General features: G+C 54.9%; 120 protein-coding genes, 1 tRNA gene and 1 pseudogene (2 of these 122 running past the window's edge). 75 read left to right on the top strand and 47 right to left on the bottom strand.

Translation table 11 applies throughout. The features are described from left to right. Positions 1-237: the 5' end (the start) of a bifunctional GNAT family N-acetyltransferase/carbon-nitrogen hydrolase family protein gene (locus BM235_RS24060; protein WP_090116892.1), read on the bottom strand. It extends 1302 nt beyond the left edge of the window; 237 of the gene's 1539 nt are visible here — the first part of the coding sequence; it begins with the start codon at positions 235-237; its stop codon lies beyond the left edge, outside the window. 206 nt (positions 238-443) lie between these two features. On the opposite strand from BM235_RS24060, the gene BM235_RS33010 reads away from it, so the two are divergent. From BM235_RS33010 to BM235_RS24035, 5 genes are all read left to right on the top strand, one after another. After that, positions 444-677 (top strand): stalk domain-containing protein, encoded by a 234-nt coding sequence (locus BM235_RS33010; RefSeq protein ID WP_369803544.1) that lies wholly within the window; start codon positions 444-446, stop codon positions 675-677. Between the two features lie 171 nt (positions 678-848). Continuing rightward, positions 849-1202, top strand: a complete 354-nt coding sequence (locus BM235_RS24050; protein ID WP_090116784.1) for a hypothetical protein — start codon at positions 849-851, stop codon at positions 1200-1202. 578 nt (positions 1203-1780) lie between these two features. Then, on the top strand, positions 1781-2551 hold the full coding sequence (locus tag BM235_RS24045) for a pirin family protein (protein ID WP_090116783.1): 771 nt from the start codon (positions 1781-1783) through the stop codon (positions 2549-2551). A gap of 28 nt (positions 2552-2579) precedes the next feature. After that, positions 2580-2816: a (4Fe-4S)-binding protein gene (locus BM235_RS24040; RefSeq protein ID WP_090116782.1), complete on the top strand. Its 237-nt coding sequence runs from the start codon at positions 2580-2582 to the stop codon at positions 2814-2816. A gap of 1 nt (position 2817) precedes the next feature. Then, positions 2818-3093 carry a GNAT family N-acetyltransferase gene (locus tag BM235_RS24035; RefSeq protein WP_090116781.1) on the top strand — a complete coding sequence of 92 codons (276 nt, stop codon included), beginning with the start codon at positions 2818-2820 and terminating at the stop codon, positions 3091-3093. A 66-nt stretch (positions 3094-3159) separates the two neighbouring features. On the opposite strand, the gene BM235_RS24030 is transcribed toward BM235_RS24035, so the two are convergent. Both BM235_RS24030 and BM235_RS24025 read right to left on the bottom strand, forming a co-directional pair. Then, positions 3160-4110, bottom strand: coding sequence for an aldo/keto reductase (locus BM235_RS24030; RefSeq protein ID WP_090116780.1), 951 nt, complete (start codon positions 4108-4110; stop codon positions 3160-3162). Between the two features lie 109 nt (positions 4111-4219). Further along, positions 4220-5107 (bottom strand): helix-turn-helix domain-containing protein, encoded by an 888-nt coding sequence (locus BM235_RS24025; protein ID WP_090116891.1) that lies wholly within the window; start codon positions 5105-5107, stop codon positions 4220-4222. Positions 5108-5358: 251 nt separating this feature from the next. On the opposite strand from BM235_RS24025, the gene BM235_RS24020 reads away from it, so the two are divergent. The 10 genes from BM235_RS24020 (at position 5359) to BM235_RS23975 (ending at position 16147) form a co-directional block, all read left to right on the top strand. Then, positions 5359-6534 (top strand): sensor histidine kinase, encoded by a 1176-nt coding sequence (locus tag BM235_RS24020; RefSeq protein ID WP_177244278.1) that lies wholly within the window; start codon positions 5359-5361, stop codon positions 6532-6534. Further along, positions 6521-7168 carry a response regulator gene (locus tag BM235_RS24015; protein ID WP_090116779.1) on the top strand — a complete coding sequence of 216 codons (648 nt, stop codon included), beginning with the start codon at positions 6521-6523 and terminating at the stop codon, positions 7166-7168. The genes BM235_RS24020 and BM235_RS24015 overlap by 14 nt, the downstream gene beginning before the upstream one ends. A 66-nt stretch (positions 7169-7234) precedes the next feature. Continuing rightward, positions 7235-8101, top strand: a complete 867-nt coding sequence (locus BM235_RS24010; RefSeq protein ID WP_199408963.1) for a CPBP family intramembrane glutamic endopeptidase — start codon at positions 7235-7237, stop codon at positions 8099-8101. 28 nt (positions 8102-8129) lie between these two features. Continuing rightward, on the top strand, positions 8130-9122 hold the full coding sequence (locus tag BM235_RS24005; RefSeq protein ID WP_090116888.1) for an AraC family transcriptional regulator: 993 nt from the start codon (positions 8130-8132) through the stop codon (positions 9120-9122). A gap of 166 nt (positions 9123-9288) precedes the next feature. Then, the gene (locus BM235_RS24000; protein WP_090116778.1) at positions 9289-10197 is read left to right on the top strand and encodes an SDR family oxidoreductase; all 909 of its coding nucleotides are present in this window, start codon (positions 9289-9291) and stop codon (positions 10195-10197) included. A 432-nt stretch (positions 10198-10629) separates the two neighbouring features. Then, entirely contained in the window at positions 10630-11151 is a 522-nt protein-coding gene (locus BM235_RS23995; RefSeq protein ID WP_090116777.1) for a TetR/AcrR family transcriptional regulator, read from the top strand. Positions 11152-11259: 108 nt separating this feature from the next. Next, positions 11260-12702 carry a DHA2 family efflux MFS transporter permease subunit gene (locus BM235_RS23990; RefSeq protein ID WP_090116776.1) on the top strand — a complete coding sequence of 481 codons (1443 nt, stop codon included), beginning with the start codon at positions 11260-11262 and terminating at the stop codon, positions 12700-12702. 22 nt (positions 12703-12724) lie between these two features. Further along, a complete protein-coding gene (locus BM235_RS23985; RefSeq protein ID WP_090116775.1) occupies positions 12725-13612 on the top strand; it encodes a Rossmann-fold NAD(P)-binding domain-containing protein in 888 nt (295 codons plus the stop codon). Next, positions 13605-15104 carry a multicopper oxidase family protein gene (locus tag BM235_RS23980; RefSeq protein WP_255374566.1) on the top strand — a complete coding sequence of 500 codons (1500 nt, stop codon included), beginning with the start codon at positions 13605-13607 and terminating at the stop codon, positions 15102-15104. Before BM235_RS23985 ends, BM235_RS23980 begins: the two co-directional genes overlap by 8 nt. Positions 15105-15184: 80 nt before the next feature. Continuing rightward, positions 15185-16147, top strand: a complete 963-nt coding sequence (locus BM235_RS23975; RefSeq protein ID WP_090116774.1) for an NAD(P)H-binding protein — start codon at positions 15185-15187, stop codon at positions 16145-16147. A 186-nt stretch (positions 16148-16333) separates the two neighbouring features. Here BM235_RS23975 and BM235_RS23970 read toward each other — a convergent pair whose 3' ends face one another. Both BM235_RS23970 and BM235_RS23965 read right to left on the bottom strand, forming a co-directional pair. Next, positions 16334-16810, bottom strand: coding sequence for a GyrI-like domain-containing protein (locus BM235_RS23970; RefSeq protein ID WP_090116773.1), 477 nt, complete (start codon positions 16808-16810; stop codon positions 16334-16336). 22 nt (positions 16811-16832) lie between these two features. Next, positions 16833-17312 (bottom strand): hypothetical protein, encoded by a 480-nt coding sequence (locus tag BM235_RS23965; RefSeq protein WP_090116772.1) that lies wholly within the window; start codon positions 17310-17312, stop codon positions 16833-16835. A 122-nt stretch (positions 17313-17434) separates the two neighbouring features. Here BM235_RS23965 and BM235_RS23960 point away from each other — a divergent pair, with 122 nt between their 5' ends. After that, positions 17435-18418: a helix-turn-helix transcriptional regulator gene (locus BM235_RS23960; protein WP_255374565.1), complete on the top strand. Its 984-nt coding sequence runs from the start codon at positions 17435-17437 to the stop codon at positions 18416-18418. Positions 18419-18484: 66 nt separating this feature from the next. On the opposite strand, the gene BM235_RS23955 is transcribed toward BM235_RS23960, so the two are convergent. After that, positions 18485-18679, bottom strand: a complete 195-nt coding sequence (locus BM235_RS23955; protein WP_090116771.1) for a DUF2524 domain-containing protein — start codon at positions 18677-18679, stop codon at positions 18485-18487. A 266-nt stretch (positions 18680-18945) separates the two neighbouring features. Between BM235_RS23955 and BM235_RS23950 the strand changes: the two genes are divergently transcribed. The 7 genes from BM235_RS23950 (at position 18946) to BM235_RS32720 (ending at position 26985) form a co-directional block, all read left to right on the top strand. Continuing rightward, the gene (locus BM235_RS23950; RefSeq protein ID WP_090116770.1) at positions 18946-22464 is read left to right on the top strand and encodes an S-layer homology domain-containing protein; all 3519 of its coding nucleotides are present in this window, start codon (positions 18946-18948) and stop codon (positions 22462-22464) included. Between the two features lie 261 nt (positions 22465-22725). After that, complete coding sequence (locus BM235_RS23945) at positions 22726-23292, top strand: TetR/AcrR family transcriptional regulator (RefSeq protein ID WP_090116769.1); 567 nt, start codon at positions 22726-22728, stop codon at positions 23290-23292. A 174-nt stretch (positions 23293-23466) separates the two neighbouring features. Next, positions 23467-24522, top strand: coding sequence for an ABC transporter permease (locus BM235_RS23940; RefSeq protein WP_369803543.1), 1056 nt, complete (start codon positions 23467-23469; stop codon positions 24520-24522). After that, on the top strand, positions 24522-25202 hold the full coding sequence (locus BM235_RS23935) for an ABC transporter ATP-binding protein (RefSeq protein WP_090116768.1): 681 nt from the start codon (positions 24522-24524) through the stop codon (positions 25200-25202). The genes BM235_RS23940 and BM235_RS23935 overlap by 1 nt, the downstream gene beginning before the upstream one ends. Positions 25203-25355: 153 nt before the next feature. Continuing rightward, positions 25356-25811, top strand: coding sequence for a MarR family winged helix-turn-helix transcriptional regulator (locus BM235_RS23930; protein ID WP_090116767.1), 456 nt, complete (start codon positions 25356-25358; stop codon positions 25809-25811). Positions 25812-26122: 311 nt separating this feature from the next. After that, positions 26123-26590, top strand: a complete 468-nt coding sequence (locus BM235_RS32725) for an NAD(P)H-binding protein (RefSeq protein ID WP_255374563.1) — start codon at positions 26123-26125, stop codon at positions 26588-26590. Positions 26591-26697: 107 nt separating this feature from the next. Further along, positions 26698-26985 (top strand): Rossmann-fold NAD(P)-binding domain-containing protein, encoded by a 288-nt coding sequence (locus BM235_RS32720; RefSeq protein WP_255374562.1) that lies wholly within the window; start codon positions 26698-26700, stop codon positions 26983-26985. 37 nt (positions 26986-27022) lie between these two features. Here BM235_RS32720 and BM235_RS23920 read toward each other — a convergent pair whose 3' ends face one another. Further along, positions 27023-27436 carry a MarR family winged helix-turn-helix transcriptional regulator gene (locus BM235_RS23920; protein ID WP_255374576.1) on the bottom strand — a complete coding sequence of 138 codons (414 nt, stop codon included), beginning with the start codon at positions 27434-27436 and terminating at the stop codon, positions 27023-27025. 157 nt (positions 27437-27593) lie between these two features. On the opposite strand from BM235_RS23920, the gene BM235_RS23915 reads away from it, so the two are divergent. From BM235_RS23915 to BM235_RS23900, 4 genes are all read left to right on the top strand, one after another. Next, on the top strand, positions 27594-28586 hold the full coding sequence (locus BM235_RS23915; protein ID WP_090116766.1) for an alpha/beta hydrolase family protein: 993 nt from the start codon (positions 27594-27596) through the stop codon (positions 28584-28586). A gap of 15 nt (positions 28587-28601) precedes the next feature. Beyond that, on the top strand, positions 28602-28844 hold the full coding sequence (locus BM235_RS23910) for an SDR family NAD(P)-dependent oxidoreductase (protein ID WP_369803546.1): 243 nt from the start codon (positions 28602-28604) through the stop codon (positions 28842-28844). Between the two features lie 136 nt (positions 28845-28980). Next, positions 28981-30720: an ABC-F family ATP-binding cassette domain-containing protein gene (locus tag BM235_RS23905; RefSeq protein WP_090116765.1), complete on the top strand. Its 1740-nt coding sequence runs from the start codon at positions 28981-28983 to the stop codon at positions 30718-30720. 42 nt (positions 30721-30762) lie between these two features. Next, positions 30763-31698, top strand: a complete 936-nt coding sequence (locus BM235_RS23900; protein ID WP_090116764.1) for a VanZ family protein — start codon at positions 30763-30765, stop codon at positions 31696-31698. A gap of 66 nt (positions 31699-31764) precedes the next feature. Here BM235_RS23900 and BM235_RS23895 read toward each other — a convergent pair whose 3' ends face one another. The 4 genes from BM235_RS23895 to BM235_RS23880 form a co-directional block, all read right to left on the bottom strand. Beyond that, the gene (locus tag BM235_RS23895; RefSeq protein ID WP_090116763.1) at positions 31765-32238 is read right to left on the bottom strand and encodes a heme-degrading domain-containing protein; all 474 of its coding nucleotides are present in this window, start codon (positions 32236-32238) and stop codon (positions 31765-31767) included. 27 nt (positions 32239-32265) lie between these two features. Further along, positions 32266-32844 carry a TetR/AcrR family transcriptional regulator gene (locus tag BM235_RS23890; protein WP_090116762.1) on the bottom strand — a complete coding sequence of 193 codons (579 nt, stop codon included), beginning with the start codon at positions 32842-32844 and terminating at the stop codon, positions 32266-32268. Beyond that, on the bottom strand, positions 32841-33302 hold the full coding sequence (locus BM235_RS23885; protein ID WP_090116761.1) for a nuclear transport factor 2 family protein: 462 nt from the start codon (positions 33300-33302) through the stop codon (positions 32841-32843). Before BM235_RS23885 ends, BM235_RS23890 begins: the two co-directional genes overlap by 4 nt. 185 nt (positions 33303-33487) lie before the next feature. After that, a complete protein-coding gene (locus BM235_RS23880; protein WP_090116760.1) occupies positions 33488-34453 on the bottom strand; it encodes a helix-turn-helix transcriptional regulator in 966 nt (321 codons plus the stop codon). Positions 34454-34553: 100 nt separating this feature from the next. On the opposite strand from BM235_RS23880, the gene BM235_RS23875 reads away from it, so the two are divergent. The 3 genes from BM235_RS23875 (at position 34554) to BM235_RS23865 (ending at position 36067) form a co-directional block, all read left to right on the top strand. Beyond that, positions 34554-34976: a DoxX family protein gene (locus BM235_RS23875; RefSeq protein WP_090116759.1), complete on the top strand. Its 423-nt coding sequence runs from the start codon at positions 34554-34556 to the stop codon at positions 34974-34976. Positions 34977-35086: 110 nt separating this feature from the next. Then, positions 35087-35566: a GyrI-like domain-containing protein gene (locus BM235_RS23870; protein ID WP_090116758.1), complete on the top strand. Its 480-nt coding sequence runs from the start codon at positions 35087-35089 to the stop codon at positions 35564-35566. Positions 35567-35590: 24 nt separating this feature from the next. Next, the gene (locus tag BM235_RS23865; RefSeq protein WP_090116757.1) at positions 35591-36067 is read left to right on the top strand and encodes a phage tail protein; all 477 of its coding nucleotides are present in this window, start codon (positions 35591-35593) and stop codon (positions 36065-36067) included. A 116-nt stretch (positions 36068-36183) separates the two neighbouring features. Here BM235_RS23865 and BM235_RS23860 read toward each other — a convergent pair whose 3' ends face one another. Next, positions 36184-36780, bottom strand: a complete 597-nt coding sequence (locus BM235_RS23860; protein WP_090116756.1) for a TetR/AcrR family transcriptional regulator — start codon at positions 36778-36780, stop codon at positions 36184-36186. A 155-nt stretch (positions 36781-36935) separates the two neighbouring features. Here BM235_RS23860 and BM235_RS23855 point away from each other — a divergent pair, with 155 nt between their 5' ends. Then, a complete protein-coding gene (locus BM235_RS23855; RefSeq protein ID WP_090116755.1) occupies positions 36936-37295 on the top strand; it encodes a DoxX family protein in 360 nt (119 codons plus the stop codon). A 62-nt stretch (positions 37296-37357) separates the two neighbouring features. On the opposite strand, the gene BM235_RS32715 is transcribed toward BM235_RS23855, so the two are convergent. Further along, positions 37358-38473: a hypothetical protein gene (locus BM235_RS32715; protein ID WP_255374561.1), complete on the bottom strand. Its 1116-nt coding sequence runs from the start codon at positions 38471-38473 to the stop codon at positions 37358-37360. A gap of 339 nt (positions 38474-38812) precedes the next feature. On the opposite strand from BM235_RS32715, the gene BM235_RS32710 reads away from it, so the two are divergent. Both BM235_RS32710 and BM235_RS23845 read left to right on the top strand, forming a co-directional pair. Continuing rightward, entirely contained in the window at positions 38813-39079 is a 267-nt protein-coding gene (locus tag BM235_RS32710; protein ID WP_255374560.1) for a hypothetical protein, read from the top strand. Between the two features lie 421 nt (positions 39080-39500). After that, entirely contained in the window at positions 39501-40004 is a 504-nt protein-coding gene (locus tag BM235_RS23845; protein WP_090116753.1) for a GNAT family N-acetyltransferase, read from the top strand. Positions 40005-40134: 130 nt separating this feature from the next. On the opposite strand, the gene BM235_RS23840 is transcribed toward BM235_RS23845, so the two are convergent. Continuing rightward, positions 40135-41019, bottom strand: coding sequence for a LysR family transcriptional regulator (locus BM235_RS23840; protein WP_090116752.1), 885 nt, complete (start codon positions 41017-41019; stop codon positions 40135-40137). Positions 41020-41134: 115 nt separating this feature from the next. Between BM235_RS23840 and BM235_RS23835 the strand changes: the two genes are divergently transcribed. The 4 genes from BM235_RS23835 to BM235_RS23820 all read left to right on the top strand — a co-directional run bounded on the left by BM235_RS23835 (position 41135) and on the right by BM235_RS23820 (position 45111). Beyond that, positions 41135-42373, top strand: coding sequence for a YbfB/YjiJ family MFS transporter (locus BM235_RS23835; protein WP_090116751.1), 1239 nt, complete (start codon positions 41135-41137; stop codon positions 42371-42373). A 90-nt stretch (positions 42374-42463) separates the two neighbouring features. Then, positions 42464-43279 (top strand): alpha/beta fold hydrolase, encoded by an 816-nt coding sequence (locus BM235_RS23830; RefSeq protein ID WP_090116750.1) that lies wholly within the window; start codon positions 42464-42466, stop codon positions 43277-43279. Positions 43280-43502: 223 nt separating this feature from the next. Then, positions 43503-44450 (top strand): helix-turn-helix transcriptional regulator, encoded by a 948-nt coding sequence (locus BM235_RS23825; protein WP_090116749.1) that lies wholly within the window; start codon positions 43503-43505, stop codon positions 44448-44450. A gap of 64 nt (positions 44451-44514) precedes the next feature. Continuing rightward, positions 44515-45111, top strand: a complete 597-nt coding sequence (locus BM235_RS23820) for a DinB family protein (RefSeq protein ID WP_090116748.1) — start codon at positions 44515-44517, stop codon at positions 45109-45111. A gap of 41 nt (positions 45112-45152) precedes the next feature. Here BM235_RS23820 and BM235_RS23815 read toward each other — a convergent pair whose 3' ends face one another. The 6 genes from BM235_RS23815 to BM235_RS23790 form a co-directional block, all read right to left on the bottom strand. Next, a complete protein-coding gene (locus BM235_RS23815) occupies positions 45153-46127 on the bottom strand; it encodes a formylglycine-generating enzyme family protein (protein ID WP_090116747.1) in 975 nt (324 codons plus the stop codon). 58 nt (positions 46128-46185) lie between these two features. Next, positions 46186-47094 (bottom strand): amidoligase family protein, encoded by a 909-nt coding sequence (locus BM235_RS23810; protein ID WP_090116746.1) that lies wholly within the window; start codon positions 47092-47094, stop codon positions 46186-46188. A 174-nt stretch (positions 47095-47268) separates the two neighbouring features. Then, positions 47269-48246, bottom strand: coding sequence for an EamA family transporter (locus tag BM235_RS23805; protein ID WP_090116745.1), 978 nt, complete (start codon positions 48244-48246; stop codon positions 47269-47271). 250 nt (positions 48247-48496) lie between these two features. Beyond that, a complete protein-coding gene (locus tag BM235_RS23800) occupies positions 48497-48889 on the bottom strand; it encodes a carboxymuconolactone decarboxylase family protein (RefSeq protein ID WP_090116744.1) in 393 nt (130 codons plus the stop codon). A gap of 18 nt (positions 48890-48907) precedes the next feature. Continuing rightward, complete coding sequence (locus tag BM235_RS23795; RefSeq protein ID WP_090116743.1) at positions 48908-50554, bottom strand: thiamine pyrophosphate-binding protein; 1647 nt, start codon at positions 50552-50554, stop codon at positions 48908-48910. A 4-nt stretch (positions 50555-50558) separates the two neighbouring features. Next, complete coding sequence (locus BM235_RS23790) at positions 50559-52625, bottom strand: EAL domain-containing protein (RefSeq protein WP_255374559.1); 2067 nt, start codon at positions 52623-52625, stop codon at positions 50559-50561. Between the two features lie 442 nt (positions 52626-53067). On the opposite strand from BM235_RS23790, the gene BM235_RS23785 reads away from it, so the two are divergent. Beyond that, positions 53068-53961 carry a diacylglycerol/lipid kinase family protein gene (locus BM235_RS23785; protein WP_090116741.1) on the top strand — a complete coding sequence of 298 codons (894 nt, stop codon included), beginning with the start codon at positions 53068-53070 and terminating at the stop codon, positions 53959-53961. Between the two features lie 51 nt (positions 53962-54012). On the opposite strand, the gene BM235_RS23780 is transcribed toward BM235_RS23785, so the two are convergent. Further along, positions 54013-54951: an NADP-dependent oxidoreductase gene (locus tag BM235_RS23780; protein ID WP_090116740.1), complete on the bottom strand. Its 939-nt coding sequence runs from the start codon at positions 54949-54951 to the stop codon at positions 54013-54015. A gap of 27 nt (positions 54952-54978) precedes the next feature. Beyond that, positions 54979-55449, bottom strand: coding sequence for a MarR family winged helix-turn-helix transcriptional regulator (locus tag BM235_RS23775; RefSeq protein ID WP_090116739.1), 471 nt, complete (start codon positions 55447-55449; stop codon positions 54979-54981). Between the two features lie 241 nt (positions 55450-55690). Here BM235_RS23775 and BM235_RS33005 point away from each other — a divergent pair. Both BM235_RS33005 and BM235_RS23770 read left to right on the top strand, forming a co-directional pair. Then, positions 55691-56083 (top strand): annotated as a pseudogene (locus BM235_RS33005) (N-acetyltransferase family protein); the annotation flags it as partial. Between the two features lie 24 nt (positions 56084-56107). Then, complete coding sequence (locus BM235_RS23770) at positions 56108-57310, top strand: hypothetical protein (RefSeq protein ID WP_255374574.1); 1203 nt, start codon at positions 56108-56110, stop codon at positions 57308-57310. An 84-nt stretch (positions 57311-57394) separates the two neighbouring features. On the opposite strand, the gene BM235_RS23765 is transcribed toward BM235_RS23770, so the two are convergent. Continuing rightward, positions 57395-57760 (bottom strand): winged helix-turn-helix transcriptional regulator, encoded by a 366-nt coding sequence (locus BM235_RS23765; RefSeq protein ID WP_090116737.1) that lies wholly within the window; start codon positions 57758-57760, stop codon positions 57395-57397. A gap of 136 nt (positions 57761-57896) precedes the next feature. Here BM235_RS23765 and BM235_RS23760 point away from each other — a divergent pair, with 136 nt between their 5' ends. From BM235_RS23760 to BM235_RS23725, 8 genes are all read left to right on the top strand, one after another. After that, the gene (locus BM235_RS23760) at positions 57897-58625 is read left to right on the top strand and encodes an NAD(P)-dependent oxidoreductase (RefSeq protein WP_090116736.1); all 729 of its coding nucleotides are present in this window, start codon (positions 57897-57899) and stop codon (positions 58623-58625) included. 20 nt (positions 58626-58645) lie between these two features. Beyond that, complete coding sequence (locus tag BM235_RS23755) at positions 58646-59095, top strand: DUF2269 family protein (protein ID WP_090116735.1); 450 nt, start codon at positions 58646-58648, stop codon at positions 59093-59095. Between the two features lie 277 nt (positions 59096-59372). After that, positions 59373-60059 (top strand): Crp/Fnr family transcriptional regulator, encoded by a 687-nt coding sequence (locus tag BM235_RS23750; protein ID WP_090116734.1) that lies wholly within the window; start codon positions 59373-59375, stop codon positions 60057-60059. A 30-nt stretch (positions 60060-60089) separates the two neighbouring features. Further along, complete coding sequence (locus BM235_RS23745; protein ID WP_090116733.1) at positions 60090-60929, top strand: ABC transporter ATP-binding protein; 840 nt, start codon at positions 60090-60092, stop codon at positions 60927-60929. After that, on the top strand, positions 60862-61626 hold the full coding sequence (locus tag BM235_RS23740; protein ID WP_090116732.1) for an ABC transporter permease: 765 nt from the start codon (positions 60862-60864) through the stop codon (positions 61624-61626). The genes BM235_RS23745 and BM235_RS23740 overlap by 68 nt, the downstream gene beginning before the upstream one ends. Before the next feature lie 27 nt (positions 61627-61653). Further along, on the top strand, positions 61654-62712 hold the full coding sequence (locus BM235_RS23735; protein WP_090116731.1) for an ABC transporter substrate-binding protein: 1059 nt from the start codon (positions 61654-61656) through the stop codon (positions 62710-62712). Positions 62713-62736: 24 nt separating this feature from the next. Beyond that, positions 62737-63666 carry an MBL fold metallo-hydrolase gene (locus tag BM235_RS23730; protein ID WP_255374558.1) on the top strand — a complete coding sequence of 310 codons (930 nt, stop codon included), beginning with the start codon at positions 62737-62739 and terminating at the stop codon, positions 63664-63666. Positions 63667-63757: 91 nt separating this feature from the next. Then, on the top strand, positions 63758-64561 hold the full coding sequence (locus BM235_RS23725; protein ID WP_090116729.1) for an alpha/beta fold hydrolase: 804 nt from the start codon (positions 63758-63760) through the stop codon (positions 64559-64561). Positions 64562-64586: 25 nt separating this feature from the next. On the opposite strand, the gene BM235_RS23720 is transcribed toward BM235_RS23725, so the two are convergent. Further along, positions 64587-64967, bottom strand: coding sequence for a MerR family transcriptional regulator (locus BM235_RS23720; RefSeq protein WP_090116728.1), 381 nt, complete (start codon positions 64965-64967; stop codon positions 64587-64589). 91 nt (positions 64968-65058) lie between these two features. On the opposite strand from BM235_RS23720, the gene BM235_RS23715 reads away from it, so the two are divergent. The 4 genes from BM235_RS23715 to BM235_RS32700 all read left to right on the top strand — a co-directional run bounded on the left by BM235_RS23715 (position 65059) and on the right by BM235_RS32700 (position 67933). After that, on the top strand, positions 65059-65889 hold the full coding sequence (locus BM235_RS23715; RefSeq protein WP_090116727.1) for an SDR family oxidoreductase: 831 nt from the start codon (positions 65059-65061) through the stop codon (positions 65887-65889). Between the two features lie 250 nt (positions 65890-66139). After that, entirely contained in the window at positions 66140-66646 is a 507-nt protein-coding gene (locus tag BM235_RS23710; protein ID WP_304441420.1) for a spore coat protein, read from the top strand. A gap of 209 nt (positions 66647-66855) precedes the next feature. Beyond that, entirely contained in the window at positions 66856-67443 is a 588-nt protein-coding gene (locus BM235_RS23705; RefSeq protein ID WP_090116725.1) for a uracil-DNA glycosylase, read from the top strand. A 331-nt stretch (positions 67444-67774) separates the two neighbouring features. Then, positions 67775-67933, top strand: a complete 159-nt coding sequence (locus tag BM235_RS32700; protein WP_255374557.1) for a hypothetical protein — start codon at positions 67775-67777, stop codon at positions 67931-67933. A gap of 97 nt (positions 67934-68030) precedes the next feature. Here BM235_RS32700 and BM235_RS32160 read toward each other — a convergent pair whose 3' ends face one another. The 7 genes from BM235_RS32160 to BM235_RS23665 all read right to left on the bottom strand — a co-directional run bounded on the left by BM235_RS32160 (position 68031) and on the right by BM235_RS23665 (position 74201). Then, positions 68031-68735 carry a PsbP-related protein gene (locus BM235_RS32160; RefSeq protein WP_110468991.1) on the bottom strand — a complete coding sequence of 235 codons (705 nt, stop codon included), beginning with the start codon at positions 68733-68735 and terminating at the stop codon, positions 68031-68033. 212 nt (positions 68736-68947) lie between these two features. Continuing rightward, positions 68948-69817 carry a metallophosphoesterase family protein gene (locus BM235_RS23690; protein ID WP_090116724.1) on the bottom strand — a complete coding sequence of 290 codons (870 nt, stop codon included), beginning with the start codon at positions 69815-69817 and terminating at the stop codon, positions 68948-68950. 26 nt (positions 69818-69843) lie between these two features. Then, complete coding sequence (locus BM235_RS23685) at positions 69844-70185, bottom strand: DMT family transporter (protein ID WP_090116723.1); 342 nt, start codon at positions 70183-70185, stop codon at positions 69844-69846. Next, entirely contained in the window at positions 70182-70976 is a 795-nt protein-coding gene (locus tag BM235_RS23680; protein WP_090116722.1) for an HAD family hydrolase, read from the bottom strand. The genes BM235_RS23685 and BM235_RS23680 overlap by 4 nt, the downstream gene beginning before the upstream one ends. A gap of 11 nt (positions 70977-70987) precedes the next feature. After that, complete coding sequence (locus BM235_RS23675; RefSeq protein WP_090116721.1) at positions 70988-72373, bottom strand: ABC transporter substrate-binding protein; 1386 nt, start codon at positions 72371-72373, stop codon at positions 70988-70990. A 75-nt stretch (positions 72374-72448) separates the two neighbouring features. Continuing rightward, entirely contained in the window at positions 72449-73291 is an 843-nt protein-coding gene (locus tag BM235_RS23670) for a carbohydrate ABC transporter permease (RefSeq protein WP_090116720.1), read from the bottom strand. Positions 73292-73319: 28 nt separating this feature from the next. Next, the gene (locus BM235_RS23665; RefSeq protein ID WP_090116719.1) at positions 73320-74201 is read right to left on the bottom strand and encodes a carbohydrate ABC transporter permease; all 882 of its coding nucleotides are present in this window, start codon (positions 74199-74201) and stop codon (positions 73320-73322) included. 262 nt (positions 74202-74463) lie between these two features. Between BM235_RS23665 and BM235_RS23660 the strand changes: the two genes are divergently transcribed. After that, the gene (locus BM235_RS23660) at positions 74464-74991 is read left to right on the top strand and encodes a GbsR/MarR family transcriptional regulator (protein ID WP_090116883.1); all 528 of its coding nucleotides are present in this window, start codon (positions 74464-74466) and stop codon (positions 74989-74991) included. A 374-nt stretch (positions 74992-75365) separates the two neighbouring features. Beyond that, complete coding sequence (locus BM235_RS23655) at positions 75366-75545, top strand: hypothetical protein (protein WP_177244274.1); 180 nt, start codon at positions 75366-75368, stop codon at positions 75543-75545. Here the strand turns inward: BM235_RS23655 and BM235_RS23650 are convergent. Then, on the bottom strand, positions 75542-77572 hold the full coding sequence (locus BM235_RS23650; protein WP_090116882.1) for a Na+/H+ antiporter: 2031 nt from the start codon (positions 77570-77572) through the stop codon (positions 75542-75544). The two genes, BM235_RS23655 and BM235_RS23650, sit on opposite strands and share 4 nt — an antisense overlap. Positions 77573-77808: 236 nt before the next feature. Between BM235_RS23650 and ytxJ the strand changes: the two genes are divergently transcribed. The 7 genes from ytxJ to BM235_RS23615 all read left to right on the top strand — a co-directional run bounded on the left by ytxJ (position 77809) and on the right by BM235_RS23615 (position 83694). Further along, entirely contained in the window at positions 77809-78147 is a 339-nt protein-coding gene (gene ytxJ, locus BM235_RS23645; protein WP_090116717.1) for a bacillithiol system redox-active protein YtxJ, read from the top strand. 339 nt (positions 78148-78486) lie between these two features. Beyond that, positions 78487-79164, top strand: a complete 678-nt coding sequence (locus BM235_RS23640) for a response regulator transcription factor (RefSeq protein ID WP_255374556.1) — start codon at positions 78487-78489, stop codon at positions 79162-79164. After that, positions 79161-80540: a sensor histidine kinase gene (locus BM235_RS23635; protein ID WP_090116716.1), complete on the top strand. Its 1380-nt coding sequence runs from the start codon at positions 79161-79163 to the stop codon at positions 80538-80540. Before BM235_RS23640 ends, BM235_RS23635 begins: the two co-directional genes overlap by 4 nt. Positions 80541-80606: 66 nt before the next feature. Beyond that, positions 80607-81731, top strand: a complete 1125-nt coding sequence (locus tag BM235_RS23630) for an ABC transporter permease (RefSeq protein ID WP_090116715.1) — start codon at positions 80607-80609, stop codon at positions 81729-81731. Then, the gene (locus tag BM235_RS23625; RefSeq protein WP_090116714.1) at positions 81728-82405 is read left to right on the top strand and encodes an ABC transporter ATP-binding protein; all 678 of its coding nucleotides are present in this window, start codon (positions 81728-81730) and stop codon (positions 82403-82405) included. Before BM235_RS23630 ends, BM235_RS23625 begins: the two co-directional genes overlap by 4 nt. Positions 82406-82632: 227 nt before the next feature. Continuing rightward, on the top strand, positions 82633-83097 hold the full coding sequence (locus BM235_RS23620; RefSeq protein ID WP_090116713.1) for a phage tail protein: 465 nt from the start codon (positions 82633-82635) through the stop codon (positions 83095-83097). Between the two features lie 240 nt (positions 83098-83337). Beyond that, positions 83338-83694, top strand: a complete 357-nt coding sequence (locus BM235_RS23615) for a nucleotide excision repair endonuclease (protein WP_090116880.1) — start codon at positions 83338-83340, stop codon at positions 83692-83694. A 72-nt stretch (positions 83695-83766) separates the two neighbouring features. Here the strand turns inward: BM235_RS23615 and BM235_RS23610 are convergent. Both BM235_RS23610 and BM235_RS23605 read right to left on the bottom strand, forming a co-directional pair. Next, positions 83767-83843, bottom strand: a tRNA-Met gene (locus tag BM235_RS23610). A gap of 150 nt (positions 83844-83993) precedes the next feature. Continuing rightward, the gene (locus BM235_RS23605) at positions 83994-84623 is read right to left on the bottom strand and encodes a TetR/AcrR family transcriptional regulator (protein ID WP_090116712.1); all 630 of its coding nucleotides are present in this window, start codon (positions 84621-84623) and stop codon (positions 83994-83996) included. A gap of 257 nt (positions 84624-84880) precedes the next feature. On the opposite strand from BM235_RS23605, the gene BM235_RS23600 reads away from it, so the two are divergent. The 5 genes from BM235_RS23600 to BM235_RS23580 all read left to right on the top strand — a co-directional run bounded on the left by BM235_RS23600 (position 84881) and on the right by BM235_RS23580 (position 95305). Further along, positions 84881-86086: a DHA2 family efflux MFS transporter permease subunit gene (locus BM235_RS23600; protein ID WP_255374555.1), complete on the top strand. Its 1206-nt coding sequence runs from the start codon at positions 84881-84883 to the stop codon at positions 86084-86086. Between the two features lie 69 nt (positions 86087-86155). Continuing rightward, on the top strand, positions 86156-87130 hold the full coding sequence (locus tag BM235_RS23595) for a DUF1835 domain-containing protein (protein ID WP_090116711.1): 975 nt from the start codon (positions 86156-86158) through the stop codon (positions 87128-87130). A 170-nt stretch (positions 87131-87300) separates the two neighbouring features. After that, positions 87301-89772: a winged helix-turn-helix domain-containing protein gene (locus BM235_RS23590; RefSeq protein WP_158544060.1), complete on the top strand. Its 2472-nt coding sequence runs from the start codon at positions 87301-87303 to the stop codon at positions 89770-89772. Positions 89773-90111: 339 nt separating this feature from the next. After that, on the top strand, positions 90112-94191 hold the full coding sequence (locus BM235_RS23585) for an InlB B-repeat-containing protein (protein ID WP_158544063.1): 4080 nt from the start codon (positions 90112-90114) through the stop codon (positions 94189-94191). A gap of 142 nt (positions 94192-94333) precedes the next feature. Beyond that, a complete protein-coding gene (locus BM235_RS23580; RefSeq protein ID WP_090116708.1) occupies positions 94334-95305 on the top strand; it encodes a helix-turn-helix transcriptional regulator in 972 nt (323 codons plus the stop codon). Between the two features lie 17 nt (positions 95306-95322). On the opposite strand, the gene BM235_RS23575 is transcribed toward BM235_RS23580, so the two are convergent. After that, entirely contained in the window at positions 95323-95922 is a 600-nt protein-coding gene (locus BM235_RS23575) for a TetR/AcrR family transcriptional regulator (RefSeq protein WP_090116707.1), read from the bottom strand. Between the two features lie 139 nt (positions 95923-96061). Next, positions 96062-96886 carry an SDR family oxidoreductase gene (locus BM235_RS23570; protein WP_090116706.1) on the bottom strand — a complete coding sequence of 275 codons (825 nt, stop codon included), beginning with the start codon at positions 96884-96886 and terminating at the stop codon, positions 96062-96064. A gap of 233 nt (positions 96887-97119) precedes the next feature. On the opposite strand from BM235_RS23570, the gene BM235_RS23565 reads away from it, so the two are divergent. Then, positions 97120-97653, top strand: a complete 534-nt coding sequence (locus tag BM235_RS23565; RefSeq protein WP_090116705.1) for a DinB family protein — start codon at positions 97120-97122, stop codon at positions 97651-97653. A 10-nt stretch (positions 97654-97663) separates the two neighbouring features. Here BM235_RS23565 and BM235_RS23560 read toward each other — a convergent pair whose 3' ends face one another. Continuing rightward, positions 97664-98260 carry a TetR/AcrR family transcriptional regulator gene (locus BM235_RS23560; RefSeq protein WP_369803545.1) on the bottom strand — a complete coding sequence of 199 codons (597 nt, stop codon included), beginning with the start codon at positions 98258-98260 and terminating at the stop codon, positions 97664-97666. A 184-nt stretch (positions 98261-98444) separates the two neighbouring features. On the opposite strand from BM235_RS23560, the gene BM235_RS23555 reads away from it, so the two are divergent. Together BM235_RS23555 and BM235_RS23550 are read left to right on the top strand one after the other, a co-directional pair. Beyond that, positions 98445-99182 carry an SDR family NAD(P)-dependent oxidoreductase gene (locus BM235_RS23555; RefSeq protein WP_090116704.1) on the top strand — a complete coding sequence of 246 codons (738 nt, stop codon included), beginning with the start codon at positions 98445-98447 and terminating at the stop codon, positions 99180-99182. Between the two features lie 14 nt (positions 99183-99196). Then, entirely contained in the window at positions 99197-99970 is a 774-nt protein-coding gene (locus BM235_RS23550; protein ID WP_090116703.1) for an SDR family NAD(P)-dependent oxidoreductase, read from the top strand. Between the two features lie 52 nt (positions 99971-100022). Here the strand turns inward: BM235_RS23550 and BM235_RS23545 are convergent, their stop codons facing one another. Together BM235_RS23545 and BM235_RS23540 are read right to left on the bottom strand one after the other, a co-directional pair. Further along, positions 100023-100466: a GNAT family N-acetyltransferase gene (locus tag BM235_RS23545; RefSeq protein ID WP_090116702.1), complete on the bottom strand. Its 444-nt coding sequence runs from the start codon at positions 100464-100466 to the stop codon at positions 100023-100025. Further along, positions 100463-101209, bottom strand: coding sequence for an MBL fold metallo-hydrolase (locus tag BM235_RS23540; protein WP_090116701.1), 747 nt, complete (start codon positions 101207-101209; stop codon positions 100463-100465). The genes BM235_RS23545 and BM235_RS23540 overlap by 4 nt, the downstream gene beginning before the upstream one ends. Positions 101210-101329: 120 nt before the next feature. Between BM235_RS23540 and BM235_RS23535 the strand changes: the two genes are divergently transcribed. From BM235_RS23535 to BM235_RS23525, 3 genes are all read left to right on the top strand, one after another. Next, complete coding sequence (locus BM235_RS23535) at positions 101330-101758, top strand: Lrp/AsnC family transcriptional regulator (protein WP_255374553.1); 429 nt, start codon at positions 101330-101332, stop codon at positions 101756-101758. A gap of 73 nt (positions 101759-101831) precedes the next feature. Then, complete coding sequence (locus tag BM235_RS23530) at positions 101832-102296, top strand: GyrI-like domain-containing protein (RefSeq protein ID WP_158544066.1); 465 nt, start codon at positions 101832-101834, stop codon at positions 102294-102296. Positions 102297-102330: 34 nt separating this feature from the next. Beyond that, a complete protein-coding gene (locus BM235_RS23525) occupies positions 102331-103368 on the top strand; it encodes a GNAT family N-acetyltransferase (protein WP_090116698.1) in 1038 nt (345 codons plus the stop codon). A 67-nt stretch (positions 103369-103435) separates the two neighbouring features. On the opposite strand, the gene BM235_RS23520 is transcribed toward BM235_RS23525, so the two are convergent. The 8 genes from BM235_RS23520 to BM235_RS23485 all read right to left on the bottom strand — a co-directional run bounded on the left by BM235_RS23520 (position 103436) and on the right by BM235_RS23485 (position 110268). Further along, entirely contained in the window at positions 103436-105100 is a 1665-nt protein-coding gene (locus BM235_RS23520; RefSeq protein WP_090116697.1) for a DUF6138 family protein, read from the bottom strand. Positions 105101-105144: 44 nt separating this feature from the next. Next, on the bottom strand, positions 105145-105837 hold the full coding sequence (locus BM235_RS23515; protein WP_090116878.1) for an adenylate/guanylate cyclase domain-containing protein: 693 nt from the start codon (positions 105835-105837) through the stop codon (positions 105145-105147). Positions 105838-105874: 37 nt separating this feature from the next. Next, positions 105875-107200: an HD-GYP domain-containing protein gene (locus BM235_RS23510; RefSeq protein WP_158544069.1), complete on the bottom strand. Its 1326-nt coding sequence runs from the start codon at positions 107198-107200 to the stop codon at positions 105875-105877. Between the two features lie 208 nt (positions 107201-107408). Beyond that, positions 107409-108251, bottom strand: coding sequence for a DUF817 domain-containing protein (locus BM235_RS23505; protein ID WP_090116695.1), 843 nt, complete (start codon positions 108249-108251; stop codon positions 107409-107411). Further along, positions 108248-108469 (bottom strand): helix-turn-helix domain-containing protein, encoded by a 222-nt coding sequence (locus tag BM235_RS23500; protein ID WP_090116694.1) that lies wholly within the window; start codon positions 108467-108469, stop codon positions 108248-108250. Before BM235_RS23500 ends, BM235_RS23505 begins: the two co-directional genes overlap by 4 nt. A gap of 10 nt (positions 108470-108479) precedes the next feature. Continuing rightward, positions 108480-108953, bottom strand: a complete 474-nt coding sequence (locus BM235_RS23495; protein ID WP_090116693.1) for a DUF2975 domain-containing protein — start codon at positions 108951-108953, stop codon at positions 108480-108482. A 162-nt stretch (positions 108954-109115) separates the two neighbouring features. Then, positions 109116-109877 (bottom strand): SDR family oxidoreductase, encoded by a 762-nt coding sequence (locus tag BM235_RS23490; RefSeq protein ID WP_090116692.1) that lies wholly within the window; start codon positions 109875-109877, stop codon positions 109116-109118. Positions 109878-109896: 19 nt separating this feature from the next. Further along, a complete protein-coding gene (locus tag BM235_RS23485) occupies positions 109897-110268 on the bottom strand; it encodes a MerR family transcriptional regulator (RefSeq protein WP_090116691.1) in 372 nt (123 codons plus the stop codon). Between the two features lie 594 nt (positions 110269-110862). On the opposite strand from BM235_RS23485, the gene BM235_RS23480 reads away from it, so the two are divergent. The 3 genes from BM235_RS23480 to BM235_RS23470 form a co-directional block, all read left to right on the top strand. Then, positions 110863-111210 (top strand): YciI family protein, encoded by a 348-nt coding sequence (locus BM235_RS23480; protein ID WP_090116690.1) that lies wholly within the window; start codon positions 110863-110865, stop codon positions 111208-111210. A 6-nt stretch (positions 111211-111216) separates the two neighbouring features. Further along, a complete protein-coding gene (locus BM235_RS23475) occupies positions 111217-112458 on the top strand; it encodes an RNA polymerase sigma factor (RefSeq protein WP_090116689.1) in 1242 nt (413 codons plus the stop codon). A gap of 161 nt (positions 112459-112619) precedes the next feature. Further along, on the top strand, positions 112620-113219 hold the 5' portion of the coding sequence (locus tag BM235_RS23470) for an SGNH/GDSL hydrolase family protein (protein WP_090116688.1). 351 nt of this gene lie beyond the right edge of the window; 600 of the gene's 951 nt are visible here — the first part of the coding sequence; it begins with the start codon at positions 112620-112622; the stop codon falls past the right edge of the window.

Raw genomic sequence — 113219 nt, 5'->3', positions numbered from 1 at the left:
ATAATCTTCGAAGTTCACGATCAGACTAGAACAGGAGCCGATAATATCACCGTCGAGCTCGACGCATATTTGACCCTCGGGAAACGTGCGGATGTGACTTTCCAATTGATCCAGCTTCCAGGGACCCATGTTCGGAAAACAAATATTTTGCAACGCGATGATTTTATCGAAATCTTCCCTTACAATGTTGCGGATGATGATTTTCTTTTCGAATTGCGAAATTTGATCGGTTGTCATAAAAGTGAGACCCCTTATAAGTGCGTATAAATACATTATAGCACACTGTTTTTTGAGCAAAATTCTCCAGTCCAAGCTGCCTTCTGCGGGAGGCCGCATCCAATCGCTGGCGGAGTGTCGGACTGGAAGAGACCTTACGAATAGGGGCGCTAATCTGACCGGAGCGGTGAATGCTAACGGAATCGTTATGCTGCCTATTTTAGTCATTGGGCGGCACAGTTATGTATGCGGCGGCAAACAAAAGTTATAATATCGAATGGGGTCTAACCTCTATACGCTTAACGGTCGGGCGGAATACGGAGACCGCGAATGGAAACGAGATCATGCTGAGTAAAGCCGTTAGCGTGAATAAGGGAGAAGCGTTTTTCACAGCCGACTTCCTCACGAAGAAACATGGCGCGGGAACGCTGGTTGTCGGGTCGGCCGATACTCCCCTCTGATTTTAGGTGATCCTTACACGTTCTTACCTTATGATCTATTTAAGAAATAAATTGATCTTCAGCCACCTGGAATTCGATTAAAGCAGTATAAGCGGTCAATCAACGCGATGCAAAAAAATTGTTCACGAGAACATGAGTTCTGATATACTGAGAAAAAAGGAGAAATCTAGCATGGGAGTTTCTGTTTATTACACTTGTATGAGAAACCATAACCTTACCAACAGTGAGGAGCAAGAGATAACGGCCATCATTGATAAATACAATGCGGGCTTTGAAATGAAGGATATTGGAGAAACATTTTGTGTTTATGACTATGATCAGGATAAACCAATAGTGATCTTTGCAGGTTCAACAAAGCTACCCTTTTCAGATGATTTTGAAGATACATTGCATGCGCTGTTTTATTGGTTGACCTGTTTGACGGATATTAGAAGAAGTATTTCTAATGGGGATTGGCATGTGCATCTAGATGATACGGATGCCATCTGGGATGAGGAAACGGGTTGGAAAATGCCAGAAGAGTAGTACTCGTATTCCCAACAAAGTAATGGAAGGATCTTATTTAAGAACATGTGCAACTGGAATTGAAGAGATCCTTCCATGGGAATGAAACCTCCTCCCGCTCCGGAGAACATTTGTATTATTGAATAACGACATGCGCACAAGCCTTCCGCAGACAGCGAGCGGGCTTTTTTGTTGTCGAAAAAGGTTGGCGCATTATTACAATGAGCGATTCGGGGGGAATGATACACTTGGGTTATCCATCGAATCTCAAACAAAGGAGCTGCTTCAACAATGTCCCATCCCGAAACGGCTTCACACTTATTAGCATGCCCTTTATCGCCAGCAACGGCTTAGCCAGTGGAATCCGGGCCAGACCAAAGCCATGTCCCCAGCAAACTTGCGATAAGGTTCAGCTTAACGGGTCTATCGGCGAAATGTAAGAAGGAACATGAAACGCCGACATGGTGAAAACCTGAGCATCAGATGATGCTTGGGGCAAGCTCGGGGACCGGTTGACACAATTATATCCTAGCATTAGGATAAAAATATCCTAATACTAGAATAAATATGATCAAGCAATGGAAAAGGAGGGGGTACGAATGGAGATTAAAATCTTTAAACCGCAGAACCAAGCAAAAGGCGAGTTTGACGGCGGCAAAATAGTAGAACAAAAGCCGATTGGATTTTCTGGCGAGGGAGCCCTCATTAAGCGCGTCGGCCCCTTATTTTACTGGGCATGGGCACAATCGACCGGCGAAGGCGGTATTGGCCTTCATCCTCATCGGGGTTTTGAGATATTAACCTATGTCATAAAGGGAAGAGGCCGTCACGAGGATACGCTTGGTACAGACAACGTAGTCGGAGCTGGCGGTGTTCAGGTGATGCAGGCTGGCTCAGGTGTCTCCCATGCTGAATCTATCCTTGAGCCATACGAAGGGTTTCAAATTTGGTTCGAGCCGTATTTAACCGAAGCGCTCAAGACGACGCCGACCTACAACCATTACGATCATGAGGAATTCCCGCTCACCGAGACGGAAGATGCCACGGTGAAAACGGTCATCGGCGGTGAAGCGCCGGTCAAGATTGTTACGGAAGTCCGGATGTGGGACGTTACCGTGAAGCCGGGCCGTACGTTCGTTCAGCCTGTGCGCGAAGACTACAGCCTGACGGCGCTCGCCATCCGCGGCGACGGCACAGTTGCCGATGCGGCGTCTAGCACAGACGTTATGGCACTAAGACACAAAGATTTTGCCGTCATCGAGCCGGAGCAAGCGACCGCAGCGAACTTTACAGCAACCGGTGACGCCGAACTCCGTCTTATTCTGATCGAGGTACCGGCACAGGTCAAATATCCTTTGTACCGAAAATAAGATCGTTTAAATTGGAGTGTGGTCATTCATGAATGATGAATTCAAGCGGTACGTAGGGAAAAATATCGAAGTTATATTTCACCCGGCAAGATGCATTCATTCGGCAAATTGTGTTAAAGGGTTACCGGGAGTGTTCAATGTTAAGAAGAAGCCATGGGTTCACGCTGATGGAGAAACGGCTGAAAAAATTGCAGCTCAAATCAATAAATGTCCTAGTGGCGCTTTGGAATATATTGAAACGAAACCTAACGAGATGGAGGAATAGGATGTTTAAAATTAAAGAAGATACGAACGGTTTTTATGTAGGGGAACAAGATCATAAAGAAGCAGAGATCCATTATGTTCCGAGGGGGAATCATACGATTATTGTAGACCACACGATTGTTTCCGATAGTCTGCGTGGTCAAGGTGTAGGAAAGGCGTTAGTGAAGCGATTAGTCGAATTTGCTCGCGAGAAAGGGATTAAGATTATACCGCTATGTCCTTTTGCTAAAAGTCAATTTGACCGTCATAAAGATTATTCAGATGTATTATTGAAATAAAAGAGTGGCTGTCAGAAACGAAGGAGCTGGCCGCAACAGCTCCTTTCGTAATTTTCGCCGTTAAGATTATTGCATCGACTTTTCCCATTCGCCTTTGATTACGATTCCTGTCTCTTTCGCCGCTGCTTCAAGATCATGGATTTCCTGCGCTGTCAGCGTGATTTCAGCGGCTTTTACCGCATCAGCAATGTGGGCACTTCTCGTAACGCCGATGATCGGAACGGTTCCTTTCGCGATGGCCCAAGCAATTGCAACTTGTGCGGAAGTCGCATTGTGCTTATTGCCGATTTCCTTCATAACATGGATCAAGCCTTCGAGTTTCGCGAGCACGTCTTCATTAAATGCCTCTCCTCTTCTGGTGCCGCTTGGGAGAGGATTTTTCGCATTGTATTTGTCGGTTAATGCGCCTTGCTCCAACACCATATAGGAGAAAAACACAATGTTGTTTTCCCTGCAGTAATCAATAATTCCGGCTTCTTCGGATGAACGGTACAGTAAGCTGTAATGATTTTGTACAGCAGAGAGGTTCAGCCCTTCTACAGCCAGAATGCTTTGCGCTAGTTTGATCTCCTCCAGATTGTGGTTGGAGACGCCTGCATATTTTACTTTTCCGCTTTTCATCAACGGAATCAGCTCTGGCGTCCATCTTTTTACATCAAGCGGATTATGGATCCAATAGATATCGATATGGTCTGCGCCGAGCCGGCTCAGGCTGCTGTTCAAGCTGTCTTCAACAGGCCCGCCGACACGCGGATTGAATTTCGTCGAGAGCAGCACATCGTCGCGGCCTTTTGCAAACTCGCCCAGAATGCTTTCGGAGGCTCCCATTCCGTACACAGTCGCAGTATCCCATAAATGGAGCCCGGCTTTCATCGCCGAGTCAAAAACCGGTTTTAAGTCTTCTGCGGTAAGATGATTTCCGAAAACAGCATCCCCGCCGCCTTGACCGGTCCCCCATGACCAGGTGCCAAGCGCGATCGAAGGAATCATTTCATTTTGCAATTTTACCTTTTTCATTTGTTCCAACACCTTTCTATATTCATTACTGCTGCGTTCACCGCATGAGTTAAGAATAGCAAGGAGTCGAACGAACTTCTTTGCCTGCAAGCTCATTCCATTTGTTTATTTAGCTCATTTTGTTTCTGAACGCCGACGGTGGGCGTCCGAATTTTTTCTTGAATACTTTGGAAAAGTGGGCGATATTTTCGAATCCGGTCGAAAAACAGACATCCGTCACAGAAAAGGCCGTATTCGCTAACAGTTCCTTGGCTTTATCCAGCCTCCGGTTGCGAACCCATCTGAGCGGGGGGGTGTTGTATATGGCTTGAAAATCCCTTTTGAACGTCGCCAGGCTTCTGCCGGACAAATAGGCCAGGTCGTTAAGGGAAACGGGATTCAAGAAGTTCTCCTCCATAATCTTTGGGATGCTGTCTCTGTCCTTGCTGATGGGTTGAATCATTTGATGCAAAAAACGCTCATTCGAATCTGCGATGTGGAATAGCAATTCCATCAGCTTCACGCGAACTAGTCCTTCTTTGACTTCGTCAGGGTTCTCGACATAGGGTTTTAACGACTCGATATAGCTTCCAATGCGGTCATTGATCGGAAAGACGGTTATCGGAACAACTTCATTCACGAGATAAATCGGTTTGAGACCGGCGAAAGCGAGGAATTCATCTACGATCTTCTCGTTCAAGAAAAACATCATATAGTCGAGGATGTAATCGGAATCGGGTTCGCCCGTTTTCTCGTACTGGACTCCCATTGATTTATGAATAAACATCATTTCGTTGCTCCGCATCGTATGTTCTTGATCGCCGAAGCGAACGGTATAGACACCCGACTTGACGATGAGCAGAAGATGATCCTGCAAAAAAAAGGTTCCTTTTATGCCTTGCGTGTAAAAACAGAATTCGATAACGGACATCCCGTCCAGCTTCAGGCTCCCTTTTTTATGCGGAGATTTTACCAGTTCATGAGGCGCCTTGACCATTTTGCTTGATCTCATCGTCATGGTCATTATCACCCTTTCGGTTATGCCAGTCTGCGGTTACCTTTAACAAACGTTCCAACGCATATACTTTCAGTATAATTGGAAACCGACAAAAATACTTTGCTGAAAAGCTCAAACGGCTTGTTCATTTAGCATCCGGCTAAACAGGCTCTTTCGAGCCTATTTGTGCGGCGGCATCTTTGGTATAAACTGTATCTATAAAGTTTTGTTATTCATTTCCCAAGGTTCCGGATTCCCTGCAGGAGGATGATATGAAAAAAATATTACCCCTCATGGATTGGGGCATATTCTCTCTTCGTTTGTACCATTATATTTTGCTGTCGTCCCGGCTTCTTATCGTCAGCGAGCCTACGAACCGGTCGTTACTATACTTGATCTGGCTGATCATAGCGCTTGTCGCTCCTATGATGTTCTGGTTTCCAGGGCGGCGGAAGAACAAAGTCTGGTTTTGCGTACTTGAGCTAGTGCTAGGCGGTTCTTATTATGTGAATTCTGTCATCCACCCGGATCTGACTTCCAAAGCGGACTACTTGTTGCCGAGTCTTACAATGGGATACTTTTTGACGAGGGAAACGCTCTGGATCATTCCCGCAGTGACTTTTATTCCTTTTTCCTTTCAGTCTTCCTTAGGCGTAACTTGGGAGCGAACCCTGAGTGTCGGAACGGACAATCTGCTGTTCTGCTTCATCGGCATTTGGACAAGCTTCGTAGCCAATGCGTATTATCAGAAGAATGAACTGGTGGCCGAAGTGGAGCAGCAAAATAAGCTGTTAACGCACTACACTGCCGAGATCGAGAAGATGACTTTGCTGGAAGAGCGCAACCGTATGTCCCGGGAGCTTCATGATACGCTAGGGCACTCCTTTATCTCGTTCATTATGAGCCTTGATGCTTCTATTGCCCTCTTGGATCGCAAACCTGCCGAGGTCAAAGATCGGTTAATTCGCTTACGGACATTGGCTGAGAAGGATCTGGACGAAATGAGGAACATCGTTCACGAGATGGGAGAAGAAGAGGAGTCGAGTCTCATTGGGCAGGTTGAATCCCTTGTGGTTCGTTTCCGGGAGCACACGGGGACGGCCTTGACTCTGGATCTATTGGGGGAAGAGCGGCCAATCCGATTTGAAGCGCGGCAGGCGATCCTTCGGGTCATCCAAGAGTCCTTTACGAATGCATTAAAACATGGAAAAGCGTCTCAATTGCACCTGGAACTTCGATATTCCGAGCGTAAGCTGCACTTGTGCGTTCGAAATAACGGCAAACCGATCGACAAGCTGAATTATGGCTTCGGCTTAACGACAATGAAAGATCGGGTCGAGCGGCTGGGAGGCAGCCTATCCGTGCTATCCGAGGAGGGAACTCCGGCGATAACCGAGGTTAGATGCGAGATCCCGCTGAAAGGAGTGATGCTGCATGGCGAAAATTAAAGTGCTGCTTGTCGACGATCAGGAATTGATTTTGGAGAGCTTGCATATCGTGCTGTCCATGGAAGAAGATTTGGAGATTGTAGGGCTTGCCAAAAATGGGGAAGAAGCAATCAGGGGCTGCGAACGATGGATGCCGGATATCGTGCTGATGGATATTAACATGCCCGTCATGGATGGCGTTGCCGCAACGACCGTGATTAAAGAGCGAATGCCCTTAATCAAAATCATCATGCTAACTTCCTATAAGGAAGTAGAGTACGTGTTAGCCGCGTTAAGCCATGGAGCGGAAGGTTATCTGCTCAAAGCCATTCATCCCCGGGATCTGGCCGCAGGCATACGGGTCGTTCACGCGGGAGGGACGTTAATCTCGCAGGAGATGGCGAGTAAGATGATCAAAAGCATGAACAATGCCCCCGCCGCGAAGAGCAATGAATACGGGCTCAGTGCGCGTGAAATCGAGGTGCTGCATAAGCTGGCTTCCGGCATGCGGAATCAAGACATTGCCGAGGCGCTGTATCTGAGCGAAGGAACGGTCAAAAATTATATCTCCGCCATTTATTCGAAGCTGAACGTGAAAGGAAGGCGGGAGGCCGCCCGTAAAGCCCGCGATTCCGGAATCATGGACCATTCATAGGAGAATCATGACCAAACCGCACTGCTTCTTTATGACTTTCTCGGCTTATACTCAAAGCACCAAGTCATGGAGGAGCTGATGCAAGGCATGAAGAATAGCGGGGCAATAAGGGTTTGGCATTCATTTTGGCGTTTTCCAATCGTCTGGTTGATTGTAGGGGCTCTAGGCATCGTTCTCGCGGATGCGGTATTCCGGCCGCTAGCAGAGCGAGCAGGAGGAATGGTTTCCCTGATATGGACGCTAATCGATGGGCTCGTTGTCGTCCTGATCTATAAGCTGACGATGAGATACTTGGCCCGGCGGTCCGCTCCAGAGCTGGCCAAACGGCGCGCAGGCATTGAAACGGTCATGGGCGTGCTCATTGGGACAATTTTTATCCTGGTGTCTACCTTTATTATCGTGGCGTTGGGGGGTTACTCCCTCCAATGGGCAGGCCATGCAGATATGAGTGCTGCCCTGATCACTTCCATTGGAACCGCTTTGGGAGGAGCCATTGTCGAGGAGCTTATCTTTCGCGGGCTTCTATTTCAAGCGCTGTATAAATGGGGGGGAGACTGGCTCGCGCTTGCCGTGACCTCTCTGTTCTTCGGGGTTGCCCATCTCGGAAACCCGGGAGCAACGTTATGGAGCGGGTTCGCCATCGCTGTGGAAGCGGGCGTTCTGCTCGGAGCCGCTTATATGTGGAGACGGAACTTGTGGTTCACCATAGGACTGCATTTCGCTTGGAATGCACTGGAAAGCTTGCTTGGCATTTTGGTTTCGGGACATGCTGCCGCCGGTCTGTTTACGGTGAAGATGAAGGGTGCCGCGCTTCTAACGGGGGGCCATTTTGGACTCGAAGGCTCCATTGTTCCGGTTTCGATCAGTCTTCTGATTTCCGTTCCTATGCTCATTGGAGCTGCACGGAATCGGAATGGACGCCTTTCGATTTAACCTCAGAAAAGGGGGCTGTGTCAAAAAGATGATGATGCAGGATAAAACTTCGTATCCAACGGCGTCAGGCAACGCAGAGGAGCGATCCCTTAATGTAGAAACGACCCGCTTGGCACGCCTGATCGACACCTATACGCCGCACGATGGTACCTTCGGCCAGCGCATCCCCGGGCTGCACCTCAATCGCTACTCGCGAGTCAACGTTGACGATGTTAAAACTTTCGACTCTCCCTCTCTACTAGTCGTTGCACAGGGGAGAAAGACCGTCACGGTGGGGCAGGATGTCTATCAGTTCGGCCGATCGCATATGCTCATGTTCCCTATAGCCCTACCCATCGCTGTGAAAACCACGCAGGCCAGCCCATCTGAACCATTCTTAAGCGTTAAGCTGAGCATCGACCCTCACAGAGTTGCTGAATTGGTACGTATCGTGTATCCTCAGGGACTGCCTGCCGGTCGCAATTGGAGCGCGGGTTACGTCATCGGCGCCGACTTGGGCATGCTACAGGCTGTGACAAAGCTATTGGACTATCTATCCAACCCTAGCGAGGCTGAATTGCTTGCTCCGCTAGTGATGGATGAGATTTTGATACGCGTTTTGCGCAGCCCCATCGGCGTTCACGTCGCAGAGATTTGTTTTGTGGATTCGGATATGCAGCGGGTTGCGGGGACTATTGCTTGGCTGCGCAATCACTTCACCGAACAGATGAAGATTGCAGAATTGGCTGAGATGGCATTTATGAGCGAGTCCTCCTTTCACGAGCGTTTTAAGGCAGTCACTTCAATGAGTCCGCTGCAATATCAGAAAGCGCTACGCCTTCATGAAGCGAGGCGTTTGATGGTTTCCAAATCCATGGATGCGACCACCGCCTGCCGGCTAGTGGGATATGTAAGCGCTTCTCAATTTAGCCGCGATTACAGTCGCTTTTTTGGAAGTCCGCCAAGTAGAGATGTCTCAGGCTTGCGGCAACAAATACTGAACCCATCTTCTAATGATAAGGGCAACGGAAACAGCCCCTAGCTGCACGGTACGATTCGGAGTATCAGGCAAATAGGGACGAGGAACAGGCAAATATCAGGGCGAGAAGCAGACTAGAATGAGTTTAGCCTTGAGGCCGGCAGTGCGGATGGTTTTATTGCGCACCGCTGGCGTTCAAGTAGATCAACCATTCTAGGAGGACTGCATGATGCGTGTTTTTGTTACAGGAGCTACGGGCTTCATCGGTTCCGCCGTTGTCCGTGAACTCATAGGTGCCGGGCATCAGGTCGTTGGACTTGCCCGCTCGGATAAGGCTGCAACGGCGCTAGCGACTGTCGGGGCAGAGGTGCACCGTGGTGCACTCGAAGACCTCGACAGTTTATATAAAGGCGCTTCCGAAATGGATGGAGTCATTCATCTGGGCTTCAAGACCGACTTTTCGGATTTCGCAGGCGCAGTTGCAGCCGACCTCCGCGCCGTTGAGACATTAGGAGCAGCGCTTGAGGGCACCGGCAAGCCGTTTGTATTCACTTCCGGAACATTATTAGTCGCATGGTCGACCCCGTTAGGGCAGCTCGGAACGGAAGAGATCGCGGTCGACTCTGCAGTGCCCCGGGGTGCAGCGGAAAACGCGGTGATTGCGCTCGCAGAGCGTGGAGTGCGATCCTCGGTCGTCCGTCTCGCGCCATCCGTGCACGGCCAAGGCGATCATGGCTTTATCCCGATGTTGATCGACATCGCTCGCGACAAAGGCTTCTCCGCTTATATCGGCGACGGATCCAACCGTTGGCCGGCAGTTCATCGCCTTGATGCAGCGCGCCTATACCGTCTCGCCCTTGAATCCGCACCGGCTGGCTCACGGCTGCACGGGGTCGGCGAAGAAGGTATTCCATTCATTGACATCGCATACGTCATCGGTCACCGTCTTAACCTGCCAACGGTCAGCATTACCCGTGAAGAAGCAGAAGCCCACTTCGGCTTTCTCGGGGCCTTCACATCGTCCGACAACCCTATGTCGAGTAAACTGACCCAGGATCGCTTGGGGTGGCGGCCCGAGCACCCCGCCTTGATCCCGGACCTCGAAAACGGATACTACTTCAACAGCTCTTCGTGCTGATGGAAGGATGCAGCTTGATCGCGGCGGCCGATCGGTCCCGACGCTCCGCGGGCTGACATCGTGCAAGCCGCGATGACGCTGATCGAGTCGCATAGCAAGTAAGACATAGAAAGGGCACCCGGTCAGGGTGCCCTTGAATTCGTTCTACACCTTGACTCGTTATTTCTTTGAAGGTGTTTCAGTTTTGTGTTCGATAATTTGCAATACTTTTGGTTCAATCGCATTTAATAGTTGTTCGCACCATTGGATATAGCTGGTGAAGACGAGGCAGTCAAGGCAGCTGCTTGAATCTGCGCGGTTATCCGATCGTTGGCTGGAGACGGACGTCGCTGCGCAGAGCCGAGCGCAGCCCGCCTTTTGTTGCATTCAGCTGACGGTAGCGGTATACTGAATTCGTTATTGATCAATCACTATCTTCTGGAGGGTCCAGCGTTGGCTAAATCCGATTTCACTTCAGTTAATCGCAAAGCGGAGATTATTTCCGCGGCGATAGAGGTATTCGCCGAAGTCGGCTATTATCGGGCTACGACGGCACAGGTAGCACAGCGGGCGAACATTTCACAGCCCTACGTTTTCAAGTTTTTCTCGACGAAAGAACTTCTGTTGCTCAGCGCGGTGGAAGCTTCATGGTCCAGAGTAATCCAATCTTTCCGTCAGGTGGTAGAGAAGACGTCGCCGGAATTGTTGGAGGCCACGCTCATTCAAGAATATGAGAACATTCAGTCTACGCACCATAACGAGATGTTATTGCAAATGCAGGCGCAGACAATTCAAGAGGAAGCGATCCAGCAGTCGATGAGGAACGGCTTTAAGGAAGTCCGCGAAATGGTGCTGGCCGCATTCCAAGAAGCCGGTATCGAGAAGGCCGAAGAGCGGACGATGCTGTTTCTTGCGCGAGGCGTGCTTTGTAACGTCGCAGTTGCGCTAAATATGCCCGAATTAATGAAGGGATGAGGCGTAGATCCTTTCATTCAAAATTAGTGATTGACCAATCACTCACCGTTTGTTATAGTGAAACCACAAAGTTAGTAATTGATCAATCACTTACAGGAGGGGATTGGAATGAATTCCATGGTACAACCGGCAATTGCAAATTCTCGCACGATACCGTATCGGTGGTGGGCGCTGATTGCGTTGGCGCTCGCGCAATTTTTAGTGGTGCTGGATGCATCGATCGTGAACATCGCGCTTCCCTCGCTTGGCTCGGAGCTCCACCTAAGCACGAATACGCTAAGTTGGGTCATTACGGCTTATGTGCTTCCTTTCGGAGGTTTGCTGCTTCTGGGCGGAAGGTTGTCAGACAGATTCGGTCATCGAAAGTTGTTTATGATTGGAGTCGCCGGATTCGCGCTAGCATCGGCCGCGGCCGGACTGGCAACCTCGGGAGCTTGGCTGCTCGCGGCCAGAGCGATTCAAGGCGCATCGGCCGCTCTCCTCGCCCCGGCCGCGCTTGCTCTGGTCACCAAGCTGTTCCCGGATCCGCAGGATCGGGCCAAGGCGCTCGGCATCTGGGGCGCGGTTGCCGGCGTCGGCAGCGCTGCGGGCGTTCTGCTGGGAGGGCTGCTGACGGCTTCGCTCGGCTGGTCCTCGGTGTTCTACGTAAATGTCCCTGTAGCCGCTCTGGTTCTGGCGGCGGTTCCCTTCCTCATCGTCAAGGACTCGCTCGGCGAACGCGTAAGTCTGGATGTGCCGGGCTCGGCTTCGGTGACGGCCGGCATCGTAGCGCTCGTCGCCGCACTCTCCGGTGCGGAGCAGGTCGGCTGGACGGCTCCGCAGACGCTGGTACTCGCTGGCTTGGCGGTTGTGCTGCTCGGATCGTTCATTTTCCTCGAGAAGCGCGCTTCGAATCCGCTTATGCCGCTAGGTATCTTCCGCAACAAGTCGGTTACGGGGGGAAATCTGGCCATGTTCCTCATCGGAGGAGCGACGACGGGACTGTTCTTCGCGCTCTCGGTCTACATGCAGCAAGTCCTTCATTATGACGCGTTAAAGGCAGGACTCACCCAGCTGCCATTGGCTGGCGCGCTGGTCGCCATCGCCGGGGTCGTTCCCGCAGCGGTCAAGGCGATCGGTACGCGCAAGACGTTGGCCGCATCGCTCACCCTTCTGGCCGCAGGGCTCATCTGGCTGTCTTTCTCGCCAAGCGACGCTACATTCGCAGCCAATCTGCTAGGGCCTTCCATCTTGATCGGAATCGGATTGGGCGGCGCCTTTGTCTCCGGTACGGAATTGGCCGTGAATGGCGTGGCCGAAGGAGAAGCGGGGCTTGCCAGCGGCTTGGTCAATACGAGCCAACAGATCGGCGGCGCCATCGGACTCGCGGTGTTGACCACGGCGGCGTCGTCTCGAATCGATCGCCTGCTGGGTCGCGGCGCTGCCGAAGCGCAAGCGATGACCGGGGGATTCTCCTGGGTGTTCCTTGGAGCCGCCGCGTTCGCTGTCATCGGAGCGATTGTCGTGCTCGCGATTGGACGATCATCGTCATCTTCCAAAGTAAGTGACTAATCAATCACAAAGGAGCGATCCAATGATCAAAGCAATGGTAGTGAGAGCAGGCAGCGGCTGGGGAAGGGCATTGACCAAGCGCTTAATCGGGGCGAACGTCGAAGTCGTTGCCTATTCCGGCTCGCTGCGCAAGCTGGAAGGGTTGGAGGAGACATACGCCTCCACATCGCTTTTGCGGACAGTACGCGGAAATGCCCGGAACCGAAGCGAGCTTCTTGCGGCAGCGGAAGGCGTCGACGTGATTTTCTGCGGAGCCTACTTAACCTATGATGATGAGCCGGAGAAGGTGCGGCGGATGCTCGAAGCGGTGGGGAGCGTGTCTGCAGCGACTGGTGCCAGAACGGTGATGCTCGAAGGTGTTTATCTCCCTGCCGACGAGAGCATATCGGACCCTGCAAACCCACCTGTTAAATCTTCTATGCGAATCAATAGTCCGGAGTTGTACGGCGAGGGCGTATCCAACACGATTACGCATTACGCGCTTCGCAAAGTCATTCAAGGGAAGACCGTCAAGCGGCTCATCGATCCTTCCGTAGCAAGAGACTATTTATATATTGAGGATGCTGCCAGATATGCGCTGGAGCTGGCTTCGACGGAATCCGCATACGGAGGGGTTTGGAATCTTCGCGGAAATGGTCCGATCTCGCAAGCGGAGCTCCTTGACCTGGCAGGCTCGGTAGTTCAAGCGACCCCGCGGTTCGAGCCGATCGGCGGGTGGCAGCTGCGCTTGCTGCAATGGTATGAGCCGAGGGCGAAGAAGATGCTGAATCGCTTAGAGCGACTCGGCGAAGATAGCGGGAGGGATGGCACTGATTTTTGCGCCCCGTCGCCCACGCCTTATCCAGAGAGCATCGCGTCAACGATAAAGCACATGATGAGGAAACGCCATGGAGGAACTCAACTTGACTAGACGAAAAAACGTAAAACGCCTGGTTTATATCGCTATTCCTGCGATGGTGGTGCTCCTGATCGGCGCGGCGTTAACCACTTATTTCTGGCAAATGCGGCTTCAGAAGCCGGTAGAGATGAACATGGCTCACCATCTGATGGCGGCCGGCATGACCGATATGGCGGGTATGGAGCACATGGCGGGCATGGCAGATTCCTCTTTTGTAGAAGGCGGGGTATCTTGCGTCTCGCTGACGGCCCCGGAATCGTCGGCTCCGGTTCGGAAGTTCGATCTGACGGCGGCACGGACGACATTGAAGCTGGATAACGGCAAGTCGGTTGATGCCTGGACCTTCAACGGATCTTCCCCGGGTCCGGAGCTTCGTGTGAAGGAGGGCGACCGAGTGGTCGTCACGCTCCATAACAAGGACATCGAGGACGGCGTTACAATCCATTGGCACGGGATCGAAGTCCCGTGTTCGCAGGACGGTATCGCGGGAGTGACGCAGGATACCGTACCGCCGGGGGGCCAGTTTACCTACACGTTTATGGCGACGACGCCGGGAACTTATTGGTACCACTCTCACCAGATGAGCTCGATCCAAGTCGGCAAGGGTCTTCTGGGCGCGATGATCGTCGAACCCAAAGAAGGATCCGAATCCGATACGCCGACTTCGGAGACGACCGCCCTTTATCAGCAGCTGGGTTCGTCCATGCTGTTGAACGGAAGCACGCAAGGGTTGGCAGTCCCGGGTCGACCGGGCGATAACGTCAGGCTGAGGCTGATCAATTCGGGCAATGAAACGATGGAATTCCATGTCGACGGGGCGCCTTTCCGGGTCGTCGCCATGGACGGCCACGATCTTCATGAACCCGGGCAACTGGAGCATACGATTGTCCCGATCGGAGCGGGCCAGCGTTACGATCTGCTCATTCAAGTTCCGGCGATGGGCAAAGTCGTCGTCGGCAGCCCTTCGGCCAAAAGCTTGCCGATTACGATCGGCAGCGGTAGCGAGCCGCAGCTTTCGGAAGGCGGGCAGCCGTTCTCGTTCATCGATTACGGCACCCCGTCGCCTAACGATCCCATCCTGCAAGTTCAACCGGATCGGCATTTCGAACTCGTGCTGGGCCAGAACCTTTTCGTCAAATCGATTAACGGCAAAGCCTTCGGCGAGATTCCTCCCATGATCGTGAAGGAGGGGGACCATGTAAGAATAACCGTCTCCAACGTAGGCGGGGGCGATCATCCGTTCCACGTTCACGGGCACGTGTTCCGCGTCTTGAGCAAGAACGGGGTTGCCTTACACGGCAGCCCGGTGCATCTGGATACGCTCCTAACGAAGAAGGGCGAGACCTATGAGCTGTACCTTGAAGCTGATAATCCGGGCCTCTGGATGGTGCATTGCCACAATCTCAAGCATGCCTCGATGGGCATGAGCATGATGTTGAATTACGAAGGCATTACGACGCCATACCGGGTAGGAACCCGATCAGGCAATCTTCCCGATCTTTAAAGCCGTGCAGATGCAACAATTTTGCGAAGCATCGTTCTGTTAGTAATCAATCAATCACAAAATGAAAGAGGTCGAATGGGATGACGATAACGAAGGCGATGGTCATTGGAGCAACCGGCGGAACGGGTGCCGCAATCACGGAAGAGCTGGTAAGACGCGGGATCGATACGATTGCTTTCGGGCGTTCACGGTACAAATTAGAGCAATTCGCGAGTCGGCTAGGCAACCCCGTACATCTGACGCTTGTCGTCGGGGACGCCATGCGACCGGACGATATCGCTTCTCAAGCAGGCGGGGCGGACGTATGGTTCCATTGCGCGAACGTGCCGTACCACGAGATGACGAGCAAGCTGATTCCGCTGGGCGAGTCGGTGATGAAGGCGGCGGACCGCATGGCTGTCCGAGTCGTCGCGATTGACGGAATATACCCTTACGGCAGGAGGCAATCCAACCCCGTGACCGAGGAGCATCCGAAAGCGCCGCATACGCGAAAAGGAAAAGTCCGCTTGGACTATGAACGGATGTTGCTTGGCAAGCAGTGGAAAAAGGCCAAGGTTGCGATCGCCCGATTGCCGGATTATTACGGACCTACCGCCAACGAAGCCTCTTATCTGGGCTCGACGCTGGAAGCGATCGCGGCCGGCAAGATGGCATTTTATATCGGGAATATGCATATTCCCCGCGAATTCGTCTACTTGCCGGACGCGGCGGCCATGATCATCGAGATGGCCGGCAAAGACTTCGCCTACGGCCAGAATTGGCACATCCCGGGTGCCGGGTTAATCGCAGGGCGAGACATCGTGAAAATTGCGCAATCGGCAAGCGGCAGCGTCAAATCGGTTATTCCGTTGAAGAAGCTGGGGTTGTCCCTGCTCGGAATCGGCATGCCTGTTATGAAGGAAGTGGTGGAGATGCTCTATTTAACCGAAGAGCCTCTGACGCTTAGCCGAGACAAGTACGAACGTTTCATCGGCCCGGTCGTGGCAACGCCGTTCCAAGAAGGGATCGCCTCGACGATAAAAGTCTTACAAAAGAGAAAATAACCAATGGCCACTGGCTGCCTGACAAGCGAGGGAGCTTCTAAAGTCCGACGATTCAAGGAGATTCTCAAAGCGCTGGCGAAGCGATATTCAGAATGGGGCTGGTGGCCCAATGACATGATATGATCAGAACCGGCTATAGCCGTACGGGGGTTCACCCGTGCGGCTAAAGTCGGTACGATGACCCTATTATTTTTTAACTACAGGAACCCAAAATTCGCCGTAGAACGTGCCGTCGCCATTTTCTTTGCGATAAGTGGCATTTGGACCGCCGATGTAAGCATAGTCCGTGACTTGCGACAAGACTTCGGCAAAGGCGCGATAAGTCAACTGATCGAACAAAGCTTCCTTATCGCCGATTCCCGCGACCACGATGTACTCGCTTTCCGGAAACTCGATGATGCGCGTTGCGTCGCCCACCGATTTACTAGCTTCTACCGCGAAATAATTCCACGGTCTGCCTTGATAAACCTCGTTGACTGACCATTCGCGATCATCTTTTGAGGCCGCCTTAAGCTTGTCAAATCGCCCGTCGGCTTTCAGCCCTCCCCAGAACGCTGCTTTTTCTTTTTGCATAGCCGGCGCGTCTTGGAAATTGGATTGCATCGAAAAACCATAAGCGGTCAATGTAAACGACTTTTTGTATTCGACGGAGTAACTTTCCATGAGAGCGCTCCTTAGCCTGAGATTAGCCTGCTACTTTTTTAGCACGAAGCCACATTTCACCGTAGAAATTGCCGTCTTCTGCTGCTTTGACGAATGTGGAGTTGCCGGGACCCACGTATTTGTAGTCCGTGATTTCTTGCAGCAGGCCGCCGAAAACTTTGCCCGTTATTTCGTCGGGAAGGCGGTCCTTGTCAGCGCCTGTGCCAGGCACCACGAGGTATTCCCCGGCGAGGAAGTCGAGGACGACCGCGTCTTCCACGTCGTATGCGCCCATCACGCCGAAGCCGCGCCAAGCCTTCCCGCCGATGACGTAATTGATTTGATATTCCTGCCCGTCAGCGAGCGCGAGAAGCTCGGCAAGCTTGCCGTTTTCAGTAATTTCAGCTTTTTTCGCTGCCGTTTTTGCCGCATTGCCTGCCCAGTCGTTGTAGTCTTCAAGTATAACGCCGAAAGCAGTCATTTTGTAGTTTTCCGAGATGGTTTGGATGGAGTAGTTAGACATTTTTATTCTCTCCTTTTGGGATGATTCTTACAAGATTGATCCTATTCGCTAAATGTATCAAAAAACGATACCTATTTTGTTAGAGGCCAAAAAGCTTGCTACATTTCTGATACAATAAAATCATGAAAAAGACCGAACGAGTGAACCTGATCATGCGCTTCATCAATAACCGCGCGCATTTTACGATTGCGGAGATTCAGCGAGAGTTCAAGATATCCCGCGCGACGGCGATCCGCGACATTAACGAGATTCAGGCGATGGGTTTCCCGCTGACGTCCGAGCTTGGGCGCGGGGGTGGCTACAATGTCCTGCAAAATCAGTATCTGTCCGCCGTCCGTTTCACGCCGGAGGAGCTCAAAGCGATATTCATCAGCTTTATCGCTTCGAAAAATTCGCAGCTGCCTTATTTGCAAAATCGCCGCTCTATCACTGAAAAACTCATCGGCATCGCGTCGCAAGCCCAGCACGACGAGCTGATCGAGCTGAATCATCTCTTGCTTTTTGAAAATACGAATCCTGCTAATCCGAATCTGCTGGAGCTCGATGATGCGGCGCCTGCGGAGTTGAACCAGTTGATCTCGCTTGCCGTGCGGGATAAGCACTTGCGTTTGACTTATGAGCCAAGTGTTGGCTGGCCTCAGTTGATGGACGTTTTTTTGATTCATATTTTTAACTCAAACGCGCGTTGGCTGGTCGAGGTTTATGATTTCGATACGGATGAGTTTCGGTATTTACCTGTCGAGATGCTGCGGGATTCGGCCATTTCCGTGCAGAAGATGAAGCGGTCCGAGCAGGAGATTTTAAGCAAAAAACGGCATGGCGCGCGTGAGTCCAATCTGGTCGTAAAGCTTGATTGGACTGGGATTCAGCGCTTTAAGCGCATGCACCCGCCGGGGATTATTTTATCCTTTACAGGAATGTTCCAGTCGAGCGGGATTTTTAACGTTCAACTCGACGCGACCGACGCCGAGGCGCTGGCGTATTATGCGGATTGGCTTTTGTTCTTGGGGAAAGGGGTCGAGTTTGAACGGATTCCCGATGAGCTGCGCGTGATTATGGAAGAGCGGTTAAAGGGAAGTGCCGATACGTTAGCAAAATACATGTAAACGAAAAACGGCCTCTTCCCCAGGATCGGGAGAAGAGGCCGTTCACGTTAACGAGAAGCAGGAAGCTTACGTGAGGGACGAAGGGTTGAAATCGCATTTGTTCAGGATGAAGTTGATCTGGTTCTCGAGCCGGTTGATGACGGCCTGCGACTCCGGATCCTCGGCGCCGCGTCCCCGGCGTTCAGCGAGCTCCTGCTTCAGTTGGTGCAGATCTTCCCCCGCGCGCGAGCAGTCGTAGTTGCTTTCGAGATTGTCGAGCATGTGAATTCCGAATCCCCCCCATCGTCGAGCGAGTGTCTCCTCTATTATGGAAGATATCGGGCAACTTATGCATCGAGATCATGCACGGCGGCTTTGGCGATATTCCCACTAGGTGAACAGAATGCCTGCGACGGTGACGAGAGAGGCAACGATAATCGTCGAGAAATGTCCAATTGTTTGGTAAATGTTTAGAGGTCGATGCTATTCTTTCTCATGCAGCCTATGATTCCATTGCAGAGGGAGAGAATACTTTGAGAGCGCGATCGATGTTCCGTTTGTTGTCTAGAATTAAGCTTCAAATGCTGCTGGCTATCGTTCTGGCGGTTCCGTCCATCGCGATGGCCGGTACGGCGAACGCCGAGCCGGACGCCACGGGCACTTTTGCCGGCAAGCTGCTGGCAAACTGTGAGTACAGATATTCCGGGGACAGTTCAAACTCAACGGTTTATTGTCCGGATACGGTATCCATTGGCTCAAATGCTGGACAATCGTTTACAGGCGTGCTCAAGTTTGATCTGAGCGGTTTTAGCGGAACGGTGCTTGAGGCCGATCTGGAACTGTTCGTGACCAATAATTACGCCAACGATGAAGGCAGTCCCGAGTTGACCATCTATAAGTACAATGGAAGTTGGGCAGCACCCGACACGACCCCGGTGACGGATGCATTGCCTGCATTTTACGGCGGAATGCACTCCCGGACATTTAATATAACGGGCAAGGACGGCGAATGGGTAAAATTCAATATTGCCCCGCTGGTGCGCGACAGTATCGCCAAAGGAGAAAACGAACTCGTTCTCGCATTGGCGGGTTCCTGGGCGGAGGAAGGGATGCGATTCTTCCACTATCTTTCATTTAACACGCTCGTGCCCAAGCTGAATATTGCCTACACAACATCGCCTATCCAACTGCCCAGTCCGCAAACGCGCATTGCGGCAGGGAACGGATTTACGCTGTCTCTTCAGGATGACGGTACGGTCAAAGCCTATGGTTGGATTAACGGCAGCAAGATCGAAGTGCCTGACAACTTGACCGACGTACAAGCGGTTTACGCATCCAACGACTGCGGCTACGCGATTAGGGCAGGCGGTATCGTTAAAGCATTAGGCGACGGCTGTACAGTTCCAGCCGAAGTTCCGAACGGCAATGTCGTCGGGCTCGTGCTCGACGGGAACGCTCCGGCGGTCCTGAAGAATGACGGGACGATTATCAGTTGGGGATCCGGACAGTTCAAGATACCGGTGGAATGGGAGAACATTCATGCGCCCTTCAAATCCGTCTCGGGCGGGTATAACCATGCGGCGGCGCTGACGTGGGATGACGACGTCGTCAGCTGGGGCTCCGTATCGATGGGGGCAACAGATGTGCCTGAAGATCTGCCGGAAACGACGGCTATCGCTTCGGGACTAAATCACTCGCTGGCGCTGCTGAAGGACGGGACAGTCAGACTGTGGGGTTACTATCGCGCTGAGCGGCCACCGGAAGGCTTGTCGAATGTCGGAGCGATCTATGCGAACAACAATTACTCCGTAGCGGTGCTGAAGGATAGCGGGGAAGTCGTCGTATGGGGCGACTACGGACTACTGCAACCGCCGGCAGGGCTTCGCGACGTCATAGACATCGCAGCGGGAAGGGACCACATTGTCGCGCTGAAATCGGACGGCACCTTGGTCGGCTGGGGGAAAAATCAACACGGCGAAACGGTCAACCCGGCACCGCCTGTCGGAGGATTGTCGTGGTTGCCCGGCAGCGAGATCGGCACGACGAAGGCGACGATCGCGGACGAGAATCTGCACGACGAACATTATGGCGATCTGACTCTCAGATATCGGATCGGCGCTGCAGGCAGCGTCAGACAGCCTTATGCCGGCGAGGATCCAGCCGATTACGGCTTCGACACGGAGCTTCAGTCAGGAGACGAGCTGGCCGTCTCTCCGGGGCAGCATATTTATGTCGTGGCGGAGTACGAAGAGGAAGGCGAAGATGGGATCGATAAGAAAATCGCCTACTGGTCGGATGTCGACCCCGTTGTGGCAGGAGCGCCGCCTACAGCGCCAAACGTGAGCGCCGATGACGCGTCCAACACAATCATAGGCCTCACGACAGCGATGGAGTACCAAATCGACGGCGGCGCTTATGTGAGATACGACGGAACGAGTGCGCCTGATCTCACCGGCGCGCATACGGTCAAAGTCAGAGTAGCGGCAGATCCGGCAACGGGAACACCCGCCGGAGCGGCCGCGACGCTGAGCTTTACATCGAACCCGCCTGCGCCTGCAGCGCCAAACGTGAGCGCCGACGATGCGTCCAACACGATCATAGGCATCACGACCGCGATGGAATACCAAATCGATAGCGGCGCTTATGTGAGATACGACGGAACGAACGCGCCAGATCTTACCAGCGCGCATACGGTCAAGGTCAGGGTAGCGGCAGACCCGGCTACTGGAACACCTGCCGGAGCGGACACGACGCTGAGCTTTACGCCGCCATCAACGCCTGATCCTTCAACGTCCACGCCATCAGCGTCCCAGGATCGTGGAGTCGATGTACTCGTCAACGGCAAGGTGGAAAGTATAGGCGCTGCCACCACATCAACGAGATTGGATCAGACAGTTACAACCGTAATCGTAGACGAGCATAAGCTGGAACAAAAGCTTGCGGCAGAAGGTCAAAAGTCTGTTGTGACAATCCCGGTTAATACGAAGTTTGACGTCGTAATCGGAGAGCTTAGCGGTCGAATGATCCAAAGTATGGAACAGAAGCAAGCCGTCATTGAAATCAAGACCGATAAAGCAACCTATACGATTCCGGCACAACAAATAAATATGAGCTCCATATCCGAACAACTTGGAAAGACAACAGCACTGCAGGATATTAACGTTCAAATCGAAATAGCAGCTCCAAATGAAAATACCGTAAAATTAGCGGAGAGCGCAGCGCAGAAAGGCGATTTTTCCATTATTGTCCCATCCATAGACTTCATTATCAGAGCTGCCTCTGGAGATAAAAAGATTGAGATTACCAACTTTGAAGCCTATGTAGAAAGAACCATCGCGATCCCGGATGGCGTAGATCCAAATAAAATTACAACGGGTATTGTCGTGGAGCCGGATGGTTCGGTTCGCCATGTACCTACCCAAGTCGTTGTGATTGGGAATCAATACTTTGCAAAGGTGAATAGCTTAACGAATAGCACCTATTCCCTTGTTTATCACCCGGTAACGTTCGTCGACGTAGATCGGCATTGGGCAAAGACAGCGGTAAACGACATGGGTTCAAGAATGGTCATTAACGGAATTGGCAATGATGTATTCAATCCAGACCAAGCGATTACGCGGGCAGAGTTTGCAGCCATTATGGTTCGCGGATTAGGCCTGAAATCAACAAGCGGCGATACTTCATTTAGCGATGTGAAAACGACGGATTGGTTCAGCGGGGCTATTCAAACCTTATACCAGCACAAGCTTATTGATGGATTTGAAGATGGAACCTTTAGACCGACGGATACCATTACTCGCGAACAGGCTATGAAGATCATTGCTCAAGCGATGGTATTAACCGATCTGAAATCCAAGCTCATCGCTAAAGAATCGGCAACAGAACTTAAACCATTCACAGATGGAAATACAGTTGCAGAGTGGGCTAAGACCAATGTTGCCGATGTGATTCAGGCGGGAATCGTTACAGGTAGAAGTCGTACAACCTTGGCGCCAAAAGCTAATATTTCAAGAGCGGAAGTAGCGGTTATTATCCAAAAACTGCTTCAAAAATCCGGATTGATCTGACCGCGCCCTGCGAACAGAAGAAAAGAAGCCTACTACGGTAAGGCTTCTTTTTCTTATTGGTAGTCCGCATTGTTTTGGTCGATGGTCGCAGGTTTGCCCGGATTGACCGCAACGGTCTTGCTGGCAGCGAACGACGATATTGGCAGCAGGAAAGCCCCAGTGCCGTGAGCAGAACGAGATATCCAGTACGATTGCGCTTGCTCGTGTTTTACTCCCTTATTTGATACACTGTTGATCATGATAAAAGGGGGAGGATGAGCCATGGGAAGAAAACAGTTGTATGCCGAATCGGAGTTACTGGACGTAACCAAGAGATTGGTACTGAATCACGGTTACGATGGTTTTCATCTCAAAATGTTGTCTCAGCACCTTCCCGGCGCCCGAAGTACGATTTATCAGTACTTTTCCAATAAAGAGGAAATCGTTGCCGCTTGCATGAAGCGGGTTATATCGAATGTTTACGAAAAGGTGTCCAAAGTCGATGAGACGGATGCGATGAATGCTCTTCAAGAAGTTCTAACGATATACGTGGAAGAGTCCAAACTTCACCAACTTTTGGGGGACTCCAATAAAATTAACACGAACAATTCGGAAGCTGCAGCCCGCGATCTCGCGTTCGTTGAGAGCGTTCATTTGGATCTCAAAGCGCAGCTTATGCGTCTGATCGAACGGGCGCAGCAGGAAGGAACGCTTAGAAAAGAAGTCCCTCTTCCCGTACTGGTCGGCACGTACTTTAATCTGTTTAACACGCCGAATATGCTCGATGCTCCCGCGTTAAAATGGAGCCGGCTGCTGTTTGATATGTGGGTCGGAGGAGCAAAGGGTTGATAAGTATTTGACACTGGTGTCAATTATGGTGTTTAATATTCGAGAAGACGCTCCGAAACGACAAATTTGACACATGTGTCATAAAAATGAGAGAGGGGAAGATAACATGTTTTTAGCGATCAGAGAGTTCACTCACAGCAAAATGCGGTTTTTGATGATTACAATCATTTTTGTGTGTTGACGGCATGGTTGGTCTTCATTTTATCCGGGTTGGGCAATGGACTGTCAACGCTTGCGGCGTCGACGTTCAAGAACATGAAAGCCGATTATGTCATCTTCGAACAAGGGTCGCAATCTTCCATGAGCAAGTCCTTATTGCCCGAGCAGTTGGTTGGGCAGGCCGGACAGTTGCCGAACGTACAAGCGGCGTCACCGATGGGGACTTCGATGGCAACCGCCCTGATTGGCAAGAGCAACAGGAATGAGGATAAGGTAGACATCGCGATTGTCGGCATTAACCCGGGAAGTTTTTTGGAGCCGCGAGTCGTTGAGGGCCAAGGCTTGTCGCCCGATAATCCCGTTGGCGTTATCGTCAATGCAACTTTGAAGGATAAGGGGTTCCGCCTGGGCGACAGCTTTCGATTGGACGGTTCGACGGAGTCTTTGACCATCATAGGTTTTGTCCAGAATCAGACCTACAATCACGTAGCCTCTGTATTCGCTTCTTTGTCGGAATGGAGGAAAATCGCCTTCGCGGCTCCTGGGTCGGACAAAGGAATCTCCAATCCGGTCAACGCCGTTATGCTGCAAGGCAAAAATATTCGTCCTGGAGACAATGACGCCCGTCTGTCGGGTACGGATACCGTAACCCGCGCAGCCGCCATCCAGGGCCTCCCGGGATATAAAGAAGAGAATGGCTCTATTCTGATGATGCTCGCCTTTTTGCTGACGATATCCGCATTTGTGCTCGGCGTGTTCTTCTACGTGATTACGATGCAAAAATCGAATGCTTTCGGAATCATGAAAGCAATCGGAGCAACGAACGGATTTCTGGGCAAAGCGATCGTATCTCAAGTATTCGTTTTGTCGTTGTGCAGTATTGTTGTCGGCATATTGCTCACTTACGGTACGGCTGCGATCATGCCTGAAGAAATGCCGTTTCAGCTGGACCCAACGCTTCTCGTCGTCTATTCGATGATCCTTCTCGTTATCGCGTTACTCAGTTCGTTGATCTCCGTCCGTAAAATGACCAAAATAGATCCGCTGCAAGCGCTAGGGAGGGTCGAATAATGACGAAGGGCTTACAAATTCAAAATATCTCTAAATATTACGGAGAGGGCATGAATCGATTGACGGCGCTAGATCGCGTATCTATTGAAGTTGGACCCGGCGAATTTGTAGCTGTAGTCGGCCCGTCCGGTTCTGGCAAGAGCACTTTCCTGTCTATAGCAGGGGCACTTCTTCAAGCATCGGAAGGGGAGGTCAAGGTGAACGGGAATTCGATCTCCCGACTATCGGCGCGGGAATTGTCTTCAGTCCGGTTAAATGAGATCGGGTTTATTATGCAGACATCGAATCTTGTTCCCTATCTGAACGTACTGGATCAATTACTTGTAGTGAAGAGAATGGGCGGAAAAGTTTCGACTGCGGACAAAGCGCTTGCCAGGCAGTTGTTGGACGGCTTGGGACTTCACTCAAAGCTGAAAAGCTTTCCGGAAAGTCTGTCCGGCGGTGAAAAACAACGGGTAGCGATCGCTCGGGCTTTCGTGAATAATCCGAGCGTAATATTGGCCGATGAACCGACGGCAAGCCTGGATACCAAACGTGCCTATGAGGTGGTAAACCTAATTGCGCATGAAGTAAAATCACGCCAAAAAGCCGCGATCATGGTTACCCATGACGAACGTATGCTTAAACATTGCGACAAGGTGTACCATATGGAAGATGGGATTTTGTCTCTTGTTCAGTAGCTCTATAATTAGCAGATGAATCTACAAAGATAGGGCCATTCCAATAGGATGGCCTGAAACTGCATATATGATCTGGGGGCTTTGGGAGGATGCTTGACAAAACGAATAACCGAACCTATAGTGTAGACATCTACACAATTGAAGGAGAAACTTATGCCAAGCGTTTTCGACAAGTACCCCTTTAGCCTATACATTAAAGTTATCGCGCAAAAGGTTCGAGAAATCATTGACCAGCTCCTGAAGGAGCATGGCTTGAATAGCTCGCAAGCGATCCTTTTGTCGCATATTCATCAATCCATAGAGGAGCATATAGAGATTAACCGCAAGTTTCTTGAGAAAACCATGGCTCTAAGCGGTCCGTCCGTGACAAACCTTTTGAACGGTTTGGAGAAATCCGGATTTATTACGCGAAGCAGCAGTCCTTCCGACGGGCGCAATCTCCGTATTGATGTCACGGCTAAAGCCAAACTATTTCTTAGCGAGAGAAGCGATGCCTTCACAAAATCGGAGGAATGGATCACGGAAGGGATGTCGGATGCCGAAAAAGCCATGTTTGTCTCACTGCTGACCCGCGCTTTTGAAAATGTTGAGAAGCAACGCTTAAAATAATGATTTTCGAAGCGACGCATTATTTTTTAAACAAATATGTAGACGGCTACATGTTTTTGAAAATAGAATCCAGGAGGCAGACATGATGAAGAACGAACAAAACGGAGCGTTGAAAAAGAGATTTGCCGGCTGCAAGGGAATTGGGTATCGGCGTTGTTGCTTTTGGGGCGGTGGCTCATGGACTTCTAGCCGGCAACTGGACAGAGGAGCGGATCCAAAAAAATAAAGGCGGCTACATCCCGTTATTTTTCGAAGGGAAGGATAAAACGTACGGGCGACACAATCATGCAAAATGAAAGGATGTTATGGTCATGATCATCGTTACCGGAGCTAACGGGAAATTGGGCCGGGCCGTGGTTGAGCAGCTGCTTGATCGCGTACCTGCCGAGCAGATCGGTGTCAGCGTCCGCGATCCGAATCAGGCACAAGAGCTACAGGGTCGCGGAGTTCGTGTTCGTCGGGGCGACTTCGACGATGCCGAGAGTCTGCATCGCGCCTTTGAGGGGGCATCGCAGGTTCTCATTGTTTCGGCCGGCATTATGGGCGAGGCCGGTATCCCGCATGGTATCCGGCAGCATCAAGCAGCGATCGACGCGGCCAAGCAGGCAGGGGCTAGCCAGGTGCTATACACGAGTCACATGGGCTCTTCGCCGACATCGCCCTTCGCTCCCATGATTCACCACGCCGCTACCGAAGAGCTGTTGCAAGCTTCAGGCATGGCTTTCACGTCGCTCCGCAATGGCTATTACGCCGCATCGGTACTCATGTTGATCGGCTAAAAACAGGGGAGCTGATCGCTCCTGAAGACGGCCCTGTCGCCTGGACAGCTCATTCTGACCTGGCTGAAGCTGCGGCGGCGGTCATAAGCAAGCAGGAGTTAGATGGCATGACCCCCAATCTTACGGGATCCGAAGCCATCGATATGGAAGGGATTGCGACAATCGCTTCCGAGATCTTGGGAAGGACCATCCGTCGAATCGTTGTATCGGACGAAGAGTTCCGGAACCGCATGCTGTCTCAAGGCGTACCGGAAGCGAGTGTAAACATGCGGATGGGGATGTTTCTAGCGAGCCGTCGGGGCGATTTCGCGCAAGTCGATCCCACGCTGGCTCATTTGATCGGCCGACCTCCGGTGAGTATTAGAGAGATACTCAAAGAATCGATTTCACATTAACAAAGTTGATTGTGTTAAAAGGCGCTTTACAATACGTTTATGGTTCTGTTTTTGTTCTTTCCGCCAGCTTCGTAATTGACTCAATGTCTCGATCGGTTAATAGATCAAGGAAATATTTTTGTATCGCCTTAGAGACGATGGGACGGGCTTCATCCAATGCCAATTTCCCGGCAGGAGTGATGAGGACTTGGACACCGCGATCCGTATCGATTGGTTTTCTCGTCACGAGCCCGCGCTTTTCCATTCGCGTCAGATGATGCGACAATCGACTTTTATCCCAGTCCATCGAGTCGGCTAACTCCTGTTGACGAAGATTCCCGTTCCCCGAAAGGACTAACCGATCTAAAACCCCGTAATCGCCCTCTGATAGTCCTGTGTGCTCGGACAACTCTTTTATCACGCGACCAAAGATGCTCTGAAATGAGCCTTTCCATAGGTGCCATATTCGCATTTCCGCTTCGGTTAACTCGTATTTGTCCATAAAAAGATAATAGCATGGTTGACGTGTCAACCACAATGTGCTACCTTTATTGTGGTTGATATGTCAACCATGAGTGATATCGCTAAGTCTGCACATCGATGCGAGAAGCGAGAAGGAGAGTGTTCCGATGCAAGAGAAACCAAAGCGAGATCGTCCAATGAGCAAGCCGTTCACTGAAGCTGCTGATATTCCCGTCAGCGATCTCACCCCTGTCATGACCTTCAGTCCTGTCGTGCTGTCGGCTCCGAACCGTATGGCAGATCTGCAAATCAAGGTTTCCGTGCCCTCGACAGGGAGCGACCTGCCCATCATTCTTCTATCGCATGGTCACGGGCCTTCGAACTTCGTCTCCTCCCTACATGGCTACGGGCCCCTTGCCAACTTCTGGGCAGCTCACGGTTTCGTCGTGATCCAGCCCACTCACTTGGACTCGAAGATGCTGGGCCTGCGCGAATCGGACAACCCAGAGGCGCCGTTGTATTGGCGGTCCCGGGCCGAGGACATGCGCTGCATCCTCGATCGCCTCGATCAGATCGAGGATGCTGTTCCAGGGCTCGGCGGGCGCCTTGACCGGAGCCGGATCGCGGCAGTTGGGCATTCCTTAGGCGGACATACGGTAGGCCTGTTGTGTGGCCAGCGGGTTAAGGATCCGATCGACGGTACGGAGGTGAACCTGGCCGACCCTCGGGTCAAGGCGGGGGTACTGATGGCTGCGCCAGGCAGCGGAGAGGACCTCGCCGCGTTTGCAACCGAACACTACCCGGTGCTGGGGACAACTAGCTTCGCCACAATGACAACGCCAGCCCTCGTCATCGTGGGTGAGAACGACTGGAACCCTGCTTTCTCCGACCGAAAGGATTGGCGCGCTGATGCGTACTTCCAGAGTCCCGGCCCCAAATGCTTGTTGACGCTGCTAGGAGCGGAGCATGGACTAGGTGGGATTGCCGCCTACGACGCGAAGGAAACGACCGACGAAAACCCCGAACGCGTGGCTGCACTGCGAGCGCTTGTCTGGTCCTATCTCCGCACCGCGCTCTACCCTGAAGACCCCGCCTGGCCTGAAGCGTGCGCCGCTTTAAGGGATATGTCTAATCCGGTGGGCATGATCAATTGCAAGTGAACCTCTTAAAGCACACTGGGCGGCGACGTCATCCTGACCTATCGCAGCCAAGCAGAGGAAGCAAAGTCTGTCGTTGCTGAGATCGAAGCTATGGGGCGTAAAGCAGTCGCGCTGAAACTGGATGTCGGAGATATTTCCGGTTTTGCTGCGTTTGTCGATACCGTCCGTTCGACGCTGCAGTCAGCCTGGAGTAGCGCCACTTTCAATCATTTGGTGAACAATGCCGGCCACGGGCAGCGTGCAAGGGCAAAGCGCTAAAATCTCCGGGCAAAGATGCTCGGAGATTTTTTGACCCCGAAGAGATGGGATGCAAATGCGATTGTAGTCGGTCGTAAACAGTGTTACGCTAACAACGGTAAACACCAAATCTATGTTCGCAAAGAAAGGTCATACGATGATAAAAGTCGATAAACTATCCTTCTCGTTTCCGCAAAAGGAACTCTATAAAAACATTTCATTTACGCTTCAAGAGGGGCAACATTGCGCTTTTATCGGAACAAGCGGCAATGGGAAGAGTACATTGATAGACATATTGATGGATCCAGACAGATATATGTTCGAGGGCATCTTAGAAATAGACCCGACGTGCAAAATCGGGCATGTAAGTCAATTCTCGCAGCTCGATAAAACGAAAGAAACAACCGTTTTTGAGTATATAGGAGAAGAATTCATTAAGATACAAAATGAAATCGCATCGATTTGTACGGAAATGGAATCATCCTCGGATATGGATTCACTATTGGAAAAGTATCAACTCGCTTTGGATGCATTAGAAGCAATCGGCGGGGATGATTTTGAAAGCAACATCAATAAGAAACTAAATCTAGCAAACCTCACGAAGCTAAGAGATCATAGGGTATCCGACCTGAGCGGCGGGGAATTCAAACTTATTCAAGTGATGAAGGAAATGCTTCGTCGTCCAGACGTCCTGATTATGGACGAACCGGATGTATTTTTAGACTTTGAAAACCTCAACGCGCTTAAAAACCTGATTAATTCTCACAAAGGAACGCTGCTGGTCGTTACGCACAATCGATATCTATTGAATCATTGCTTCAATAAAATCCTGCACCTTGAAAACGCGGAGATCCAAGAGTTTGACGGGCGGTATATGGATTATAACTTCTCCTTGCTTCAGACTAAAATCGAATTACAAGAAATCGCATTCGCCGAGCAAGAAGAAAGCGAGAGAAACGAGAAAGTCATCCTTAATCTAAGAGCGATTGCCACTTATAATTCAGAAGCCTCTAGAGGTAGAGCATTAAAAGCTAGAGTCAGGTTTCAGGAGAGATTGGAAGCGCGTAGAATTAAAGCGCCGTTCGTTGAATTGAAGCAGCCGACGATCCGTTTCGATATGGATCATGAACTGGAAGACGGCACGGTTATAAAAGTTAGCAATTATAGGGTTGCCTTTGATGAGTTGCTGTTAGACCAAGTTAACTTCGAGATCAAATCTACGGATAAAGTAGCCATTATCGGTTCGAACGGTACGGGGAAAACGACTTTACTCCGAGATATCTTCAAAAACAGTCATGATGCAATTGAAATCAACGCTGATGTTAAAGTGGCGTATTTATCGCAGAATCAAGGCGAAGTGCTAAAGGATTCGAATACGATATTAGAGGAATTCATCGATGCCGGGTTTAAGACCTACGATGAGATTAGATCGTATCTTGCAGGCTATGGCTTTGAAGGAGAAATCGTTAATCAAAAGATAGCGTCTTTATCCGGCGGAGAGAAAAATTTGCTTCAAATCGCTAAGGTTGCCGCCAGTAAAGCAAACGTATTGCTTCTGGATGAACCGACCAGCCATTTAGACACCTATACGCAAATCGCACTGGAGAAAGCCATTGAAGACTACAAAGGCGCGATCCTCATGATTTCTCACGATTTCTATTCGGTTGTAAATGGGATGGATTATGTTTTAATCATTGAAGATAAGACGATCAGAAAAATGAGCATGCGAAAATTTAGGCAGATGATTTATGCGAGCCATTTTGATCGAGACTATCTAGAAACGGAACAAAAGAAAAAATCCGTTGAAATGAAAATCGAATTGGCTTTAAAAGATTCTGATTTTGAATCCGCAAAAGGATTGGTCGACGAACTGGAAGAGCTGATTAAGCTGCTTTAAATAGAAAGGAAAGTAATCGTAATCTATATTAAGGAGAAGAGGATGAATACCGGGCAACGTAAAATTATTTTAGTCATAACGCTAACCTATACCGTTTTTATTCTTTATTTTATGTTTTTCGCTTTCGATAGGGCGGATTCCATCGATGCCGAGACAGGTTTCACCTTTTTGCTTTTGCCGGAGGATTTTTTTAGGCTGCCGGATCTATCGGATCTGCTGCATCCTACGCTGATGGATGCTGTGGGTTTTGGTAATATCGCAGCCTTCATCCCATTTGGCATCTTGATTCCGTTGTTATATCGGACCAGCTTCATTCAATTCATGTTCTTATTCATCCTGTCTATCCTCGTGCTTGAGACCGTTCAGGCCCTCACGTTGCTCGGCAGCTTCGATATGAACGACGTTATTCAGAACGCATTAGGCGCAGCAGTCGGATTTGGAGCATTGCGAATCGGATCTCGTACAAAAAAGGTCTGGAGGAGCATCGCCGCTACGGGCATCTCCGTAGTTGTCCTGATGATCGGGATTTGGGGGAGCTTCGGAATCGTTGACAAAGCGTTCACGAAAGAACAAGGCCCCTTTGTGGCGATAAACGATCTGAGGAACGGCAGCGTAAATTCATCGACTGGAACAAAGCGAGACAGCCTCCGAATCGGGGGTCTGAACGTAGAGCCCCAGTACAATTCGTATAGTACCGAAGGGGAAAATACGATGACGTACACGTATACCCTAGGCAAAAAAGAGCTTTATCTCTACCTGAACTTTGGAATTTCCGATCAAGAGGATGCCCATGGGAGTCTACGCATCTCAGCCGATGGACAAGAGTATCTGTCCACGTCCCAAGAAGAACCAAGCCTTGAGCCGGGGACATCGTCCATTTACTTTCAAGGTGCCAAAGCGCTCACGATCACCCTTGAGGGAAATATGAAAATATGGGATGTCGGATTTAGGGAAATGAAGTACGCCTGGCACCGGTAAAGGGGCAAAGAAAATTTGAAGGTATAGCAACTTGGGGCAACGAAACAGTACATGCTGCGCAATTCGTTATCGTTGCTCGGCCAGATACTCGCGCAGCGCTTCCACGATCGTCGCATGATCCTGATCGCCGGGCAGGCCGGATACCGTGATCGTGCCTACGATTCCCTCGCCCTTCACGATCAGCGGGAATGCGCCGCCTTCGGCCTTGTATTCGTCAGCGTCGAGCGACTGGGCTTCGATGCTGGAGCCGATCGACTTGAGATAGACGTGCATATAGTACGAGCTGTGCTTAAAGTGAAGCGCCGTATTGTTCTTCCAAGCGACCCATTGATCGTTGCCGTCGCCCGTGCCGTTCATTCTCGCATAGTACAGCCGCTCGGCGCCCCGTCGGATGTCGACCACGATCGATTTGCCCTCCTGCAGCGCCTTCTCTATGATGCGCGTGCCTACCTCATAAGCCGTATTGTTCGTGAACGCCGCGAATTGCAGATCCTGCTCCTGCAGCAGCAGTTCGTTCAATAAAGTATCAAAAGATTCCATAGGATCACATCCTTTTTCACCATTATATCATCGGCCTGCATCCTCACGGACACATTTTGTTACTCGCTCAGCGAGACCTGCGAGGGTACGTTCGAACAGGGTCTCATCATGGAGCGCCCTACTGAGAATCAATCCTCCCTGAATCCCGCCAACGGTCTCCTCCGAAATTACAGCAGCTGCATCAGTGGACGCTCCTGCTCTAACAAGTGCGGCACACAACGCATCAATCCACCTTCTGAAATACTGCCGAATCCCGGAAGCGAACCGATCGCGCGTCTCGTCAAGAGCAAAAGCGCCGACCAGGCATATCCGCTGGCCCGATCGGAAATAAGCATCGACTTCGCGCCACATGTTGTGTATAGCCTTAAGAGGGTCATCTCGTTCGAGCGGCTCGTATATGTTCCTTATGAACCAATTCTCGATGTGCGCGAGAATCTCCGACGCCATTTCCTCTTTTCCTCCGGGGAAGAAGTGATAAAGACTTCCTTTGGAAAGTCGTGTGCGGGCCGTGATTTTGCTCATGGATGCACCTTCGTAACCGAGCTCGCGAAAAACCTCGGCAACCAACGGAATGACATCGGCCTTTTCGAATACGGTACGGGTCATAGGCCTAGGTCGGTTAAGCCGGGATGCTCATCGGGGCGCCTACCGAGCGGCCAATGAAATTTTCGTTCGGATTCGCTGATCGGCATATCATTGATCGACGCAAATCTGCGCTTCATCAAACCATCGGCAGCAAACTCCCAATTCTCGTTCCCGTATGATCGGAACCAATTTCCGCTATCGTCATGCCACTCGTACGCAAAGCGTACGGCTATCCGGTCATCGGTGAATGACCAAAGCTCCTTTATGAGACGGTATTCCAACTCTTTAGCCCATTTTCTTGTGAGCAACGAGACAATCTCCGTTCGACCTACCGGAAATTCGGTGCGGTTCCGCCAACGGCTGTCCTCCGTATAAACAAGCGAGACCCGAAGCGGGTCGCGGCTGTTCCAGCTATCCTCTGCTAACCGGACTTTTTGCATGGCGGACTCGCGAGTGAAAGGGGGAACGATGACGCTCATTAAAATTTCCTCTCCTTCTATACTGTTTAGTACAGTATAAACCGATCGGTTTAGAAATCAAGTCGAAAATATTTATTGAGGTACCCCAATGCCTCAACGCTGCATGTATCCGTTAAGCGGTTCTTCAGTTCCTTCTTAGCAAGTTCTACACGGATATCAGATTGAGGCCTAATTGTAGCGGTCAGTTACTTGCCCCCAAATGCATCCATTCTCTCCTGCAATCTCTCTACAACTTCCTTCGGTATCTCCCTGACCTTGATATCCGCACCCAAGAAAAGCAGCCAATTCGTGATCTCGGTCAATTCATCCGGATGATGTACATTGAGGAACGCCTTTAAGATCGCCGTGGTCTGATAAGGGTTCGTATAGGAAATCGTCATTTTTAGCGGATGATACTTTTTGAACTGGGCGATCGCCTTGGGACCAAGCTCGACGACGAGGTTGATGGCTTCCTCCTGCTTGCTCAGTTGTTCTGCGATCTTCTTCCCGCTTATTCTTTTTTTCTCGGGATAGGGTTTGACATCGGCGAGATAGTCGACTGGGATAATCCGCCGCTTCTCCTCCGCGAGGTCGAAGCCTTCGATTTGCCAAGCGCTTTTTTCGCGATACAGGCGCATGAGATAGATGGGATAAGACTTGATCTCCCTTCCTTCTTCGACGGAAACCGCTAAGTAGCGGTCTTTAAGAAGGATCTGGATCAGTTGCTCCAACATCGGATGGGGCAGGTCCGATAGATCGAGCAGGTCAGGATTGTGAGGGTTGGTTCCCTCGAAGAGCAAGATCTGATTCAACAGAACAAGATCGTCCTGCTGATTTTGCGAGATGAGGCCGAGCAATTTTTCCGCTAAAGAGTGACGGCTTTTGAGATAAGGGAGCTGCAGATTGCGCGTGGCCATGAAGGCGATAAAGAGCGCTTTAATCTCATTATCGGTAAAGCGGACCGTGGGCAGGACGGAGTTGTTCATCACAAAGTAGCCGCCGTCCCTCCCGACTTCGGCGACCAGCGGCATGCCCATCGCTTCAATTTCCCTGATGTCTCGGATCGCCGTCGAACGGGAAATGTTGAACTCATTCATGATTTCCGAAATCGTAAAATGGGCGCGGTTGTTGATGTACCGCATGATGACGTTAATCCGTTCTACTTTTTTCATGGGGCCCTCTAAACAGTATCATATTTTGACATGATTAATCGTTATTATAAGCTCATCAAGAGAAAAAACAAGAAGTAAACAAGATCAAGGAGGAATTAAAATGAGTACGATTACCGGAAATGAGAAGCTCGCAAAGGTGGAATCCCGTACGATCGGAAGGACGGCCGCTTATTGGATCGTCACCGCAATTCTCGCATTCTCCATTGCACTAAGCGGGATCGGGCAATTGATGCGGTACGGCGGCAACGTCGATTTGGTCACCGCTATCGGTTTCCCGTTATATATCACGAACATCCTCGGGACGTGGAAATTGCTTGGCATCATCGCGATCCTTCTCCCGGGCTTCCCCCGGCTGAAGGAATGGGCCTACAGCGGCATCTTCTTCCTCATGACGGGCGCGTCCTTGTCTCATATGTTCGCTCATGATTACGGCGATGGCGGATTCCATGTGATTCTCCCCCTTTTCTATGCCGCGCTTGCCATCGCCTCCTGGGCGCTGCGTCCGAAGAGCCGCAAACTTTAAAGGGTCATAACGCTAAACAGTAACAGATTTTAACACGATTTATGGTTATGATAGACCTATCAAGCGATTCAACCCATCCATTCATTCATTTAAAAAAGGGAGCTGGAATCATGGCAACGTATACCTTTGAGGAAAAAGACAGCTTTATCGTGCTTGGGATCGGAACGGAACTGAAGAGCGACTACACGGATTATGCCGGCATGAACAAGGAAAAGGAAAACTTCTGGCGGTCCGTAGAACAGGACGGAAGACTCGACACGCTAAAGTCGATCGCCGCGAACGACTATATTTTTGCCGTCAACGAAGCGGTCAATCACAAAATGATGTATTATGCCGGCGTCATGACGGATGCATCGGTAGCGGAAGAGCACCGAGTGATCCAATTCCCCAAGGGACAATACCTCGTCGTTAAAGGCGAAGGGAAGTCGGCCGATGAGCTCAGCAGCATGCTTACAGGCGTTGCCTTCGGTCAAGCGTTGCCGGCAGCCGATCATTACGCCTATGTCGGCGGGCCCAATGCAACGGTTGAGATGGGGCAGCGGGACGGCCTCGTCTATGGCGAAATGTGGGTTCCGGTCGTAGAGAAGTAATCGAGATCGTCAGGAGGGATAAGGATGTCCGCTATCGTTGATTTTAAAAACGTGTCTACCGCCGGTCTTGAATCTTCGCCGGCAGCAGAAGCGCTAGCCGGTTTGCGCGCGAACGAAGCCCGTTATTTCATGAACAAATACAAGCATGAATTTACGGTCGTACCTGCGGGCGAAAGCCAAGAGACGCTTGATTACGTGAATCGCGTGTTGAAGGAAGAGCGGGGGATTGCGTTTGCGGCCAAACCGCTGGAAACGTCGCGTTTTCAAGTCGAAAATATCGATTGGGCCTTCGTTTTTTATGAGGATGGTCTAGCAATCAACGTCCTGTATACGGTAGATGATCCTAAGAAGCGGGCCGTCGGCTTTAAGCTGTCCGAGGGGATGGAAGTGCCCCGGGAGCTGGAAGAGAAGAAGTTTAAATTCGCAAGACAGAAGTCCAAGCTGGCGGGTACGATCCGGGGTTCGTTCTTCGTCATTAAAGGCGCGTATGGAGGCAATTAAGCCGTCGTGACAAAGAATTGCATCGCAGCAAGCACAAGTTAATCATAACGTTTGGCGGCCGCATGGCCGCCATTTGTTTTCGCCGATAGACAGGTTAAGCGTTAACGCTTACGGTCTTACTGCTTTTCTAAGAGGCGCCCGCTTAATTGTGTTAGAAAGGTTGACCACCTAGCTTGAAAATCCGGATCGGTCGAATCGCATCCGGTAATGAACTTGGTGATATTGCCGAAAATAATGGGATAAACAGTTAAAGCGGTTATTGCCAGCGTCAAAAGTTCAGGCTCGATTACCGGCGGTACAACCCCTTTTTCCTTTTGGACCTTCCAGTACTCAGCATAGGATTGAAGGGCAAGTTCCCCTCCTTTATTCCAAGACGTTGGCTCCGCCCAAGATTCAAGCGCTTCCCAAGCGGCGAATCTAATAAAGTCTGCTCTTGCCTGGCTATTGACCCTATATCGATGCTCGGCAATATGAACCGGGTTATCGGGGATTTGCGAGACCCACTCTGGTTCGGTAGTGGCAGCGTTAGCCAAGACGGCTTCAAGCAATTCTGCTTTTCCCTTGAAGTAATGATAGATCAACTGCTTCTTTACCCCGGCTTTTTCTGCGATCGACTCGATCCTTGCCCCCTTAAACCCCCTGTCGAAAAACTCTTTTTGTGCAGCATCGAGAATATTCTTTTTCGTGCGTTCCGCATTGCGGACTTCTCCCATACGGTTGAACCTCCATGTCCAATCTAATAAAGTCATCGTAGTCCATTACTGAAAAGGCGTCAAGTTATAACTTTACACTAATTAAATTATAACTTGACAATAGGCAAATTATAACTTACCATTTGGTCAGCAAACAATAAAGGGAGGAAATCCGAATGACTGTATTTTCGATCGTGCTTCAGAGCTTGTTGATTGCGTACTACGTCTTTTCGGGTTCTGCGAAGATTGCCGGGGTCAAGTACTGGGTTGATATATTCAACAACCTGAGGATTCCCCAATGGTTTCGCGTGATCACGGGAACCGTTCAGCTGGTCGGAGCTGTAGTGCTTGTAAGGGGCTATTGGGATGCGGACGTGATCGCTTGGGGCGCCATTTGGCTTGGAATTACGATGATAGGGGCACTCCTCGTGCACTTAAGGGTCAAAGATGCGTTTGGCAAAACGATGCAACCGGTTGTGTTTCTTCTGTTACTCATCGTTTTAACCATTCTGAATGCGGGCGGACTAACCGTATGATTGCTTCATCAACCAGATCATAAATCCTGATGAGGTGAGGGGTTAGCAGAGGACACTTTCCCTTATGTTGAAGCTTGCGCCTCTCTGCTAGCGGAAGCTCCGCGATCCATGCCATGCATGTACGGATACAACAAAATCAATCCAACGACATAAAGCGCGAATGCAAACCATGCAGGCAGCAAATGGATAAAATCGATGTAGCCGATCCCATAATGGACGCTTAGGGCAGCGAAAAAGGCGGGCATGCCGCCGAAGAGGAGGGTTCTCCACAACCAGCGCTCGCCGCTTTGGATCCCCCACAAAGCCGTAATTAACAGCACGACGGCATCGGAGAACAACGCGCCGCCGAAGCCCGCGCGGTCGTGGGCGATGAGCGGAATGAGCCGGGGATTGAAGGCATCCAGCTCTTCGGGCGTCACCCCCATAAACGTTAGGTCCGTCGGCACGAATACATGCGTCACGCCGATTGCCGCAATCGTCAGACCGCCAACCGCTAATGACACGCCCAACACGACGAAACATAGCTGCCCCCACATCGCCCGTTTCCATATTCGATCGTTAACCCTACTGACGGATCCTCGAAATGGCTGATCGGGATTCCTTCTCAGCGACAGAAGGAACAGGGGCAGCAGAATAATGGCCGCCGCGGCATGCACGGGATCGAAGAAGCCATAGCCCAGATACAGAAAGAAGCTCGGAAAGCCGACCATACAAGAAGCCGTGACAGCCGTTTTGGCCCAATGCAGTCCGTCGCGCAATCCATGCTTGGCTAGCTGGTAGTAGAGAATGCCGATCGAGATCATCGTGCCGCTTAAGGTGATGCGGTCGTGGGACATAAAGTGGATCAGGTGCCCGTTGAATGCGATCAGTTCTTCTCTTTTCATATGGAGGAAGCTGAGGTCGTAAGGAAGAAGCACGCTCGATATCGCGATCAACCCAGCCATAAATCCGCCGACGATCATGCCGATCCCAAGCAAGCACATCCAGCCCCAATGCCTCCAAAAGGAGGGCGTTTCAGGTTCGGCGATGCTTCTTACTTTATCGTTAATAATCGCGTCGTTCACTCTCTTAGGCAGGCCTGGCCCGGCGAAAACAAATCCGCTGCCAAGAAGCACGGCATCTGCGCCGTTTTGAAGAAAAAGCGTCGCATCCTGCGGCTCGTGGACGCCGGCGGCCACTTTGACGATCCACGTTGAAGGCCCTAACCGCCGTACGAGCCGAAGCGTCTCGAGGCCAGATGATTTTACGCAGAGGCCTTGAACCGCCGCTCCGCCTTCCGCAAGCTGCTCTCCTCCAACCACGACACCGTCCCAAGCCGAACAATCCAGATGTTGAAGCAGAAGGCGAAGTCGATCCTCCGATAAGTCGGGCGGGAGGTATAGGAAAAGCGAGCCTTCTATTTTCACACAATCGGTCATTCGGTTCAGTAGGCGAAAACATACGGGGGAGTCCCAATTGAACGACGTTGTATCTACATAAATCCCCGCGACGCCAACCGCCGTCAGACGATCGACCAGGTGAATAAGCTGGGAAACCATCTCATCGTCGGACGCGCCAGGCATTGGAGCGATCCGTATGTACTTGGGCAGACTGTGTCCCGCATTCGCGAGTTTTTGTATGACGGCAGGCAAGCCTTCATTTTCGAAAGGCTCGGGGAAACGAATCAGCTCTTGCTTCGTATCGAGTTCGATCGGTTCGCGAGATTCAATCGGTTGTACGGTGACCGGGCCGATCTCTACGAAGCCGAAGCCAAGCCTGGCAAGCCCGCGTTGGGCGGTTCCTAGCGGATCGATTGTGCCGGATAAGCCTACAGGCGTCGCCGACCACCCCGTCTCGAGCAAAGCGGAAGGCTCCTGATGGCCTAGCGTTTTAATGAGGAATGCGCCGCCCGGCATGCGGCCGACGGCTCCGAAGGCATTGAGCGTGATTCCCCGCGCGGTGCGCGCCGGAAGGCGGAACAGCAGCGGGCGAAACAAGGTTTGATAAGACCAATCCGGCACGTCTCGAGATCTCCTTTGGCGGACGACTTTGATCCAATCATACCATGAATTAACAGTCGGTTCAGCCGGCCGTACTGTAACATCGATGAGTGAATAGAAAAACTCGATTAGCGCTCCGTAACAAGTGTATGTTAGAGTGTACTTGCGTTTATTCCGACTTAAACGCTTGGACTTTCAAATATATCTTGCAAGGAGTCTTTTCGGGATGAGTGAAATTTATCGTTTGGCAACGCAAGAGGATGCAGAAAGACTGCAAGACGTTATTTATAAGGCCTATGTCACCATTCGCGAGCTTAAGCTTCATTGGCCTGCCGCTAATGCGGACTTGGCTATGATTCAAACGAATATAGCCGAAAATGAATGCTATGTTTTGGAGATCGATGGTGAAGTTCAAGCTACGGTTACCCTATCTAAAGGCAATGAGCTTAAAGGAATAACGGATCTGCCTTTCTTGAGATGGTTTGCCGTGGATCCCGACGCTCAGGGAAAAGGGGTCGGCAACAAGTTGCTCAATTGGGTGGAGCAGCAAATTATTCGCGATAAGCTGGGCGCCCCGGCCGTTACATTAGCGACTGCCGAGAAACATCCATGGCTGCTGCCCATGTATGAAAGAAGAGGCTATGAACGGTTCATGGCGTTTGATCCTGAGAATGGGGACGGTACGATGCATTTGTTAAAGAAAATCGTCCATCCAACGGCGACGAGCTAAACGGTAAGCATTCCTTTAACAAACGAAGAGGGGCTGAAGCAGCGCCTTTTGCAGAATTTCGACGATATTACGCCATGAAAATCGCGACGCAATCGATCTCGGGCACTCAAATGAGTGCTCTTGTTTTATTTCAAGAACCTGCCGTTGAATCTCTTATCGCGTCCATTAACAATAACGACGCCTTCCCCAAGACATTTTTATCTTTATAAACGAAGCCGATGCCGAGGGTGGGGTTCAGGTCCATGAAGGGCTTGATGACCAAGGATCCCTCGCTCTCGAGACTGCTATAGATCGGAACGATCGCAATGCCGAACGCTGCTTTAACCATTTGTTGGATCACGAAGAAGCTTCCGACCTCAACGCTAGTGAAAGGGTTCTGGGCGGTGGGGCAGAACGTCGTCTCCCAGAGCTCTCGATAGATACAGGTCGGTTCTTTGACCAGAACGGTTAGCCCTGCAAGGTCGCTCGCCGCGATGCGATCCCGATTGGCTAATGGATGATTCACGTTCAACATCACCCCTAATCGTTCCTCGATTAACGGTTCAAACGCCAGCATGAGATTCGGCGGCGGGGCCGAGCATATGCCAAAATCCAATTCTCCGGATCGAACCCTCCCCGCGATCGTCTTGCTGCCGCCCACTTCCATGGTTAGCTCCACTTTCGGACGAGTCTTGTAGAAGTCGGCGATAACGGTCGCCAGCTTCTGGCTCGCGATAGGCTCAATAGCGGCGAAACGAACGCTGCCGTCATCGCCCGCCGCGATATCGGAGACCGTCTGCCTGATGGATCCGACCGACTTCAACAAAGTCGAGGCCTCATGGCTAAGCCATCGACCGGCCTCCGTCACCATTACGCGTTTGCCGTCGCGCACGAATAAAGAAACGCCCAGATCGGCTTCGAGGCGCTGAATCTGAAGGGTTACCGTAGAAGGCGCATATTGGAGTTCCTCGGCAGCCTTCTGAAAATGGCCAAGCCGCACGCACGCCTCGAAGGTTTTTAAAGCTCGAAGATCCATGGTCATCACCTTTGATTTAAGATTAATGAATCATTTGTTCATATAATTTAATTTTACAAAACTTCTCCATAAAATTACACTAGGGTCAACAAATTATTTTAGGGGAAGATGGGCAATGGGCACAAAATCCGCATTCAACTGGATTACGCTGTGGGCATCGCTTTTATTTGTCGTCATTCTCGGTTTTTCTCGACTCTCCTATGGCATGTTCCTGCCGGGAATACAGAGGGAGATCGGGGGGAGCTACAGTCAGCTGGGCATGCTGGGAACGGTCAACTTTATCGGTTATTTAATCGGAACCTTAGGTCTCTCGCCTTTGATCTCGCGTTTCCCGGATCGCAAGCCGGTCATCAACCGAATCACGTGTTTCTTGCTCGGATTGGCCATGATCGGCTCGGCATTCAGCCATCATTCCGTTCAGCTCGGGCTATGGCGGTTCGTCGTTGGCTTGTTATCGGCTCTTGCCACGGTGTTGGTTCTGTCCATTGCCATGGATGCCGTACGGCCGGCGGAAAGAGGCGTGGCGTCGGGTCTCATATGGCTGGGCGGTTCTGCAGGCATTCTAGTGACGGGCTTGTTCGCGCCCATCACGATAGACCCTTCGCATGTGGATGGTTGGCGGTATGCCTGGGTGGCCATGGGCGTGTTTGGCGTCATCGCCGCGTTCGGTTTCGAGACCGTCACGGGAAAGCGGAAATCCGCGCCGATACCCGCACGGACGGGAGCGGATTCTCGAGAACAAGCGCGCATGAACGTGTACCTTCTCCTGCTGCATCCGAAGAAGCTTTTGTTCTTAATCGGTTCTTATTTCTTCTTCGGCTGGGGTTACATCATTTATTTCACGTACTTGATTCCTTATCTGGTGAGCCATGGCATTCCGTCTCTCTATGCCGGATTGATCTGGTCAGGTATAGGATTTGCGGGGTTATTTAACGGATGGATCGGAGGAAAGGCCATCGACCGCTGGCCGAGCGGATATACGCTTGCGACCGGGTTAACCTTGGGGACAATCGGGGTGATTGGCGTAACCACCAACAATATCATTTTTACGGCATTAGGCGCTGTTACGGTCGGACTGGTCTCCTTTATTACCCCTCCGCTGATGACCACCGCGCTTCTGCGACGTCACGTTCCTCATCACGCTTATGCGGCATGCCTCAGCTTAGCCACGGCCTTTTTTGCTTCGGGGCAGATTATCGGCCCTATCGTTGGAGGCGTGGAGGTCGAACGGTTCGGGCTGCAATTCGGCGTCGCGTCCAGCGCGATCTTCATGGCGATAGCCGCCGTGCTGGCCGGCATGTATGGACAACGACAACGAAGGAATGAGCATAAGGGTCTACCTCTCAGCGGCTGATAAAAGGAAATTCAATGACAAAGGCTGTCACCATTAACGGTTAAAATGAGTCAAAAGAGCGGAATGACGACCAAAGAGGAGCGATGTCAGATGTCGAATTTAAGAGCTCAAGGCACGGCTGTTAGGAAGTTCTTTCAATCAGGAAATCTTAAGCTTTCTTACCTTGATTATGGCGGGGATAGCGAGCGCGTGCTCGTTATGCTGCATGGGTATATGGCGAATGCGAGATCGTTCTCGGAGCTGGCCGTTCGTTTCAAGGATTGGCGGGTCATCTCCCTGGACCAGCGTGGACATGGTTGGAGCGACCCTTCTCCAGGGCAGGAATACGCAAGAGAGGATTACGTGGAGGATATTCTAACTCTCGTTCAATCGGAGCTTGGGGGACGGCCGGTCACGATTCTAGGACATTCCTTGGGCGGCTTGAACGCTTATCAATTTGCGGCCCGTTATCCCGAATGGGTGACAGCCCTTATTGTCGAGGATATCGGCGCGGAGATTCAAGCCGATTTCTCTTTTGCAGACAGGCTTCCCTATCGATCCGCTTCATTGAAGGAACTGAGAGAATCGCTTGCGAGCGCGGGACTTCGGGCGATCGATTACTTCGCCGAAAGCGTATTTGAGGATGAACGCGGTTGGGGATTTCGAACGGATCTGAAGGGGCTGCAAGTGTCCGTACCTCAATCCAATGGGACGTGGTGGGACGACTGGTTAGGGTCAAGCTGCCCGATCCTGCTGATTCACGGCGGGAAAAGCTTCATTCTGGCTACCGAACAGGCGAGACGGATGGAAGCCAGAAGGCCGAATACCAGGCTGATCGTATTCGAACAATGCGGCCACGGCGTCCACGCCGACGATTTGAACGGATACTTTCAGGCGGCGAATGACTTTCTAATGGAATTGAATTAAGAAAGCCACAGGCACCCTGTAGGGTGCCTGTGGCTTTCGTTTTGCAGGTGATGCGGTGAAAAGCCTTTAAAGCCATTCCGCTATAACGATTCTCATCCTTAATCCTATTGGTCGAGAGAGCGACAGGCGGCAACCATGGAGATTTAGGGCAAAATGGAGACAAACCTCTATAGATAGCGATATATTAAACAAAACAGCGGCATGACAAAGGAAGTGGACGACGATGAATAAAACCGAGCGCATGTTGGCCATCGTCATCGAGCTGCAGCGCAAAGGAGTTCTGCGGGCCGAGGATTTGGCCGGTCGGTTCGAGACGAGCGTCCGCACGATTTACCGCGACATGCAAGCGCTCAGCGAAATGGGCGTTCCTGTGGCAGGCGAGCCGGGCGTAGGATACGCTTTAATGGAGGGCTACTTCCTCCCCCCGGTAAGCTTCACGGCGGAGGAAGCGATGGCGCTGCTCGTCGGGGCGGACTTCGTCGAACTGAGGCTGGACGCCGAGTACGGCGCGAGCGCCCGCAGCTCGCAGGAGAAGATCGAGGCTATTTTGCCGGAGAGCGTGCGCAAGGAGACAGACCGGTTGCGATCGGCGATCAGGCTGTTGAACGATAGAACGGCGAGAACGCGCGGGGAGGAGAAGGAAACGTTCGAGCAGCTGCGCCGGGCGATTGTGAAAAAGCGCAAGGTTCGCTTCCGCTATTCCAAGAACCTGCCAGGACCGGATGGCAGTCGCCACAGCGAGCGTACGGCCGATCCATACGGGCTCGTTTTTTCCCAAGGCGCATGGGTGCTTGTCGCGTTCTGCGGTCTAAGAGGAGACGTTCGCCACTTTCGGCTGTCCCGTATGAAAGAGCTCGTCGTGCTTGAAGAATCGTTCGAAGTCCTTTCCGGCTTTAACCTTCACAACCGGCGGTACATAGACGAACGGAACGTCATCGTGCGGATGCTGGTCGATCCGGCTGTCGCGGACCTGGTTCAGGGATCGGACAACTTCTATATGGAATCGTTCGAGCCGGGGGAGGAGGGCTGGCTGGCCACGTTCCGCGTGCGGCAGGTCGAGGAGCTGATTCAGTGGACGCTCGGCTGGGGCGCGGCGGTGCGCGTGCTGGAGCCGGAATCGCTGCGGGATCGCATGCGCGCGGAAATCGAAAACATGCGAAAAAGGTACTGACAGACTTGTGTCAGGAGCCTTATTGTATGCTAAAGCCATTCAGTTCAAAGGAGTGGTTTCGGCAATGAATACGAAGGAAACGTTGCGCAAATTCGAAGAGACAGTGAACGGCTATATTCAGGAATTGGAGAGCTTCAGCCTCGAGCAGCTGCTGTGGAAGCCTGCAGAAGATGAATGGTCGCTTGGTCAGATGCATATGCATTTGATTCTTTCCGCACAATTTATGCAATTGCGGAATGCGGCGCTGTGCCTCGCTCCGAATGGCGATCTAACGGGTTCTCCTACTGGGAAAACCAAGCTGGGGGAGGCGTTGTTCAAAGCGGGAAGCTTCCCGCCGGAGCGCGTTCAAGTTCCCCCATCGCCGCAGTACACGCCGCCGCAACCCGACAGCAAGCAACAAATCGTGGACGGGCTGCGCGATACGGTGCGTCGGATGACCGAGATCGAGCCGATGGTGGCGGCGGCGTTTGATCCGGCGGCCCGAGCCCTATCGGAGCCGGGCAAGGACACGGCATTCGAGCTTGCGCAAAATACGGTTGCCCATCCCCGCCTTGGCGGCTTGAATGCGCTCGAGTGGTTCCAACTGATCGAGATGCATTATCGCCACCATCTGCTGCAGAAGAAGCGGTTGGTCGACGCTTGGAGGCAAGCGTATGCGTGAGGCGGCGCAAAAGAGGCAGCGCTGCGTGCGATCGTTAGGGGTTAATCTCTAATACGAACGATTCTGCGGTAAAAGGTATAATCGCCGCCGATATCGGCCTTATAGTCCGCCTCCGCCGCTTCACCCATATAGGACTGCCGGTAATAAGTCGCGGTCGGCAAATAGCCGATCGCCATTCCCGTGCCTCCGCAGATCAGGCTTCCGCCGTCGCCGCCCTTCAAAAAGCAAGCGCCGTCCACCACTTCGTATTGGTACGGATCGTAGGCGATGTGTAGACCGAACTCGTTAGGCAGCTCTAAGTCATACGGTTCGCCCTTCCGCTCCGGCGCTTGGAAATGCTTAAGGTGCATGTCGTAATCGAAGCTGTCCCCGAAGCGCCACAATGTCCGGGAACCTCCGCCGCATAGGTATTCCCATTCGTCTTCCGTCGGCGCGGAAAAACCCTGCGTTTGAAGGCTTTGAAGCCATTCCGCATAGCTCACCGGCGCGTACGTGGACAAGACCGTAGCGCCTTCCGACCGGTCAAGCCGCAACCGCTTATCGATCGTAAGCCTACTCGTGGAAGAGTTCTCGAATATGTCGATTTGCGCTTTCCACCTCTCGGCAGTCGCTGCATCGCCGGGCGGCGCCTTCGTCCAGCCAACTTCCCGGAGCTTGCGTTCCGCCAGCATCGGCGGCACCGTGACGGTGCGAACCGGCGACATGAGGCTTCCGATCCACGCCTCGCCGTCTTCGATATCGAACTCCCCCAGCGTCTCGTCCACATCCTGCTTCGTCGCCTCGTCGAAGCCGTCGGCGAACGAATCCCAGCCCAGCTTCACCGTATCGCCCGGCACGAATACGAATTCGCTCCCGTCCAGCGAATAAATCGCCGTATCCGTGCCTCTGCCGAACCGATCAAAGCGGGCAAACCGCTTCAGCTCAAGGCCCGGATGCCTCTCGGCCAGCGAAACCAGCAGCGCTTGCCGCTCGCGTTCCGGCAGCTTGGCGTATGTTTCCCGATAGAGCTCGTTCATGTCGGTCTCTCCTTCCAAGTTAGAAGACCCCTCGTCAAAGGGGTCTTCTTCGTTCAAGTCATTCTTGAAGCAGCCGCACGGCTTCCCAACCCGTAGAAGGCAGATGCAAAAGGTGTTTGAATAAATCCCCATTAGCGTCTTCTATTGCAACTAAGATGCCTTCCGGCCTGGGCAAAATAGAAAGAATCTCCCCGTCCTGGACAAGGCGTCTTGCAAGCGGAACTAAGACGGGCACCAGCGCATCTTCCAGCCACATTCGCTCGCGATACCATTGCGGGGCGGGCTTTGGTTGAGGATAGCCGCCGGCAGGCGCGCCGAGTTCAATCGCCAGTTGGCGGGGATCGGCAGAAAGCGTACGTCCCGCCCCAATGGCCTCCACGAAACGAAGGCAGAATTCAACGGTGTTGATCACTTCATTGTAGTCTAAGGAGCCATTGGCATAACGAATCTCCACCGTGCCGATATCGTACCAAGCCGCCAGATTCATGCCGCATCGATGGGATTGGGGGCGTCCCTTGCGGTATAATGCGTCGCTCCCGGGATCGGATCTAAACCGATCGTACATCTCCCGCGTGACGGGCGGACAGAATTGCAGTCGAGCTTCGCTCGTATTCAGTAAATTCCTCGCAGCTTCTTGATACAGCAGGGCCGCCTCGATAAACCGGGGAATCGCTTCTTCTCCCCAAGGATCTAAGCCGACGTGGACATGGAGCCCGCAGCTCCAATTCGCATCCGCGCCCGTCGCTTGGAGCCTCGCCAACATCTCGCGAATTTGTTCGCGATCCTCCCACTGGATCGGAGGCGGCTTAAGCTCGCTGCCCGATTCAGCTCCGGTATCGTCGATCTGTCGTTCATCCAACGACATGATCCAGCCCGGCAACAGCTCGACATGCTCCGGGTTACCGCCAACAAACTCGATTTCGACGCCAAACCGAAGTTCCTTCCAATCCGCCGCTATAGGTCTCATCTTGTTTCTTCCTCTCTTCTTTTTTAGTCATAGGTTGCAAGACTGAAGAAGAAAAGAGGTGGAGCACGGGCTTAGCGAGGCACTTTTTTTCTAGGCACGATGATTCCTCCGATCGGAACTTTGTATGATATGGAAATTATATTAAGCATGGCGCGGGATAGCAAGAAAGCCAAATCAGCGGTCGGCATAAGCGGCGATTCGCCCATATTTATGAGCCTTTCGCGCCTGCGTAAAACGGTACAATTCGGGCAGCGCGATGCCGACAAGCACGACGGCCACGCCCAACCACTGCCATCCGCTGACTTGCTCGCGAAGCACGGTCGCGGACATAAGCACCGCCACCGGAAGCTCGACCGCCCCCAAGATTCCTGCCATCCCTCCGCCGATATGAGGGACGCCGAACACGAACAATACGGGCGGGATGAATGCGCCGAAGAAGCCGAGCAGCAAACCGATCAGAAGCAGCGGGCTCCAGATCATTCCGTTAAAAAGGAACGCCGGCGGGAACAAGATACAGAGCAGAATGAAGCCGCCGGTCACCATCCAAGCGCTTCGGTAAGCGGGGTGAGCCGTCGGTACGACCTTGCCGCTGAACAGGACGAACAGCGAGTAGCTGACCGCCGACATCAGGCCCAATGCAATGCCCCGGACGTTGATCCGGCTAAGCCCCTGCTCCAGGAACCCCGCGGCGATCAGCGTGCCGCCAAACAGGACGAAGAGCGTAAGAAGCGTCACTCTATTGGGTCGCTGGCGCTTGATCAGAGCCTGAATCAGTACGCTTATCCAAGTAAATTGGAACAAGAGGATAATCGCGAGCGATGCCGGAATATACCGCAGCGATTGATAATACACGAGCCCCGTGATGACTGTGGGCGTGCCCGCAATCATCAGAATCAGCCGCTGCTTCCACCTGAGCCGCCGGGATACCGGATTCAGGCCAGCCGCGCCTTGCTCTTGTCCTGTTTTGCGTGCCTTGCGGCCCTTTGTGAATCTGATATAGATGACGAGCAACCACGATAGGATGACGCCCGCTACAAGCTGGCTGCCAACGACTTCGCCCAATCGATAGCCCCGCCCGTATGCCAAAACCACGATCGTCGATAAGATGCCGTAGCTCATCGCACCCGCGAGAACGGCCAAGTAATGCTTCATTGCTTCCATAACTCCCTTTCAAAATGTATATCGTCCTTGCCTCGAGTCCTAACGAGTGAACGCAAAAAATCCTAACCCCGTCGCCTGAAACAAGCGGTAAGCTTGTCTCCTGGCTTCGTAGTTAGGAAGTTAAGGCTCCTGTAGAAACCCTCGCCCTGTGTCTTGCATCTGCCTGCGAGGTTATACGAATGGAATCTAGTATAAATCGTTAGCGCTCGCGTGGCAACAAAAAAAGAATGACGCCTAAGCGTCATCCTTCTCCGTATGTAATTCCCTGCTCGTTAAACACCTTCATGACCACGAACATGGCATCCAGCGTCTTGGGGAAGCCCGCATAAGAGACGCAGTGCATGACGGCCTCTACAATCTCGTCGGGCGTAAGGCCGACATTCAGGGCCCCTTGAATATGGAAATCGAGTTGAGCCGCCGCGCCTGAAGCAAGCATAGCCGCAATGGTAAGCAGGCTTCTTTGCTTTAAATCCAGACCTGGCCGGGAATATAGCGAGCCGTAAGGGAACTCGACGATCAGCTTGGCCATATCCGGACTGAATTGTTCCATTCTTTTAACCGTGGCGTTCAACGTCTCTTCGCTGACCATCTTTTTTAAAACTTCGATTCCTTTATCGTAACGGTTCGTGTCCATATGCGTCCTCCGTAAGCTTTAATCTAAGCTAAGCAGCCTGGTCAGAATCGGCGGGATTTCTTGCGGATCCACCATGACCTCGATGACCGTTGCCGTATTGGACTGCAAGGCGGACTGAACCGCGCGCTCGACTTCCGTCCCTGTTTCGCAGCGGTATGCCAATGCGCCCATGGATTGGGCGAACAAGCTGACATCCAGCGGCCGCTCATAGACGGCGCCGACGGAGCGCCCCGTGTTATAGGACATTCCCTTCTCCACCATATCCAGACGGCCGTTATTCAGTACGAAGAAAATGACCGGAATCCCATGGTTAACGGCCGTCGAGATCTCGGTGCCGTGCATCATGATGCAGCCGTCGCCGGTCACGCAGACGACAGGCCGGTCGGGCATGGCGATCTTGGCCCCGATCGAATAGCCGATGGCCGCGCCCATGGCGATGAACACTTCATCGAAGAAGAAGGTCCCGGGCTCGATAATTTCGAAATTTTGCACGGCATGGAAGGAGTGGCTCCCTGCATCCCCGAATAGGACCGCGTCCTTCGGAAGCACGGACCGCAAGCTCCTGAACGCCGTTCCCGCCGATAACGCGGATTCCGTGCCGGAGGTCGCCGCGGCTGCCGCTTCTGCCCGGAATGCAAACGCTTCGTGCTCCTTGGTCGCCGCTCCGCTTTGCAAAATGAGTTGCGTGAGGTTGGAGTGAATATCGCCAAGGATCAATTGCGTCGGCACTTGAATGGTTTTGCCGGCGAATTTAAGGTCATACTCAAACTGCAAAACCTTTTCAGGCTCCATGTCGGCCGTAAATCCGGATAACGACATGTCGCACAATTTGCTGCCGACGACGATCATCAGGTCAATGCCGGACTTCATGTATTCCGTTGCGTATTTGGAACCGCCGAGACCATACCCGCCCAAGTATAAGGGATGATTGGTGGGAAATGCCCCTTTTCCGCCAGGCGTGGTCATGACGGGAATGCCCCAGTGCTCGGCAATCGTCCGCAATTGGGGATAGGTATCCGACATGACGGCGCCTTTGCCCAAGAAGAGGACCGGTCTTTTGGCATCGTTGATCAGCGCTACGGCTTTATCGATATCGCGCGATACGACAGGGGAAATGTGGTCCGGCAAAGGCAGGTAGAAGGACTCCACTTCTTCCATCAGCACATCGAACGGGATGCAAAGATGAACGGGACCCTTTTCGCCCGTGTAGGCTTTTTCCAAAGCATGCTTCAAGTACAGGTAAAGAAGATCCCCCCGCTCGATACGGGCGCTGAACAAGGTGACGGGCTCGAACATCTTAACCAAATCCGCCCCGAATTGGCTTGAGTCTTGACTCAAAGCGCGTCCGGTCTCCTGCATCGACGGCTGTCCGGTGATGAACAATACAGGCAACTGGAACTCTTTGGCCTGCCCCGCTGCCGTGATCAGATTCGTGCCTCCCGGTCCGGAAGTGCCGATCGCGATCCCCATCGTTTTTTTCGCCAGCGCATAGCCCGACGCTTCAAATCCGCTGCCGGCCTCGTGACGCCCCAGCACGTATTCAATGCCATAGCTCTCGAGCTCCAGCATCAGCGGGGAAATGGACTTTCCAGGGATGCCGAATACGTGAGTAATTCCCCAATTTTTAAAATGCTCGACCAACAGGGTATACACTCTCTTTTTCATCGAATCACCTTTGCGAGTTGGTTTTGATTTCCGCCGTTTTCATCAACAGTTGCTCGAGTTGTTCGGCAGGTAAAGGTTGGTGATAATAGAAACCTTGTACTTCATGACAATTCTGGCTGCGCAGGAAATCGAGCTGATCCTTGGTTTCTACGCCTTCTGCGATCGCGTCGATCCCCAGCTTATAGGCCATCGCGATGATCGTAGCTACGATGTCCGCGTCATTCGAATCCGTCATGATGTCCCTGACAAAGGATCGGTCGATCTTCAGCCGGTCGATCGAAAACAATTTTAAATAGTAAAGGTTGCTATAGCCCGTCCCGAAGTCGTCGATGCAAAGATGGATGCCGAGCTCCTTCAGCTTTCCGAGCACCTCGATCGCGACATCCACGTTCATCGTCATCGATTCGGTAATCTCGAGCTCCAGGTATTGGGGATCCATGCGGGTCTCGAGCAAGATCTCTTCGATGGTCTCGACCAAATCATGCTTTGAAAATTGGCGAGTAGAGAGATTGACCGATACGCTCATAGGCGCAAATCCTTTGTCTCTCCATACTTGATTTTGAAGACAGGCGGTTTTCAGCACCCATTCCCCAAGCGGGACGATGAGTCCCGTTTCTTCGGCGATCGGGATGAACTTAGCCGGCGGGATCAAGCCGAGCGTCGGGTGATTCCAGCGAACGAGCGCTTCGGTACCGATGATATCCCCTGTCAGAATGTCGATTTGGGGCTGGTAATATAACACGAATTCATTCAGTTGCAACGCTTTGCGGATCGAATTCTCCAAGGTCAGCCGCTCGATGCCGCCGCTGTTCGGGTTAGGCTTGAACACGTTATAGTTGTTTTTTCCGTCGTCCTTCATCCGGTAAAGGGCGATGTCGGCGTTTTTCATCAGCATCTCGACATTCGTCCCGTCCTGCGGATAGAAGGCAATGCCGATGCTGGCCGTGATGTAGAACTCGTAGCCGTCCACCGCAAAGGGTCTCTCGAATGCTTTGATGATTTGCTCCGCAACGCGAATGGCTTCCGTATGGTCGGTAATATCCTGCAAGAGGATCGTGAACTCGTCCCCGCCCATCCTGGACACCAGTTGATCCGATGCGTGGCAGCAAGTTTTCAGACGCTCGGCAACGAGCTTTAACAACGCGTCCCCGTTGTTATGGCCCAACGTGTCATTAATCTTCTTGAAGCTGTCCAGATCGAGAAACATGACGGCAAAGACGCTGTCTTCGTTCACGCCGTTTTTCAGCAATTCGTCGATATGCCCGGTGAAAAATCTCCGGTTCGGCAAACCGGTCAAATCGTCATGGTAGGCTAAATAATTGATTTGCTTTTCCGTATGATAGCGCTCCGTAATGTCTCTAAACTGGGCAAATGCACCCATGACCTGCATATTCTCGTCGAGAATAGGGAAGGCGTCGAACAGGCAGACCAGATTGCCTTGTCCCGTCTGCGGACACAGCATGAATTCCATATCTTCGTAGTCTTTTCCGGTTAGAAGGACCTCTTTAATGAAGTCGTTTATTTTGGCATCCGGAATAGGCCCGTTGATGACGTCCTGCTTCTTGGAACCGGTTAAAATCTCGGCAAACTCGTTGAACTCGGTGATGTTCCCGTCCCGGTCCGTGATGATGATGCCGTTTCTTGTGGTCTCGATGACCACCTGGTTCAATATATGCAAACGCCTATTTTGCTTTTTCAGCAGCAGTTCTCTTTCAATCGAATCTACGACCGTGCATAGCATCGCCAGTAAAAAGGGGTTATGCTGATCGATCGTCGTCATGATCGTGATGGTGCCGAGCAAATTAGAGATGTCTGTATATTGGAAGGGTACGGAATAGCAGGCGGAGGACCCTAAAAATTCATAATAATGTTCGTCGCCGACAAGCTGGATGGGCTGAAGATGATCCAAAACGAGATTAATGCTGTTGGTTCCCGCTTCGTGTTCGTTGAAGACGAGGCCGACTTTAATGCCCGATTGCTGAACCACGTTCTTGATCGCTTCATCCCCGGCCATTTCCAGAATGCAGCCGTTCTCGTCGGAAATAAGGATCAGAAGTGGAAGCCCTTTCATGAGCTCTAACATTCTATGGACAAAAAAGTCGATAACGGACAGTATTTCTTCGTACTCGGCCCGTTTTAGATTCAAATCGACTTCCGATAAAAAGTTAGTAAAGGTGGGCATTCCCCGTGGATCAATACCTAGTTTTTCACATCTCTTTTTAGATTCCGAGATCAAGGATACTTTCGTCAAAGCAATCCCCCTACTCTACCAAGAAAATTGCAATAAAATTTGCTTAAATGAAGAGAATCCCCGATATTTATCGATTCTATTTTCATTATGACGACGCTTAAAGTTTTTTGTCAATTTATTTCTTGTTAGATTCTGGATGAAGTAGGAAAAGCGGAGAGCGTCTCCCCCTGGCGGGCGGCGACCGATCGCTTATGGACCCTTCGAGATCGGGTAAATACGGAAGAAGTATGGCATGCGTCATCGAAAAGGGGAGAACGAGCTTATGAAGCAGGCGACCATTATCATGAATCCTTCGTCGGGGAAGGAAGAAGCGCCTTCCTTCGTGGAGAACGCCGCCGGGCTGCTGCGCGCCCAGGGCTACGAGGTGCTGGTGAAGGAGACGGAGGCGGAGCGCGACGCGACCCGCTTCTGTGCGGAGGCATGCGAGACAGGGTGCGAGCTGGTCGTGTCCATCGGCGGGGACGGCACGCTGCACGAGACGATCAACGGATTCGAGAAGCAGGCGCACCGGCCGCGGCTCGGCATCGTCCCGCTCGGCACGGTGAACGACTTCGCCCGCGCGCTGCATATCCCGCTAGATCCGGAGGCCGCGATCGCCGCGCTCGCGTCGTCCAGGACGCGCCGGGTCGACGTCGGCCGGTTGAACGGGCGGCTGTTCGCCAATGTCGTGGCCGCCGGCCCGCTCGCCGAGACGCTGTCGGCCGTCACGTCGGAGGACAAATCCCGCTTCGGCGCGCTGGCCTACTTCAAGGAAGGCGCGAAGGATCTGCTGGGCCGCGCCGGGCATCCGCTCGTCATCCGATACGACGGAGCGGTCTGGGAGGGAGAGTCGCCGCTCTTCATCGCCGCGCTGACGAACTCGGTGGGCGGCTTCGAGCGGCTGGCGCCGGACGCCGCCGTCGACGACGGCCTCATCCACGGCTTCATCGTCAAGGATATGGGCTTCATCCGAACGGTTACGGCGGGCCTGTCGCTGCTGCGGGGCCATCTGCAGGATCATAAGGACGTGGTCTACTTCACGGCCAAAAGCGTGTCCGTGAGCTCTCCGAACCCCGTCGGCACGAACGTGGACGGCGAGGCAGGGCCGCCGCTGCCGCTTGCGCTCGACATTTTGCCGCGTCATATCGACGTGCTCGTGCCGGAGCCGGCCGTATAAGAATAAAAAACAACACGCAGCAGCGAGATTCGCTTGCGTGTTGCTTCTCGGTTAGACGGCGCCGGCTTTCAGCAAAATTCTTCCCCGTCCATGTCTGGCTTCGCTTTTCTCCAGCGCCTGATTCGCCTGGCTTAACGGGAAGACGGAATCGATCTCCGCCTTAATCGTGTCTTCGGCCATCAGGTCCATTAAGCGCTGCAAGTCCTCGCGGGTAGGGAACTTGGTGTTGAATTTTGTGGAGACGCCATGCTTCCGGGCGTTTTCCTCGGATGGATCCTGCGTCAGGGAGACGAAGATGCCGCCTTTTTTCAGCACGGACCAGGACCTGGTCTCCGTCTCTCCGCCGACCGAGTCGACGACCAAGTCCGCTTCCTTGACGACGTCCTCGAAGCGGGTCGTCGTATAATCGATGACTTGATCCGCGCCGAGCGACTTCACGAAGTCCAGGTTAGCGGTCGAAGCCGTGGCGACCACGGTCGCGCCCTTCCACTTGGCCAGCTGAACGGCAAACTGTCCGACGCCGCCTGCCGCCGCATGAATGAGAACCGTTTGCCCGGGCTGGAGCTCGCCTTCCGTGAACAGCGCCTTCCAGGCGGCTTCCGCTCCTGCTTTAATCGTCGCCGCCTCCTCGAAGTCGAGGCCTTCGGGCAATTTCATCAGATCTTGGACTTTTGCCACGCCGTATTCGGCATAAGCGCCTCTGATCATACCGAATACGCGGTCGCCGGGCTTGAAGTCCGTCGTGCCTGCTCCGACCTCCTCGATCACGCCTGAAGCGTAGAATCCAGGAATGTAGGGCATTGTGACGGGAAAAACGCTTTGAAGCCAGCCGTTGCGAATCTTGAAGTCAAGCGGAATGACCGCGGCGTACGCGATGCGAACGAGCGCTTCGTCCGCTTGCGCTTCCGGCCGCTCGACCGTTTCTACCTTTAAAACGTCCGGACCGCCGTATTCCTGGACCCGAATGGCTTGCATCGTTTGGTTAGACATGTTCATCTCTCCTCTTGATTTTGTAGTTTAATCCTCGAGCGCAGCCGTGATTTTTTTGGCCAACGCCACGAATTGCGCTTGTTCCTCATCGCTTAGATTCACGATCGTCATCTCGTCGATCTTGCTCCACGCTTGATTGACTTTCGATTCGTAGCCCCGCCCCGCCTGGGTGAGCGATACGACGGTGACGCGTTTATCCTCATCGGAGCGGCTGCAGGCGACGAGTCCCGCGTCTTCCAGTCGACGAACGGACTTGGCGATGGTCGAATGGTCGAGGCGCAGCGATCTGGAGAGGCTGTTCTGAGATTGGCCGTCTCGGTGCCACAGCTGCATCAGTACGAGTTCCTGTCCCGGATATAAGCCTGCTTCCCGAAGCAGCTGCCCCGCTACGCGATGATGGGAGCGCGCAAGGCTGAAGATCGAGAAGCTGACGGGAAATCGGGTGACCGCGCTTATCTCATTCTCGATAGCATCGTCATGGTTGCCGCTGTTCTTCAAATTTGTTTTTCCTCCATTTATGTGGTCGTCAACATATTCCTGTACTTAAGATAGCATGCAGATATGTTGCCGTCAACATAAATTATGTTGCCGACAACATAAGCTTCGATTTATTTCATGAATCGGCATGGTATCGCGTTATATGGTAAAAAGGAAGGAAGGTATTTGAAACAGCGAAAGCACGGTCGAGCAGGACACCGAGATCCGATGTATAAAGAGACTTAAATGTTAGGGGAACGATATGATGCCTGCTGACTTGATCATTCGCAATGCGGTCGCGGAGGATATCCATGCGCTGCGCGACGTATTTCTCCGCGCGTCGCTCGTCAATGAGGACGGGAGCGATCTCATGGCCGCTCATCCCGAATGGTTCGTATGGGACGACGCGATGCTGCCCTTCGCGCGAGTCGCCGTCGTCGGCGAGCGGGTCGTCGGCTTCGCCTCGGCGCGTCCGGACGACGGCTTTCTCGAGCTCGAGGATCTGTTCACCGATCCCGACTGGATGCGCCAAGGCGTCGCGAGCGCGCTGGTCGCCGACATTGCGCGTCGCGGCTTACGCATCGAGGTGTCCGCCAACCCGCTAGCTTTAGGTTTTTACGAATCGGCGGGCTTCGTCGTCGTCGGGGTTGCCGGGACCGAAGGCGGACCCGTGCCGCGGATGTGCCTCGATGCTCGACCGCCTGCCGGTTCGATCCGAGGAGAGGGCCGTTACTCCATCGACTTGACGGGTCCGGGCAGTCACACGCTTGTCTTAGAGAGAGGCGTAGGCAGTCTATCGATCGGACCGTCGCACTTGGGGAAGAAGGCGGATCTCCACGTCGCGCCCGACGCGCGCATCGATTGGACCGTATTCGATACCTTCTCGACGCCGGCGGGCTCTCCCTGGCCGCGATATCTGCACTATGCAGGAAGCGACGCGGGCTTCTTCGACTGGGCGCAAAGACGTCCCATCGAAGAGATGACGTGGACGCCCCTACTGCCTGCAGACATGGAGGTGGATGCGAGCCGGTCCAAACTGAACGGCCTGCATATCCAAATAGAGCCTTACGGCGGGCGGCTAACCCTGAAGCTTCCGAAGGGGCTTAACCATCTGAGCGTGTCCGGCGATCTGTCGCGCTTCTCGGCCACCGGCGACATGCCGGCTTCTCTGACGATAGCGCCGCACACCGGCAGGCGCAGGAGCGATCCACCCTTCTTATTCCCCGACCTAGGCGAGCTGCATCAAGTACCTAGCTTGGCGCTGCAGAACGCGCCGCTGGGACAGCCCATCTCGCTTGCGTGTCTGAGCCGATTCCCGAACCTCGTCTCGCTCCGACTATGGGGGAATTTCTGCGACATGAACTTGTTGGCTCGGCATAACCGATTGACGAGCCTGGAGCTGCGCTTCATGCCGGAACTGGAGGATTTGCCGTCCTTGCAAGCGTGGGCGTCGCTGGACAGCTTTATCGCCTACAATGTGGAGGAAGCCGCGGGCAAGCGTCTGAGGCAGGAGATCAAAATACGCGCCAAAACCCGTCCGTGGACCGGACATGCTTCCGTGAGCCAATTGCGCAAGCCCGAGTGGTGGACGACCGAGTTCGGACGACCGTTCTCGTCATGGTCCAAGCGCCTAGCCAAGCTGGCTAACGAAGCTTATGACCTTGCGCAGGCCAATCTAACGCAGGCCCGCAGCTTAGCCGAGGCCGAATCGATTATTACCGCCTTCGCCGCGCGGTTCAATACGCTAAAAGGGATCGAAACCACCGAACGGGAGGATCTGGGCGAAGCCGTGTGGCAGCTTAGCCAGTCGGATCATCTGATCGGCCGGCCGATCGCCGAGGAGATGGCCCGGCGCTGGTTCGATTCGGCGCGCCAATACTGATTGAATCCAAGCACGGATCAAGGGGCATTAAAAAAGGACTCTCCTGCGACAGGAGGGTCCTTCAGTTTGCCGTTATGAGTGACGCTAAACATTCGCTATGGCCTGGGCAGTCGGCCTCGAGCTCAACCGATTATGGTTTTCCCCCCACGCGCACATCGTTTCTAGTACCGGAACCATCGTTTTCCCATAATCGCTTAGCATGTACTCCACTTTTGGAGGAACCGAAGGATAAATCGTCCGCGTCACCAGCTTGTCGGCTTCCAGCTCCCTCAAGTGCTGCGCGAGCATCTTCTGGGTCACTTCGGGAATCAGCTTCTCCAACTCGCTGAATCGTCTGGTGGAATCCAGCAGGTGCCACAGGATCAATGGCTTCCACTTCCCGCCCAACAAATGAATCACCGTTTCGATGGGGCATTTCCTCTCCGCCGCTGTCTCTGCGTTCGTTTCCATGCCAACCCTCCTCAGCCATGCTTACTTTCGAGTAAGTGCCCTACAAAAAAGTGGGTTCTTACCAAGATTTTATGTCTCATGATAGGCTGGAGTCAATTCGATGGGAAAATCAGTTAAGGAAAGAGGGAGACGGACAATGAGGATCATTGTTTTCGGAGCGACGGGAAATACGGGGAAAAGAGTGCTTGCGCAAGGCGTTCGAATGGGGCATCGAATGACCGCCTTCGTGCGCAACCCTGAAAAGCTGCATGAGCAGCAAGACGGACGGATCGCCCAGCAAGTAAACGTGATCGTACAGGATATGATGGATCCGGGGAGCGTCTTTGCGGCGCTGGCGCATCAAGACGTTGCCGTGCTCGCCGCCGGGCATGCGGGCCAGGGAGAGGATTTTGTCCGTATCGTCGACAGCATCGTCAGCCAATGCGAGCGTCAGCCTCAGTTTTCGGGACGCGTATGGATGATGGGAGGGGCCGGGCTGCTCGGTATTCCGCATACCGATCGCATTGGCAACGATCTGCCGGGTTTTCCGCCGGCGTTCCAATATCACAACCGCAACTTGGACCGGCTGCGGCGGACCGGACTGGATTGGTCCGTGATGTGCCCGGGAACGATGGTCGATTCAATGGCCGATTCGGCGCAGGTTCGTCTGCATGTCGCTACGGAAGTTTTGCCTTTACCGTTTTCCGAGACGATACGGGAGCTATCCGAGGTCGAGTTGGCGGGCCACTTATTCAGCCGGCTTCAGGAACTGGACGTCGCCTATGAGGATGTCGCGAACTGCATGCTGAACCATCTGGAGCTCGCCGGGCCGTATAAAGGAAAAAGGGTGGGTCTCGCTTATCGAAACGAGGAGCCGGTTCGTTAATCGGGGAAGGAGTTGATCGCATGTTCGCCACGCTGCTTGTTTTGCATATATTCGCCGCGATCGCGGTGATCGGTTCGGCCTTTTTCATGCCTATTATCCGCAGATCGGCCAAAACCGCCGCCCAGCTTCGCTTTGTTTTCGATGCAACGACCACGGTTGCTTGGTTTTCTAAAATCGGCGCCGCGGTTCTCGTGTTGACCGGTATCTGGCTAATGGTCATGGCCGAAGCGGGGTTCACTCAAATGTGGCTGAACCTCTCCATCTTATTATCGCTGGTCTTAGCCGTCACGATTGGCGGACTGATCGAGCCGCGCATCAAACGGATCGCTCAAATCGCGTCCAAAAGCCAAGGTCAGGAATTACCCGCCGATATCGGGCTAGCGATGCGGAAGCTCGTGCCCTTGGAGACGACTGTCCAACTGCTGACCCTGGCCGTAACCGTGCTGATGGTCGTTAAGCCGATGTTCTGAACCTAGATGTTGCCTGGGCAACGGGGATCGTACTAGGGAGAAGTTAACCGGATTGATAGAGTAAAAACACATACGCTGATGGAATAACGGTTGTCTCAAAGGCCTTACAGGCCTTGGGGACAACCTTTTTTTGTCTCCGGTGTCCTCTGCGAGAAAAAAACCACAACCCATCTCCAATTTTGTCGGCCAGCCGACAGTTTTTGTTTTAAACTATAAATATAATCATAAATACCGATAAGCTAACTATGAATTCGCGAAGCAGCCGGAGAGGGGCGCAATGACGGTGAACCAAGAGGGGACTTCTTCCTATTCGGAAGGAACCGCGGCGGATAACGGCGAAGCCGAGCAGCTCGCGCTAGCGAAGCTCTTCGAGGAATTCGGCGCTTCCCGGGACGTGAAGAAGAACGCCTTTATCTTCAGGAGCGAGGAGGACAGCCAGGAGATCTACTTCGTCCGGGACGGGTTGGTGAAAATCTCGCAGTTCGCGCAGGAGGGCCAGAGCATCACCTTGTTCCTGCGGCATAAGGGCGAGGTATTCGGCGCGGCCGAGGTGCTGACGGGGCAGAAGAGGCAGCGATATGCCCGGTGCATCACGGACAGCCGCATTCTCTCGATCCCGTCCTCCTCCTTTACCGAACTTCTCAAGCAGCATCCGGATGCCCTCTACGCGTTAACGGTGGCCAACGCCCGACGGCTGCTGCAGACGCAGCGCTACGTGGAGACGCTCATCTCGCGGCCGGTTGCCTGGCGGCTGGCGCAGCTGCTCCTGCAGCTCGGCGTTCGCGCGGGGAGGGAGACGGTCGTCACGCTTCCGCTGAGCCATGAGGAAATCTCCTATGTCATCGGCTGCAGCAGGCAGACGGTGACCGAGACGCTTGGCCGGTGGCGGGACGAAGGCATCATTCGCTATGAGAAAAAGCAGGTCGTTATTTTCGATACGGATGCTTTCGGGCAGCGTTTATAACGATACGAAAAGCCATGGGGGTGGCGGAGCATGATCCGGTTAGAAGGAGTCGGCAAGACGTTCGCGCAGCGGGGCGGAGCAGGCTACACCGCATTGGATGACATCGCCTTCGAGGTCGGGAAGGGAGAGTTCGTCTCGATCCTCGGCCCTTCGGGCTGCGGCAAGTCCACGCTGCTGAATCTGGTGGCGGGATTGGAGCGGGCGGATCGCGGCCGCGTCGAAGCGAACGGCAAGATCGTCACGGCTCCCGGGCCCGACCGGATCGTCGTGTTCCAGGACCACGCCCTGTACCCTTGGCTCACCGTGCTGGAGAACGTCGCATTCGGTCTCAAGCAGAAGGGGATCAAGAAGAAGGAGCGCCGCGAGCGGGCCATGGAGCAGATCCGGACCGTGCATCTGGGCAAGTTCGCGGACCGCTACCCCCATGAGCTGTCGGGCGGGATGAAGCAGCGGGTGGCGATCGCGCGGGCGCTCGTCATGGACCCGGAGATTCTGCTCATGGACGAGCCGTTCGCCGCGCTGGACGAGCAGACGAGGCTGCTGCTGCACAAGGAGCTGGAGCAGATCTGGCTGAACACGCGCAAGACGATTTTGTTTATCACGCATAACATCCGGGAGGCGGTCACGCTGTCGGAGCGGGTGCTCGTCATGTCCACCCGGCCGGGACGGATCAAAAAGGAGTTTCGCGTACAGGCGGCGCGGCCGCGGGAGCCCGGCGATTCCGTGCTGCACCATATCGAGAGTCAGATCATGGATACGTTGGCCGCCGAACTGGAAAAGGTGGCGAAGGAGGAATACGGCGATGACTACGCTTTGGAGAAAAGCCCTCTTTCTCCTTCTGCTGCTCATAATCTGGGAGACGGCATATAGAACGATGCACTGGGGCTGGCGCTTCCCGTCGGCGCTGCAGACGATGCGGACGTTCTACGACGGGATGGCGGACGGCCAGCTGCTCACGGCGACGCTTGGCAGCTTGAGGCGGATCCTCGTTGCGTTCGCCCTGTCGTGCGTCATCGGCATCATGCTCGGCGTCCTGTTCGCCCGGAGCCGGCTGCTGGACGAGACGTTCGGCTTTGTCGTCGTCGCGCTGCAGACGGTACCGAGCATTGCCTGGCTGCCTTTTGCGATCATCTGGTTCGGGCTGAACGACTTCGCCGTCGTGTTCATCACGACGATCGGGGCGACTTGGACGATGACGATCGCGAGCCGGAGCGGGATCAAGAACATCCCGCCGATCTATCTGAAGTCGGCGCAGATGTTCGGGACGGGCCGCGGATTCCGGCTCTTCTACCAGGTGATGGTCCCCGCCGCGATCCCGCAGCTCATCACGGGCATGCGAATGGCTTGGGCGTTCGCCTGGCGGGCGCTCGTCTCCGGCGAGCTCATCGCGCGCGGCGTCGGGCTGGGCCAACTGCTGGAGGAAGGACGCAGTCTCGGCGACACTTCCCTCATGCTCTGCATCGTGCTCGTCATCGCGATCCTCGGCACGATCTCCGACCACCTCGTATTCAAGCGGATCGAGGACCGGATCCTGCTTCAATACGGTCTGAACACGGCCAAGACGTAAACTTATTTAAGAAAAGGGGAGTCATCCATGTTCAAAAAGGCAATTCATTCGCGTTTTTTGATCGTCCTCATGCTGATGCTGACGTTGACGCTGCTGTCCGCCTGCGGCGCTTCCGATACGGGGAGCGACGGAAACGCCAAGTCGGCCGATCCGGTCACGGTGAAGATCGGCTTGCTTAAGAACGTGACCCATGCGCCGGCTTTCGTCTCGATTAAGAAGGGCTATCTGCAAGACCGTCTCGGCGCGAACGTGAAGATCGAAGTACAGGGCTTCAACAACGGCTCGGACTTCTCGACCGCGATGGCCACAGGCGAGATCGATATCGGTTATGTGGGCCCAAGCCCGGTCATCAACCAATACGTCAGGAGCAAGAACATCAAGATCGTGTCCGGCGCGAACAACGGCGGGGCCGTGCTCGTGGCGAGGAAGGGCGCCGGCGTGACGAGCGTCAAGGACTTGGCGGGCAAGCTGGTCGCCGTCCCGACCAAGGGGAGCACGAACGAGATCTCGCTCCGCCTGCTGCTTCAGGAGCAGGGCATGAAGGTGACGACGGACAAGAGCGGGGTGCAGATCATCGCGATGGCGCCGGCGGACACGCTGACGGCCATGAAGCAGGGCCAGGTCGACGCGGCGCTATTGCCTGAGCCTTGGGGCACGCAGATCGCGAACGAAGGCATCGGCGAGATCGCCGTGGACTGGGATCAGGTTCCGCCCAACAAGGGGAACTATCCGCTCACGATCATCGTCGCAAGCGACGGCTTCCTGAAGGCGCATCGGGATCTGGCGAAGTCCGTGCTCCTCGCCAACGAGGACGCCATCCAATTCATCCAGGGCCATCCGGACGACACGTATGCGCTGGTCAGCGACGAGCTGAAAGAACTGACCGGCAAGGGCTTGGACGCCGAACTCATCAAAGCTGCGCTATCGCACCTCAGCCTCACGACGAACATCGACCAGGACGCCTTGCAGGCCATGGCTCAGGTCGCGGTCGATGCGGGCTACATCAAGGACGTCGGCGCGGACGGCCTGGATCTGACCGGTCTGTACGACCTGTCGCTGCTGAAGGAGACGCAGGAAGGCAAATAGACGAACGAAGAGAGGATGACAGCGATGACAGAGACGTATATTCAGCCGCAGGAGAATCTGCGCCCGGACTACCACCCGAACCTGACCGTCGTTCTGCTCGGAACGGGTTCCCCCCGCGCCTTCTACGGGCGAGCGAAGCCCGGCGTCGCGGTGCTTGCGGGAGACAAGGCGTTCCTCGTCGATTGCGGGGGCGCCGCGGTGGACCAGCTGGTCAAAGCGGGCGTCATGCCTCAGCGGATATCCGACGTCTTGTTCACCCATCATCATTACGATCACAACGGCGGATTTTTCGACGTGTTCATCACGAGCTGGCGCACTCATATTACCGCCGAACGGGTCTTTGAAGGCCGCTCGGTGCCCATGCAGGTGTACGGGCCGGAGACGACGAAGGCGATCATCGGCAAAATGCGGGAGTCCTTCGAGTTCGACGTCAAGCTCCGAATCAGCTATAACCTGTCGGACGAAGCTGGCTCGCGAATCGAGTATACGGAGTGCAACGAAGGCGTCGTCTACGACAAAGACGGCATCCGGATTACCGCCTTCGAAGTGGACCATCGCCCGGTCTATCCGGCCATCGCCTATAAGTTCGAGTATAACGGCAAGACGGTCGTAATCTCCGGCGATACGATACCCGTGGCGAGCATGGAGAAGCAGGCGGCCGGAGCGGATCTGCTGGTCCACGAAGCTTACAACAAGCCTTGGCTGGACGATTTGATCGCGCGATATCCGCAGCACGAGAAGGCGTTGTCGAACCCGGCCAAGTATCATACGACGACGCTTGAGGCGGCGCGGATCGCGCAGCGGGCGGGGGTCAAGCATCTCGTGCTGACGCATCATATCCCGGCGCCGGAGGCGAATTCCGCGGCGGAGCAAGCGTACGTCGAGGGAATGAGCGATATTTACGCCGGTCCGATTACGGTCGGCCGGGACTTGATGGCCTTCGAATTAAAGTAGCGGACAACCTCCGTTTACGGCTGGGGCAGCGGTACCTCTCTCTCGCACTGGGCATAAGCTGATAAATGCTAATCCGAGAGGGTGTTTGTGCATGTATCCTTATTACCCGGAAACCGTCCGCTTTCCCTGTCTTGACTATCGGAACGGGCCTCCCGCACAGCAGCGGCTTACCTTCGTGCTCGTGCATGGCTCTTGGGCCGACGCTCGCTTCTGGGACGATATAGCGGCGGCGCTGCGCAGGAACGGGCATGTCGTCTATACGCCGGAATATGCCGGGCACGGGGGAGATCCGAACAAAAAGGTCACGCATGCGATGATCACGAAGTCTGTCGTCGACTTTATAACGAAGCTGAACTTGCGGGATATCGTTCTCGTCGGGCACAGCTTCGGCGGAACGGTCATTCAGAAGGCGGCCGAACAGGTACCTGCGCGCATCAAGCGTCTCGTCTTTTGGGACGCCTTCGTATTGAAGGACGGCGAATCGCTGGCGGACGAGGTGCCGCCCCAAACGAGGCAAGGCTTCGAGCAGCTCAGGGCAAGCTCGAAGGACGATACGATTATGCTTCCGTTCCCGCTGTTCCGGGATTCGTTCGTGAATACGGCTACCTTGGACGTAGCCCAATGGATCTACGCAAGCGTCGCTCCGGAGCCGGCCATGCCGCTCTTCGAGAAGCTGGATCTTAAAGCGTTCTATGCGCTGCCAACACCCAAAAGCTATGTGTATTTCTATCAAGACAACGTATTGCCGCAAGGAGAGGGCTTCGGCTGGAATCCGCATATGTCCACGCGGCTCGGTATGTTCCGGCTGATCGTCGGCGATGGGGACCACATGACGGATTCGCGCACAAGGCCGGCTATGGTGGCGCAAAAGCTGTACGAGGCGGGACGGGACTGATCGTCGACGGCCAGCGCCGCCGGAGTCAACGATGCTCCTTTCCGGGACCGTTCTGCAAGGCGACTTTGTATTCCAGCATCCGGTTAAGCGTGGCCAGCACTTGATCGTATTCTTCCTTCTTGCGCTCGATTTCTTTGATTTTGGATAAGACCCACTCGATCCCCTGCTGCGTGGTCGTCGTGTTCGTATCCAGACCCAGCAGGATTTGTTTCAGTTCCGTTAGCGAACAACCGACGCTTTGAAATCTTTTGACCAGCGTCAGACGTTCGATCGCTTCGTCGGAATAATGGCGATAGTTGTTTTGATCCCTTTCGACGTGACGTTCGTCCAGCAGCCCTTCCTTTTCGTAATAACGAATGGTGTGAACCGATAATCCCATCCTGTCGGCGAGTTCCTGGATTTTCATGCGCGACGCTCCTTATCGACGGCTTGCCTTAGAGTTTACTCTATAGTTTACAGTAGAGCCGTGAGTATCAAAAGCCTAAGGAGAGATCAGGATGCGAATTTTCGTCACGGGAGCAACGGGGTATATCGGTTCGGCCGTCGTCAGCGAGTTGATTGGGGCGGGTCATCAGGTCGTCGGCTTGACGCGTTCGGAGCGCGGCGCCGCAGCGCTGGTGGCAGCGGGAGCCGAGGCGCATACGGGAACGCTTGAAGATCTGGACAGCCTTCGGAGCGGAGCCGCAGCTGCGGACGGCGTCATTCACCTGGCGTTCAGGCACGACTTCTCCGACTTCGCCGGTTCGCTCGGCATGGATCTCCGTGCCGTCGAAGCGATGGGCGCGGCGCTCAAGGGCTCCGGCAAGCCGTTCGTCATTACGGCGCACGCGAACGGGGAAGCGTCGGAAAATGCCGCGTTGGCGCTGGTGGAGCAAGACGTACGGGCATCGATCGTGTCGCTTGCGCCGACCGTACACGGCGAGAGCGACAAGGGCTTCGTACCGAGACTGATCGACATCGCCCGCGAAAAAGGCGTATCTGCCTTTATCGGCGACGGCACCAACCGTTGGCCGGCCGTACACCGTTTGGATGCGGCGTCTCTATTCCGCTTGGCCGTGGAGTCCGCTCCGGCAGGCGCGCGGCTGGACGGCGTACACGACGAGGGCGTGCCGTTCCGCGACATCGCAAGCATCATCGGCAAGCGCCTGAACGTGCCAGTAGTCAGCATCTCGCGCGAAGAAGCGAACGCCCACTTCGGCTTCCTGGGGATGCTGGCATCGCTCGACATCCCGAGGTCGAGCGCGCAGACGCAGGCGCTTCTAGGATGGCGTCCGGTATACGCCGCGCTCATCCCGGATCTGGAGCAGGGGCATTATTTCTCGAAGTGAATATTTCGCATATTTTTAATCGCGCAAAATCGGCAAGCATTTTTTTCGGTTTATCGGCGCTCGCGGATACCGTGTGCGGGATTCCGACGTCGTCGAGGCATATCGGAATTCCGTTCAGAGGGCGCTTACGGAAGACGAGCTGCTAGTCATCGAAGAATTCGCGAGTTATTAGGGCTTTCTGGGCGGACAACATACTTATCTAGGCAATCGGGCATACAGTATCCCATTCAATGCGATGGAGGTAACCCGATTGTACGAAAACCAAAGGCAGACACAACCCCAAGCCCAGCACCTGGCGTGGCACGAGACGATGGAGCTGCACGAGACGGTCGCTTTCCAATCGAATCATCTGATGGCGTTCAAAATGCATATCGCGGAAGTGAAGGACGCCGGACTCCGGCAGCTGTATCATGAGACGATTCGCTCGCTGGAGCAAAACCTGAAGGAGCTGCTTCCCTATTACCAGGCGGCTCCGACAAGCGAGCTGCGTACCGGGACGGACGACAAAACGGCTTTCTTCGCGGCGCATCTGCTGCTTTTCGCCAAGACCGCCGTTCGCAACTACGCGATCGCTATCACGGAGACGGCAACGCCCTCGCTGCGCGATACGCTCGTGAAGCAGCTGAATCAGGCGATCCAGCTGCACTACAAGGTGTTCGCCTTTATGCAAAGCAAAGGCCTTTACCCTGCTTACGATCTGAAGCTGCTTCTGGCCAGCGATCAGAAGAACGCGGCCGAGGCGTTAAAAATGAAATAAACAAAGCGCCCACGCATGGCGGCCATCCGGCCGCCTTTTTTGTCGTCAACCAATGCCGTCATCGCTTATTGGATCGTATTGAGGCAGCCATCGCTCCACGCTAGCTAGAAGGAGATCCATACCGAACTTAGAGCGAAGCGGGCCAGGTTTGGGAGTCCATGGATGGGCATAATGGATGCATCGACTGTGCGAGGACGGAGCTGCGCCGTATGGAAACGAATCGCCCCTATGTGATCCTGCCTGAAGAACGGGTGCCCGAAGGCATCGAGAACTGCCAGCTTTGCGAGCTGTCCAAGCAGCGGACCCGCGTCGTATGGGGAGAAGGCAGCCCGGGCGCGCCGATCATGATGATTCTGGACAATCCCGGCGCGAGGGAGGACCGGGAAGGCCATGCGTTTCTTTGCGGCACTCGGGAGACGCTCCAACTGGGCATGCGGGAAGCGGGTATCGATACGAGCGACGTATTTGTGAGCTATCTGCTGAAATGCCGGCCGCTGCGCGCCTACAATAAGCCGGAGGCTAGAGTGGCTTGCCTTCCCCATCTGCAGATGCAGATCATGCAGAAGCGCCCGCTTGTCTTGTTTGGATTCGGCAATGTCGTCTCCGAAGCGTTGTTGCCGGATCTCGAGGATGCCAGTGTCAAGTCGCTCCGGGGCAGCTGGCTCGCGTACCAGGATACGCCCATCGGCTTCACCTATCATCCGCTTGCGGTCAGAAGGAGGCCCAATTTGATGAAGTTCTTCATCGAAGATTTGAAAGCCTTAAACGAGAAGCGAAAGGCGCGAATAGGGAAGTGATCGCGTGTCACGATTTTGCGGCGTGCCCGTACCTTGTCCGGGGCTTAGAATAAAATAAGAGCCAACAACCTTTCAGGGGTGTTTGCTTGGGTAAGAAGGACATTCAAGGCTGTCCTGCGCCTCAGAACATCACGTTGGCTCAACGTCTAAAGCCCCTCGCCGGCCGGACGGTCACGGTGTTCCAACCCGGTTTTCCGCAGCTGACGAGGACGACGGGCAAGCTCTCCAAAGTGACATCAGCCTCTTTTAAGGTGGGGTCGACGGTCGTGGATACCCAAACCTCTTTTTTGTAGTTCTCAACGAGCCAGTTAAAAGAACAAAGCCATTCGATGTGACGGCCATCGCGGAGGATATCGGCGAGCTTCACGGGAGACTCATCCGGGTCGGCAAAGATTTCGTCGAGTTTATCAAGATGCCGGGGCGGCGGGTGCCTACGCTGTTTCCGTTAAATCAGTTTACCGAAGTCGTTTGCGAAGGCGAAGAGGAGTAGGAACACGAACGACCCGCAAGGAGCGCGCACGAAGATCGAGTGCTCGCTTAGCGGGTCGTTTTATGACATTCGCTTATAAAAGTAAAATAGGAACAGATTAATAGAAAGTTAAAGAGCTCAAAATGTTTGCGGCTTGCTCGCCAAACTTATCGAACTTATCTTCGGTTGCGCTATAGGTAAATACATAGGCCTTACCGCCATTAATCATAACGGCTTGGCGCCAATAGAGATCGTGTTGGCCTTGCTGGCCTGTATAGTCGAGCAAAGCAACGTCGAGCCCATTATCGGCTTTGACCCGCTCGTCGTCAATGAATTCATAATTGGTGATGACCTGACCAAGTTGTTCCTTTGATAGCGTCATGTACTGATCCAAGTCGATGGCTTGTCCTCCCAGATCTTGTACAACGAGGTTTACGTTCTCTTGGAACGTGTCGTCAGCGCCCTCTGCAGGAGAGAGGAAGGCAACGGCGACGCCGGCGATATTATCGACTGGCGTCCAATCCTCGGGGTATTCAACGCTGATTTGGTTAGTATCGTCTTTGTACAGTTTGTAGCCCGACGTCGATGCGGCACCCGTACCGGCATCGGATGGACTCGCGCTGGGGCTTGCCGAGGGACTTGAACTCGGGCTCGCGATTGGGGAAGCGGAAGGGCTTGCACTTGGGCTTGCACTTTGGGAAACTGTTGCGGACGAAGTCGCATTCTCTTTTTCATTGGATCCGCCGCATGCGCTAAGCACCAGAGCCAAAGTCAGCGGCAAGGGTGCCAGCTTTGCGATGTGTCTTGTCATTCTCTTTTTCATTTCATAACCCCTCCATATATAAGCATCATTCGACATTTTCCCACATTTTAGGTTGTTCGTCAAAACCTTTTTTGTTATTTTTTTCATAAACTGTTTAGTTTGATAACGTCACTTCAACCCGATAACGAGAGTGAAGGCTTATGACGGATTATTTAAAGGCACCCTATCGGGTGCCTTTCGATTTGTTGTTATGTTAAACCGTATCGTAAACTCTAACTTTCACGAACGGAGATAACCGGTCCCAGAGACACCTCGTACTGCGCCGACCCCACCCACGTCCCCGTGGTGAAATCCCTGCCTTTCACGAGCACCCAATCTTCGTAGACTTCCACGTAGTAGCCCTGGCTGCCTTCTCTTCGTACATCCTCGTCCGTCCACAAGTAGGCGACGGATGCCGCATTGAACATGGCCGGGAGTCCGCCTTCTCCGCCCGCATGATTGCGCGGGGCTTCCATCTCCCAATGACCGTGACCGGTGAAAAGGAAGGTGCGCGGATACTTCGCCAGGATCGCCTTCAGCTCATCGTCTTGCGTCACGCCATACCACTTCTGCTCTTCCATCGATCCGGCCGTCGTGTTCATCAGCGGTTGGTGGAGAAAAACGAACGCCGGCTTGCCTGACTTTGCTGCTTCTTCTAGCTTGGCGTCCAGCCACTCAAGTTGCGCCTCCGACAGATCGCAAAACAGCTCCAGGCCCTGCTCGGTTCCGAGGAAAAAGAAAGCATAGCCTTCGATCCAGTGATCGTGGTAGGCGGCCGACATGCCCGTCGCGGCCAGGAAGCTGCCCAGGCGCGATTCCCAGATGCCCAGCCCTACGTCGTGATTGCCTGTCGCCATATAAATGGGAGGCAGCTTATCCTTATAAAGTCCGACGATCCGCCGCAGCTCTTCGTATTCTCCTGGAAACCCATGGTCGGTCACGTCCCCGGCATGCATGATGCCGACGCTGTCCGGCGCGCCGGCCGCGATGTCTTTCAAGGCCTGCTCGAAATTCCGGTTGTAGAGATGGTCCGGATCCGCCGTCACATGCGTATCGGTAATGACTTGAAACTCGATTAGCGGTTTGTTGCCGTCTTGCCTCATGATGGTCCCCCTTGCCGAATAAACGCTTAGTGTCCGTTTTTGCTGATGTTCAACCCGATGACGCCGACGATGATGATGCCGATCCATAGCATCGAGCTGAGCGGCAGTTTCTCTTGGAAAATCATGTAGCCCGCAATCGATATCAAGACGATGCCGATGCCGGACCAGATGGCGTATACGACCGCGACCTGCATGTACCCGAGCGCAAAGTTCAGACAAGTAAAGCTGATGCCATAGAACAGAAACATCAGCAGCGAAGGAACGAGACGCGTGAAGCTCTCCGACAGCTTCATCGAGATCGTGCCGGAGAGCTCGAACGCAATTGCCAAGCTTAGCAGGAGCCATCCCATGCTCGTCGCACCTTTCATGTCCGGCTGTCTTCCTTCGTGATGGATAGCTCCTGCAGGGTGGCGACGACCGCATCCGCGCCGTTCCCATCCGAGCGATCGGCCGATGAGCCGGGCTCGGCGATCAGAATCGCCGCGGCCGCTCCGGCTTCCTTGGCCATGCGCATATCGCCGGTGGTATCCCCGACGACCGCGAAGCGCCCGCTGCCAAGTCCCAGCCGCTCGCAAGCGAGCAGCGCCATATCGGGATAAGGCTTGCCTCGCTCGACCAGGTCCGTTCCCACAATCGCGTCGAATCGCTCCCGGATCCCGAGCCACGTCAGGTGCTTGAGGGCGGCTTCCGTCTCGTCCGCCGTCACGACGGCGAGCGGCACGCCCGCTTGGCGGCAATCCTCGAGGAAGTCCAGCACGCCTGGCAGCAAGCGGGCCGCGCGCGTCGCTTCGAGCCGCTCGTCCGCCGCAAGCTTGGCCTCCGCCGCGAGCGTCTTCGCCTCCGCCCAGGACAGGCCGGATCGGTAGCCGTGCCAAGCCAGAATCGCCAGCATCTCGTCTACGGTCCCCATGGCCAGCGGTCCGTTGCGATCGTAATCGACGACGGGGCCGCCGTCTTCCGAGCGGTTCGCCCCCCACAACTCGTCCAGATCGGCGCGGATCGGGGGCAGCGACCTCTCCTTAAGCGAAGCGGAGAACCGGGCGAGCAGCCGCTCGCTCCAGTTCCCCCACGTATAGATGAAGTCCAGCAGCGTCCCGTCCTTATCGAATAGAATACCGTCTACCCGATAGGACGCGCCCGCCGCGTGCAGAACCGCCATGCATGTTCCTCCTACTTGTTGATGCGGTCCAGCTCGCGCTGCGCGGTTTCCTTAGCCGCCTTGAGCGCTTGCGCAGCCGGCATATTCTTGATCTGGACGTTGTCCGCGGCCACCTTCAGCGCATCGGAGATCTTGCCGCCGGTCGGATCCGCGAACGGCGAGGAGCCGTGAGCCGCCTGTTTCAGCGGAATCGTGATCTGCGGATTCGTCTTGCCGAACTCCACGAAGGCCGGATCCTCCTGGGCGGACTGGCGCACCGCGATATAGCCGGTGTTCATCGACCAGAACGCCGTATTTTCCGCGCTCATGAAGTACTGGAACCACTTGAACGCCGCCGCTTGCTGCTCCGCGCTCGCCTTCGCCGGGATACCCGCCATGATCGCCTGGGCGACCGGCTTGCCGGAGCCGACGCCTTCCCAGCCGGGCTGTTCCATCGCGCCGACAACCTTGAAGTCGAGATCGCCTTGGTCGCCGCTGGAGCCCGTGTAGCCTGCCGCTTGACCCTTCATGACGTCGTCGATCGTCTTGTACCAGTACTCCCAGCCTTGGCCGCCGGAGTGAATGCGCATGATCTTGTCGTCATGAATCCACTTGCGGAACAGCTCCCACGTATCCACCCACTCCGGAGAGTCGATGAGCACCGTCTTGCCGTCGTCGCTCAGGATCTTGCCGCCCTTGCTAAGCACGGCGTCCATCATGTTGTCGTAGCCCCACATCGGCTCCCAGCCGTAGAACGTCGTTTTGCCGCCTTCCTTGACGGTCATCTTCTCGGCTGCCTTGGCCAGGACTTCCCAAGTCTTCAGATCCTCAGGCTTCAGGCCGGCCTTCTCCAGCGCGTCCTTGCGGTAATACATCACTTGCGTGGTGCCGTACATCGGCAGGAAGTATTGCTTGCCGTCCACCTTGCCTTGCTCGAGGAAGGTGGGGATGACGTCGTCCTTGTTAAAATCGGCGGACGCCGCGATCAGCTCGTCCAGGGAAGCGTAGTAGCCCTTGCGCGCCCAATCCACGTTCGACGACAGCACTGCGGCCGGCACGGTGCCGGAAGCGATCGCCGCTTGGAGCTTCTTCTCCGTCTCCGAATAGTCGCCTTGAACGACCGGCTTCACGATGACTTCTTGCTGCGAGGCATTGAACTTGTCGATAAGCGTCTGCATATTCTCGCCGAGCTTGCCGCCCAGGCCGTACCAGAACTCGATCGTGACCGGCTCCTTCGGCGTCTCTGCCGATGCCGGGCTCGTCTCGGACGCGGATGCCGAAGCGGGTGCCTCGGAGGATGGCGCTACGGAAGGCGATGCCGCCGATCCTGCATTGCCTGAATTGCTCGAGCCGCAAGCCGTCAAAGCCATGATCGTCGCAATTGCCAATCCCGCCGTCGTCTTTTTCATCGTTTTCATAAGTCGTTCTCTCCGCCTTTTCTTTGATATAGGTTCCTATCCGTTCTCTATGAATCTCTCGACAGATGGATTGCGTTATCCCTTGCTGGCACCGGCCGACAGGTTCACGCTCTGCATGATCGTCTTTTGCGTCAGCAGGAACAGAACAAGCAGCGGCAGGATCGTGAATGCGCTGGCGGCCATGATGAGCGGCCACTTGAGCCCGTATGCACCTCCTTGCACGAAGAAGCTTCGCAGGCCGGCCGACACGAGCTGCAGGTCCGGATTTTTGGTGATGAGCATCGGCCAGAAGTAGTTGTTGTACTGCTCGATAAAAGTGATGAGCGCCAGCACCGCAAAGGAAGAGCGGGCGAGCGGGAATACGATGGTCCACAAAATGCGCAAATGAGAGGCGCCGTCGATCTGCCCCGCTTCCACCAGCTCATGCGAGACTTGGAGGAACGCCTGGCGGACGAGGAAGATCGAGAAGATGCTGACGCAGTTCGAGAGAATAATGCCGGCATACGAGTCCAGCAGGCCCAGGTTGCTCAGCACGACATAGCCGGGCAGATAGACGGCGGTGACCGGCACCATGTAGCCGATGAGGATCAGCGCCGTAAACGCGTTCTTCAGCCGGAATGACATGTGCGTCATGGCATAAGCCATCATCCCGGAATTAATAATCTGAATGACGACGATCACCGAGGCGACCAAAATGCTGTTCCCCAGATAGCGGGCAAACGGGGCGGCGTCCCACGCATCGGCGAAGTTGCGCCAGAGCGGATCGTGCGGCCACAGCGTCGGGGGAAACTGCCAGATTTCATCGTTCGTCTTTAGCGCGCTCATCGCCATCCAGTAAAACGGAAAGGCCATGAGGAGCGCGGCTGCAGCGAGAAAAAGGTGCGAGAGCAGGCGGCGGACGCCGCTGCGTTGGTGCATCGATATCCCTGCCTTTCGGATTCGCGAATCAGGAGTAATGAACGGTGCGGCGGCCGATCCCGAACGATAGCAGGGAGAGCGCGACGCATCCGACGATGAGCAGAATGGCGACGGCGGAAGCCTCCCCGATCTGGAAAGCGTCAAAGGCCGACAAGTAGTAGAAGTAGAGCATCGTTCGCGTCGAGCCGGCCGGTCCGCCCTGCGTCAGTACGTTGATCTGGTCGTAAGCCTGCAGCGACGAGATCGTCAGGACGACGAACAGGAAAAAGGTCGTCGGCGAGATGAGCGGCAGCGTGACATGGCGGAACTTGTCCCAGCTGCTCGCGCCGTCGAGCTCGGCCGCTTCCAGGTAATCCGGCGGGACGTTGCCGATCGCCACCAGATAGAAGATCATGCTCCAGCCGGCGGATTTCCAGACGGTGACGAGGAGGACGCTGACGAGCGCCCAATTCGGATCCTCCAGCCAGCGAATCCCGGACAGGCCGAAGGCGTGCAGCGCGTTATTCGCGAGTCCGACGTCCGGCTCGTAGATCCAGGACCAGACGATGGAGACGGCCACGGTCGGCGTTACCCAAGGCGAGAAAATCAGCGTGCGATAGATCGCGCCGCCTTTTCGCTTGCCGCTTAGAAGCAGGGCAAGCCCTAGCCCCGCTGCCATGACCGGCAGCACGCTGCCGACGCAGAAGAGGAGCGTGACGCGAAGCGTCTGGTAGAACTCGGGATTTTCGAACAAGTACCGGTAGTTGTCGAGCCCGACGAACGTTTTGACCGGACTCATGAAGTCCCATTCGGTGAAGCTAAGGTAGATGACATAGCCGAGCGGGTAAAACCAGAATAGACTGAGCGGAATCATCGCCGGCAGCGTGAACAGCAGCGCTTTCCCCTCCGAGGCGAGCCTTGTCCGTCTCATGGCGTGGTCGGAGCCCCTCCTTTAATAGGATTCAAAAATCTCTTGATCTTCGATATAATAAGCGTTGAATGAAGCCGGATTGCCTGTCTGTTCAAAAATTATTGTACGTTCATTTGGGATTTCGATGGTTAAAGCTCGATCATGCGAGCATTAAATTTTCGTAAAATACGGCGGGTCAAACGCGAAAGGCGCGAGCCGGGCGGCGTGCGGAGGAGGAGGTTCGTTCGTGAAAAAAGCCAGCAGCAGCTTAAAAGAGCCGTCGATGCCCCGGGAGGCGATTCGTCATCAGGTGATCGACGCGATCGCGGAGACGATGGACTTGTACGGCGCGAACTATACGTTCGGGCAGCTATACGGGATCATGTACTTCGAGGATAAGCCGATGACGCTCGAGGACATGCAGGGCTACATGAGCATGAGCAAGAGCAACATGAGCTACGCCGTCCGGTCGCTTCTGGATTCCAAGATGGTGACCAAGCTGAAGGAAAAGGACGAACGGAAGGACCTGTACGCGGCCGAGACGGACTTCTTCCAGGCGTTCCGCAACTTCTTCGCCGCCAAGCTGCAGCGCGAGGTCGACGTGATGCGCGGCGCCATCGAGACGGCCATCCCGGAGCTGTCCGAGGTCATTCTGGACGCGGCGACGCCGGACGAAGAACGCAAGCTCTGCCTCCAGGACCTGCACAAGCTGAAGCACGCCGTCGGCTACTACGAATGGCTCCAGCGGTTCGTGAACGATCTTCGGGACGGGGCGTTTTTCGAAAAAGCCGACGGCTCGAGGCAAATCTAGCGTCGGATGAGCGTGTCCTGTGAACGACAAGAGTAGCTGGAGCACGCCGCCAAAGAGGCGCTGTAGAGCGTTACTTGGTCGGATATGCCGGGCGGCTGGGGCGAAGAGGCGCTGTAGAGCGTTACTTGGTCGGATATGCCGGGCGGCTGGGGCGAAGAGGCGCTGTGGAGCGTTACTTGAGTGGATATGGCGGTGGCTGGGGCGAAGAGGCGCTGTAGAGCGTTACTTGGGCGGATATGCCGGGTGAATGGACGAAGACATAACCGAACCACGCCGACTGTAGAACAAGAAAGACGCCTTTTCCCAAGGCGTCTTTCTTGTTGTACAGGAACCGGTATAATTTAGTAAGAAGCGTTAAACCGGGAGGGATTGTGTTGCAGCAGCGCTTTAACGACCTGATCAAGCACGATGTAAAGCCGTTTCTTGCCGAGCGCGGCTTCGCTAAAAAGAGTCTGAATTTCAGTAAAAGCGCGGACGGCCTCGTCCGCTGGGCCATTTTCGAAAATAAATACCGCGCGATCTTCAACAAATACGTCGTACCGTACGAAGACTAGTCGAGCGCCTCGCTCAAGAGCGTCGCTTCGCGCGTCCGAATCGTGCGGCGCAGCTTGTTGGCGACGTCGCGCGTGATTTCGTTTCGCTCGAACAGCGATTGCACCTCGTCCCGTTCGGCTTGAATGGCGATCCACTGCAGGTCGCGCCGCACTTCTTCGTCGCCTGCAGGGGGCTTCCCGAACGAGTACGGAGACGTCAATTTTGCCAGCATATGCTCGTATTGGCTCATGACGGCCGCCCTGGCATCGCACGTACGTTCCGTGCGGAGAGAGGAGAGCGCCGCTTCGCACGTTTGCACCTTCACGCCGCGGATCGCTTCCCGATCCGCCGGCGACAAGTCCCGTATCGCCTTGAACCGGGATTCTTGCTTGGTCAGCATCGCCTTCAGCTCCCGCAGCCAGAATTTCACCAGCAGCTTGAACAGATTCGTGCGTACCGACAATACCATCGACATCTGCTCCAGGTTGCTTTGGAACAGCACGGCTTGCGTCTCGGTGATCCGGTCTTCCCGCAGCAGCTTGTTCACCGTGCGCCGCTCCTCGTCGATCGCTTTAAGCCGCAGCTCCCGCTCTTCCAGGTCGTATTTTCCGTGCTGCATGCGACGCAAGTCCAATTCCGGATTTCTGCGCCAGCGCTCATAATCGGAGATGACGGACGCCGACTCGACTTCATTGTCTTCGGTCGTCGCGGAGTGGACGGCGCGGATGGCGGCGCCCATGATCAGCCGTTCTCCCTTGCGTTCCGCAGCCGCGAGCTCCGCTGCTCTATTCTGCGCAGGCTGCTGCGCGAACAGTGGCAGGAGGGCGCTCGCGGCGATTAGCGACAGCAGGATGACGACCGCCGACAGGAAGATGACGAGGCTTCGTTCGGGGAACGGCGCCCCGTTGTCCAGCAGCAGCGGGATCGAGAAGGCGCCGGCGAGCGTCACCGCGCCGCGCACGCCGGACAGGGCGGTCATCGCGAGCTTTCGGAACGAGACTTTGACGTTGGTTGCCGTCTTCTTGCCGATCCATCGACCGCCCCGAGAAAAGGCCAGCGCCCATAGAAAGCGAAGGACGAGCAGCATGAGGAAGATGATGACCGCGTAAGCGATCACCTCGCCGTTGTTCAGCGTCGGCTCTTGAAATACCTCGTTGAACACGCTCGGCAGCTGCAGGCCGAGAATGACGAACACAAGTCCGTTAAGAATGAAAACGATGACGGACCATGTGTTATCGGACAGCTCGTTGGACAAAGGCTTGATGCTGGACATCCGGTCGCGTTCGATCGCGTGCACGACGCCGCCGGCGACGGCGGCCAGGATGCCGGATACGCCAAGCTGCTCGGCGATCATATACAGCGCGAAGGGCGTCAAGAGGTGGATGAGCATATGCATCGTCTCGTCCTCGAGACCCGACCGGCGAAGCCATACCCGGATGCCGGAGACGAGCAGCGCCGTCACCGCGCCGACCGCGAGGCCGCCGATCGCGATGAAGAGGAAGCTGACGCTCGCGTTCGCCAACGAGAAGCTGCCGGTGAGCGCGGCGGCGATCGCGAACTTGAAGGCGACGAGACCCGACGCGTCGTTCATAAGCGCTTCGCCTTCGAGCAGGTGCATGAGGCTGTTCGGCAGCCGGATGCGGCCCGCCAAGCTGCCGACTGCGACGGCATCCGTCGGCGACAGGATGGCCGCAAGACCGAACGCGACGGGCAGCGGGATCGACGGGATCATCCAATGGATGGCATAGCCGATCAGGAACACGGTCGCGAACACCAAGCCGACGGCGAGCAGGAGTATGGGGACGCGCAGCTTCCATAGTTCGGCCCTCGACACGTGCTTGCCGTCGTTATACAGCAGCGGCGCGATGAACAGCACGAAGAACAGCTCGGGCTCGAGATGCATATGCAAGCCGGACGGGATGGCGGCGATGATGATGCCGAGCGCGATCTGCATGAGCGGCACGGGCACGAGCGGGAATTTGCCGCTCAGGATGTTGGATACGCCAACCAGCGCGAGTAGAATCAAGATCGTAAAAAATAATTCCATGGCGGCTCTGACCGTCTCCTTTTTCATGCAGCGTTCGTGGGACGATAACTGCGTGTAGCCTTCGAGTTACTTGGCATTATTATACTTCATCCAGGCGAACGCGGGAGAGCCGAAACTGCATGAATAACAAAACGAGTCATGCCAAGGCGCTGCCGAGGCTTGCTTTCGTCCCGTCCTGCAATATGATACAATTCAATCCAATATTGGATCTTCAATAAACGAAAGAAGGTACGACGATGACCTGGAGAGAGATTGCGACGATCGACGAGTGGAATGCGCTGTTGGCCCAATCCGCTGAACGCGGTCAGGTTATTTTAAAGCACAGCACGACTTGTCCTGTAAGCGCCAATGCGCTTCGCGAATATGAAGAGTATCTAAAAGGTTCGCCGAATCCCGATGTGGACTTTACGCTGGTCAAAGTTATCGAATCCCGTCCCGTGTCGAATCAAATCGCGGAGGACTTGAGCGTCAAGCACGAATCGCCTCAGATTATATACATCAAAGATAAGGCGAAGTATTGGAGCGCTACGCATTGGGCCGTGACAAAAGCGCACATGACAGCCGTGTTAGACTAACTTGAATTCGGCAATAGCTGAGGCTATTGCCGTTTTTTTTTGATTCCGGACCGTCTATCGTGCAAAAGTACACGATCAGGATCCGTATCTTCCCGTCGCTTCGCCTATCGCGCAAAAGTGCAGGATTTTCACCCGAGACACACGACATCTCGCTCAAAGAGGCGAGCTACCATGCACTTTTGCGCGATAGATCGCAAAAAATCGCGATACTGGCCTTGGATGATGTACTTTTGCAGGATGGTGCGAACGAATCCATCTGGACGATTGCTCATGCATGCGCCTGCCCCGATTTCTGCTATGCTAACAAGAAAGCAGGCACAAGAAACGGGGGTAACGGCATTGAACCATTTGCTGCTGGCAGACGACGATCCGAGCATTCGCGCGCTGGTACGCTATGTCATGACCCGCGAAGGCTTCAGCGTGCATGAAGCGCAGGACGGGGTAGAGGCGGCCAAGGTGCTGGAGCGAACGCCGATCGATATCGCGATCATCGATGTCATGATGCCTCATATGGACGGGCTGGAGCTGTGCGAGCATATCCGGCAGCATTACGACATCCCGATCATTATGCTGACGGCCAAGGACCAGCTGTCGGACAAGGCGCAGGGCTATCTGAAAGGCACGGACGATTACGTGACCAAGCCCTTCGAGCCGGAAGAGCTGCTCTTCCGGGTCAAGGCGCTGTTCCGCCGCTACAGCCGCGTATCGAACGATATCATTCGTATGCATCGCATAACCATTGATCGCAAGAACGTCGAAGTTTCCGACGGTCAATCGGTTTTTTTGCTGCCGATGAAGGAGTTCGAGCTTCTCGCCCAGCTGGCCCAGTACCCTGGACGCCTGTTCGCGCGGGACGAATTGATCCGGCTCGTATGGGGACCGGATTATGAAGGGGAAGAGAGAACGGTCGACGTGCACGTCAACCGGCTGCGCCAACGGTTCGCCGATTACGCCGACGACTTCGCCATCCAGACGATCCGCGGAATCGGCTACAAGCTTATGGTGACGGAAAAATGAAAACCCTCTACTATCGCGTTTTCCTGATCGCGTTAGCGGTCATTCTGGCCAGCAGCGTACTCGGCTTTCTTGCGTCCAACCTTTATTACCATGTCAAGCTCAAGCCCTTTAACGATAAGAAGCTCGTGTCCATCGCCGAACAAATGAAAGGGTTCATCGAGGCGGAGCCGGCCGAAATGGAGCGTTATCTTCGTCATGCGGCGGACCTGGGGTACGAGATCTACGTGACGGACGGGCAAGGGGAGTCGCATTTCTACGGGAGAAGCTTCCGTGTCCAGGACCTGGACAGGCAGGATATGGACCGGGTCCTTGGCGGGGGCGTCTATCATGGCGTAGCGCAGTTCCCGAACAAGCTATTCATCTCGGGCTTCTTCGACAATCGTCTGAGCAACACGGTGGGCGTGCCCGTTCAATCGTCCGAGAAGCGGTACGCGCTGTTCATGCGGCCGGATGTGCTGCTGCAGTTCGGCGAGCTGCGCACCTTCTTCGCCCTGGTCGGATTGCTGACGATTCTCATCAGCATTATTTTCTTTTTGATCAGCACCCGCTATATCGTCAAGCCCATCACGAGGCTGACCGAGGCGACCAAGCGTCTCGCGCAAGGCCAGTACAATCTTCGATTGGCTACCGGCAGACGCGATGAGATCGGTCAGCTGGCCGAGCATTTTATGACGATGACCGGGGAGCTGGAGCGGGTCGACCAGGCGCGCCAGCAGTTCGTATCGAACGTGTCGCATGAGATCCAATCGCCGCTCGCCGCCATACAGGGATTCGCCAAAGTATTGGCGCGGCACGATCTGCCGAAGGAAGAGCGCGAGCAGTATGCCTCCATCGTCGAAGCCGAGAGCCGTCACCTGTCCATGCTTAGCAAGCAGCTGCTCCTGCTGTCCACGCTCGACCAAGGGGAGGAGGCGCTGAACAAAAAGCGTTTCTCCTTGAGCAGCCACGTCCGCCAAGCCGCGGAGATGCTGCAGTGGCAGCTGGAGGAGAAGGAGCTGCTGCTCAAGCTGTCCGTCCCGGATTCGATTGTGTTGGACGGCGATGAGGTGCTGCTCATGCAGGTATGGACCAATCTGCTGGGCAATGCGGCGAACCACATCCCCTCGGGGCGGGCGATCGAAGTCCGCGCGGAGCAGACGCAGTCGTTCACGCGCATCGTGATCGCGGATAACGGAGAAGGGATCGCGGCGGAGCATCTGCCCTTTCTGTTCGACCGGTTCTATCGGGTCGACCGCGCGCGGGAACGCGCTTCGGGCCGGACGGGATTGGGGCTGGCCATCGTGAAAAAAATCGTGCAGCTGCATGGAGGAACGATCGAGGTTAGCAGTTCTTCAGGCGGCGGTACCCGCTTCACGGTCACGCTGCCGCAATTGTAATTTGTTATTTATGCGCCGTTTATATTCGCTTCCTAAACTAGGGTCATCAAGAGGGAGGGAAGCGCAATGTATCTGGCGATTCGGGAAATGAGATTTGCCAAAGTCCGTTATTCGCTCATCGCCGCGATCATCCTGTTGGTCGCCTTTCTGGTCCTGTTCGTCACCGGGCTTGCGCGGGGGCTTGCCTATGACAACGCGGCGTCGATTCAGAATATGGATGCCACGCATTTTATAATGGAAAAAGGCTCGAATCATCGCTTCACCCGTTCGGAAGTCGGGGAATCCTTGTTGTACCGTGCAAGCGCGAGCGCGGGAGAGGAAAACGTCGAGCCGCTAGGGGTCAAGATGACGACCGTGACGGCCGACGGAACCGCTCAAAAGCTGGACGTGACGCTGCTCGGCATGCGGGCGAACAGCTGGTTGATGCCTGCGGTTACCGAAGGAAAGGCGATCTCGCCGCAAGCGCCAGGCGAGGTACTCGTGGATCGCAAACTGAAAGACACGGGGATCGGACTCGGGACGGTGATCGTCGATCAAGCTTCAGGCTTGAAATGGACGGTCGCCGGATTCGTAAGCCAGGAGTCCTTCAGCCATTCGCCGGCGGTATTCCTTGGCGAGGATCAGTGGGCGCAGCTTCAGCGCAAGTCTGCAGCGGGGCCGAAGGCGGAAGCGGCGGGCGGCACGACCTACAGCGCGATTGCCGTCAAAGCGAACAAGACGCTCGCGAACAAGCTTGCCGCAGCGCTGCCGGCCGCCGAGATCGTCACTAAATCCGATGCGGTGTCGGCGATACCGGGCTACAAAGAGGAGCAGGGCTCGCTGTGGATGATGATCGTATTTTTATTCGTCATCGCTTCGTTTGTCCTGGCGGTGTTCTTCTATGTCGTCACCATTCAGAAGACTAGCCAATTCGGCATTCTGAAAGCCATCGGCACGCGCACCGCCTACCTTGCGCGGAGCGTCGCGCTGCAGGTGCTGCTGTTGTCGACGGCCAGCCTGATCGTCAGCGTGCTCCTTGTCCGGGCGATGGAGGCGGTCCTGCCTGACGGCATGCCGTTCCAGCTGCAGCTGTCTACGCTGGCGCTTACATGCGCAGCTTTTATCTTGATGTCTCTGGCCGGGTCGTTGCTGTCGGTGTGGAAGGTGACCCGAATCGACGCGCTGGATGCGATCGGGAGGGCGGCGGCATGAGACACAGACTCATCTTGAGAAATGTTACGCATGCCTTCGAGGACGGCGGCCAACGCCGTATGATACTGGATGCGCTGAACCTGCAGGTGGCGGAAGGAGAGCTCGTCGCGGTCATGGGGCCATCAGGCTCGGGGAAGAGCACGTTCCTGTCGATCGCGGGCGCCCTGCTCGAGCCGACGAGCGGCGAAGTCTTGCTGGACGGGGAAGCGATCGCGGGCCAATACAAGCAGGCGTTGTCCGACATGCGGCTTCGCAAGCTGGGGTTTATTTTTCAGAGCGCGAATTTGATCCCTTATCTGAAGGTGCGGGAGCAACTGATGCTCGTCGCGAAGCTCGGCGGGATGGACAAGACGAATGCGACCGAACGCGCGCGGGAGCTGCTGCGCGAGTTGGGATTGGATCACCGCAGAAATGCCTACCCCGACAAGCTGTCGGGAGGCGAGCGTCAACGTGTCGCGATCGCAAGAGCCTTGATGAACGATCCGGCCGTGCTGCTGGCGGACGAGCCGACGGCGAGCCTGGATGCGTCCAGGGGCATGGATGTCGTGCGCATGCTCGCCGAGGAAGCGAAGGAGCGTGGCAAAAGCGCGGTCCTGGTGACGCACGACGAACGCGTACTTCCGTTGTGCGACCGCGTGCTTTATTTAGAGAATGGTTGTTTGCTTGAAAAGTAAGAAGCACGCAGCAGAAGGAACAAAGGGTGGTCCGAAAAGGGCTGCCTCTTTTTTTGTAATCGGTTCGCGATATCCTTTCGCGCGAACTTAGAGTTGACATGCCAACAAAGTATCCTATAATGAAAATGACACTAAAAGGTGTCCGATAGGAAATGAAGATTCGGAAACGGCAGCATAAAGTCGATCTTTCTTGTTCAAAATAAAAGGATAAAATTGGAGGTAATTCAATGTCTTACGTCGTCGATTTTAAAGATGTGTCCACGGTAGGTTTGGAGTCTTCGCCTGTAGCGGAAGCTCTGGCTGGTTTGCGTGCCAACGAAGCCCGCTACTTCATGAACAAATACGAGCATGCCTTCACGGTCGTGCCGGCTAGCGAGAGCCAGGAGAGCCTTGATTACGTGAATCGTATCCTGAAGGAAGAACGGGACATTGCGTTTGCCGCCAAGCCGCTGGAAACGTCGCGTTTTCAGGTGGAGAATATCCTGTTCACATATGTCTTTTATGAAGACGGCTTGTCGCTCAACGTCATGTATACGGTAGACGATCCTAAGAAGCGGGCCGTCGGCTTCAAGCTCTCCGAGGGGATGGAAGTGCCGAAGGAGCTGGAGGAGAAGTTCAAGTTTGCGAGGCAGAAGTCCAAGCTGGCCGGCACCATTCGCGGCTCGTTTTTCGTCATTAAAGGCGAATATTAAATAGTCGATTTAAAAAGGGCCATCCGCAATAGAGGATGGCCCTTCAAATTGGCCGTGCGCATGCATCCGCGCGCTCAGCGCCAGCCGGCCGTCCGGATACGCGACGCAGACCTCGTTTTCTACATTTGTCAAATTGTATCATATTGGTGGACGGGTTTGATCATAATGGATAGAATGGATAGAATGTAACCCAGATTCGAAACCGTAAATAAATCAGCACATAAGAGAGAGTGGATGTTCATGATACAAATCACGGTACCTACGCCGGATGTCACGATTCACAAGCAGGAGGCCCCCGAGCTCAGCCATATTTACGGATTTACGGATTTCATCCTGATTCCAAGAGATAAAGCGGGAATCTTTATGTTCTATAACGATAAGGACGAGCTCCTGTTCGTCGGCAAGGCGCGGAAGCTAAGACCCCGGATTAAAAAGCATTTCGAGGATACGGCGTCGGTCATCAAGGACAAGCGGAATGAAGTGACCAAAATCGAGGTTTGTTTGGTCGAGGATCCCGTCCATAGAGAAATTTACGAGACGTACATTATCAACGAATTTAAGGCCAAGTACAACGTGGATAAAGTGTTGTTCAAGTAAAGAAAAATGCCCCTCATCCACTTCCGTGGTCGAGGGGCATTCTTATGTATGTGCCGAGTTGAGATTGTAAGTTGGTTGCGGGGGCAGGATTTGAACCTGCGGCCTTCGGGTTATGAGCCCGACGAGCTACCGGGCTGCTCCACCCCGCGATAGTATAACGTAGCATGTAAATCATGAACGTTGAACAGATTTCTTATACTACAGCAGTTCGGGCTAATTTGCAAGCCCCGAGGGAGCAAGCTGTATGCATTCGATCAAAAAAGCCCGTCTGCAATCGATGCAGCCGGGCTTCGTCTCTTTTATTCGCCTTGAACGCTCGCCCGGACCAGCGGCAGGAACAGCTCGTCCACGATCTGAACGACAATATCTTCGGATACCGAGCCGTGGGTGGTCAGCATCTCGTACCGCAGCAGATCGATCGGGAGCGAGATGACGCGCTCCGGCAGCCGATCCGGCTGCAGCTCGCCGCGCTTCTCCGCGTTGCCGACGATCGCCTTCATGGCGGCGAAGAGCGCGTCCTCGGATCTTGGCGGCAGGGGCTTGGACATCGGGTGCTCCTTGCCGGGATATTCGCTCATGATGCCATGAATGGTCTCGGGGCCGATCGCTTGCAGCGGCTTGAAGATCCCTTGCAGGAAGGTCACCACGTCCGTCCGCAGATCGCCCATGTCCGCAGCTTCCAGGGAAGGCTTCGGCGCGAACTTAATAAGGGCGGCGATGATCAGCTGCGCTTTGTTCGGCCATCTTCGGTAGACCGCCGTCTTGTTCGTCTGGGCCCGCACGGCCACGGCTTCCATCGTCAGGCGGTTATAGCCGGTCGTCTCCAGCTCGTCCCAGGCCGCCTGCAGAATCGCGTTTTCAAGCACGTCGCCCCGCCGGCGCGTCCCGGCGCCATTGTTCGGAGCCTGCTCCTTTTTCGATTCAGCCATCGCTCGATCCTCTCAACGATCTTATAGGTGTGAAAATAAGCGTTCTTTTCATTATTATATTGCATTTCTCGCTGAAAAAGCATATCTTGTTCATATAGGGTACGGTACGTACCGTACTCTAAATGAAAACAAGAGGTGACGTCAAATGGCAAGCGCGCAAGCAGAGGCGAGAACGGTCAAGCCGCCCAAAGAAAAAATAGACGCCGGCGTATTGAGGATCGCGCTGATCCTCGTCTTTGCTCACGATGGGGTTGGCGGTGCCGATCTCTGGATGGGCGATCCAGCGCTTCGGCGGGAAAAAGGTGTATTTATTCTCGCTCTTCATTTTCCTGGTCTCATCCGTCTTGTGTTCGCTGGCATGGAATACCGGCAGCCTGATCGGCTTCCGGCTGCTGCAGGGCGTCGGCGCGGGGCTGCTCATTCCGACGATGCAAAACGTGCTCGTACAATCCGCAGGCGGCCGCAATCTCGGCAGGCTCATCGCGATCATCAGCATTCCGGCGTTGATCGGCCCGATCCTCGGTCCCGTCATCGGCGGTTTGCTCATCCAAAACCTCGATTGGCGCTGGATCTTTTACGTGAACATCCCGATTATGCTCGTCGCGATCTGGCTGAGCTGGCGCCATATTCCGATCGACGAGCCGGCGCGCGACAAGCCGAAGCTCGATGTCATCGGGCTCATGCTATTGTCCCCAGCCTTTGCCGGCCTTATCTACGGCATATCCGAGGCCAGTATGCAGGGCGGTTTGAGCAATTTGAAGGTTTCGCTTCCGCTGGCTGGAGGGATCGTCCTGACGGCGGCTTACGTCGTCTACGCGCTGCGCAGGAGACAATCGCCGCTCCTCGATCTTCGGCTGTTCCGGTCCCGTCATTTTCTCGCTTCGAACGTGACGCTGTTCCTGACGGGGATGGTGATGAACGGGGCGATGCTGCTGCTGCCGCTGTATTATCAGCAAGTACGCGGCGAGGGCGTGCTGGAAACGGGGCTGCTGCTCATTCCGCAAGGGCTCGGCATGCTGGCGACGCGGAGCTGGATCGGCGGGCTGGCGGACCGAATGGGCTCGCGCAATATCGTGCTGCTCAGCCTGGCGGCGACGGCGATCGGCACGATCCCGTTCGCGCACTCCGGAGCGGATACGAATCATGTCCTGCTCGGTATCGCGCAGTTCGTACGCGGAGCGGCATTGAACGGCATCTTCATCCCGATCATGGTGTCCGCCTACGCTGGACTGAGCAAGCAGCAGATTCCGCACGCCAGCATCTCGACGCGGATCTTCCAGACGATCGGGGGCGCCTTCGGCTCGGCGATTCTAGCGACCGTCATCGATCGCCAGCTCAGAAGCGCGGCGGTTTCCGGCATGAACGCGGCCGCCCACGCTTATCAGTCGGCCTTCTGGTGGTCCTTCGGCTTCACCGTGCTGGCGGTCATCCCGGCGTTCATGCTGACGCAGGGCAAGAAATAAGGAAAGCGTCCCTGGCAAAGCGGATTTACGGTAAAATGGAAGGAGCTGGCACATAGAGGAGGAATCGCGATGCTCCACATCGTAAACGGCGACAGCGTCGGCGACAAGCTGCGGAAAGGGAATATCCGCGGAGATGTCCTGGTCTGGAGAGAAGTGTATCCCGTAGGTCCGACGTTTGTAAAAATGGACGCGCCGCAAGCCAGAACGGCCAGAGCGGCCTATCTGGAGAGGACCATGGGCATTCCGGCAGACGAATATGCGGCAGCCTGCGCATCTCAGGAGCAGATCCTGCAGAACTTCCGCCAGTACGACGAGATCGTGCTTTGGTTCGAGCACGATTTGTTCGATCAGCTGATGCTCGGTTATTTGCTGCATTGGTTTTCGCAGCAAGAGCTTGGAGATACGGTTCTGAATCTGCTGTGCATCGGGGCGTATCCTGGCATTGAACGGTTCCATGGCTTGGGACAGCTGACCGTGGAGCAACTGGAGACCTTGGCAGGCACATGGAGCAGGATCGGAGAGCGGGAGCTCGAGACGGGCAGGAGGATCTGGGAGGCGTACGCTTCGTCGGATATCGGACAGCATGTTGGAATTTTACAAGAAGACACGTCGGCGCTACCCTTCGCCCACGCAGCGCTTGAAATGCATTTATCCCGCCTGCCCTCCGCGTTCAACGGGCTCGGCATCGTAGAGCAGACTGTCTTGGCGCTTGTCCGGGATGGGACGGATACGCCGCTCGAGCTGTTTAAGGAAGTGGGAGACCGATTAATTTTGTTAGGGATGGGCGATCTGGAATTCTGGTATCGGCTCAGGAGGATGGCGGAACAGCCCCATGCTTTATTGGATATACGAAGCCCTAGTGCAATGCCTGGAGGTCCCGAAAACGTCGTATCGTTGACGGAGACGGGGTGGGCTGTCGCGGCTGGCATAAAAGACGGGCAATTAAAGGGACTGGACGAATGGTATGGCGGCCTGCATCTGCAAGGCGATCCAAGTTGGCGCTGGGACGCCGGTCGGAGGCAGTTAACGGCTCAAGATTCATAACGGGGAGGGATCCGCTGTCGTGTACGCAGAAAAAGATCGATATATACAGTAATCGGTTAATTCACCATGCGGAGGCCTCGATGATGATTAGAAATACCAACCTTCTTATTCCGCCTGTGCGAAAATCATTGGTTTCCCGACCGCGGTTGGCGCGCAAGCTGGAGGAAGGCATGGAGACAAAACTGACATTGGTGTCCGCCCAGGCCGGCTACGGCAAGACGACTGCGCTGAGCGAATGGGCACGCCAGTGCGGCCGCCCGGCTGCTTGGATCTCGCTGGACAAGTACGACAACGATTGGAGCGCGTTCTGGGGCGGCGTCTTGGCTTCCATCAGGGAGAGATTCCCGCGCTTCGGCGAATCGATCGGATTTCTGATCGAACCGGAGTCAGCGGCATCGATTGATACCGCCGTGTCTGCGTTGTTGAATGAGCTAAACACGATTGAAGGCGATTTTGTTCTTATTCTGGATGACTACCACGTCATTGAGAGTGCGCCAGTCAACGAAGCGGTTCGATATTTGCTGGCCTATCTGCCTCCGCATGTCCATCTCTATATCGCAAGCCGAACCGAATTGCCCTTCCCCACCGCCCGGCTGTTGGCCAAGGGGGAGGTCAATGTCATCCGGGTCGAGGATATGCGATTCGAGCTAGAAGAGGGCGTCGTTTTTTTTCGGGAGACGACGGACCTGTCTTTGTCGGAGAAGCAAGTGGCCGAGCTGTTCCGCCAGACGGAAGGCTGGGTGAGCGGACTGCAGCTTGCGGCCATCTCGCTGAAGCGAAGCGGCAACATCGCCGACACCATCAGCCAGTTCAACGGCCGCCAACGTCACATCTCGGATTATTTGATGGAAGAGGTATTCGGGCATTTAGCGGCTTCCTTGCGGGAATTTCTGCTGGCGACCTCCGTTCTTCGCCGCATGAACTGGGAAATGTGCCTAGCGGTAACGGAGAAGGCCGACAGTCAGGACCAATTGGAACAGTTGGAGCAGCTCAATTTGTTTATTGTTCCGCTGGACGATCAGCGCCAGTGGTTTCGGTACCATCATCTGTTGTCCGACTTTTTGCAGCAGCTATGCGCGAGAGAGCATACGGAGATGTGGAGACAGTCGCATCGCCGGGCTGCGGTTTGGTATGAGACGCAAGCGCTCTACGAAGAGGCGGTGGAGCACTACATCAAGGCGCAGCAGGCAGACGATGCCGTACGGCTCATCGACCGAATCATGCTGGACTTCATGCCGTTGAAGGGGAATGTGCTCCTGAGATGGATCGCTTCTCTGCCGGAGAGCAGCTATGCGCACAAGCCGGCGTTCCAGCTATACTACATCTCCAAGTCGCTGATGGATGGGGAATGGGATCAGGGGCTGCATAGGGCCGAGCAAGCGGAGAAGCGGTTCGAGGCCATGAAGGCGTTCCTCCCCGAGTCCGATTGGCAGCAATTGATGGGCAATCTCTATTACTTATCCGGGATACTCGCGTACCTTCAGCAGAACTTGACGCTATCTTCGGCATACTTCGAGCTGGTGGAGCAATATTTGCCGGAGAGCAGCAGCTTCCAAATGTCTTCGAGCAAACGGTACCTGGGGCATGAAGGATTCATGGATATGCTATCGCTGACCCGTGATCTGCGCGAGTCGGAGCGATTTCAGCTCAAGTGGATAAAGACTTGGGAGAAGAAAAAGAATTTCCCCTTCGTCGGATACTTCTATATCACTTATTGCTTGCTTCTGTACGAATGGAATCGGCTTGATGAAGCTGAGTTGTATGTCGGACAGGCTGTGAGTCGGGAGGATCTGCGGACCAATGTATGGATCTGGATTCAGATTGGCCTGATATCGTCCTGGGTTCAACGTGCGCAGGGGAGAAGCGGCCAGGCGGCGATCGAAGCGCTTGACGATCTCGGCTTCAGCATCGATTCGCCCGATCGGAAGGTCATCTGGAAACGAATCAGATCGGAGCAAGCCCGGCTGCTCCTAAGCCAAGGGCAGCCTCAACAAGCTTACGAGCGGCTGGCGCAAAGCGGGATGTCGTATCTGGACGAGGTGACAACCCGCTACCTCGAGGAGTATCTGATCATGGCGAGAGTACTCGCGGCGAACGACCGGATCGAAGACGCGCAGCTGCTGCTCGGGCAGTTGGAACGTCTGGCGGAAAAGGAGTGGCGACTGCGAGGCCGGATCAAGCTGAAGATCGTGCAGAGCATGGTGCTTCGGCAATCCGCTCGCCCCCATGAAGCGTTCGCTCCTCTGGGGATCGCCTTGCGGATCTCGGAACCGGCAGGCTATATTCGCAGCTATCTCGACGAAGGACCGATCATGATCGAGATGTTGAGCGAGCTTCTGATAGAACAGCAAGCGGCGGTACAGTCGTCGTTGCCCTTAAAATATGTCCAGTTGCTTCTTGAAGCTGCAGGAAGCGGCAGCGACGCGTCCAAGCCGTTCCTGGCGAACGAGGCGCTGACCGAGCAGGAAGAGAAGGTGCTAGATTTGCTGGCGGAAGGTTTTCTTTATAAGGAGATCGCCGCTCGGCTGAATATCGCGCTGGATACGGTCAAGTTCCATATGAAGAACGTTTATCGAAAACTAGAAGTGAACAATCGCACGCAGGCCATTGAACGCGTCAAGCGGCATCGGCAACGGGATTGAGCAGGCTCCAATGAAACAGTACCCCCGGTACTGTTTTTTTGTGCTTTGCAGCGCATACAGGGGAGGTGCCTACCCGATTTATGGGACTGGACCTACCCGGCGGGTAGGTTATTTCGTTTGCCCAATGTTTTATAGTTTTAGCATGAAGCCCGGATCAGCATAAAAAGGAGAGAAAAGATGAAAATCAGGCGCAGCATTTCTCTATTAACGGTTCTGTTCCTTCTATCTGGAATTCTGCCATCCTGGGCGGCCTCCGCCCTCGCGGCAGACGACAGCGACACGGGTATAGTGAACGTCATATTATATGATGATGTTGGAAAGCCGATCTCTGTTGAAAAAATGGATGACACCCACTATCTCGCAGGCAACTTGGCTGGCCTGGCCCAGGTTAAGCTCACGCCGAACTTGTCCGACCCCAGAGCGAAGGCGGAAGTGGACGGCGTCGAGGTGAACGACGAGGGCTGGATCAAGATCGATTTGGCAGTGGGCGATAATGAATTTACGATAAAAGTGACCGCTGCGGACGGGACGACGACCAAGCTGTACAACTTGAAAATACCGCGAGTCATCGATACAGTCGCTACACTGCGGAGTTTGACGCTTTCCGACGGTGCGGTACCCGTGCAGGACCCGTCCGACCTTTCGATGTATTCGGCCGACGTGCATTACAGCGTCAATCGCATTACGGTTACGCCGACGGCGCGTTCCGGTCTTGCGACTGTAACGGTCAACGGCACAGCCGTGGATAGCGGCAGTCCGTCGGCCGCGATCGAACTAGGCGTGGGTCCAAACGAGATCCAGATCCAGGTGACAGCCGAGGATAAGAGTAACATCACCTACACCTTAACGGTAACGCGAGCCGAGATAACGATGCATACCGTCACCTTTGATACGAATGGCGGCAGTGCGGTTTCCAGCTTGACTGGCGTCACATGGGGTTCGCCGATCAGCGCGCCGGAAGCGCCCGCCAAAAGCGGCTACAAATTTGCGGGCTGGGTGTGGTACAACGATGAGGGTTACGTCGCCCCTTGGAACTTTGCCGCGGATCGAGTAATGAGGGACATCACGTTATCTGCGCAGTGGACGAAAACGTATACGGTCACCTTCAACTCCGAGGGAGGCAGCCCGGTTGCGAGCATCCCGGACGCTATCCAGGGAAACAAGATCAATGCCCCGGCAGAGCCGACTAGAAGCGGGTACAGCTTCTCGCACTGGTACTTGAATCCTTCGAATATATTCGATGCGTGGGATTTCAATTCCAATACGGTGACTTCGGACATTGCGCTGCATGCGTATTGGACGGCGAACGACGACAACAATTTGGACAACTTCTTTATTTATAGACCGGATGGCAGCCTAGGAACCCTTATTTTTAATTCCGGCACAACCAGCTATCATTACGAAAGCAATGGGGATAAGACAATCAAGGTAAATCCGATCGTATTCGACGAACGCAAGATCATCACGGTAAACAGGGTCGTGGTGGAAAGCGGCAGCAAGACAGAAGTAAATATAGAACCGGGTTATCACGAAATTACGATAACGGTAACGGCTATTAACGGAACGACGAAAACATATGCATTCGGTTATACGGGCACGCTCAGCGATGACAACAGGATGCAGGAGCTGACGCTGTCGGATGGCACGGTGCCGGTGAGAACAGGCTGGGAATACGCCGCGAATGTCCCGAACGACGTGAGAAGCATCAAGGTTAGGCCGAAGACAGCGCATCCTAACGCTACGGTTACCGTCAATGGCGTCGCTGTCGCGAGCGGCAGCGAGTCGCAGGAGATTGCTCTGAAGGTGGGGCTTAATACGATTCCGATGGTCGTGACGGCGGAGAACGGGACGACCAAAGCCGACTTTACATTGACAGTGACGCGTGCCGCTTCCGGGACGACGTACACGATTGCCTTTGATTCGCAAGGAGGCAGCGCGGTAGAGAGTCTTACGGACGTCGACGAGGAGACGACGATCGGCGAGCCCGAAGCTCCGACGAAGAGCGGCTACAACTTTGCGGGTTGGTACAAGGAAGAGACCTACGCAACGCCGTGGAGCTTCGACACGGATACGGTGACGGCGAACGCCACGCTGTACGCGAAGTGGACGGAGATTCCGGCGACGTATACAATCACCTTCGACACGCAGGGAGGCAGCGAGATTCCTAGCGAGACCGAGCTCTTCTCGGGATCGACGATCAGCGAGCCGGTACCGCCGACGAAGGACGGGTTTTTGTTTGCCGGCTGGTACAAGGAACCGACCTACGTGACTTATTGGATCTTCAGGACGGACAGGGTGACGGCGGACACCACGATCTATGCGAAGTGGGCGCCGGTCCCGGCGACGTACACGGTCTTCTTCCTCACGTCGGGAGGCAGCGCGGTGCCCAAAATAACCGGCGTAACAAAGGGATCCTTGATCAGCGAGCCGGAGGCGCCGACGAGGGAAGGCTACCTCTTTGGGGGCTGGTATGACGGAGAAGGCTACACGACCCCGTGGAACTTCGGCACGGACAAGGTCACCGAGAATACCTATTTATTTGCGAAGTGGATTGCGAATTCGGGATCGGCAAGCGACAATGCGCTGCTCGAGCGGTTAACGATAACCGGCGTGTCCTTGTCGTTCGAGCCCGAAGTCTTCGCTTACCAGGCTAGCGTGGCCAATGGCTTGAGCAGCGTGAAAGTGACGCCGAGGGCAGCCGAGAGCCATGCGACGATCAAGGTAAACGGAACCGTTGTAACAAGCGGGAGCGAGTCGGGCAGTCTGAATCTGAAGGCGGGCGGCAACTTGATTCAGATCGAGGTATTGGCGCAAGACGGCAAGACGGTCCGTACGTATAGCCTGACGATCGTAAGAGCCGCAGCGATCGAAGCGGAATCCGATACGCCGATTCCGGTTACGCCGGACAAAGCGGTGACCGTCACAGTGCCCCTGGGCGTAACGAACGCTCATGTATCGGTTACGCCGATCAAGGTAGGCGACAGCAAAGAAGCGACGCTTCCGTTAGTTGAAGTGCAGGCGGCGACTTCATTGGGCAACGTGAGCGTTACGATTCCGGAAGGCACGAAGATCACGGCTCCGTCCGGCTGGGATGGCACGATCAAGCTGCCTGAGGTGCAGCGCACGGACAGCGTATCCATACCGAGTGCCGGCGTGAACGCCGTCATCAAGGTTGGTTCCGACGATGTAACGTTATCGTTCGACCGTGCCGTTCGGCTGCTGATTCCGGGCCAAGGCGGCAAATCGGTGGGTTTCGTGCAAGGCGGCTTGTTTAAAGCGATCGCGGACACGATTTCTGCGGATACCCAAGAGGCAGCGGATCGAGAGATTGCAGCCGGCGGGGAGGCCGCATTGACGGTTGGCCGCGATCTGGTCATCTGGACCAAACACTTTACGCAATTTGCCGCTTATACCCCGATCACCTCGGATCCTGGCAGCCCGGTGGGGAGCGGCAGCGGAGCAGCGGTCGACTCCGTCACTATCCAGGCAGCCAGCGGCGGTACCGCGACGCTGAAGGGCGTTCATATCAACGTTCCGGCCGGGGCTTCCGCCGCCGACATTCGAATTATGGTAGAACTGGTCGGCGACATTTCGGTTCTGCCTCAAGACAGCCGCTTGCAGCTTGTGGGTAATGTCTACGAAGTGAAGAAGGACTCAGCCGGCGACTTCGCCAAGCCTGTCGTTATCACGCTTCCTTTCGACAAGTCGAAGGTAGATCCCGTCAAGTCTACGGTGGCCGTCTATGGGCTCGATGCGAGTACGCATACATGGGTGCAGCTGGATAACCCGAGCATCAATGAGCAGAACGGAACTGTATCCGGTACGGTCACGAAGTTAACGACGTTCGCCGTTCTCGCATCGGATCGGGTGCAGGAAGAAGAGCCATCGACGGACGAAGCAAGCTTGACCGACCTGAAGGGTCATTGGTCCGAAGCAAACGTACGGGCGCTCGTGAAGCTGGGCGCGATCAACGGCTATCCGGACAACACGTTTAGACCGAATGCGAATATGACGAGAGCCGAATTCGTGACGGCCGTCGTCAAGGCGTTCAAGCTGGATGCGCAAGCAGGCGTATCCTTTGACGATACGGACAGCCACTGGGCGAAGGATGCCATCGCGACTGCGGTTGGGGCAGGTATCGTGGACGGATACAGCGACGGCAGATTCAGTCCGGACGACCTGATTACCCGCGAGCAGATGGCATTGATCGTCGTTCGTGCCGCCAAGCTGGCAGAGGAGACGGACAGCGGCGTCAGTTTCACGGACAACGCAGACATCTCCGTCTGGGCGCGTGCGGCGCTGGCAACGGCAACGGCCCGTGGGTTGATCAACGGCTATGCGGACGGCTCGGTTAAGCCGGGCATGCACGGAACGCGAGCGGAGGCAGCCGCGGTTATACGCCGGGCGCTGTCGCAATAATCGGCGGTAAATAAATGGACCCTCGCAGTCGGGGCACTGAAAAGTGTCCGGGCAGCGGGGGCTTTTTGCAGAAGGGCCGTGATAAAATGGAAGGAACGTTAGGAAGCAATAATCGCTAACCGAGGAAAGAGGATGCTCCCCCGTGGCAAAATGGGATAACATGCTGTCCATGCTCTGGATGCTGCGGGACGGCAGGAAGCTCACCGCCGCGCAGATCGCGGATCAGTTGGAGATCAGCATTCGCACCGTGTACCGGTATATCGACGCATTAGGCGCTAGCGGCGTTCCGGTCGTGGCGGAGTCGGGCCATGACGGCGGCATCCGCATTTTGGACAGCTTCAAGGAGACGCCTTTGTTCTTCAATGCCCTGGAGCTGAAGGCGCTAGTGGATGCGTATAAATTCGCGCAGGGCGCCGGCTATCCGTACGCGGAGGAGCTGGAGAGCGCGCTGAAGAAGGTGGAGATCGGGCTGCAGGAGGATCAGCTCCATGAGCTGTCGAGCCGAACAGGCGGCTTGGACGTGATCGCTCCGGCGCGGCCGCCTTCGGTCGTCGTGTCATTGAGGGATTTGGAGCAGGCGGCGGAGGCCGGGCGTACGGTCCGAATCGCCTATCGCAAGGCGAATGCGGAGCACGTCGACGAACGGGAGGTCGATCCGTACGGGCTGGCTTACGACCGGGGCGAATGGTACGCCGTCGCGTATTGCCGCCGGTCGCAGGAGACGCGGACGTTCCGCGTAGACCGCATCGAGAAGCTGGAGCCGACCGACGCGCGATTCGAAAAGCCGGAGCGCTTTTCCGCTTCCGGCTACTTCCGCGACCAGTCCGAGCAAGCGCGGGATGCGGACGGACCGCTGGCGGTCATCCGCATCGAGGGCGGTCCCGACGCGCTGAACGCGGTTTGCGGCCACTGGCATCTGCGCCACTACTTGACCGACCGGACCGACCGGGATGCCCGTTTTTTGCTCGATTTGCCGACGATGAACAAGCATCTGCCGATGTATCTGTTGACGTTCGGGACGGACATCCGCATCAAGGAGCCGATAGAGCTGAGGCGCAGGGTTCGAGAGCTGGCATCGCGGATCGCCGCGCATTACGAAAACGACGCCGACTGAAGCGTAGGTCCCGTCCGTCAGCCCATCACGGGTGTATCCGCGAGCTGCACGCCTTTCCAGCAAGTTTGGATGACCTCGTTCACGTGCTCGGGTGTCAATTCGATGACCCCTTGCAGATGCGCTTTCAGGATGTACACGAACGACCCGTAATGCATCTGCACCATCATGCCCGGATCCAGCGCGATGAACAGCTTTTGCTGAATCGCTTCCTCGTACAATTGGTTCATGGGTCCGCACCAGCCGCCAACGTAGACTTCTTTTTTTACGTCGTCGTAAATATAGGGCGAGAAGGAATACTGCTCGATGAATTGAAAGCCTTGCGGATACTGCTTGCCCAGGTCGACGACCCGCTGCCAGCCTAATTCAAACTTTTCGCGAATCGTCCCCCCTTGCGACAGGCCTGCGCGGACATACTCGCCGTTGAAGGTGACGATCGCTTTGTACAGCTCGTTGACGATATCCTCTTTGCTCTGAAAATAATGATAAATATTGCCCGTCGATACGCGAGACTCCTTCGCGATAAGCGCCATCGAGGTGGCCTGCAATTCTTTGCGGATGATGATGTCCAGCGTCGTCTCGAGGACGGCGCGCTGCACCTTGTTGTACGTCTCGAACATTGGAAATCCCCCATTCCCGATACCAAACGAACGTTCATTCTAATCAGAATAAACGTAATGCTTTCATCAGTCAATATAGGGGACGATGTACGCGCAACCCGTTCGATTGCAGCATCGGAGAATGGGGTCCAAGTAAACATTACCTATAGCCTGCAGCCATTTTCTCCAGATATTCTTCGATCGGCAGCGCATTCCGAAGCGCCATCAGCCCGTTGCCCGCCGCGCCGACGACGGTACGGAATTTCTTGCTCTCGCCTGTCGCTTGAGCGACGATGGCATCCACGATCGTCTGAGGATCGTCCAACTGGCCGCTATCGCCGGCCGCGTTCATGACCTTCTCCAGTTGCCCGATCATGTCGTCGTAGTCTCTAACATGCTCGTCGCGATTCCAAACGATACTCTCTTTAAACTTGTTGCCCGCGGAGCCGCCTTGCTCGATCAGCCTGAGTTCGATATTGAACGGCTTCAATTCGTAATAAAGACCCTCCGTCAATCCTTCCAAAGCGAACTTGGACATGTTGTAGAGCGAGCCGAGCGGCACGGCCGTCGTGATCCCCATGAAGGAACTGATATTGATAAACATGCCGCCTTTGTTCGCTCGGAAGTGAGGCAGGAATTTGCGAATGACGTTGATCGGTCCTCGCGTATTGACGGCGAATTGCCAATCGATGTCGCTCTCCCGAGCCAATTCCAGCGGACCGTAGGTGCCCATGCCGGCATTGTTCACGACGACGTCGATTCGTCCGAATGCGGCGATCGCTTGTTTCACGGCCGATCGGACCTGCTCGACGTCGGTGACGTCCAATTTGAAAAGCTGGATGTTGTCGTAGGCCGTAAGCTCGGTTTCCTTCTCGGGCGTCCGCATGGTGGCGGCGACGTTCCAGCCCATTTGCGCAAAACGAATGGCGGTCAGCTTGCCAAGCCCGGAGCTCGTGCCTGTGATAAAGACTGTTTTTGTTGTCATCGGAATCCCTCCACCTTTATCGATAGAACGTTCGATCTAATCTACGAAGCACTTTAGATCGAATGTTCATTCTATAATAGGCTTCGCAAAATCGATTGTCAAGAGACGGCGCGAATCGCTGCGGCGGAGAGGAACCGCTAAACTTCGCTGACAACGTTTGTCAGCCGATCGGGTGTAAGATAAGTTTAAGACTGCTGCAGCAGCAGCGACGAAGGAAGAAAGGGGAATGAGCCATGCTACAACAATCCCATCAACTGTACGCGTATCACGTTTGGGCGAACGAGCGGCTGTTCGACCATCTGGCGCAGCTTCCGAAGGAGGTATTCCATGCGGAGGTGACGAGCGTGTTCCCGTCCGTCTCGCATACGCTCGGGCATATGTACTTGTTCGAACGGCTCTTTATGTCCGTGCTCGCGGAAGTGCCGAACGACGACATTTTCCCGAAGCTTCAGGGCTGGACGGAGGAGGCGCAGGGCAGATCCGTAGAAGAGATGCGGCGGCTGTTCGCCGACGTCTCCGGCGAGTTCCGCGATTTGCTGCGGCGTACGCCCGACCCGGACAAGGCGATGACGATCGAGCATCCGCTATACGGCCGGCTCGATACGCATTTCTCCGAGATCCTGGGGCATGTGGTCAATCACGGGACGTATCACCGGGGCAACGTGACCGCGATGCTGAGGCAGCAAGGGCATGCGGGCGTACCGACCGATTATATGTTTTATCTGGTGGAGCGGCAGGCATCCGCCAACGACAAGGGCACCCGATGAGGTGCCTTTTTTACTTGCCCACATACTTGAACGAATACATATGCGTCTTGGTGAGGTCGATGACCTCCTGAATGAACGCCTCCTTCGACTCCTTGAATTCGTGCCGGATCCAATTGAGCATGAGGCCGTAGAAGCCGTAGGCGGTATAGCGTTTAAAGTAATCCATGTTGACGGGGATGTTGTTGATCGTCTCGAAAACAAACTGCTCCTGGTAGATCTTCAGGATCGTCTGCGGGAATTCCGTGAGCAATCCAGGCAGCGTATCGCCGTATTTAATCAGCTCGAAAAAATCCCGGTGCTCGTAAATGTAGGCAACGATGTTAAAGGACGGTGCGTTCAGCTTCTCCGTATACACTTTTTGTCCGGGAACGTAGGGCTGGCCTACGGCGGCCTCCAGTCCATGAAGCATGGAGACCAGCAAATGCTCGGCCAGCTCGAATTTGTCCTGATAGTGCGCGTAAAACGTACTACGGTTATAGGCGGCATAGTCGACGATGTCTTTGACGGTTACGGCATGGAAGCCCTTTTCTTTGATGAGCTTCGTCAGGGCCGATTTTAAATGCTCGTTCGTCCGATCCCGCCTTGGAGACGTCGCGGCTTTGTCGATATTCAACAATGGGCCTCCTTCAAAAAAGACATTTACGCGCAATATGTCTACGGGATAGACACTCCGGGATTTGTTGATGATTGTTACCTGCGGACAGAATAGTACAATTAAATTGTGAACAAGATAGTCACATTTGGCCCTTTGCCTGAGACTATTACGACATATTTTACTGGAGGCGTCAGCGATGGGCAAACTGCAAAACAAGGTAGCCGTCATTACCGGGGGAGCGTCCGGAATCGGCGCGGCTACGGCAAAATTGTTCGTTTCCGAGGGAGCCAAGGTGGTCCTCGTCGATTTGAACGAAGAAAAAGGCAAGGCGTTCGAAAGCGAGCTCAAGTCGCTTAACGCCGAGGCGTTGTTCGTTAAAGCCAATATCACAAATGAAGAAGAAGTCGCTCATATTTTCAAACAAACGATCGAAGCTTTCGGCAAGGTCGATGTCGTCTTCAACAATGCCGGCATCGGGCGCGTTCATTCCTCGCACGACCTCGCATACTCGGAATGGCGCAACACCGTGAACGTCGACCTGGACGGCGTCTTCCTGGTCGCGCGCGAAGCGATCCGCGAGATGTTGAAGGCCGGCGGAGGCACGATCGTCAACACGGCATCGATGTACGGATGGGTCGGTTCGCCCGGTTCGGCTGCCTACAATGCGGCCAAGGGCGGCGTCATCAATTTGACGCGCTCGCTCGCGCTCGAATATGCCGAACAAAACATTCGCATTAACGCATTATGCCCAGGTTTCATCGACACCCCGATTATTCCGGAAGAAAGCAAGCAAGCGTTAGCCGGACTCACGCCGATGAAGCGGCTCGGCCAAGCGGAGGAAATGGCGAAAGCCGTCCTGTTCATGGCGTGCGACGATTCGTCGTTCATGACCGGCAACAGCTTGACCGTCGACGGCGGCTATACAGCTCAATAAGGAGAGTGCTCATCATGAGTAAATTTAACGATAAAGTCATCCTCATTACTGGCGCGGCAGGCGGAATCGGCAGAGCGACCGCGAAGAAGCTGGCGGACCAAGGCGCGAAGCTCGCCTTAGTCGATTTGAACCTGGAGGCCGTGAGCCAAGTCATCTCCGAATTGGGACTCGACGAGTCGCGCGCGATCGCGCTGCAAGCCAACGTGGCGAAGGAAGAAGAGGTCAAGGCGTATGTCGACGCCACGGTCGCGAAGTTCGGCAAGATCGACGGCTTCTTCAATAACGCCGGGATCGAAGGCATTACCGCCAACGTTGAAGATTATCCGACCGAAACCTTCGAGCTGGTGTTCAACGTTAACGTGAAGGGCGCGTTCCTGGGGCTGAAATACGTCGTCCCCGTTATGAAGAAGCAAGGCTACGGCAGCATCGTCAATACGTCCTCGGGCGCGGGCTTGATCGGTTCCCCAGGCTTCGTCGGCTACAACAGCTCCAAGCATGCGGTGATGGGCATGACCAAAGTGGTTGCCCTAGAAGCCGCTCCGCATGGCGTCAGAGTGAACGCAGTGGCCCCTGGCGTCATCAACACCCGAATGATGCGCCAGATCGAGAAAAATACGGTGCCCGAGGATGCCGAGGGCGCAAGAAAAGCGTTCGGCGCGGCGGTGCCGCTAGGCCGATACGGGGAAGCGGAGGAAGTGGCGAGCGTGGCGGTCTTCCTGCTGTCCGACGACGCTTCGTACGTGACGCAATCGATCTACACGGTGGATGGCGGTCAGATCAACCAGTAAGGCAAGCAAGCAACGACATAGAAAACTCTCCGTGTCCGGAGAGTTTTTTATGTTATCCGTTATAGATTTGCATCCAATTCGCCCCGTCCCGCAGCGGTTCAAAGCCGAACTTGGCATAGAGTCCTTGGGCGTCCTCCGTCACGAGCGCGAAACGCCTTAGTCCCTGAAGCTCGGGATGATGGACGATCAGCTCCATCATGCGTTTGGACAGTCCCTGGCCGCGATACTCGGCCACCACGAAGACGTCGGACAAATAAGCGAAAGTCGCCCGATCGGAGATGACTCGGGCGAATCCGGCCAGCTGTCCGTCCTTCGACGAATCGTGCGCGCCGACCACGATCGCGGAATGGGCCACGGCCCTTTGGAAAACGTCGAACGTCAGCTTTTTCGCCCAATACATGTTGTCGTGCAGGTAGCGGTACGCGAAGTCCAAGTCGATCAGCGTCCGGTCCGTCGACAACACGATGCGCTCCTTATTCTCTTCACGCTGGCTCATAACCAATCACCGTCCTCCGGAATGATCGCTTTCTCCAGCAACCGGTTTCCGGCGAGACGGGTCCGCAGCCTGTCGCGCGTGACATGGCAGTGGTTGATGGCATCCATATGAACGGCCGCGACCCGGGTATAGGGCGCATACGCGATTACCTTGCTCACGTCGTCTTCGTCCATCGTGATGGCGTCGCCTACAAGGAACCTCGCCCCGCCTGCATTAACGATGGTCATATCGGGCTTATAAAGATCGAGCGCCTCTTTCACCTTGTCGCACCAGATCGTGTCGCCGGCGATATATAGCGTGGGCTCCCCTTCCGCCTGGAGCACGAAGCCGGACACCGCCCCCATTTTTTCGCCGATCTCGCCTGTCCCGTGCCGTCCGTCCGTACGATGGATACGTATGCCCCGGAAGCTCGTCTCGTCTTGGATTTCCGTCGTTCGGGCGAAGCCCGATGACGCGATCGCCTCTCCATCCCCATGCTGGCAAAAGATCTGAGCTGTCTTCGGCAGCGCCTGAATGGCCGCCGCATCCCAGTGGTCGGGATGCAAGTGCGTCACAAGAACGGCATCCGGCTCGAGCCACGCGCCCAATGGGCCAGGCAGCGGGACGAGCGGATTGGGCCGATCATCGCCGGAATTGGCGATGGGCGGCATAGTCGCCCGGTCGCCGAACATCGGGTCGACCAGGAAGTTGGACCCCGCATATGCCAACCATAGGCTCGCATGGCGAATGAGTTGAATTTTCATCGGAATACCTCCTCGGAGATTCATCTGTTATGATGATATCATTATCGCCCAGGCTTCATATATAGCCGGATGAACGCATTCGGAAGGATTTACTTTCACGCTGAAAGGTGTGGCCCGCCAGTGGTTAACCAAGCGATCGACGATATCGATCTGCGCATCCTAAATGCGTTGTTGAATAACGCGCTCCTCTCCAACAAGGAGATCGGGGAGACGGTCCATCTGACCGGACAGGCGGTCGGCGCGCGCGTGCGCAAGCTGCAGGACCTCGGCGTGATCGAAGGCTATACGCTTCGTTGGAACCCCGAGCTCATCGGCCTGCATGTGCATGCTTTCCTCATCGTATTCATGAACGCCAATCATACGCATCAAGCCTTCCTGGAATTTGTCAGGTCGACCGAAGCCGTGACGGAGGTGCATCGCGTAGGCGGCGAAGGCTGCTACTGGCTCCGCGTACGAATAAGCACGGTCGCGGCGCTCAACAAGCTGCTGGAGGACGTGCTGAAGTTCGGCAATTATAAACTGAGCATCTCCATTGAAAAGGTAAAATAGGATAGGTCTTTACGCAGGTTCATACATTCGGTTATCATTAATGTATGAATTTTCCAAATCGGGAGGCGTTATCGTGAGTTCATACCTGGTCGACGTTCTGGACAGAAAAGAGGTTCGCTTGGTAGGGTTCTCCATCGTGGAGAGCCTGAACAAGATGATGGAGACGAAGGTCGGCGGGAAATTGCGGAAGGAATTAGAACGCCGCCAATCCGAAGTAGCGAACAGAGCAGGTTCTGGCATGTATCTCATTCAGATTTATCCGCAAGACGGCCAATGGACGCCCGATGTACCGTACCGGCACATCTTCGCCTACGAAGTCGGAGCGTTCGCTCAAATCCCCGCGGACATGGTCAGCTACACGCTGCCCGCCGGGCGTTTCATCAAAGTCGTGCATAAGGGCGCGGAATCGCAGATTGGCGATACCTATGACTTTATCAATCAAACTTACGGCGTAAGGCCGATCGATATCGAATATTGGAGCGACATTCATACGCTGGAAAACGAGGATAACCAAATCGATATTTACGTCCCTCGTTAGCGAAGAGAACAATGGATAAAAAGGCGGAGAGCGCATGGCAGAGCGTTACGAGCTGCGTCCTTTGAAGGTACCAGAAGATTACGAGGGACTGGCGGCTTTGTTGAATACCTTTTTTTCGGAACCGATATCCGTAGAGCGTCTGCGGGAGGACGATGCGCGCCTCTTCGAGGTCGGCCATACGTACATGGATGACAACGGGATGCTGGCCGCCTATGACCGCACGCGTTATGTCGTCGTCGCCGATGACAAGCTGATCGTCGGCTATGTCTGGTCGTGGCGGGCGCCTTGGACCGAACCGGGCTATCTCAATAATACCGTCGTCGTGAAAAAAGAATATCGCGGACAAGGCATCGGGGGGCAGCTTCTGCAGCACCTCGTGCAGTGGGGCGAAGGACTGGGGGCAACCAAGCTCGTAGCCGAGATCTGGGACGACGATCCTGCAGCGCGGCTGTTCGCCGAGCATAGAGGCTTCTCCGTGGACCGTCATGCGTTCCAATCCATGCTTGAACTGGAGACGGCGAACGATCGAATATTAAATGAAACCAAGTTGTTCGAACGGCTCGAAGCGGAAGGCACTCGAATCCGAACCTTCGCGGAAGAAGGCGAGACGGAAGAAAACGAAGCAAAAATCTATCGGGTCTATCTGGAGACGCTCGCCGACATACCGGGATTCATGGGCGAGGCGCCCGATCGGGAAGAGTGGTCGAAGTGGCACTTGCGGGTCGAGGGTTACGCGCCGGAGCGGGTACTGCTGGCCGTGGACGCCAAGGACGGGCGGTACGTCGCGGTATCGAATATTCCGTACAAGAAAGCGACCGGCGGCGTGTATCACGAATATACCGGCGTCTGCCGGGAATACCGGGGACGCAAGATTGCGCAAGCGCTCAAGATCCGGGCCGTTCAACTGGCCAAGCGGCAGGGCGCAGCCTACTTGAAGACGGACAACGATTCTTTGAACGGCCCCATCCTCAGAGTGAATCAAAGCCTGGGTTATGTGCCGCTGCGAGGTTCTTATCGCATCGTCGGAGATCTGCGGACGGTCAAGGGAGCGATAGCGAATCGCGACAAATAAAAAACGGCGCTTCGGACGGACACGCGCAAAGCGTGCGCCCGAAGCGCCGTTGTTCGTTTACGCAGACTTATCCGATAAGCGCCGACAGTTGCGCGAGCCCTTCCTTCAGGGGAGGCGGCGCTTGCCGGGCCGCCTTGGCCAACTTGTCCGCGCTACCGAAGATGCGGCACAGCGCCAGCTCGCGTTCATGCTTCTTTTTGCTCTTCAACGCTTGCAGAAGCGCTTCGGCCAGCTCGGAACTGTCGATGCTCATATTTTTGACCGGCGTCGCTTCCTCATTGCCGCCCAGCAAAATAGACACGATCGCCGGCATATGCTCGGGTTTGACGCCATGCGCATCGATAAATGCTTTTGCATAGCCGTCCTGCGCCATCTGATGCTCCGTGTCCACCAGCTCCATGTAGCGGCAGACCAGCGGGAAGTAGGCTTCGCTGTATAAGCCCAGTCCGAATACGGCGTAGGTGCCCGGCATGACCGACTTCTCGCTCGGCTCCACGTCCCCATACCATGCGAATTCCTCCATGGCCGCTTCTGCATATTCCGCCAGCTTGGGGAAGAGAGCCGGGTAGACGAGCGCATTGGCGAAAAACTGATGCAGCTTGGACTTTGCCAGCGTCGGCAGCGGGAGAAAATGCTTTTGAACCGAATTTAATTTCAACTGGTAGCCCTTCGGAAATCCCTGCCGCAGGAGGCCGATGATGTAGTCCAACGCCTCCCCGTAAGCTTTCTCTTCTTCGGAGCGGATACGGATCTCGATCGTCTGCGAGATGTCGTTGCAGCTGCAGGCGGCCAGCTCCCCGTCGTATGCGCTCGCGAATTTGCCGCTTCCGGCTTTAAGATACTGCGTAGCTTGCTTGGCGCCCAGCCGTTCCGCCAGAACCAGATAGCGCTGCCGGGTGTCCGGCTCGATCGCGCCGATCTTTAGCGCGGCATAAAGGAAGAAGTCCATCTCGTCATCCTCTGCGGCTTGGCGATCCGACGCCTCTTTCAGCCGCCAATCGTGCCCGTAATCGTCGGAGCCGATAAAGTGCCGCGGCAGAAAATCATCCTGCGCCCAGGCCTTAAAAGCCGAAGCATACTGACCGATCCATTCTCGCAGGCGCTGCGGATGGGGCTGCAGCTTATCGGACAGACGCCGGATCAAAGGGTCGATCGCGGACGCCCGCTGCGCCGTCAGATCGGGATTGACGAGGTGATAAGCGAAGAAGAACAAGTCGCTTGGTTTGGGCAGCACGGGCGGATCGGGCATAATTTTCGTTTCAATAAAACGTTCCAGGGACGTTCGAAGCGCGTCGAGCTTCGGTTGGTTGACCAGAAGGCGCTTCAGCCTCGCTTCGTCGCGGTCTTGTTCGAATTCGAACGCCACTTCCATCCGGTAATCGAAGAAACGGGGCCCGAGTTCGTCCGAGCGGAACAATCGATCGACGCGCTCGCACAGCGCGGGGAAGAACGCTTCGGCCAGCAGCTCGCCGGTCAGTTCCGCCATGTAAGGCCCCGCTTCGATCTTGTAGGAGCTGTCGCTCCAGGAGAACGGCCTTTCGACATCGATATAGAGGGTCCCGTATTCCGCGCGCTCGGCCCGTTTTCTCCAAGCCACTCGAATATAATCTTTGATCCCCGCCTGCAAGGCGCTGAAGTTCTTGATGCCGTCGATCCTCGGGCGCTCTCTCGCGTATATGGCGGCAATTTCCTCCCATACGTCATGCAAAAGGGCTTCTATGGCGTGGTTCAATTTATTCCCCCCTGACTTTAAGGCGGTCATCGCCGAGCCCGACTTTACGACGGTACCGAGTAGGCGACCACGGGCTGGTCGATGCCTTTCAAGTCGTAAGAGCGGGACTCCAAGCGCGGATACGCGTCCTGGACGCTCCGGTAGGCGTCGTCGGATATGAGGATCTCCCCGTTCCCCGCTGCGCCTTGAATGCGGGAAGCCTTGTTGACGACGGATCCGATGATCGTAAAGTCCTTGTAGGCGGTGCCGAACTCGCCGATCGAGGCCGTGCCCGTGTGGATGCCGATCCCGATCTTGACGGGACCGGCTACGCCGGGCAAGCCAGCCAGCTCGGACTGCATGTCTTTGCACTTCCTTTGAATCTCGACGGCGGCCATGACCGCCTGATGGACATGATCCTGCCGCTCCATCGGGAAGTTGAAGATGGACAGCACCGAATCGCCGATCATTTTGTTCACGATGCCGTCCCGCTTCCAGATCGCCGGCGCGCACTCGTCGTAGAATTTGTCCAGCAGCCGCGCGATGCCCGCCGGGTCGGCATGTTCAGATAGACGGGTATACCCTCTCAAGTCGGCGAACATGACCGTAGCTTCGATCTCGATCTGCTTTTTCTTCTTCACCTTCGTAAACATGAGCTCGCATACCGTGCACAGATTCGGGTGCATGCGGCTGGGCTTGATCCCCATGAGACGAAACGGCAAGGAAATCGGACTGCGAATAAAGATGGGCATCTTCATCTGCTGCCAGCATCCTTTGCAGTACACGCTCTTAAAGTCATCCATGCTTCGTAACACTTCCCTCAGGAACAAACAATTCGCCGCTCTCGCAAAGCTTGACGAAGGCCGAGACGCAATCGGGATCGAAGTGCGTGCCGCTGCCCTCGACGATGACCTGCAGCGCGCGTTCCTGCGGCCATGGCTCGCGATAAGATCTTCGCGAAGTCAACGCGTCGTACACGTCCGCAATGGCAAGGATTCGCGCGGGCAGCGAGATTTCCGTGCCTTTCAGCTTGTCGGGATACCCCGTCCCGTCCCACTTTTCGTGATGGTGCCGGATGACGGACAGCTCCTCGGTCATGAAGCCGATATATTTGCACATCTCGTAGCCGACCACCGGGTGCTGCTCGATGACGAGCCGCTCGTTCGCGTCCAGTTTGCCTGGCTTGTTCAGAATCTCGCCCGGGGTCCGGATTTTCCCGACGTCGTGAATGAGTCCGCCGCGGGCGAGCGCCAGCAGCAGCTCGGGATCGAGCTTCATGGCCTGGGCCAGCTGCACGCCGTACATGGCGACGCGGTAGTTGTGGCCCGCGGTATATGCATCCTTCGTTTCCGTGGCGACGATCAAATCCTGCATGCTGCCGGAGATGCTGATGCGCAGCTGGCCTTGGGAAGACTGCCGATCGCCCTGTTGAACGGTCTGCGTCACCGCGACGTTCGACCGATACTGGGCGATAATGCCGTATAAAAGCAGCAAGGCCGAAGCTGCGAGGACGACATGGTACAGCCACCAGGCCAAGGTCCACATCATGGTGCTGATCATGAAGCATTCGGTGATCGCGAGCAGCACGGAGCCGAATACGATGGCCGCATGCAAAGGAAATTGGACGATGCGGAACTGCTGGTAATACCGGATGGCTGCGAAAATAAAAAGGAGGACGGTAAGCGCCGCCATGAGGTAATTCAGCGGCTCGATATCGATCGGAATGAAATCGGAAAGGTCGGGGTTCACCAGCGCCGCGATATTCAACAGAACGATCAGCGTCACCCAACCGACGACGATGCGCTTCCGATGCCTGGATAAGAGGCGAATAAAGGGGTGATCCGAGGATAGGGTGGAGAGAAAGATCCAGGCCGCGCAGGTCGTCAACGCGATTTGCGAGGCGACGCCGGCCAGATGGTATTGGTCATTCACGATGAATCCTGGCGTCGACAGCGCATGGATCAGAAAAAAACCGTTCAGCGAGAAGATGGCCAGCGCCAGCATGAGGACGCTCATATCCCGCAGCCGAATCCCCGTCCAGCCCAGGATGACCGCGCTGATGGCCAATGCCAGAAGCGTCGGGGAGATGACATAAAAGTGGAAACGAGGCAGGTCATACATGGTATCGTGGCCAGGGAACGAGGCTAGGTATGCATACGCCAGGAGAAGAACGACAGACGTTATAGACAAGATGCCGATCAAAACGCGAGGTGAACGTGGCATGATCGTTCCAACCTTTCCAATTTAAGCTAACTTCCTTCGCCTATAGCCAAAATTCGACACAAAGCGTGTTGAATCCTGCTAGCGGCAACGTCGATTAGCGCATAAATCAGGAAGAGGAATCGCGGGAATCGGGGACTTCGGGAAGCCGCCGATTCTTGTACTGCTTCAACGAGGCGACGATGAGAAAGCTGATGATGACGAGCAGCAGCCAGGAGCTTATCTTGCCGAGCGAGACGAGGTGCCAAGCGCCGGATTGATTCGGATATTGCCAGGCGTTGAAGAAGGTGGCGACATTCTCGGCGACCCAGATAAAGAAGCCGATCAGCGCGAAGGAGAGGACGATCGGCATCCGGTAGCGGCGGCGTCCGACCTGGTAGGTCACCCAGGCTCGCCGGAATACGATCAGCACGAGGGCCGACAGCCACCAGCGAAGATCTATCCAATAATGGTGCGTAAAAAAGTTCAGGTAAATGGAAGCGGCCAGCGGGACGGCCAGCCGGAGCGGCGGCCAGCCTGTTAGCTCGACTTTCATGCGCCGCCACGCTTGGCAGAGATAGCTGGCCACGCTGGCGTACATGAATCCGCTGTAGAGCGGAACGCCGCCAACCTTCGCCCAGCCCTCCTCCGGGTACGACCAGGACCCCATATGCACCTTATACAGCTCCAGCGCCAGGCCGATCAGATGGAAGACCGTGATCACCTTCAGCTCGTCGCGCGTCTCGAGTCCGGCAAGCAGCATCCATGCCTGCATGGCCAGGCAAATGACCAGCAGCCAGTCATAGCGGGGCAGCCACGGCAGGGGGAGACGCTGGGTCACGGCCAGGGAGACGAAGATGACGACGGGAAATACGCAGGACATGGACTGCACCCAACCGAATCGCACGAGCTGCCGCAGCGCGCGGGGAATGCCCGCCGAATCGGCCGCTCTCCTCAGGCTTAGAAGAATCATCGCCCGTCCTCCGCTTCGTCCTTGTATTCGAGAAGGTCGCCGGGCTGACACTTCAACGCCTTGCAGATCGCCTCCAGCGTCGAGACGCGGATCGCCTTCGCCTTCCCGTTTTTGAGGATGGAGAGGTTCGCCATCGTGATCCCGACCCGCTCCGATAGCTCGGTCACGCTCATTTTCCGCTTCGCCAGCATGACATCGATATTGATGACAATCGCCACGTGATTCACCTCAGATCGTTAAGTCGTTTTCCGATTTTATATCGATGGCATTCTGGAGCAGCTTCTGGAGCACGGCGGCAAAGACGGCGATCACGAACGAAGCGAACGCGACGACCAGGCCGATGGCCAGAACGCCCGGCGCGTCGTCCTTGTCGGCGATTTGGAAGAGGAAGGGCAGGCATGCGGCGTACAGGATGCCGATCGCGACTCCGCAGTATTTGATGATCTTGAGCGCTTTGACAGACAATTCCGAGAACGCCGTGTTCTTGTCGATGTAGCTTAACAGCCGCAGGGACTGAACCAGCGCCGCAAAAAAGGGAATCGCCGACGCATACATGAAGATGTAAATAGGCAAATAATCCAATTTCGAATAATGAGCGGCCGTTTCGTCAAAGGTCGAAGGCAGCCCGATGACGCACAAGGCAAGAATCGCGATACCGATCAGGAATACGACCGCTCTCAGCATGAGCGTTTTCCGTTTCATTTCCAGCACCCCGCTTAAGTATAGTGATGTGATTTTAGCATGGTATTTATCGATTTACAATAAATTATTCACGAATAAGGGCATGTTTTTGTTGAAAATAAAAATCCCGACCGCTGCGGCGCATGCCGGAGGGTCGGGATTTTTAACTGCTGCCGATTGGTCTTATTCAATCGCGCTTTTCGTCGCTTCGTACATCTTTTCCGCGTATTGGTCGATCTCGTCCCGCGACATGCGCAGGCGGCCGACCGAGGTGCCGTAGCCGATCTCCGACATTCCCGCTTCAAGCCCCTGGAAAATGCCGTCCGCGAAGGCATCGAGCGGTTCGCCTTGAACATGCAGCCCCGAGCCGCCCAGGTCCGTATTGACGGCCGGCGGCGCCACCTCGATCACTTCGACGGAGGTGTCGGACAGCTGGAGCCTTAGACTCATGGTGAAGGAATGGAGCGCCGCCTTGGACGCCGAGTAGATCGGAGCGATCGCAAACGGCGTGAAGGCCAAGCCGGACGTCACGTTGATGATCGCCGCGGCTTCTTTGGCCGCAAAAAACGGAGCGAACAGCATAGAGAGATGAAACGGCGCCTCGATATTGGTGGCGATCTCCTGGCTAAGCGCTGCCCAGTCGTTTTTCGCATCCGCCTTCAGCACGCTGAATCGCTGCTGGATCCCTGCATTGTTCACTAACACGTTGACTTCCGGGTGGTTCGCGGCGACCCATTCGAACAAAGACGTGCGTTCGGACTCGGCCGCCAAGTCGCACGCGCGAGTGATGAGGTCCGGGTATTTCTCCTTGGCTTGTTGCAGGGTTTGTTCGCGTCTGCCGCAGACGATGACGCGGTTGCCCGCCTTCATGAATCGCTCCGCAAAAGCGAGGCCGATGCCGGCGCTGCCGCCAGTAATAAGGATCGTATTTCCCGAGAGTTTCATGTGCGCGCCTCTTCTCTTTTTATTTTTTTTCTTGAAGCTGCCTGGTATACCGCTCGATTTTATAGTCGATTCCTTTTAAGCTTTCTGTCATTAACGCGATCTCGTCCAGCACGGCTTGCTTGTGGTTGTTCATCATTTCGAGCCGGCGTTCGAGCGTGCTGTCCCCCTCTACGATCCAATCCACGTATTGCTTGATGTCGCTGATGGGCATATGCGTGTTCTTCAAGCACATCACGGTGCCGAGGAGCGTCATCTGATCTTCCGAAAAGATTCGTCTTCCGGCGTTGTCGCGCTCGATTAACGGCAGCAGTCCTTTTTTTTCGTAATAACGGATCGTGGAGTCCGGGATATCGAGCTCGGCCGATACTTCGCTGATGGAACGGTACTTCATTCGGAGGCCTCCAAATGGGATTCGATAGGTCGACAACAATAGGATACGACTTGAACCATGGTTTAAGTCAACAGGGGGGGGACGGACGGACGGCATCTGCCGGCCTGCCTCGAGCGGCGAGCGCCGATGCTGCGTGTGGCCCCCGAGGCCTTGGCGGCGGCTCCCGCCCAACACGCGTCCCGCCATCGCGCAAAAGTACACGATCGCAGTCGCCACTCTGCCATCTTTTTGTCTATCGCGCAAAAGTGCAGGATTTTCTCCCGAAACACACGAATCTCGCCTCAAAAGGCGAGCTACCATGCATTTTTGCGCGATAGAGCGCAAAAGTTCATCATTCCGGCCTTAAATGATGTACTTTTGCAGGATCGTTACACTACCGCCCCACTGACCGCCTATAGCAAAGCGCCGCAGCGGACCGGCATGGATCGGGCACGTACTTTAACGGCGATTTGCTATACTTAGGGCAAAGGCGGCGGCGAAGAGCGACTCGTTCAACATATTTTTCTGATATTTTTTCGTAAATGTAGAAATCGCGCAAGCCGAAACGACAAGATGACGTAACTAAAATTCAACGGTCTATAGGAGGCATATCGTATGAATTACACGTTAATGTTTTATGAATCGCAAGCGGACTTTGCTGCCAGAAAGGACCCGGAACGCCAGGAGGCCTATTTGGCAGGCTGGACGCATTATGTTCATGCGCTGCGGGAATCGGGAATCGTCGTGTTCGGCTCTGGACTGTATGCGCCTGAGACTGCCGCGACTTTGAAGCGCCGCGGCGGGGATATGCACGTTCAGGACGGACCTTTTCCCGAGACGAAGGAGCAGCTCGGCGGGATCTTCGTGATCGACGTGCCGGATATGGACGCCGCGTTGGAATGGGCAGCCCGGGGGCCCGTCGATACGGTGGAGGTCAGGCAGAACATTCCTGCGCTGAAGTAACCTCGGATGGAATCGCATCGAATCGTCGAACAGACGGCGCGCGAGGCATACGGCCGGCTGCTCTCCTATCTGACGGTCCATTGGCGCAATCCGCAGGACGTGGAGGATGCGCTCGGAGATGCCTTTCTGTCGGCGCTGCAAACTTGGTCTAAGACAGGCATTCCGGAAAAAACCGAGGCTTGGCTGCTTACGATTGCCCGCAGGCGGCTCATCGACCGCGCCCGCCGCAGCCGCGTCTCCGCCGAAGCGCTGCCGACGCTCCTGGCCATGTCGGGGGAGGCCGGGCATCCGAGTGCGCCGTCCGGCGCCGAGCTGCCGGACGAGCGGCTCGCCATGATGCTGCTGTGCGCGCATCCGGCGATCGAACCTGCGATGCGTACGCCGCTCATGCTGCAGACGGTGCTGGGGATGGATGCGGCCCGTATCGCGTCCGCATTTATCGTCAAGCCCTCGACCATGGGCCAGCGTCTGACGCGGGTGAAAGCCAAGATTCGCGCCGAGCGCCTCACGTTTGAACCGGCGGATGCAGAAGAGATTCCGGGGCGTCTCGATTCCGTACTGGAGGCCGTCTATGCCGCCTACGGGAGCGGGTGGGACGAAGTTGCCGCCGTAGGATCGCCTGGCGGGAGTTGGGCTGGGGGCGGATTGGCCGAGGAAGCGATCGAGCTCGCCAGACTGCTGCTCCGATTCGTCCCTGCCGAGCCGGAGGTGCACGGCGTGCTCGCGCTGATGCTGCACTGCGAGGCCCGCCGCGCGGCTCGCCGCGATAGGGAGGGGAATTATGTCCCGCTCTCCGAGCAGGATTGCGCCAGATGGGATCCAGGCCTGATTGCGGAGGCGGAGCGCTGCTTGCATGCGGCTTCGCAAGCCGGCCGCATCGGCCGGTTTCAACTCATGGCCGCGATTCAATCGGTGCATGCCCAGCGTCTGCGGACGGGACGTACCGAGTGGGAAGCGATCGCGCAATTGTATGAGGGGCTTATCCGCGTGCAGCCCACGCTAGGCGCCTTTGTCAGCCGTGCCGCGGCGGTCGCGGAGGCCTACGGTGCAGACCGCGGCATGGCGCTGCTCGCGTCTATCCCTTCTGCCGAGGTTGCGAATTATCAGCCCTATTGGGCGCTGGCCGGTCATTTGTACAAGCGAATGCATCGGCATGATGAAGCGAAATCCGCGTACAGCCGGGCGATCGGTCTCAGTGCAGAGGGGGCCGTCCGGCAGTTTTTGAGCCGCCAGTTAGACGGGCTGTGAATGCGATGCCGGTATAGAAAAAACAGACCCCTATTTAGAAGGACACCGAAGGCAAGTGTCTCTAGAGGGGTTTGTTCCGCGCGGCCATTCTCGTTTGAACGCTCGTTCGCGTGTATAATGGCGTTGACGATATCATTCCTTGCGAGAGTTGGGATTTTGCCATGGAGCCATTTTACGGAAAAGACAAGCCGCTTCCGGAGGCGCTTAGAATCGTTTTTCTGGGAGACAGCATTACCGACGACGGCACGTACATCGCCTTTCTGGATGCCTATTTTCGCCTGCATGTCCCGGCCTCCCGAATCGAGCTGATCAACCTGGGCGTCAGCAGCGAGACGGCGTCGGGCCTGAGCGAGCCGATCCATCCGTTCCCGCGGCCGTGCGTGCACGATAGGCTCGCGCGGGCGCTCGCCGAGACGCGGCCCGACTGGGTCGTCGTCTGCTACGGCATGAACGACGGCATCTACCATCCGCTGTCCGAGGCGCGCTTTGGCGCATATAAGGACGGCCTTCTTCGGCTGCTCGGCCAGATCCGGCAGGCGGGCGCCAAGGCGATCGCCATGACGCCGCCGCCGTTCGACCCGGCCTCGCTGCCGGACGGCGCCAAGCGTCTGCTGCCCGAAGGCCGGCCGGAGTCGGCATACAGCTACGAGACGCCCTTCGCCGATTACGAGTCCGTGCTGAAGCGTTACGCGGATTGGGTGCTGTCGCTTGGCGAAGAGGCCGCGGACGCGAAAGTGAGCATCCATGACGAGCTGCTGGCG

It is taken from the genome of Cohnella sp. OV330, assembly GCF_900112065.1.
Classification (GTDB): Bacteria; Bacillota; Bacilli; order Paenibacillales; family Paenibacillaceae; genus Cohnella.
This window is presented reverse-complemented; position numbering and strand designations above follow the sequence as displayed.

Excerpts from the sequence above, each read along its gene's own strand:
- BM235_RS23815 (WP_090116747.1), bottom strand. The coding sequence starts at position 46,127 with ATGAACGAGCTCTATCGGGAAACATACGCCAAGCTGCCGGAACGCGAG.
- BM235_RS23885 (WP_090116761.1), bottom strand. The coding sequence starts at position 33,302 with ATGAGCGTCATCGTTCCCCCTTTCACTCGCGAGTCCGCCATGCAAAAA.
- BM235_RS23890 (WP_090116762.1), bottom strand. The coding sequence starts at position 32,844 with ATGACCCGTACCGTATTCGAAAAGGCCGATGTCATTCCGTTGGTTGCC.
- BM235_RS23825 (WP_090116749.1), top strand. The coding sequence starts at position 43,503 with ATGAATAAAACCGAGCGCATGTTGGCCATCGTCATCGAGCTGCAGCGC.
- BM235_RS23475 (WP_090116689.1), top strand. The coding sequence starts at position 111,217 with ATGGAATCGCATCGAATCGTCGAACAGACGGCGCGCGAGGCATACGGC.
- BM235_RS23740 (WP_090116732.1), top strand. The coding sequence starts at position 60,862 with ATGACTACGCTTTGGAGAAAAGCCCTCTTTCTCCTTCTGCTGCTCATA.
- BM235_RS23630 (WP_090116715.1), top strand. The coding sequence starts at position 80,607 with ATGTATCTGGCGATTCGGGAAATGAGATTTGCCAAAGTCCGTTATTCG.
- BM235_RS23565 (WP_090116705.1), top strand. The coding sequence starts at position 97,120 with ATGCTACAACAATCCCATCAACTGTACGCGTATCACGTTTGGGCGAAC.
- BM235_RS24010 (WP_199408963.1), top strand. The coding sequence starts at position 7,235 with ATGGAGGAGCTGATGCAAGGCATGAAGAATAGCGGGGCAATAAGGGTT.
- BM235_RS23865 (WP_090116757.1), top strand. The coding sequence starts at position 35,591 with ATGTCCGCTATCGTTGATTTTAAAAACGTGTCTACCGCCGGTCTTGAA.
- BM235_RS32725 (WP_255374563.1), top strand. The coding sequence starts at position 26,123 with ATGATCATCGTTACCGGAGCTAACGGGAAATTGGGCCGGGCCGTGGTT.
- BM235_RS23760 (WP_090116736.1), top strand. The coding sequence starts at position 57,897 with ATGAGGATCATTGTTTTCGGAGCGACGGGAAATACGGGGAAAAGAGTG.
- BM235_RS23805 (WP_090116745.1), bottom strand. The coding sequence starts at position 48,246 with ATGAAGCATTACTTGGCCGTTCTCGCGGGTGCGATGAGCTACGGCATC.
- ytxJ (WP_090116717.1), top strand. The coding sequence starts at position 77,809 with ATGACCTGGAGAGAGATTGCGACGATCGACGAGTGGAATGCGCTGTTG.
- BM235_RS23510 (WP_158544069.1), bottom strand. The coding sequence starts at position 107,200 with ATGTATGACCTGCCTCGTTTCCACTTTTATGTCATCTCCCCGACGCTT.
- BM235_RS23625 (WP_090116714.1), top strand. The coding sequence starts at position 81,728 with ATGAGACACAGACTCATCTTGAGAAATGTTACGCATGCCTTCGAGGAC.
- BM235_RS23870 (WP_090116758.1), top strand. The coding sequence starts at position 35,087 with ATGGCAACGTATACCTTTGAGGAAAAAGACAGCTTTATCGTGCTTGGG.
- BM235_RS23755 (WP_090116735.1), top strand. The coding sequence starts at position 58,646 with ATGTTCGCCACGCTGCTTGTTTTGCATATATTCGCCGCGATCGCGGTG.
- BM235_RS23965 (WP_090116772.1), bottom strand. The coding sequence starts at position 17,312 with ATGTCTAACTACTCCATCCAAACCATCTCGGAAAACTACAAAATGACT.
- BM235_RS24025 (WP_090116891.1), bottom strand. The coding sequence starts at position 5,107 with ATGACGATGAGATCAAGCAAAATGGTCAAGGCGCCTCATGAACTGGTA.
- BM235_RS23515 (WP_090116878.1), bottom strand. The coding sequence starts at position 105,837 with ATGAAGATGCCCATCTTTATTCGCAGTCCGATTTCCTTGCCGTTTCGT.
- BM235_RS24020 (WP_177244278.1), top strand. The coding sequence starts at position 5,359 with ATGAAAAAAATATTACCCCTCATGGATTGGGGCATATTCTCTCTTCGT.
- BM235_RS23860 (WP_090116756.1), bottom strand. The coding sequence starts at position 36,780 with ATGGGAGAAGTCCGCAATGCGGAACGCACGAAAAAGAATATTCTCGAT.
- BM235_RS23960 (WP_255374565.1), top strand. The coding sequence starts at position 17,435 with ATGAAAAAGACCGAACGAGTGAACCTGATCATGCGCTTCATCAATAAC.
- BM235_RS24000 (WP_090116778.1), top strand. The coding sequence starts at position 9,289 with ATGCGTGTTTTTGTTACAGGAGCTACGGGCTTCATCGGTTCCGCCGTT.
- BM235_RS23705 (WP_090116725.1), top strand. The coding sequence starts at position 66,856 with ATGGAAACGAATCGCCCCTATGTGATCCTGCCTGAAGAACGGGTGCCC.
- BM235_RS23830 (WP_090116750.1), top strand. The coding sequence starts at position 42,464 with ATGTCGAATTTAAGAGCTCAAGGCACGGCTGTTAGGAAGTTCTTTCAA.
- BM235_RS23595 (WP_090116711.1), top strand. The coding sequence starts at position 86,156 with ATGCTCCACATCGTAAACGGCGACAGCGTCGGCGACAAGCTGCGGAAA.
- BM235_RS23780 (WP_090116740.1), bottom strand. The coding sequence starts at position 54,951 with ATGTCTAACCAAACGATGCAAGCCATTCGGGTCCAGGAATACGGCGGT.
- BM235_RS23690 (WP_090116724.1), bottom strand. The coding sequence starts at position 69,817 with ATGAGGCAAGACGGCAACAAACCGCTAATCGAGTTTCAAGTCATTACC.
- BM235_RS23665 (WP_090116719.1), bottom strand. The coding sequence starts at position 74,201 with ATGAGACGGACAAGGCTCGCCTCGGAGGGGAAAGCGCTGCTGTTCACG.
- BM235_RS23985 (WP_090116775.1), top strand. The coding sequence starts at position 12,725 with ATGATCAAAGCAATGGTAGTGAGAGCAGGCAGCGGCTGGGGAAGGGCA.
- BM235_RS23975 (WP_090116774.1), top strand. The coding sequence starts at position 15,185 with ATGACGATAACGAAGGCGATGGTCATTGGAGCAACCGGCGGAACGGGT.
- BM235_RS23720 (WP_090116728.1), bottom strand. The coding sequence starts at position 64,967 with ATGAAAATCCAGGAACTCGCCGACAGGATGGGATTATCGGTTCACACC.
- BM235_RS23480 (WP_090116690.1), top strand. The coding sequence starts at position 110,863 with ATGAATTACACGTTAATGTTTTATGAATCGCAAGCGGACTTTGCTGCC.
- BM235_RS24005 (WP_090116888.1), top strand. The coding sequence starts at position 8,130 with ATGATGATGCAGGATAAAACTTCGTATCCAACGGCGTCAGGCAACGCA.
- BM235_RS23735 (WP_090116731.1), top strand. The coding sequence starts at position 61,654 with ATGTTCAAAAAGGCAATTCATTCGCGTTTTTTGATCGTCCTCATGCTG.
- BM235_RS23785 (WP_090116741.1), top strand. The coding sequence starts at position 53,068 with ATGAAGCAGGCGACCATTATCATGAATCCTTCGTCGGGGAAGGAAGAA.
- BM235_RS23715 (WP_090116727.1), top strand. The coding sequence starts at position 65,059 with ATGCGAATTTTCGTCACGGGAGCAACGGGGTATATCGGTTCGGCCGTC.
- BM235_RS23840 (WP_090116752.1), bottom strand. The coding sequence starts at position 41,019 with ATGGATCTTCGAGCTTTAAAAACCTTCGAGGCGTGCGTGCGGCTTGGC.
- BM235_RS23790 (WP_255374559.1), bottom strand. The coding sequence starts at position 52,625 with ATGAAAGGGCTTCCACTTCTGATCCTTATTTCCGACGAGAACGGCTGC.
- BM235_RS23875 (WP_090116759.1), top strand. The coding sequence starts at position 34,554 with ATGAGTACGATTACCGGAAATGAGAAGCTCGCAAAGGTGGAATCCCGT.
- BM235_RS23900 (WP_090116764.1), top strand. The coding sequence starts at position 30,763 with ATGAATACCGGGCAACGTAAAATTATTTTAGTCATAACGCTAACCTAT.
- BM235_RS24050 (WP_090116784.1), top strand. The coding sequence starts at position 849 with ATGGGAGTTTCTGTTTATTACACTTGTATGAGAAACCATAACCTTACC.
- BM235_RS23945 (WP_090116769.1), top strand. The coding sequence starts at position 22,726 with ATGGGAAGAAAACAGTTGTATGCCGAATCGGAGTTACTGGACGTAACC.
- BM235_RS24035 (WP_090116781.1), top strand. The coding sequence starts at position 2,818 with ATGTTTAAAATTAAAGAAGATACGAACGGTTTTTATGTAGGGGAACAA.
- BM235_RS32160 (WP_110468991.1), bottom strand. The coding sequence starts at position 68,735 with ATGAAAAAGAGAATGACAAGACACATCGCAAAGCTGGCACCCTTGCCG.
- BM235_RS24030 (WP_090116780.1), bottom strand. The coding sequence starts at position 4,110 with ATGAAAAAGGTAAAATTGCAAAATGAAATGATTCCTTCGATCGCGCTT.
- BM235_RS32720 (WP_255374562.1), top strand. The coding sequence starts at position 26,698 with ATGACCCCCAATCTTACGGGATCCGAAGCCATCGATATGGAAGGGATT.
- BM235_RS23495 (WP_090116693.1), bottom strand. The coding sequence starts at position 108,953 with ATGAAACGGAAAACGCTCATGCTGAGAGCGGTCGTATTCCTGATCGGT.
- BM235_RS23685 (WP_090116723.1), bottom strand. The coding sequence starts at position 70,185 with ATGAAAGGTGCGACGAGCATGGGATGGCTCCTGCTAAGCTTGGCAATT.
- BM235_RS23605 (WP_090116712.1), bottom strand. The coding sequence starts at position 84,623 with ATGGCTGAATCGAAAAAGGAGCAGGCTCCGAACAATGGCGCCGGGACG.
- BM235_RS23855 (WP_090116755.1), top strand. The coding sequence starts at position 36,936 with ATGACTGTATTTTCGATCGTGCTTCAGAGCTTGTTGATTGCGTACTAC.
- BM235_RS23550 (WP_090116703.1), top strand. The coding sequence starts at position 99,197 with ATGAGTAAATTTAACGATAAAGTCATCCTCATTACTGGCGCGGCAGGC.
- BM235_RS23905 (WP_090116765.1), top strand. The coding sequence starts at position 28,981 with ATGATAAAAGTCGATAAACTATCCTTCTCGTTTCCGCAAAAGGAACTC.
- BM235_RS23880 (WP_090116760.1), bottom strand. The coding sequence starts at position 34,453 with ATGAAAAAAGTAGAACGGATTAACGTCATCATGCGGTACATCAACAAC.
- BM235_RS23745 (WP_090116733.1), top strand. The coding sequence starts at position 60,090 with ATGATCCGGTTAGAAGGAGTCGGCAAGACGTTCGCGCAGCGGGGCGGA.
- BM235_RS24040 (WP_090116782.1), top strand. The coding sequence starts at position 2,580 with ATGAATGATGAATTCAAGCGGTACGTAGGGAAAAATATCGAAGTTATA.
- BM235_RS23935 (WP_090116768.1), top strand. The coding sequence starts at position 24,522 with ATGACGAAGGGCTTACAAATTCAAAATATCTCTAAATATTACGGAGAG.
- BM235_RS23915 (WP_090116766.1), top strand. The coding sequence starts at position 27,594 with ATGCAAGAGAAACCAAAGCGAGATCGTCCAATGAGCAAGCCGTTCACT.
- BM235_RS23525 (WP_090116698.1), top strand. The coding sequence starts at position 102,331 with ATGGCAGAGCGTTACGAGCTGCGTCCTTTGAAGGTACCAGAAGATTAC.
- BM235_RS23810 (WP_090116746.1), bottom strand. The coding sequence starts at position 47,094 with ATGAGACCTATAGCGGCGGATTGGAAGGAACTTCGGTTTGGCGTCGAA.
- BM235_RS23930 (WP_090116767.1), top strand. The coding sequence starts at position 25,356 with ATGCCAAGCGTTTTCGACAAGTACCCCTTTAGCCTATACATTAAAGTT.
- BM235_RS23540 (WP_090116701.1), bottom strand. The coding sequence starts at position 101,209 with ATGAAAATTCAACTCATTCGCCATGCGAGCCTATGGTTGGCATATGCG.
- BM235_RS23615 (WP_090116880.1), top strand. The coding sequence starts at position 83,338 with ATGATACAAATCACGGTACCTACGCCGGATGTCACGATTCACAAGCAG.
- BM235_RS23795 (WP_090116743.1), bottom strand. The coding sequence starts at position 50,554 with ATGAAAAAGAGAGTGTATACCCTGTTGGTCGAGCATTTTAAAAATTGG.
- BM235_RS23680 (WP_090116722.1), bottom strand. The coding sequence starts at position 70,976 with ATGGCGGTTCTGCACGCGGCGGGCGCGTCCTATCGGGTAGACGGTATT.
- BM235_RS23800 (WP_090116744.1), bottom strand. The coding sequence starts at position 48,889 with ATGGACACGAACCGTTACGATAAAGGAATCGAAGTTTTAAAAAAGATG.
- BM235_RS23570 (WP_090116706.1), bottom strand. The coding sequence starts at position 96,886 with ATGACAACAAAAACAGTCTTTATCACAGGCACGAGCTCCGGGCTTGGC.
- BM235_RS23590 (WP_158544060.1), top strand. The coding sequence starts at position 87,301 with ATGGAGACAAAACTGACATTGGTGTCCGCCCAGGCCGGCTACGGCAAG.
- BM235_RS24045 (WP_090116783.1), top strand. The coding sequence starts at position 1,781 with ATGGAGATTAAAATCTTTAAACCGCAGAACCAAGCAAAAGGCGAGTTT.
- BM235_RS23620 (WP_090116713.1), top strand. The coding sequence starts at position 82,633 with ATGTCTTACGTCGTCGATTTTAAAGATGTGTCCACGGTAGGTTTGGAG.
- BM235_RS23955 (WP_090116771.1), bottom strand. The coding sequence starts at position 18,679 with ATGCTCGACAATCTCGAAAGCAACTACGACTGCTCGCGCGCGGGGGAA.
- BM235_RS23675 (WP_090116721.1), bottom strand. The coding sequence starts at position 72,373 with ATGAAAACGATGAAAAAGACGACGGCGGGATTGGCAATTGCGACGATC.
- BM235_RS23635 (WP_090116716.1), top strand. The coding sequence starts at position 79,161 with ATGAAAACCCTCTACTATCGCGTTTTCCTGATCGCGTTAGCGGTCATT.
- BM235_RS23765 (WP_090116737.1), bottom strand. The coding sequence starts at position 57,760 with ATGGAAACGAACGCAGAGACAGCGGCGGAGAGGAAATGCCCCATCGAA.
- BM235_RS23545 (WP_090116702.1), bottom strand. The coding sequence starts at position 100,466 with ATGAGCCAGCGTGAAGAGAATAAGGAGCGCATCGTGTTGTCGACGGAC.
- BM235_RS23920 (WP_255374576.1), bottom strand. The coding sequence starts at position 27,436 with ATGCGAATATGGCACCTATGGAAAGGCTCATTTCAGAGCATCTTTGGT.
- BM235_RS23660 (WP_090116883.1), top strand. The coding sequence starts at position 74,464 with ATGCCCCGGGAGGCGATTCGTCATCAGGTGATCGACGCGATCGCGGAG.
- BM235_RS23725 (WP_090116729.1), top strand. The coding sequence starts at position 63,758 with ATGTATCCTTATTACCCGGAAACCGTCCGCTTTCCCTGTCTTGACTAT.
- BM235_RS23990 (WP_090116776.1), top strand. The coding sequence starts at position 11,260 with ATGAATTCCATGGTACAACCGGCAATTGCAAATTCTCGCACGATACCG.
- BM235_RS23485 (WP_090116691.1), bottom strand. The coding sequence starts at position 110,268 with ATGAAGTACCGTTCCATCAGCGAAGTATCGGCCGAGCTCGATATCCCG.
- BM235_RS23650 (WP_090116882.1), bottom strand. The coding sequence starts at position 77,572 with ATGGAATTATTTTTTACGATCTTGATTCTACTCGCGCTGGTTGGCGTA.
- BM235_RS23895 (WP_090116763.1), bottom strand. The coding sequence starts at position 32,238 with ATGGAATCTTTTGATACTTTATTGAACGAACTGCTGCTGCAGGAGCAG.
- BM235_RS23845 (WP_090116753.1), top strand. The coding sequence starts at position 39,501 with ATGAGTGAAATTTATCGTTTGGCAACGCAAGAGGATGCAGAAAGACTG.
- BM235_RS23950 (WP_090116770.1), top strand. The coding sequence starts at position 18,946 with ATGTTCCGTTTGTTGTCTAGAATTAAGCTTCAAATGCTGCTGGCTATC.
- BM235_RS23575 (WP_090116707.1), bottom strand. The coding sequence starts at position 95,922 with ATGTTCGAGACGTACAACAAGGTGCAGCGCGCCGTCCTCGAGACGACG.
- BM235_RS23835 (WP_090116751.1), top strand. The coding sequence starts at position 41,135 with ATGGGCACAAAATCCGCATTCAACTGGATTACGCTGTGGGCATCGCTT.
- BM235_RS23555 (WP_090116704.1), top strand. The coding sequence starts at position 98,445 with ATGGGCAAACTGCAAAACAAGGTAGCCGTCATTACCGGGGGAGCGTCC.
- BM235_RS23770 (WP_255374574.1), top strand. The coding sequence starts at position 56,108 with ATGTGCCTCGATGCTCGACCGCCTGCCGGTTCGATCCGAGGAGAGGGC.
- BM235_RS23490 (WP_090116692.1), bottom strand. The coding sequence starts at position 109,877 with ATGAAACTCTCGGGAAATACGATCCTTATTACTGGCGGCAGCGCCGGC.
- BM235_RS23820 (WP_090116748.1), top strand. The coding sequence starts at position 44,515 with ATGAATACGAAGGAAACGTTGCGCAAATTCGAAGAGACAGTGAACGGC.
- BM235_RS23505 (WP_090116695.1), bottom strand. The coding sequence starts at position 108,251 with ATGATTCTTCTAAGCCTGAGGAGAGCGGCCGATTCGGCGGGCATTCCC.
- BM235_RS23750 (WP_090116734.1), top strand. The coding sequence starts at position 59,373 with ATGACGGTGAACCAAGAGGGGACTTCTTCCTATTCGGAAGGAACCGCG.
- BM235_RS23670 (WP_090116720.1), bottom strand. The coding sequence starts at position 73,291 with ATGCACCAACGCAGCGGCGTCCGCCGCCTGCTCTCGCACCTTTTTCTC.
- BM235_RS23730 (WP_255374558.1), top strand. The coding sequence starts at position 62,737 with ATGACAGAGACGTATATTCAGCCGCAGGAGAATCTGCGCCCGGACTAC.
- BM235_RS23585 (WP_158544063.1), top strand. The coding sequence starts at position 90,112 with ATGGATGACACCCACTATCTCGCAGGCAACTTGGCTGGCCTGGCCCAG.
- BM235_RS24015 (WP_090116779.1), top strand. The coding sequence starts at position 6,521 with ATGGCGAAAATTAAAGTGCTGCTTGTCGACGATCAGGAATTGATTTTG.
- BM235_RS23970 (WP_090116773.1), bottom strand. The coding sequence starts at position 16,810 with ATGGAAAGTTACTCCGTCGAATACAAAAAGTCGTTTACATTGACCGCT.